Origin of the sequence: Paenilisteria riparia FSL S10-1204 (assembly GCF_000525995.1) — a bacterium.
In the GTDB taxonomy this organism is placed as follows: Bacteria; Bacillota; Bacilli; order Lactobacillales; family Listeriaceae; genus Listeria_A; species Listeria_A riparia.
Genome location: NZ_AODL01000025.1, coordinates 1 through 115,343, shown reverse-complemented (window position 1 = coordinate 115,343; position 115,343 = coordinate 1). Strand labels below are relative to the sequence as shown.

The window sequence follows — 115,343 nt, the reverse complement described above, 5'->3', positions numbered from 1 at the left end:
CTTCGGATAGTGTTTGGCTGATAGAACCAGTGAATTCAGCGGTTTCTTTTTGCATGCCGCGAGATATTTTAAACATTTTTTGTCCAAGCGGCGCCACAATTACGGCGGTCACAGGAACAGCTACGAGTAGTAATAATGTCATTTTCCAGTCCATGATGAACAGTATGATGAGTGAGCCAACGACGGAAATAATCCCCGTGACGAATTGAGGTAAGCTGTCTGCAATGAGTTCTTTAATCACAACGGTGTCATTGACCATCCGGCTGACCATTTCGCCAGATTTTGTATTATCGAAATAAGATACTGGCAAGTTCAATGTTTTCTTCCATAGTTTTTCGCGCATAGAGGCGACCATTCGTTGCCCCATAAGGTTAAGTAGGAAAATTGCAAAGCCATTCGTTACGGCTTGTAGCACAAAAACGGCGACAATCGTTGTAATGAGTTGCCAGCTTAAGGATGACGGTGAGAAGCCATCAATTAGGTTTTTTGTAAATAGCGGGATGAGTAGCCCAGCCCCTGTTGTGATTAAGCTAGCCAAAAAACCAGTGATAATAACAGTTTTTGATGGTCGTGTAGAAACGAGTAATTGAAAAAATTGCCTCCAGCTATAAGATGATTCTGTTTTTTTGTTTTTCATGTATTCCAGTCCTTTCTGTATATACGAGGATTTCCCCTCCAGCCCCATTACTATAAAACATTAATATGAATGGAATATGAACAGCTATGAATGTAATATAAATCACAATTAAGGTTTAAATAATATATATTTAAAAAATTTAACAAAAAAAGAAGAATTTAACACCTTTATAGGTTTTTATGTTACAATTATAATCTAATAACCGCTTAATTTTTACTTATCGACTCAATTATAAAAACTATCTAACATTAGTTGATTGGGAATTTTAGTTATCATGTGTTATAATTCAAAAATACATCAAGTAGAAAGTGAGAAGAGAGCCATGCTATTTTTAAAAGAGCGTAAGTCAACAATTACTGTATCAAAATTAATAGAACACTGTTTTGAACATCCAGATTTTAAAAAATATTGTTCTATTAAACGTAACAAAAAAGGTGAAGTATTAGCGAGTAAACAAGGCGATGAATTTAAAGTTTACTTCATTTTGAGTGGTATCTATGGTGTTGTTATGCCAAACGATAAACCCAAAGGTGGCATTACTCGTTTTCTTGGAAAGCATGATAGTTTTGGCTTATACCATTTGTATTATGACTTGTGGGAGCCAAATGCTGTGATGCAGAGCTTAGGACATGGGGAAATCATGGAGGTAGACAGCACATTTTTATTCTCTATCCTAGATCAGGCAGAAGAGAATAACTTTTCATGGTGCAGTATTTAGCAGAAGAACTACGGGAATCTCAATACTTCTCCAAGATAACCTTTTTTAAGAAAGAAGAGAGAATTAAGAAGGCATTGTTGAAATGTGGACTGGAGTTGGGTACACTAACGGAAGATGGTATCATTTTGCCCCGCCAGATTACGCAAGAAGTGCTAGCTAGGTATACCAATACGTCACGCGAATATGTGGCGCATACGGTAATGAAGTTGATTGAAACGGGAATTATTCGCAATCGACCGAAGCCATTGCTTATAGTGGAGAGAGATAGATTATAGAAATTACTTAATAGTTGAATTAAAGCGAGTGATGAGTTGAATTATCACTTGCTTTTTATTGTACAAGCGTTTTGGAAGACATTTGTCAGGAAAGGGTATACAATGGTGGTGAAATTTGAAAGAGTTTGGGACATCACCCAAATAAATCGGCGACAAGTGCTCGCATTATTGAGGCTTTTCGAAAAAAGTGAGTTACAGCTTCAAGGAATAGAATGGGCGATGTTGCCTTATTTTGAGTTTTGTCTCAACCTCATATAAAGGAGGATGAACATGAAATTTTTTATTGATACTGCCAATGTAGAGGAAATTCGTAAAGCGAACCGGATGGGATTTATTGCTGGGGTGACGACAAATCCGTCACTGATTGCAAAAGAAGGGCGCGATTTTAATCAGGTTATTCAAGAGATTACGTCGATTGTGGACGGGCCAATCAGCGGAGAAGTAGTAAGTTTAGAGGCAGAAAAAATGATTGAAGAAGGTCGCGAAATTGCGAAAATCCATCCGAATATGGTTGTTAAAATTCCGATGACTGGTGAAGGTATGGCGGCAGTTGCGGTGTTGAATAAGGAAGGAATCAAGACGAATGTGACGCTTGTCTTCTCAGCGGCTCAGGCTTTACTTGCGGCACGTGCGGGTGCTACATATGTATCGCCGTTCTTAGGACGGTTGGACGATATTGGTTCGGACGGTTTAATTTTGATTCGGGATATTGCGGAGATTTTCAAAGTCCACGGAATTGAAACGGAAATTATTTCGGCTAGTGTGCGTCATCCGATTCATGTGATTGAGTGTGCACGTGCGGGTGCGGATATCGCGACGGTTCCTTATAAAGTTTTCGAGCAAATGTTGAAGCACCCGCTGACTGATTCGGGAATCGAGAAATTCTTAGCGGATTGGGAAAAGGCGCAAAAATAATGAATACACAATACCTTGTAAAAACGGCGCATCAGCCTGAGCCAGGACCTCCGCTTTTCATTAATAAAAATGAAGCATTGCGGATTGGCAGACGGGACGGCGACACGAAATGGATTTCTTGTACGGCAAAAATAACTGGGGCCACTGGTTGGGTGCCGGAACAAATTATTTCGCGTGACAGCCCAGATGCGAAGTCTGGAACGGCGACGGAAGATTATTCTGCGCGCGAACTGGCTGTTAAGGCTGGCGACACGGTGGAGAGTAATCGGGAGCTTAACGGCTGGGCTTGGTGTGTGGATGAGGACGGTAACGTTGGTTGGGTTCCTCTTGAAAAATTAGATAATAAATCTCTGAAATAGTTGGAAACCCTCGCGTGTTGTGATGACATGTGGGGGTTCTTTTATTTTAATGTATTTGTTAGGGGATTTTGCCATATAGATTGTGATGTATGAGAACAAGGAAACTGTGTTAAAATGAGAGGGAATGGAGGCGTGCGTGATGAAAGACGAATTACTGCAAATTCCTGGGATTGGAAAGCGCTTGGGTGAGGCGCTACATAATATTGGTGTGTATAAAATGGCAGACTTGAATGGGAAAAATCCGCTGCACTTGTATGAATTGCTATGTGAATTCGAGGGGACGCAGGTTGATCCTTGCGTTTTGTATACGTTTCGGTGTGCGATTTATTTTGTGGAGACGGAGGAACCTGATCCGCAGCTTTTGAAATGGTGGAGTTGGAAAAATCGGGCGTTTGAACGGGAGGCGGAATGATGGGGACGTTGAAGGAGATGCTCTCGAGTAGTGAGCGGATTGTGTTTCTGACGGGGGCTGGTGTGTCGGTGCCATCGGGGATTCCGGATTATCGGTCGAAGAATGGGTTGTATACGGGACGGAGAAATCCGGAGTATTTGCTGAGTGCGACGTGTTTGCGTGAGGAGCCGGACGTTTTTTATGCGTTTGTGCGGGACAATATGTATTATCCGAACGCGATACCAAATTCGATTCATGAAAAAATGGCGGAAATCGAGCGGCGTGACGGAAAACAGGTGACGGTGGTGACGCAAAATATTGACGGACTGCACGGGCTTGCGGGATCACGAAATGTTGTGGAGTTTCATGGGAGTTTGTATCGGTGTCATTGCCAGAAGTGCGGTGCGACGGTGCGTGCAGAGCAGTATTTGGAATCGGATAAGCATGCGGAATGTGGCGGAGGGATTATTCGCCCAGATGTGGTGTTGTACGAGGAAGGCTTGCCGGAAGATGCGATTAATGGAGCGCTGCACGCGGTGACACATGCGGATTTGATTGTCATTGTGGGAACTTCTTTTAAGGTAAGCCCGTTTTGTAATTTAACGGATTATCGGAAAAAGGGAAGTGTTGTTTTTGCGGTAAATCAAGAGCTTTTGCGCTTGCCATTCCCGTTTACGATGATTCAAGATGATGCTGTCAGTGTTTTTAAAGAATTGTGATTTCTTGCGATGAAGCGCTAAAACATGGTAAACTTTTGATATCGCATTTTTGTGCGTGTGAGTATTTTTAAGAGGAGTGGATGGTTAGATGAACCCTGACCCCGAGAGTCAGCAGATTATTGTACAATTAATTCTTATTGCGGTGTTAACGTTGCTCAATGCGTTCTTTGCTTCGGCGGAGATGGCATTAGTATCACTGAACAAAAACCGAGTGCGTTCCCAAGCAGAACAGGGCGATAAAAAGGCTGTATTATTAGTCAAATTGATTGATGACCCAAGCCGGTTTATTGCGACAATTCAAGTTGGTATTACGCTTGCTGGATTCTTCTCCAGTGCCGCGGCGGCCACAAGTATTGCGTCTGTTTTAGGAACACGATTTGGTGGAACGGCTTTTGCGAATGAGATGGCTGTAGTCGTTGTAACGATTATTTTATCTTATGTTACGCTGGTTTTTGGTGAGCTTTACCCGAAACGGATTGCTTTGCAGAAAGCGGAGGCAATTTCTCGTTTTGCAGTACGACCGATTCTAATTATTAGCACGATTTTGACGCCGTTCGTTAAGTTTTTGTCGCTATCGACGAACGTGTTAGTGAAATTAACGCGGATGGACAAAGGCGAGTCAGATGAAAAAATGACACGTGAGGAAATGCAGCTAATTATTGAAACGGGAAGACGCGACGGTGCCATCGAAAACGCTGAACTGGCAATGCTTCGTGGCGTTTTTGAAATGGACACGATTTACGCAAAAGAAGTAATGGTTCCGCGTACGGATAGCTTTATGATTGACGCAAATGAGGATTCGAGCGTGTTGGTAGATAAGCTTTTGGAAAAGAATTTTTCGAGGATTCCGGTTTATTTAGACGATATGGACTCGGTGTATGGTATTCTGCATATGAAAGATTTTTTTTGCGGCGGCGCGAAAGTATGGTTTTGATAATATTGACGTGAAGTTACTGGTAAAAGAGGCATTTTTTGTGCCAGAAACGATTTTTGTAGATGATTTGTTGAAAGAAATGCAGAAATCGCATAACCAAATGGCGATATTGATGGACGAATACGGTGGTGTTGCGGGGCTTGTTACGGTGGAAGATTTGTTGGAAGAGATTGTCGGTGAAATTGATGATGAGTACGATGCGATTACGGATGAGGTAAAGATGCTTGATGCGCGCACGTTCATTGTTGAGGGCGGTATGGCGATTGATGATTTCAATGAGCGTTTTCATGTGACATTGCCTGACAAAGGAATTGATACGATTGCAGGTTTTGTTTTAACGCAAATTAAAGCGATTCCTGAGGATGACGATGAGGTTATTTTAGAGTACGAGCAATTCACTTTTATTGTAACGGAGATGAAGGAATCTCGTATTATCACGATGCGAGTAGAGATAAATGAAGAGATGCAACAAGATTTAGCGTAAAAGAGCGGGATTTCCTTGTGTGATGTGAGGAGATCCTGTTTTTTATTTTGGCGTTATTGGAAATCGATTATGCCGATGGTGGACAGTGGTGAAAAATTAGTGCTGGAACCAACGATAAATAAACAAAACAAGATTTATAAGGGGTACGTGTGTTTTTCTTATAGAGCATTTTGTATAATAATGAGACTTGAGGAACTGGGGATTAATCGGTATGATAGAAGAGAAGAAGTCAGGAGGTGTCTTAGTTGCCGAATATTAAGGATATTGCGAAACTTGCAGGTGTTTCTGTGACGACTGTTTCACGGGTTTTGAACAATCATCCGTATGTGGCAGGTGATAAGCGTAAGCGTGTTCAAGAGGTGATGAAAGAGCTTGATTATACGCCAAATCGCAATGCGGTGGACCTTAGTCGTGGTCGAACGAATACGATTGGCTTTGTTCTGCCTTATAATGATCATCCGTGGTTTGATAAATTGATGAATGGTGTTCTGGAAGCGGCTTTTGCGGAGTGTTATTCTGTGGTGATTTGTCCCACGGCTTATGATCAAAAAGAGGAGGAGCGTTACTTGCGGATGCTGAAAACAAAGCGTATTGACGGCTTGGTGATTGCGTCGCGTGCAAATAATTGGGAAACGATTGCGCCGTATGCGAAATATGGTCCGATTGTGGCTTGTGAGTATATCGATCATCCACTGATTTCGTGTGTGTATGTCGACCAAATGAAGGCATGCATGGATGGCTTTCAAGCTTTGAAGAATCGTGGGCATGAGCGTGTTGCGTTCACGGTTGGACGCCATGAGAAGCAGAGCAATACGACAAAATGGAAAATGGAAGCGTATAAAGCGGTGTTTGGTGCGATTGATCCAGAGCTTTTTTTATATGATTGTTATAATGTGGAGGACGGGAAGCATGCTGCGGAGCGGTTCTTGACGTTGGCTGATCCACCGACGGCGCTTTATTCGAATGGAGATGAGGTTGCTGCAGGGATGTATTATTATGCAACGCGGAATGATTTTGATGTACCTCGGGATATTGCGATTTTAGGTGAGGAGAATTTGCAAATTGCGGATGTGCTGGATATTTCGACGGTCGATAAGAGCGTGCGGGAGACAGGACGTGTTGCTGTGGAGCTTCTTTTGGGAGAGGAAATGGAGAAACGGGAAGTAAGTCACGAAATAATTTTTAGAAATTCGATTTAAAAGCTTGACCTGAAACCCATTTCATCGTTTACAACTAAGATATAGAATTCGGAAAGGGGCGATGAGAATGCGTGTTGAAGGTATGTGCAAAGTATCGATGAGCGTAGGTATGGAATTCCAGTATGGTGAATTTTATTTGGAACGGGATTATCTGGTGTTTGATCGGAATTATAGCCTAGGTATGAAGAAACGGCAGACATTCCCTATTGCTAAATTGAAAAATATTGCGGTTATTCCTGAAAATGGACGGATATATGTGACGTTTGCTTGTGGTGATACGGTGTTTGAGCTGGATGAGTTTGCTGACGGGGATTTGCGTGTGTTTGCGCATGAGTTGCGGACGGCGCGCTACGGGGCGAAGTCGGCGGATATGATGCAGTTTACGTTTGAGAAGAGCAGGCAGTATACGACGCATCATCAGCACCATTTTGTAGAATGATGAAGGAGTGATGATATGTATAAGACGGTAATTTTTGATGTGGATGGGACGCTTTTGGATACGGAACGGGTAGTTTTGCATGCGCTACAGGTCGCGCTTGGGAATGCTGGCTTGGATTACGAGCTGGATGATTTGCGATTTGCGCTTGGGATTACGGGCACGAAGGCGTTAGCGCAAATCGGTGTGGAGAATCAGGAGAGCGTGATGGAGGACTGGTTTGCGATGGAGGCGAAACTAACGGAGGACGTGGAGATTTTCGACGGAATCGTTGAGGTGCTTGAAAAATTAGACGGAATTGGCGTTGTGACTTCGAAGAATGCGGATGAGATGGAGACAGGGTTTTATCCGTTTAATTTGGCGAAGCATTTTGACGCGATTGTTTGTGCGAGCGACACGGAGAATCATAAACCGCATCCTGACCCACTTTTGCGATGTATGGCGATGCTCGGTGCTGATCCTGCGACGACGCTTTATGTTGGGGACGCTACATATGATATGGAATGCGCGCATGCGGCCGGTGCGAATTTTGCATTGGCTTTGTGGGGCGCGAAGACGAAGGACGGATTTGAGCGGGCGAACCATGTGCTGGAGACCCCGAGTGATGTTTTGAAATATGTAAGACGATAGAGTTTAAACTGTGTGAATAGTGAATCCTAGGTTCATTGTTTATGCAGTTTTTTTAGTACAATAGCTATGTCATGTTCCTGATAATGCAGACCTTCAAAAGATAGAAAGGGAATCGTAACAAAAGTTCCCTCTTATTTACATATATAAGAAAAAATCTATTGCTTTGGCATGTATAATATGCTACGTTTTAGTTATGTTATTTTGCTAGTAGTAAGGGAGCGCAAATATATAATATGGTGGTAACCGTAATGAGGTTAAATAGGGAAATATAGGAACAAAAATTAGACAAAATAATACATTAGCTAAAGCAATGTACCAGAAAAATCTAAGCAGTTCAAATCCTGTGTTTTCTATTAAGGAGTATACATGAAAAAATTAACAATCATCATCTTAGGCATATTATTTTTAGTATCGGTAATCCTACTGTGGATTTATAAGCCAGATATCAGCAAGGAGGAAATAAACCATCCCAAAAAAGCAATTGATGTGCAAAAAAAACAACAGTTTTGTGAAATATAATTTGAAAGAAGAAGGCTCCTTTTTTAGTATTGTAAATAATAAAGATGTACTATATACTTTAATCGGCATTAGTGAGGTGCCAGCCAAAGATGTATTTTCGATAGACAAAAGTAGCCGATTAAAAAATTCTATCTATACTACCAAACATGGAGAGAATGGTCAGATTATTTCATTGGGAGGAAATGAGAAATATCTGGTATGGTTAGATCAAAATATAGATTATTTATGTACGATGATTGTCTATGACATTGCACAAAAAAAGATACTGGCAACGATAGAAGGTAGTGAGAAAAAATATTTTGATTCATTTCTTCTTAATGAAGATACAGTTTATTGGATAGAGTCGGATGTTACGAAGCAACAAACAGAAACAGGAACTGGCGAGGATAAAGACACCATGATTTTGGGGAATTATACGGGTAAAATTCAGTCCTACCACATTGGCAGTGGTAAACAGCAAATGATAGATACCATACAGACCGTGAACTATCCTAATAATGAATTAACTGTATCCAAAGATAAGCTTTGGTACATAGACAATCGTGCCTTTACAGAGAATGCATTAATAAAAAACTATGATTTTGATACTAATAAAATTGCTGCATATGATTTGAAAGAACAATTTTTAGGGCATCTTAAACCAATAGATAACAACAGAGTAGCCTTTTTTAAGTATACGATTCATTCTGCGCCTATAGGGATGTATTTATATAATACGAATTCAAGGGAAATAACTGTTGTAAATGCTCAGGAAAATGATCATCGCGCTTCATATGACAGAGCAGGACGTATAATTTCTAGTCACATTTCATATGATATTGATGAGGAAGGGAAAGTTAAATTTAGTGATACGTTGCAGCGGGAATTTAATGATAATTTTTATTTTTCTTCTGTAGGGCCTATCTCGTCTCTTAGCATTACAACTTCTAGCGAGGGGACAACAGATTTTAATTCTATAGTCGAATTTAACCCAGATGCATTGAAGTGGACAGATAAGTTGCTGCCATAATCGAAAGTTTTTTCTTTGCGTGTAAATGAAGTGTCAAAAGGATGATTTTTTCACAGGGCTTTATTGATCAATTAGCGATAATTGCAGAGTTGCTGGTGTTAACTGGAAAGCACATCTTAAACCATTTACAGGGATTAATAGGTGATAATAATGCTACTAAATTTACATATAAAAGAAAAATAAGTTTCGTTTTTTCTGTAAATTATGTAGTCCTTATATTGACTTTATTTCACGAAAGAAAAGCACAACATAAAAAGGATTAACAAGATGAAAGAGAAACTATCAAGTTTGCTTTAAGACAAGTTGCTCTTATAAGTATTTGATGTGTTGGGCGATAAAATAATGTATCAAAAATTATTTTTGAAGGAGGATCGGTCTGAAGAAATTGATTTTAACTTAATCGTAACGGCGCTTAACGATGCACGAGAAATATTTATTGATTAGTATATTTAAACGGTATTTTTTTAATTTGAAGGGTTTTGGGGCAGTTTATTTTTTTGTGATTATTTCGTCCAAAACTTAAGATATATAGATTCCCACTCTGTGCCTCAAGAACACCCCATTTCCTAATCGAGATGCTTGGCTATAAAATAGTCTATAATCCCAAGAGAGTACATCGCAATAAAAGAGACAAAGCAAGGGCATACCATGTGGTGTCCTTTTTTTGTTGTGTCGATGTCTAAAGAGGTGCTCGATAGTTGCTGAAGGGCTCCATTTCAGGAGTGTAGCAACAAGTGTCTTCTTGAATTATAGGAATTGGAGGCTATTTGTTCACAAAATTGTGACAAAAAACAAGAGCAAACAAACAATAGAAGAAATTGACGGTCATTTAAACATGATATGCTAAATAATGGGCAGGCATCATATAGAAAAGGGGAGAAACAGCATGTTTAAAAAAAAGGGGTTTACGTTTAGGACTGTACATACTACTAGGCGTTGTTTGTTTGTGCGTTAAAAGGGAAGCACAGGTACATGCGAGCACATTGGAGAACTACCGTACCTTGTTTCCAGACATCACGTTAGCGCAAGAGGTGTACCGCACTATCCATCCAGCAATCGAAGAGGAGGTCGAGATGGATTTAAGCCGCTCGGTCACAAAAGAAGAATTGGCGCAAGTCAAAACGTTAACCGATTACACCCGCGGAATTCGCATCCAGAATCTAACCGGGATAGAACATTTACCAGCATTAGAGACGCTCTATTTAGAAGGCGATCAAACGGGAAAAATCAGCTCCTTACAAGGAATAGAAACATTAAAGCAGCTACGAGTGCTGTCCTTGAAAAATGAAAGCATCACATCCATTGATCTGCTACGTCAGTTACCACAATTGGAAGAAGTTGATCTCGTAGGAAATGAGATAGAAGATGTAGCTCCTTTAGCCGATTTGGAATCACTAACTACGTTAAATATCTCTGGGAATAGGATAACGGATTTACGTGCGTTAAAGCATTTAGCAGTCGTGAGGACGCGTGATTTTCAAGCCTTATCGCAAGCAGTAACAAAGGAAGCGACAACAACGGGAGAAAACCAAGTGATTTCAATTTGGGACGAGGAAGGCCAACTGTTGGCACCGATAGGTTTTACAGGCGAATTGGAACCAGAAGGAGCAGCTAGCTTTTATTGGACGACACCTGGCACCAATAAAGCCTGGTACGGTGGGAGAAAAGCAGGCAGTGCCTTTAGTGTGTTCGTTACGCAAGAAGTACACGGCGAAAAGCTAGCGCCTTTTGTCAGTATGCGAATGACTAGTAGTGCGCCGGAGGGAACGCCTTTAGTGTTGTTGAATGCAGCTGGACAAGAGATTGCTGGGAGCCGTTTTTTCTTAAAGGAAAAAAACAGTAATAACGTTGTCATTGAGGCGGATAATTCGAAGGCCATTGAGGAAGCGTTAGCCGTATTACATCAGTTACCGAGTAATTCGAGTCAGCAGAAAGGAACCTTGATTATCCCGAAAGGAAATTGGCAGGTGATGCGCCAAATCGAAGTCTTAGAAGGGATTACCCTACAAGGAGAAAGCGCGACGACAACATTGACACGTCTCCCCGACTACTTTGAAAAAGGGCTCGAAGATCGGAACTTCCAGTATGATTCACTGGTTCGTTTGTATAACTATACGACCATCAAACAACTACGACTGGATGGACAACGAGATGTGACCGATAAGCCAACGTCATATTTGTATTATCAAAATGGGATTACGCTTCATGGACAGTATGAACCAAAGGGAACTATGCCTCCCCCCTTATCCCAGTATCAACATGATATTCGCATCCAAGATGTACAGATTACTAACTTTAATGGTACAGGTATCATGGCGGATTTAGTCTATAATGTCACGATCGAAGGGACAGCGGCGCCAACCCCAAGTCATCAGCCAATGGCCGTCGATAACATGGGGCATGATGGTGTGATGGTTTACTCTGGGAAAAATGTGCGTATTCATCAAACGATGGTACGTAAATTAGGGCATGACAAAGAGGGGACTGAACGCGTGCATTTCTATGGTATTGCAGCTTCGATGCGGAAGATTAGTAAGCCAAATGGATTGGAACCAACCATTTCACCAGATCAACTGCTTTTTCCAGTCAGTGAAAATATCACGGTAGAAAAGAACGTGGTGCTAGACAACCCTTATTGGGAGGGGATTGATGGTCATTCGGTCCAAAATTATACGATTCAGGAGAATGTGGTGATTGGTGCCGATCGTGCTATTGTGATTGGCGGACAAGAATATAGCCAACGCTATTTTTTCCCATCGCAACAAGTGCGTATCACACATAATCGTATCAACCAGGCACACGATTGGGAAGCGTGGGTATCGAATCCCCCTACATCGCAAGCGGGTATTGTTGTGTGGGGAACTACCGATGAAGCACCGTTATTTGATCATACAGGTAACGTATTGCCCAAAAAAGAGACGAGTAAAGGGTATACGGAGGGGACGCTTATTGCCCATAATACCATCGATGCCATCTATCCGCGAGAAGCCGATACACTCTTTTTTGGGGGGATTGCGACCAAGTTAACACGACAGCTGACGATTGAACACAATAAAATTGGCCTGGAGCGACCACATTCGGTCCAAGTCGCAGGTATTAGTTTGACTTCTAGTAATATGGGGTTTGTTATTACCGACAACCAATTTGGTGCGATTGGGTATTTGGAAACAGCTACCGGTGGGAAAGCGAAAGCGGTCCCTAGTTTACGCCATGTATTTTCACCGATTGCGTTTCGGGAGATGCATAATACGGATAAAGATCTCGCCATGCCAAGCCCGAAAGATCGTACGAGCCTGATCGAACGGAATGTCGCAGCGAGCTGGAATCCGGCCATCATTGGGGATACGAAATTTGGGGAGCGGTCAAATAATCATTTTAGTGGTAGTGAAACCAATACGTTCCAAGACACGATTGCCCTGACACGTATAGCTTCGGCATATGGCCTAGCACAGGTGCAGTGGCTGCCGTCATTTGGTACGGTGACAGGGAAGGCTGGTACAGATATCACACGTGTGGATGTTTATGCTGCACCGATTGCGGATATGGCGGAGCTCGATATGGGAAAACGAGTGCCCATTGCCATGGCAACGGTGGATGCATCGGGAGCTTTTCAAGTGACGGGTGTGGGTGACGCATTAGGGACGTCCTCGCTTATCCTAGTGGCTCGGAATAAACACGCCAATCCTGTATATCAATATGCGGTCACACAACAACCGTTAGTTCCATCTTACCGACTCACCGTGTCGCCTTATCCATTGGATAGCCAAGATATTGTCGGACTTTACGATCCAGCGGCTACCAAGGTGGTGCTGTATGTGAATGGTGTCGCGAAGAAAAGTGGAGCACTGGATGCCAGCACAGGCACTTATCGGATTAATGCCAAAGGCTTGATTGATACAGCGATTCAAGACGTGGAGCTAGTGATGGTACGCGGGAGCTCGGAGATTCTACACCGGGTGAAAGTCCATGTCGAAGATCCTTTGACGGTGGAACCGTATGTCATAGGAGATCCTTATGTACGGGGACAATTCCCACGCGGCGTGACCAAAGTCGTGCTGTATGTGGATGGTGTGGCGAAGAAAAGTGGCGCATTACAGCTCACTGATCCTAATCGTCCCTATCTCATCTCGGCACAAGGGTTGATCACGGATACGAAACAAGTGGTGGAAGTGGTGGCTTCGGATGGAAACGTGGTGCGCGAGCGCTTGCGTGTTCCGGTGTCAACTACGGTCATACAAACGATAAAGGAGTATGAAGATGTACAAACAAAAGAGTAAGTATCGTTGGCTGCATGTATTTTTAGGTGTACTCATCATCGTCAGTACTATCTGGTTACCAAAGACAGCTCAGGCAGAAGATACCCCTGTCTTTCCGGTGGGGAAAACATTCGAAGAAGTGATGCCAGACATTTACACGCGGTCATCCTTTGGTCCAGAAATGATGCAGACAACGGAAGCAGAGTATGTGAAAAACGAGCGAAAGTATGCCACACGAATTGTGACACAAGCAGACTTTGATCGTGTCACAAAAAGTGTAGCAATGGACCTTGGAAAAGAGGTTTCATTTAATATGGAAGGGATGCAATATTTGCGCAACCTAGAGACGTTTCATTATTATTATGGTACAGATATGAAGGACCTTTCTTATTTAGCCCCCTTAAAAAAACTAAGGGAACTATCGCTGGGGGATGTGCGCAGTGTGACAGATTTATCCCCTTTGAGCGGGTTAACAAACTTGGAGTATCTGTTCTTGTGGTCGAACACAGGGATTACAGATCTATCGCCATTAGCACATTTAACGAAATTAGAGCAGCTGGAGCTCAACAAAACCAGTGTCACCAGTATTGCGCCACTTCGAAATTTAACGCGTCTAAAAAAGCTAACCATTAACGGTTATTTTGACGATGCTTGGACGCTAAAAGATTTGCCGTTACTGCAGCGGTCGGATACCAGTTATACGATTAGAACAACGGTTAAAGCTCCATCAACGGTTGTAGGAAACCCAACGGTTGTAGACATCACAGATATATTTGGCAACGTATTGACCGATCCGTATCTTACAATGGACAATGTAGGCACTGGTTATATAGGCACTTTTGAAAATGGTATAGTGTCTTGGGGGCAGGTAGGAAGTGGCACTATAAGTAGGGGGTACACGGGGAAAAATAAGTATCAAATTTTTAATGTTATTATTCAACAAGAAGTAAACCCCCAAGTAGCAGGGCAACCAGTCACTGTGGCATATGAAACTGAAGCAGGAGATGTGTTGGCAGAACCTGTTGTCTTGCAAGGGATGCAAGAATTTGCGTATGAAGCAGTGGCGAAGGCTGTGGACGGATATACCTTAGTGGCGGAGCCGTCCAATGCGACAGGTGTGTTCACCGATCAGCCACAGACGGTCCGTTTTGTCTATAAGAAAGTGGAGACAGGAAGTGTTCATGTCCATTATGTTGATCCAGAAGGAAAGACAATCCGTGAGAGTGATGTGTATACAGGAAATGTAGGAGATAGCTATCAACTGACCTGGCCACCGATTGCGGGGTACCAAGTGAAGGAAGCGCCAACCACAACAGGCGAATATACTTCGGAAGCGCAAGCGATAACACTTGTCTATGTCCCAGCGCAAGAAGCAAAAGGGATTGTTGAGGTGCAGTATGTCGATGACGCTGGAAAGGTATTACGCACACCAGACAGGTATGAGGGGAAAGTAGGCGAAGCTTATGCACTGATATGGCCAACGATTGCAGGATATCAGTTGAAGGAAGCGCCAACGCCAACAGGCCAATACACTTCGGACACGCAAGAAATCACGCTTGTTTATATCCCAGCGCAAGAAGCAAAAGGGATTGTTGAGGTGCAGTATGTTGATGACGCTGGAAAGGTATTACGCGCACAAGATAGATATGAAGGGAAAGTGGGAGAAGGCTATACGCTGACTTGGCCGACTATTCCAGAATACCGTCTAGTGCAAACGCCTGAGGCAAAAGGAACATACGAGGAAGGGGTGACAACACTTCGTGTGGTATACAGCGCTCAAGAAAAAGGAGAAGTGTCGCAGGATGAGGAGCTCAAAGAAAGTCCCCCTAGCACTACAACGGATACGAATCCAAAGATAAAGCAGCAGACCTTAGAAGAAGTGCCATCGTATGAAAAAACGGATACGTCAGTAGCGGCGACTATCCTTGCACCAGATACGAGCCTACCTGTCGCAAGTTTACAGAAGGCGGGAAGTAATGTTTCTCAACCTGTCATCGGAGAGCGCCTCCCAGTAACAGGAGATACCTCAGGCGTACCTATCGCTAGCATATGTCTAGGCATTTTCTGTTGTGTTAGTGGCGTCTGGCTATGGAGAAGGCAATTGTAAGAAAAAGCGTTAGCAGGTCTTCCAGGATGTTCCTGTCTCTATCTTTCCATTTTCATGTGAATGAGATGCCGTATGATGAAAGTCTAGCCTTGGAAAATCGCGTGGCGCAATTTATGGTGGAACATATCCGACAAACCGTTTTGCAGGAACGAAAAGAATTAACAGCAGCCTATGATGTATTAATGGAAGAAATGGGTTGGGATGCAGATGATGTCAAAGAGATAGTATCCTGTAATCAAAGGGAAGGTGCGAAAGTTATCAAGGAATTATCCAATACGAGAACGATACAAGAAGCGATTGTCATATATAAACAACTCCTTTCTTTGAAGGAGAAGATGGCGGATATGAATCTCGGATAATGGCAAAAAGTGCTACTAAAAAACAAAAAAGCCGAATCTAACACAATGGTATTTTGTTAGATTCAGTTTACAAGCGATAGCATATTTTTGTATAAGCGAAAAACAAGCCAAGTCATTTACAATAGGGACTTGGCTTGTTTCATTAAAAATATAGCGTTCCTAGGAACACTAACAGAAAGGTTATTTCTGCTAAGTATCAGTCTTCTCCAATTTGTTAAGGTGGATATTATAGAACATTTACCAGCATTAGAGACGCTCTATTTAGAAGGCGATCAAACGGGAAAAATCAGCTCCTTACAAGGAATAGAAACATTAAAGCAGCTACGAGTGCTGTCCTTGAAAAATGAAAACCTCACATCCATTGATAGGTTGCGCGACTTACCACAATTGGAAGAAGTGAACCTAGTAGGAAATGAAATCGAAGATGTAGCGCCATTAGCAGGTTTGGCATCCCTCACCGTGTTAAACATCTCCGGTAATAAAGTCATGGATTTGCGTGCTTTAAGGGATTTAGCCGTTGTGAAGACGCATGGTTTTCAGGCTTTATCGCAAGCAGTCACAGAGGAAGCGACAACAACGGGAGAAAACCAACGGATTCCGATTTGGGATGAGAATGGCCAGCCGCTGTCCCCTGTTGGTTTTACAGGAAACTTGGAACCATCAGGGGAAACTAGCTTTTATTGGGCGACACCTGGCACCAATAAAGCATGGTATGGAGAGAGCAGTGCAAGTAGTGCCTCTTTTAGCGTGTTTGTCACGCAAGACGTTCGTGGCGAAAAGATAGCCCCTCCTGTCGGTATACAAGCGGCAAGCAGTACACCAGAGGGAACACCCTTAGTGCTGTTGAATGCGGACGGGAAAGAAATTATTGGAAATAATTTTTTCTTGATGGAAGGCAGTGATGCGAAAGGTGTCATAGAGATGTCTAATTCACAAGCGATAGAACAAGCATTAACCGTATTGAATCAGTTATCAAGTAACCAGAACCATCACAAAGGAACCTTGATTATCCCAAAAGGAACATGGCAAGTGCTGCGCCAAATCAAGGTCTTAGAAGGGATCAGCATACAAGGGGAAAGCACGACGACAACGCTCATACGTCAACCAAAGTATTTCGAAAAAGGGAGAGAGGATCGGAACTTCCAGTATGATTCACTAGTTCGTTTGTATAACTATACGACCATCAAACAACTACGATTAGATGGACAACGAGATCTGACAGATAAACCAACGTCCGATTTGTACTATCAAAATGGGATTACACTACATGGACAGTATGAACCCGAGGGGGCTGTTCCTCCTCCCTTATCCCAGTATCAACATGACATTCTTATCCAAGATGTACAGATTGAAAATTTTAATGGAACGGGCATTATGGCGGACTTAGTCTATGATGTCACGATAGAAGGGACAGAGGCGCCAACGCCGAGTTCCCATCCAATGGCCGTCGATAACATGGGGCATGATGGGATTATGGTTTACTCTGGAAAGAATGTGCGTATTCATCAAACGTTGGTTCGAAAATTAGGCCACGACAAAGTAGGCACTGCACGAGTACATTTCTATGGTATTGCTGCTTCGATGCGGAAGATTAGTAAGCCAAATGGATTAGGACAAACCATTTCACCAGATCAACTGCTCTTTCCAGTCAGTGAAAACATCACAGTAGAAAAAAATGTCGTTTTAGAAAACCCATACTGGGAAGGGATTGATGGACATTCGGTTCAAAACTATACCATTCAAGAAAACGTAGTGATTGGTGCTGACCGCGCCATTGTCATTGGTGGACAAGAATATAGCCAACGTTATTTTTTTCCATCACAACAAGTTCGTATTACCCATAATCGAATCAACCAACAACAAGATCGAGAGGCTTGGGTATCAGATACTCTAACGCCAACATCACAAGCTGGTATTGTCTTGTGGGGAAGTACCGATAACATACCTCAATTTGACAGCTCAGGAAATGTATTACCAAAAGCAGAGACTAGTAAAGGCTATACAGAGGATGCCCTCATTGCGAATAATACCATTGATGCTGTCTATCCGAGAGAAGCCGATACGCTCTTCTTTGGTGGGATAGCGATCAAGTTAACTAGAAAACTCACAATAGAGCAGAATAAAATTGGATTGGAGCGGCCGCATTCGGTGCAAGTTGCAGGAATTAGTCTTGCCTCTAGTAATATGGGCTTTGTCATTACGGGTAATCAACTAGGCGCCATCGGTTATTTGGAGACAGCAGCAGGCGGAAAAGCTAAATCAGTACCTAGTTTACGTGACGTGTTTACACCGATTGCGTTCCGTGAGATGCATAATGCGGATAAAGATACTGCGATGCCAAGTTCGAAAGACCGCGTGAGCCGAATAGAGCAGAATGTCGCCAATAGCTGGAATCAGGCCATCATTGGGGATACAAAATTTGGTGAGCGGTCCAATAATCGATTTACTGGTGGTGAAACCAATACATTCCAAGGGATCCCAGCGTTTACACGTGTTGCGACGGCTTACGGTCTCGAACAAGTGCAATGGTTGCCCTCATTCGGTACGATAGGAGGGCAGGCGGGCATGGATATCGACCGCGTAGATGTCTATGAAGCGCCAATTGCTAATATGGAGGAGCTCGATACTGGAAAACGAATCCCTATCGCCACAGCGAAAGTAGCTACATCTGGTGCTTTTCAAATAACTGGTATAGATAGGGCAGCGACACAAGCACTTCTCTTGGTTGCTCGAAATAAACATGCCAACCCATTGTATCAGTATGCAGTCACACAACAACCGCTAACGCCATCTTATCGTCTCACAGTATCCCCCTACCCATTAGATAGTCAGGATATTGTCGGCCTCTATGATCCTGCAGCTACGAAGGTGGTTCTCTATGTAGGCGGTGTGGCTAAGAAAAGTGGCGCACTGGATGCGAGTACGGGAAGCTATCGTATTAATGCCAAAGGATTGATAGACACGGCAATTCAAGATGTAGAGCTGCTAATGGTACGTGGAAGTTCAGAGATTTTAAATCGAGTGAAAGTCCGTGTAGAAGACCCATTGACCGTGGAACCCTATGTTATAGGGGATGCCTATATACGAGGACAATTCCCACGAGGTGTAACGAAGGTTGTGCTCTATGTGGATGGGGTCGCGAAGAAAAGCGGGTCATTACAAACGACCGATCCCAATCGCCCTTATCTCATCTCAGCACAAGGACTTATAACCAATACAAAACAGGTGATAGAGGTTGTTGCCTCAGACGGAAATTTAGTGCGCGAACGATTAGTCGTCCCTGTATCTACAACACCAATACAAACGATAAAGGAGTATGAAGATGTACAAACAAATGACTAAATTTAGCTGGATTAAACTATTTTTATGTATTGTTTTAATCGGAAGTACCATCTGGTTACCGAAAACGGCACAGGCGGAGGATGCGCCAGTCTTTCCAGTCGGGAAAACCTTCGAAGAAGTCATGCCAGATATCTACACACGATCGTCCTTTGGCCCAGAGATGATGCAGACAACGGAAGCGGAGTATGTGAAAAATGAGCGGAAGTATGCTACTCGAATAGTGACACAGGCAGACTTTGATCGTGTCACTAAAAGCGTAGCACTGGATTTGGGAAAAGAGGTTACCTTTGATATGGAAGGCATGCAATATCTACGCAACCTAGAAGCATTTCATTATTACTATGGCGCAGATATGGATGACCTCTCTTATTTAGCCCCATTAAAAAAATTAAAGTACCTATCGATGGGTGATGTCAGTAGTGTAACAGACTTAAGCCCCTTACGTGGTTTAACGAATCTAGAGTATTTGTTCTTGTGGTCGAACATAGGGATTACGGATCTATCGCCATTAGCTAATTTAACGAAATTAGAACAGTTGCAGTTAAATAAAACGAGTGTGACAAGTATTGCGCCACTCCGAAACTTAACGCATCTAAAACATATAACCATTCACGGTTATTTTGACGATGCATGGACACTAAAAGATTTACCATTATTTCAGCGAGAGGATACCAGCTATTCGATTAGTACGACGGTTACTTTGCCACCAACAATTGTTAATAAACCAACGGCTATTGACCAACTTGATGGATTTGGAAACCCATTATCAGATGTACGTTTATGGATGAACTTTAAAACCGGTGATGAGATAGGAACTTTTAGAAATGGGATGGTGACATGGAACAAAATAGGGACAGGTAGCATTACTAAAGAACATCCGGGCAAAAATAAGTATCAGAGCTTTGGTATCGCTTTTGATCAAGAAGTGAAACCTCAAGTTGCTGGTCAACCAGTTAAAGTGCAGTATGAAACTGAAACAGGGGATGTGTTGGCGGCACCTATTGTCTTGCAAGGGATGCAGGAGTTTCCTTATGAAGCCGTTGCGAAGGCAGTGGATGGGTATACCTTAGTAGCGGAGCCATCCAATGCGACTGGTGTGTTTAGTGATCAACCGCAGACGGTACGCTTTGTCTATAAAAAAGTCGAAACAGGAAGTGTCCATGTGCATTATGTCGATGCAGAAGGAAAAACAGTACATGTGAGTGATGTTTATACAGGCAATGTAGGAGAAGCCTATAAACTGGTATGGCCAACGATTAATGGGTATCAGGAGGTGAAGGAAGCGCCAACCTCAACAGGTCAGTATACAGTAGAACCGCAAGAAATCACGCTTGTATATGTCCCAGAAGAAGCAACAAAAGGAATCGTGGACGTGCAATATGTCGATAGCAAAGGAAAGGTGCTGCGCGCGCCAGATAGATATGAGGGGAAAATTGGAGATGCCTATACCCTGACATTTCCGACGATTCCAGGCTATCGTCTAGCGAAAATACCGGAGGCAAAAGGAACATACGGAGAAGGTGTGACAACGCTTCGGGTGGTCTATAGCGCCCAAGAACAAGAAGTAGAGCCGGAGAAAGATGGGCAAGAACAAAGCCCCCCTAGCCCCACACCAGAGAAGGATTCCGAGTTGGAGCAAGCAACCTTAGAAGCAGTTCCATTGCATGAAAAACCGGCTACACCAGTAGTAGCGACGATCCTCAAGCAAGGTACACGTCTACCTGTCACGAGTATACAGGAGGCAGGAAGTGACGCTGTTCAACAAGTCATCGGGGCCCGACTTCCAGTCACAGGAGATACTTCCGGTGTACCGATGGCACACCTGTTCCTAGGCGTTTTCTGTTTCGTTAGTGGCATGTTGCTCTGGAGAAGAAGATCTTAAGCAAACGTGTTAACAAGTTCCAAAGGGTGCCATCTCCAAGGTGGATGGCACCCCCATTGTAATAGAAGGAACGTAATAATAGGTATCTACATCCAACTAGAACAGTGATCCGTTGGTAAAAGATGCTTTTTAGAAGCATGGGAATGTGAATTCTCTTTTTGACCGTCGCGGCTAATGCCTTTTCCGCGATGGTTTTTTTGTTGTCTGAACAAAGAGCGATGTATGATAAGGGTGTACCCTAAATATACATACATGGCTGATTGCTGCCTGCCAACTTTTAATGTGAAGTCAGGGTGTAAAATAAATGCGTTCAAAAAAGAAGTAGTCTTGCGGAGATTTTTTTTTTGAAGAAAATGCATACAAATGCGCGGAAGGAAAGGTTAAAAACTAGCCACTTGCCATGAACTACCGCCTTCTTTTTGAAGCGCCCCAAACTTCTTGAATATAAACCGCTTTCGCCTGATCTATGTAAACCAGAGACTACGTCCTACCCATTATAATCGGTACGGCAGCCTCCAGCTGTATTTAGCATTCATCCCATACATTCAATTAAAAATCAATATTATCCGGATCAGGCCCGACGCGCAGATTCTGATTAAGAGCATCAATCTGCGCGCATTCTTCATCACTTAACTCGAAATCAAAAATAGCCATGTTTTCTGCGATACGATGGGGTTTTGTTGATTTTGGAATGACGATGATGTCGTTTTGTAAGTCCCAGCGCAGGATGACTTGGGCGACGGATTTGCCGTGATGGGCTGCGATTTCTTGGAGTGTCGGGTTATTGAAAAGGCCGCCTTGCATGAGGGGGGACCAGGCTTCGACGTGGATGTTGTTTTTGGTGCAATATGCGATGAGGTCTTTTTGTGTGAGTTGGGGATGGAGTTCAATTTGGTTGATGACAGGCATGATGATGGCTGTTTTTTTGAGTGTTTCGAGATGATGAATTTGAAAATTGCTGACGCCAATTGCGCGGATACGGCCGTCTTGATGTAGTTTTTCAAGGGCGCGCCAAGCGTCGGTGTATTTGCCTTCGACTGGCCAGTGAATGAGGTAGAGGTCGAGATAGTCGAGTTCCATTTTGCGTAGGGATTCGTCGAAAGCGGCGAGTGTTGCTTCGTAGCCAAGATCGGCGTTCCATACTTTGGACGTGATGAAGAGGTCTTCGCGTGGGATGCCTGATTCGCGGATGCCTTGGCCAACGCTTGTTTCGTTTCCGTAGATTGCGGCGGTGTCGATGCTACGGTAGCCAAGACGGGTGGCTTCTTTGATGGCGGATACGAGTTCTGCGCCTTCTTCTACTTTAAATACGCCAAGTCCAAGGACGGGCATGTGGATTCCATTTGCTAATTTGACTGTTTTCATTTTTAAAATTCCTCCTGTTTTGTTTCTAATTTTTTACTCCAAGCGGTTAGGGCGACGGCGATGAGAACCATAATCATGCCGACCCAGGTGGTGTCAATGATGCGCATGTGGGTGATGACGAGGCCGCCGAGGTAGGAGCCAAGTGCGATGCCTGCGTTGAATGCTGCGATGTTTAGTGCGGATGCGATGTCGACGCCTTTTGGCACGAATTTCTCGGCTAGGATGACGATGTAGACTTGCAATCCAGGGACGTTCATAAAGGCGAAGATGCCCATGAGTAGTATTGTTGCGAGTCCGAAAACTTTGGATGGGGCGGTGAAGTAGAGCAGGCCGAGCACGACGGCTTGTGCGATGAACATGTAGAACAGGGCTTGGATTGGCCGCTTGTTGGCGACTTTTCCACCGATCGAGTTCCGACGGCGATGGCGATTCCGTAGATGAAAAGTAAGAGTGCGACGGTGCTTGCTGGGAAGCCGGTGACTTGTTCTAGTAATGGTGTTAGGTAGGTGAAGACGACGAATGTGCCGCCGTAGCCAAGTGCCGTGATAGCGAATACGAGTAGCAGTGGTCCTGTTGTTAAAACTTTGACTTGTTCGCCGAGCGTCATTTTGGCGCCTGGACGCAAGTTGCGCGGTATCAGGATGAGATTGGCGATGAGCGCGATGACGCCGATTGCTGCGATGCCGATAAACGCGGTGCGCCAGCCGAATTGTTGTCCGACGAGTGTGCCGATTGGGACGCCGGTCACGGTTGCGATGGTGAGACCGGTAAACATGATGGAAATGGCGCTGGCCCGCTTGTTTGGTGGCACAAGGTCAGCCGCGATGGTCGATCCGATGGACATGAAGACGCCATGCGCGAAGGCAGATACGACGCGAGCGATGAGTAGTAAGGCAATCGTTGTTGAGAACGCTGCAATCGTGTTTCCTAAAATAAAGACAATCATGATGGCGAGTAATAATGTTTTGCGATTCATTCGTGATGTAAGTGCAGTCAATATTGGTGCGCCGAACATGACGCCGATTGCGTAAAGTGAGACGGTTAATCCTGCAGTACTAACAGGTATCGCCAAGTCCTCCGCGATAAGCGGCAACAACCCGACGCTAATAAATTCCGTTGTTCCAATTGCAAAAGTGCTAACAGCCAAAGCCAATAATGCAAAAATATTTCGGTTCCCTTTCAATCTAAAAACTCCTTCCAAATTCGGCTTGCTTTTTTAATGACAAGTGTTATTATGATACTTAGTAGACATTAAAACAAGTACGTACTTTTTTGTAATGTAGGCACTTTTTAGTACCTATAGAAAGGAGAAAAATGCGATGAAAAAATATAATATTTCGGTGGAAGCAACGCTCGAAGTTATTGGCGGCAAGTGGAAATGCGTGATTCTATGCCATCTAACGCACGGTAAGAAAAGAACGAGCGAACTAAAGCGGCTTATCCCATCCATCACGCAAAAAATGCTCACACAACAATTGCGAGAGCTAGAACATGACGGTATTATCAATCGGATTGTGTATAATCAAGTACCACCAAAAGTAGAATATGAATTGAGCGAGTACGGCAGGTCATTGGAAAGTATTTTGACGGCTTTGTGTAATTGGGGTGATGCTCATATTGAACGGATGTATGGGGATCGCTTGGAATTTCTAGAAGACAGTATTTTAAACAAATGAAAAACCCTGGGGAGTTGGGGCCCAGGGTTTTCCTATATAGAGTGAGAGGTTCACATCATCGGCTCAGCGAAGCGACAAGCGCTAATCTCCGTCGTTAAAGATTCCGTTCCGGTGCTCATGTACAAATCGTACACTCCGCTCCGGTACTCGTCTTTGCCTAGGATCTCAGCGCTTGTCGCTTCGCTGAGGTTTGGTGGTGGCTGCATATTGTAAGAGATTTAAGAGCATGAAGCCACCGTTTTATTGTTAGTCACGGCCGTCTTCTACGATGGAGAGTTCTGTGTCTACGTCGAAGAAATGAGATTTGGACATTTCGAAGGCGTATTTGATTTTGTCGAACGGTTCGTGGGTGGAGCGTGAGTCTACGCGGGCTACGAATTCGTGAGAGCCTACTTTGGAGTGTAGCATGAATTCTGCTCCAGTCAGCTCGGCAACAACGATTTCGGCATCAAATGCAGAACCCGGGTTTGCTTCGATAACTAGCGGTTCATCATGAATGTCTTCTGGACGAACGCCAAATGTTACTTCTTTTCCATCATAGCCTTTGTCTTGTAACACTTTTAGTTTACCTTCTGGGATTTCAATGCTGAAATCATCGCCGATAAATTGTGTGCCGCTGATTTTGCCTTTAAAGAAGTTCATTGCGGGGCTTCCAATGAAACCTGCAACAAACATGTTTACAGGGTGATCGTATACTTCCTTTGGTGAACCGACTTGTTGGATGACGCCGTCTTTCATAATAACGATACGTGTCGCCATTGTCATCGCTTCGGTTTGGTCATGGGTTACGTAAATCATCGTTGTATTTAATTGTAAATGTAGTTTCGTAATTTCAGCACGCATTTGCACGCGAAGTTTCGCATCCAAGTTAGACAGAGGTTCATCCATTAGGAAGACTTTTGCGTCACGGACGATGGCACGGCCTAGTGCTACACGTTGGCGTTGACCACCGGATAATGCGCTTGGTTTACGTTTTAGGTACTCGGTTAGGCCTAGGATGTTGGCTGCATGTTCTACGCGTGTCTTGATTTCGTCTTTGGGCATTTTGCGTAGTTTCAAACCGAAAGCCATGTTGTCATACACAGTCATATGTGGGTATAGTGCGTAGTTCTGGAAAACCATGGCGATGTCGCGGTCTTTTGGTGCTACGTTGTTCATTACTTTGCCGTCGATGCGAAGTTCGCCTTTAGAAATTTCTTCCAAGCCTGCAATCATACGTAATGTCGTTGATTTACCGCAACCAGATGGTCCGACAAAAACGATGAATTCTTTATCCGCGATTTCAAGGTTAAAATCCTCTACTGCGGTTACTTTGTTATCGTATATTTTATAAATGTGTTCCAGTGATAGTTGTGCCATGTTCGTTAACTCCCTTTCAAAATGTTTTCATTTAGCTTTGATTTCATTGTATATGAAAACGCTTTACAAAAACTATGTCAGGTTGCACAAAGAATAAAATTTGAAATTGGGCAGGTTGCATAGGCTACGAAAAACTAGAGTGTAAATGGACTTATGTTAGGCAATATTGGCTCGACTTCGTTTTGGCTGTTCTAACACTTGTGTCTAGGAGTTTGTTCAGTAGATGTTTAACGTATAGAAAAACCTGATTCTCTAGTGTTGCGTAGAAAAATCAGGTCATTATTTTAAGCTAAAATAGTTTTCAATTTGTCGGCCATGGAAGTCCAGCCGTATTTAGCGCCTTCGATAGCGCCTTCGCGGGCTTTCGTTGCTTCGCTAAATCCAGATTGATCAAGGCGTAAGCGCACGGTGTTATTAGCTTCTTTGGTTATTGTCCATACGACAGTTGTTGTTTCACCAGCGCTTGCCCACGTGTAGGAAATGCTATTTGGTTCATCGATTGTAAGGACTTCGCAGTCAACAATTCCATCCCACCATTCAGAAGGTTCTGCTCGAAATTGGAATTTGTGGCCTACTTCTGCTTTGAAATCGTTACTCCAAATCCATTGTGCTAGAACGTTTGAGTCAGTTAATGCGTTCCATACTTTCTCTACGGTTGTTGCGAATGTGAAATCTAATGATACATCTGGTTTCATGTCTTGTTCCTCCAATATTTGTTTTAGTTTTAAAAAGCTTTCATTCCAAAAATTCTCGTAAAAGGATACCCAGTCTTGAATTTCTTGCAATGGTGCGGCGTTCAAGCGGTATCGTGTTTCTCTTCCTACTTTGCGAGCTGTGACAAGGTTTGCTTCTTTTAAAATTGCCAAGTGCTTAGAAACGGCTGTACGGCCCATTTTAAAATGTGGTGTAATCTCATATAAAGGCAATTCCTTGCTATTTGCCAAAATTCGAAGTAGCTCCCGTCTTGTCGGATCAGCAATGGCATTGTAGACATCTTTCGATTGATTTATATCGTTAACGACCATCGCCTTCACTTCCTTCGTTATGGATAAAATAATAGGACACCTTTTGTTGTCGTTTTTATTATAGGACACCATATAGTGTCTTGTCAAGTTTTTTTATGGAGATGGGTATGACTTGTGAAATATTCGGGAAGCGATTATAATGAAAAATAGTTATAGAAACGTTTCGATAAAATGTTTCTGTTTTTAGATGTTTAGCTAATAATGAGAACGCTAACTAAATGGATTTTTGATGATATCGGTGAAACGTTTGGAATTTCAGGAAGAAAGTGGAGGTCAAGTGATGAGAGAGATGAAAGGGTTAGAAAATAATAGGTTTGAGTTGAAATCGGAGTCTGCGTGTGTGTCGTTTCTGAAAAGTGGTGACTTATACGCGGCGGATTTTGGCGATACGATGTTGAATCAGGTTTGGGCGAACGAGATTGATGGTTCGATGAATAATTTGTTTTTGCGGGTGTTTCGTGAGGACGGGACGGTGGATTCGGCGCCGTTACTTGGTGTGAAATCGGAGAGTGAGGTTGCATTTGGGAAGCGACAGGTGCGTTATACGGGGGCTTTTGAAGGGGTTTCGTATGAGGTTTTATTTGTGCTTTCAGAGCGGGATTGCTGGTTTTGGGATGTGAAGTTGTCTGGGAATGGCGAGATGGTAGATGTGATTTACGGACAGGATGTGGGTTTGGCGAACGTTGGTGCTTTGCAGGCGAATGAGGCATACGTGGCGCAATATGTGGACCATCGGGTTTTTGAGGACGCGGATTGTGGGTATGTGGTTTGTTCGAGGCAGAACCAGGGGGACAAGGTGTTTCCATATTTGCAGCAGGGGTCTTTGACGCGAAATGTAGGTTTTGCGACGGATGGGACGCAGTTTTTTGGGCTGGATTATAAGGCGTCGAATATTGCAGAGGTGTTGCGCGGTGGGGATTTGCCGAGTGAGGTGTATCAGTATGAGTTTACATATACGACGCTTCAGTCGGAGCGTGTGAGGCTGGAAGGGGACGCGAGGTTTGTTTTTTATGCTTTGTTTAAGGAATCGCACGCTGAGGCGGTTACGGAGCTTGGGTTTATGGATGAGGTGCGGCTTGCTTGGCGAGAGGTTGAGACGGAGAGCGGGTTTGTGACGCAGGACCGTGTGTATAAGCGGGACGATATTGGGGATGTGTTGCGGACGGTGAGCTTGGATGGGGATGCTTTGGAGCGGCTGTATCCGGAAAATGTGCGGTATCAGGAGGAATGGGACGGGAATCAGTTGTTGTCTTTCTTTACGGAAAACCATGAGCATGTGGTTTTGAAGGAGAAGGAAATGATGATGGAGCGTCCGCATGGACATATTTTGTTTAGTGGGGACCAGTTGCGGGTTGATACACCAATTTTGACGTCGACGCTTTATATGGCGGGGATTTTTAATGCGCAGGTCGTGATGGGAAACACGTCGATGAATAAAATGATGACGAATGTGCGAAACTTCTTGAATGTGCTGAAAACGTCGGGGCAGCGGATTTACGTGAAATTGGCCGGGAAATATGAGTTGCTGGCGATGCCTTCTGCGTTTGAGATTGGGTTTAATTATGCGAAATGGGTGTATAAAACGGAGACGGAGATGTTGTTTGTGTCGGTGTTCACGACGGTGGACGGGGCGGAGATGACGCTGGATGTTCGGTCGGAAAGTGGGAAGGCGTATGCGTATTTGGTGACGAATCAGGTCATTATGAACGAGAATGAGTATCGGACGGCGTTTGGGATGGAACGCGACGGGAATCAGTTACGCTTTTCGGTAGACGCTCAGGCGGTTCCTGGGAAGGTGTATCCGGATTTGACGTATTATTTGCAGGTGAATACGGCGTTTGATGTTGTTGATGCTACGCGTTTGATGGAGAATGCCACGGCGGGCGCGGGTTCGCTTGTTGTGCTAGACTTGGTGGCCACGGCGGAATTTCGATTGGTACTGCAAGGAAATTTAGACGGTGCGGATTTTGAAGCTCGTGATGGTATTTTTGATGCGGAACGTGAGAAATATCGAGCGCATTTTGCGGAAGTGATGCATGATTTTTCTTTAACGCAAAATGGAAAAGAAACTGTGGAATTGCGCAAAATGAACGCATTGACATGGTGGTACACGCATAATATGTTTGTGCATTACTTAGTGCCACACGGTTTAGAGCAGTACGGCGGTGCGGCTTGGGGAACGCGCGATGTGTGCCAAGGCCCGATGGAATATTTTATGGCGATGCAACGTTATGATATTGTGAAGTCGATTTTGACACGGGTCTTTTCGCATCAGTTTGATAATGATGGCAATTGGCCGCAGTGGTTCATGTTTGATGAGTACGCGAATATTCATGCGGCTGAGAGCCACGGGGATGTCATTGTTTGGCCTTTGAAAGCGGTTAGTGATTACTTACTGGCGACGAATGATTATGCCATTTTGGACGTGAAAGTACCGTATATGAGTCGTGAAAAACTAGTATACACGGATTACGAAGTGACGATTTACGAGCATTTGCAAAAAGAGATTAGTTACATTACGGATCATTTCTTGTTTGACACGTATCTTTCTTGTTATGGCGACGGTGATTGGGATGACACGCTTCAGCCACACGATGCCCAGTTGAAGAGCAATATGGCTAGCAGTTGGACGGTGGCTTTGACGTACCAAACGATGAAGCAGTTTGCTAAGGCGATTGAAACGTTTGATCCGCAAAAATCACAGGAACTTGAGAAACTGGTAGCAGGAATCGAAGCGGATTTTAATACGTACATTTTGTCTACGGATGTTATTCCTGGTTTTGTGTATATGGAAACGCCGGAACAAGTGGAGTTAATGATCCACCCCACGGATCGCAAAACTGGCATTCAGTATCGGTTGTTGCCGATGACGCGCAGTATGATTGGGGAGCTTTTGACCCCGGAGCAAGCGGAGTCGCATTATCAGCTTATTAAGCGAGAATTACAATGCCCTGATGGTGTTCGCTTGATGAACCGTCCCGCAACATATCAAGGCGGTGTGAGCACGAATTTTAAACGGGCAGAACAAGCCGCGAATTTTGGCCGTGAGGTTGGTTTGCAGTATGTCCACGCGCATATCAGATTCACGGAAGCGATGGCAAAACTAGGCAAGAAAGAGGAAGCATGGCACGCGCTACATGTGATTAATCCGATTAATATCAAGGATGTCGTGCCGAATGCGGAGCGCCGCCAAAGCAATGCGTATTTCAGTAGTTCCGATGGCGGATTCAAGACGAGATACGAGGCGCAAGAACAGTTTGATAAGTTGAAAACGGGAGATATGACGGTTAAAGGTGGCTGGCGAATTTATTCGAGCGGTCCGGGGATTTATTTAAATCAACTAATTACGAATGTGCTCGGAATCCGCACGGTTGGTGAGGATTTACTGCTTGACCCTGTGCTGGTTGACCGTTTGGACGGTTTAGCATTCCAATTTACATTTGCAAACAAACCGGTAACTTTCCGCTATCATTTGACGGGAAACTCGAATCGTCATGTGGCGTTAAATGGCGAAGCGATAGCGACAGAAAACGCGCAAAACCGCTATCGTGAAGGCGGAATACTCCTATCGAAAACCGCATTAGAATCAAAACTCCAAGCAATAAACAATACGATTGAAATTTATATTTAGTTTTGGTTTGAAATAAAAACGTTTCGATTTTGTTAGTGTTCTCTTTTTGCTAAAAAATAATGGTTCTCCGTGGTATACTAAAAGAAAGTTAGGCGATTTTAAAGGAGAATGGTACATGGAAAATGTTATTATAATCGGAGCGGGCGGACACAGCAAAGTAGCGCAAGAATGTATCCAGCGACAAGGCGAATACAAGATTGTTGGCATTCTCGATAACAAGTTCGCCGCATATGAAAAAATAGGTGAGCAGTTCTATGCTCCATTTACCGATTTTGAACAATTTAAAAACGAAACCGATTGCTGGTTCATAGCGATAGGCGATAACAAAGTACGAGCAAAGGTAGCCGAACAACTTGGCGATGTCGCGTATGCAACAATTATTCATCCAACAGCCATCGTCTCGCAAACGGCTATCATCGAACCCGGTAGCATCATCATGCCAGTCACCGTCGTACAACCAGACGCTGTCATTGGTCGCCATACAATCATTAATACTGGTGCCATCATCGAACACGACGTCATCATCTCCGAAGCTGCCCACATCTCCCCAAGAGCAACTATCACAGGCGGCGTCAAAATAGGAACGTGCGTCCATGTCGGTGCAGCAGCCGTAGTGAATCCGCAAGTCCAGCTCGGCGACTATTCCATCATCGGAGCCGGCGCCGTCGTGACAGCGAACACCGAGCCGCATCAAACATACGTCGGTATTCCGGCAAGAAAACTAGAAAAATAAGCAAAAACAAACCAAGATCCCCGTCTCAATTTAGGATCTTGGTTTGTCTGTTCTGATGCAACTCTATGATAAAATATAAGCTGGAGGTGTCCTAATGAAATCTGAACAATTGGTCAAACGTTTTTTTGAAGAAGTCCGTTCTGGTCGTTATCCTGAGCGCGCCGCAAAATATATGGCAGAAGTGGTTCACGCACATCAAGTTATTTCAGAAAATGCCCAAACAGTTGTAAGAACCCCGCAAGATTACACGAATCATGTGCACGAGATGATAGAAGCATATGGCGATTTTTCTGTAGAAGTGCAAGAATGCATTGCAACAGAAGAAAAGGTATACGTTCGCTGGAAACAAGTTGGCACGCATATCGGGATTGTAGATGGCTATGAACCAACAGGATTACCCATTATCGAAATCGCAAGTGCTGTCTACCGCATTCAAAACGAGAAAATTGTAGAGTACTGGATTCAAATAGACCGAGCTGGAATTGAAACGCAGTTGAAACAGAATAAATCGAACGATTGAAATTCATGAATTATTTCTCAAAGTGCAGCTGATTTTTTATTGTACTAAAGCCCAAATGGTTGATTTATCGGGTTGCTCTCCTTGAGACCACCATTTTGCTTGATATATTTTCCCCTCAAACAATACTTTTTCACCAACATTGTAGCCTTTTAGCGGATGCCATTCTTCCATCCATTCATTCATAATTTGCCAAACTTCACTTTCGTTTGGATTGTCACCGAGAGACCACCATTTGGCCGTGTAGTATTTATTATCATATCTGACAACATCACCAGTCATATAAACTTCTGTAGGAGACCAGTCTGACCAACTAGCTGGTGTAATAGTGACAGAATCATCGTTACCTGTTGCCAAATAAGTGTCATCATTAAAATTTTGATCGCTGTAGGTTGCGCTTGTGCTTGGCGCTACAGAGTTAGTAATGGAGGTCCCTTTTAGTGGGATTTTGATATCTGCAGTAGCGTCTTTATTTAGTGCTTTTACTTCAAAAGTGAGCTCTTGCGTGGAGGGATTGTATTTTTGCGTGCCTGCTACTATATTTTCCGTATCTATTGTTCCAGGTGTGTAGGCCAAATGCGAAGGTAACTTAATAGTGATTTGATTTTTTTCTGCTGTCATTCCGCCTACGTTTACTATGTGTAGGTTGTAATCAACATCTTGATTCACTTCAATGCTGTTAGCGGAAAAACTACCTGTCAATTGTAATATAGATTGCGTGCTGAATTGAACATCATCCAAGTAGTTTCCTGCGCCAACACTTCCAGTTGCAGTACTAACGGCGCGGAATTGGAAACGGGTTGTTGTCTGGTCTTCAGGAATAATATATTCACCTTTATACACCCCCCAGCCCCATTTTCCATCTTTCATCTCACTTTGCTGAACCATCTTGCCGTTGGGAGCACCAAACTCTACTACAGCTGTATCTACTCCGAGTCTGCCTTTGTGAGCTGCTTGCCAACGAACTTTTACACCTGGTGTTGTAGCTATATCTTGGTAAAGAGCATCATTTCCACTTGCATTTAACTCTACCATTGTGTGCCCGAGAAGGCAATTGTGCCAGGGAAACCATTTCCTTGTAATTCAATTCTCCCATCGCTAGCTGTCGTATTCCAACCAGGTACTGCACTCTGATGTAATGCAGCGTGATTTGTATTAAATTTTGGATTTTCAAAATCTCCGTTTTCTAAAGCAATTACTTTAGAATTAACTTGCGAAGATACTGCATTTGTTTGCGCCAGAACATTTATTGGAGTAGATGTACCAACCGCGGTTGAGCTCAATACCAATCCCGCTGATGCTGTAGCCAAAGCAATAGTTATTTTCATTTTCTTTTTCATCTATTAAATCACCCTTTCTGTTGAGAAGGAATTATTCCTCCTATAAACCAATTGTATACCAGGGAAATCGAAAAAGCGGTGGACAAAAAAGGAACTATTCATAGGATATTTCTATGCAGAGAACGCTTTCTTTTCATAATATGTCTAGGAAAGTCAAGAAAACCGGCTAGTATATTTTAAGGGAATATTTGTATGATGGAAGAAGTCTGTAAAGATGGGCTTTTTTTGCGTTTATATGATATAACAATGTTGTAAGTTATACAGGAGGGATTGCCATGAATAACTATGTAGTAGCATTTGAAAAAATCGATCAAACGAACAAAGCGCTGGTCGGCGGAAAAGGTGCGAACTTAGGTGAATGCGCCAAAATAAGCGGTGTTCAGGTTCCAACAGGTTTCTGCCTCACGACCGAAGCCTATCAGAAAGCTATTAGCGAAAATGAAGCATTGCAAACATTGTTGCATCAATTAAGTGCACAAAAAATCACAAACCAAGACCAAATCAGTAAAATAGGCCAGTCCATTCGCGTCTTAATAGAAGAAATCGAAATACCTCAGGAAATCGAAGCAGAAATCACTGACCAACTTGCTAAAATTGGCATCGAAAAAGCCTATGCCATCAGATCAAGCGCCACCGCGGAAGACCTACCAACCGCCTCGTTCGCAGGGCAACATGACACCTATCTAAATATCATTGGCAAAATAGAAATCTTAAAACACATCAAAAAATGCTGGGCATCCTTATTTACCAACCGCGCCATCATCTACCGAATCCAAAACAATTTTGAGCATACCGACGTCCAACTTTCCGTCGTTATCCAGCAAATGGTTTTCCCATCAGCATCCGGCATCCTATTCACCGCCGACCCAATCACCGGCAACCGCAAAACCTTATCCATCGACGCCAGCTTCGGTCTCGGCGAAGCACTCGTATCAGGCCTCGTATCCGCCGATGTCTACAAAGTCCAAGAAAACACGATCATTGAAAAAAACATCGCCACTAAAAAACTCGCCATTTACAGCATCAAAACAGGCGGAACCGAAACAAAATCCCTATCTGCCGACCAGCAAACAAAACAAACCTTGAAGGACCATCAAATCTTGCAACTAGAACAACTCGGCAGAAACATCGAAGCCTACTTTGGCAAGCCACAAGACATTGAATGGTGCCTCGCGGACGACCAATTTTACATCGTTCAAAGTCGGCCAATCACAACATTGTTTCCCGTCCCCGAAGAAGCGGACGACGAGAACCATGTCTACTTATCCGTAGGACACCAGCAAATGATGACAGATCCAATCAAACCACTCGGGCTCGCGTTCTATCTATTAATAACCCCCGCTCCAATGCGCATAGCAGGCGGCCGCTTATTTGTCGACATCACGCCGAATTTGGCCGCTCCAGCGAGCAGAGACATGTTAATCAATGGCATAGGACAATCCGATCCACTTATGAAAGACGCCATCGAAACCATTGTAGCGCGCGAAGGCTTTATCAAAACGAACACGACCGAAGAAGCACGCTCAATCCCGACCCCAAGTGCAGACAAGCCAATCGAGAACATCCCAGAAATCGCGACAAGTCTCATCGCAAGCAACGAAGCATCCCTAGCAAAACTAAAACAAACCATCCAAATAAAATCAGGTTCCGCCGTTTTCGACCTCATTTTGGAAGACATCCCAGAATTCAAACGCGTCCTGTTCAACGCTGACAATCTTCGCGTCCTTCTAAGCGCAATGAATGCCGCAACATGGCTGAATGAAAAAATGCAAGAATGGCTCGGCGAAACCAACGTAGCTGACACGCTATCACAATCTGTCGACAACAACATCACCGCAGAAATGGGGCTAGAACTACTTGACGTAGCAGACGCCATCCGACCTTATCCAGAAGTCATCACCTTTTTACAAAACACAAAAGCTCCGAACTTCTTGGAGAAATTAGACGATGTACCAGGCGGAGAAGTAGCCCGCGACGCCATCACGAGATACCTCGACAAATATGGTATGCGTTGCGCCGGTGAAATCGATATTAGCAGAACCCGTTGGAGCGAAGACCCGACCATCCTCATCCCAATGATTCTAAGCAACATCAAGAACTTCCAATCAAACGCCAGCCACCAAAAATTCGAGCAAGCCCGCAAAGAAGCGCTACAAAAAGAACAAGATCTTCTAGCACGGCTGAAAAATCTCCCAGACGGCGAACAAAAAGTGGCTAAAACAAAAGAAGTTATCACCGTTATCAGAAACCTTACCGGCTACCGCGAATATCCGAAATACGGCATGATTAATCGCTACTACGTCTACAAACAAGCCTTACTAAAAGAAGCAGCCAAACTCGTCCAAGCGGGAATCATCAAAGAACCAGAAGACATTTTCTATCTCGATTTTGAAGAATTACACGAAGTCGTTCGTACCGAACAACTAGACTACACCATCATCACGACCCGAAAAGCCGACTACCACCAGTTCGACAAACTAACGCCACCACGCGTTTTAACATCCGACGGCGAAATCATCACCGGCAAATATAAACGTGAGAACCTACCACCAGATGCCATCATTGGCCTTCCCGTCTCATCAGGAATCATCGAAGGCCGTGCCCGCGTCATTCTAAACATGGCAGACGCCAACCTAGAAGAAGGAGACATCCTCATCACACCATTCACCGACCCAAGCTGGACACCATTATTCGTCTCCATCAAGGGCTTAGTAACTGAAGTCGGCGGCTTAATGACACATGGTGCTGTCATCGCCCGCGAATACGGGTTACCAGCCGTCATCGGAGTCGAAAACGCAACAACACGCATCCATGACGGCGACCGCATCCGTATCAACGGCACAGAAGGCTACATCGAAATACTATAACAACGTAAAAACAGTAATCTCCCAAGGTTGCTGTTTTTTTGTATTCATATTTTTGATAAAAGGTGTCAATTATCTGGAATTCGCCAAATTTCCTGTTTTTAGATGCTAAACTAAAATCAATAAGCCACCACTTGGGAAATCACAACCACTTCTAAATAACCTCGAACCAAACCACTCGAAAGGCGGAATTTAAACAATGAAAATTACAGTAGTAGGTCTCGGATATATCGGATTACCAACAGCCATTCTTTTTGCAAAATACGGAAATACAGTGGCGGGTGTTGATTTATCACCCGTAATGACTGCAAACTTGAATGCAGGTCAAATTCATATTGAAGAACCTGGGCTCACAGAAGATTTACAAAAAGCTTTAGCCCTTGGTAAATTCCACGCGAGCACAACTCCAGTAAACGCCGATGCATACATTATCGCTGTTCCAACCCCAAATAAAGATGACCAGTATAAGTCATGCGATACCACATATGTTGCGTCCGCATTAACGAATATTATCCCCTTACTAAAGAAAAATGACACCATAATCATCGAATCTACAATCGCACCACGGACAATGGCAGATGTCGTCCAACCAATGATTGAAAAAGCAGGTTTTACAGTCGGCGAAGACATCTATTTAGCACATTGCCCAGAGCGCGTTTTACCAGGAAACATCATGCACGAACTAGTTCATAACCCACGAATCATCGGCGGAATTACTGAGAAATGTACGGAAAAAGCAGCCGCAGTTTACGGCGAATTTGTAGAGGGCGAAATTATCAAAGCCCAAGCAGGCGAGGCAGAACTAAGTAAACTGATGGAAAACACGTATCGCGACGTCAATATCGCACTCGCGAACGAACTTGCAAAAATCAGTAATCACCTCGGAATCGATGCTTTACGCGTCATCGAAATGGCTAACAAACACCCGCGTGTCAACTTACACCAACCAGGACCAGGCGTTGGCGGACATTGCTTAGCCGTAGATCCGTATTTCGTAATCGCCGCAGCACCAGAAAAATCTCCACTTATGCAGACGGCTCGCGAAGTCAATAACAGCATGCCAGAATATGTCGTGTCACAAGTAAAAGCATTGATGGGAGAGCGCGACGGCAATCGTGTTACTATTTTTGGCTTGACGTACAAAGGTAATATCGACGACATCCGCGAGAGCCCAGCGATGGAAATCCGCGATATGCTTGTTGAAACAGGACTTGATGTAAAAACATTTGACCCGCACGTTGCCTCAGAAGTTTTGACAGGAGAAGAAGCGTGTGCTGACAGCTCGTTAATCGTCGTACTAAGCGATCACAGCGAATTCCGTGAAATCCCAGCAGCGTACACGAACCAAATGCGCGACCCAATCATTTTTGATACGAAAAACACAGTAAAAGCAGTTGCCAGCGATGTTACGTATTTGAACTATGGCAACCTACACCAAGCGCCAAAAGTAGCAGTAACCGCTTAATCTAAATAGACTGTCTGTATTTTTGACAAAACCGATCAAAAAGCTAGAAAATCCCGATTTTAAGTCACATTCTTGATACACTTAAACTATCAAATAAAGCAAAGGACGTGTGACCCGATTGAAGCAAACAAAAACCTCATTTGTCGCTAAAAACCTCCTGATTGGCAGCGGGACACAAGTCATATTCCTTCTTCTCAGTTTCGTTAACAGAACCGTGTTCATTTACTTTCTCGGCAAAGAGTACCTCGGACTAGACGCATTATTCACTAACATCTTGATGGTACTATCTTTCGCCGAGCTCGGTATAGGTAATGCCATCATTTTTAGTTTATACCGCAGTATGGTTGATAAAAACAAAGTCCGCATTAAAGCCATCATGGCACTCTACGCCAAAGCTTACCGCATCATCGGTCTCACTGTTTTCATCGTCGGACTCCTCATCATGCCGTTCCTAAATCTCTTCATCAAGACCCCGCCAAACATCCCAGAAAACCTATACATCATCTACTTCTTATTCCTACTAAACACCGCAATTTCCTACATGTTCTCCTACAAAAAAGCCGTTTTCTCCGCAGATCAAAAAGAATATGTCATCAACGTCAGCCAACAAATTTTCTTTTTCATCCAATCTGCCATCCAACTTGGCTACCTATATGTCACACGTGACTATATCGGCTTCGTCCTTATCCAAGTCATCGGCACATTCGGACTCAACGTTTTCTTGAGCCTCTATGCCAACAAAAAATACACATTCCTCAAAGGCAAAACGACCGAAAAGCTTGCCAAATCAGAAGTAAAAACGATTTTTCAAAACGTCAAAGCTTTAGCGATGTACAAATTCGGCTCCATCATCATGAATGGTACAGACAGCATCATCATCGCGGCTTTTTTAGGACTTAGCATCGTTGGCATATACTCGAACTACTTGCTTATCATTGCCGCAGTAGTCACCGTCTTATCCCGCGCCTTGAACTCGATTACTGGGAGCATCGGCCATCTCAACACCAGTGATGACACCGCGAAAAAAGAACAAGTTTTCAAGCAGTTATTTTTCATCGTTTCGTGGATTTATTTCGTGCTTGCCATCCTCTTGTTCAACATCATCAATCCGTTCATCTCCCTCTGGATCGGCGATAGCTTCCTACTTGGCACCGGCACCGTGCTCGCCATCGTTGCCAGCTTCTACGTCAACGGCATGCAGTTCGCCAGTTACACGTACCGCACAACCATGGGGCTGTTCCGTCAAGGCCGCTACGTCCCAATCGCAATGGCCATCCTCAACATCATCCTATCCATCATCGGCGCCATTTACTTCGGTTTAATCGGCATCATCATCGCAACCATCATCTCAAGACTTGTCACTACAACCATCATCGATCCATACCTCGTTTACCGTTTCGGCTTCCAAAAGAAAGTGCGCAGTTACTTCAAAATGTACCTCACCTACACGAGCATCACCGCACTCGCATTTGCCGCTTCCATCCCCGTCATGAACTGGATTTACCAAGGCACATGGCTAACCCTCATCCTAGGTGCCGCCGTCCTGTTCCTTCTATTAAACCTAACCTACCTCGCGATTTTCTACAAAAAGTCAGAATGCCAAGCCATCATTCGTCGCATCAAAAGCATCGCCAAGCGCCCCAAAACAAGCAACATCCCCGATTAAAATCAAGAAAGGAAGATTCGCCAAATGAAGCACGTAATCATGATCGGTCCAGCATCCGTATCCAAAGGTGGCATCGCAACCGTCATCGCCAATTTCGAAAAAACATTTAACAGCAACGAAGTCCACATTCACCACATCGCGAGTTGGAAAGAAGGCAATCCACTATTCAAACTTTGGATGTTCCTAAAAGCCATCATGTATTTCTGCTACTTGGCAATCACGCGCCGCATTAGCATTGTCCACATCCACACCTCCCAACGCGGCAGTTTTTACCGGAAAGTGATGTTCATGCAATTAGCCCGACTTTTCCGAGCAAAAGTCATTCTGCATATGCATGGCTCAAGGTTCGGCATCTTCTTCGATAACCAATCCCCGTGGTTACAAAAGCGAATTATTCGCCAGTTAAACCAGCTCGACCACCTCATCGTGCTTAGCGAAGCATGGAAAACCTATTACGAAAACCTGTGCGACACTCCCGTAACCATCATGGAAAACGCCGTCCAAGTCCCACCAATAAACCCCTACAACAACCAAAGCAAAACCATCATCACATTCGGCAACGTCACCAAAGAAAAAGGCAGCTACGATCTCTTGCACGCCATTCATTCCCTCGGCTCCACCTTCCAAGAATACCAATTCATCTTTTATGGCATCGGCGACATCGAAAACGCCCAAAAACACATTCACGAAAACCAACTAACCAACGTCACACTTGGCGGCTGGGTCGAAAGCGAACAAAAACAAACCATCCTAGACAGCGCACTTCTCCACATTTTACCCTCGTACCACGAAGCCTTACCAATGGCTATCCTCGAAACAATGGCTCACGGCATCCCGAATATTAGTACCAACATCGGCGGCATCCCCCAAATCGTCCAAAATAAACAAAATGGCATTCTCATCGAACCTGGCGACACAGACACATTAGAACAAGCCATCGCAATGTTACTCCGCAACGAAACAGCCCGCGACGAAATGAGCCAGAAAGCCCACGAAGCAGTACAAGCCAAGTTTTCCATCGACGCATGTAACGCAAAATGGGAGCAATTTTATCAAAATCTATAAAAGAAAGGAGTGTGAATCATGGTTGCCTTTATAATCGCTTTGTTACTATCTTTGTTTGCTAGTTTCATTCAACAAATCATCCCGCAAATCGACGCCATTGATAAAGTAATCGCAGTCATCTTTGCTGTCAGTGCCATCGCGAAACTCGCTTACCTCGAAACAAAACGCCGATTCACACTCCGTCCAAGCGACATCGGATTGTTTGCGATCAGTATTATTTTCATCATTTACTGTTTCATCCCGAACGCATTCCATCAACCAAGCAACACGATGTTCCTCCAAATGTACTCGATGTTCTCCATTCTCAAATTCGTTATCATCTTCTGGAGCGGTCTATTTCTTTTCCGCAACACAAAATTCCAAAGCACCACGCGTTTCTTTCGCATCATGTCCACCACACTTACAACGATTTTCCTCGTCATCGGCGTTCTCAACATCCCACTACATTTCCTAGAACCGTTCGACATCCGATTTGGCATTGAAACCGTCTCATTCGGCTTTCGCCATCCAGCCCAATTTGCCGCCACAATCATCGTCATGACAATCATCCACATCTTCATTAGCTGGTCTGAACAAGCCAAAATGCCATATTACATCCTTTTTGCTAACTTCATCTTAGTTTTTCTAGCAGGGAGAACGACGTCCATCGGTTTCTATTTATGTTTACTGCTTATCATCCTGATATTCCCGTACATCAAACGTATTCCGATTTACATTTACGCCTTGATTGGTGGTGTCTTTTACTGGTTAGGCAGCGACCGCATTAGCAATCAATTCCTCGGAACAGATGGCGAAGCACGCGGTGTCTTGCTTGATACTAGCTTCACAATTGCTAGCGACCACGCACCATTTGGCGCAGGCCTCGGCATGTTCGGCTCTCACGCATCCCGCCTCAACTACTCGCCACTTTACGAACAATACGGCATTTCCCGCGTTTGGGGACTCACACAAGAAAGCCCGAACTTCGTCACCGACTCCTACTGGGCGATGATTATCGGCGAACTTGGCTATCTCGGTATGTTTTTCGTTTTCATCCTCATCGGCTACATCTTCTGGCTACTTTACAAAGAAGTCATCGGCAGCAAATACCAAATCAAACTCCTCATCTTCTTACCCCTCATTTACGCATTGCTCACCAGCCCAATCGATACCGTTTTAGTATCTAACACAAGCGTCTTCCTTGTTCTAGCAACAATTTACATGGTCGCGCTAAACAACGAATACCGCACGAAAAAACAATAATTCAGGAGGCAAAAACAATGACAAAAACGATTTTTATTACAGGCGGCGCAGGATTCATCGGCTCCCATTTAAGTGAAATGTACGTCAACCAAGGCTACAACGTGATTTGCATCGACAACCTCGTATCTGGCAACCTAGAAAACCTAGCAACTGTCCGTGATCATGCCAGATTTACTTTTGTAGAAGCAGACATTCGCGACCACAAGACCATATTAGCCCTTTTTCAAAAATATCGTCCCAGCATTATCAACCACCATGCCGCTCAAAAATCCGTCGCAGATTCCGTTGAAAACCCAAGTTACGATTTAGACGTGAACCTCGTTGGCTTAATGTCTATTTTAGATTGTATAAAAGCTTATCCCATTGAGAATTTCATCTACGTTTCCTCTGGTGGCGCGCTAAGTAAGAAAATCGAAGGGAACGAGAAATCGAAAGAAACCGACACGCCCCAACTGATTTCACCATACGCCCTAACAAAATTCACAGGTGAAAAATATGTAGAAATGTACGCCGCCCAGTACGGCTACCAATATACCGTTGTCCGCTACGCCAATATTTACGGACCAAGACAAGTTCCCGACGGCGAATGTGGCGTCATCCCCATTTTTCTAAACAACATTTTAGCAGACAAACCATCCGTATTGATGACATATCCTGACATGCCAAATGGCTGTACCCGTGATTATGTTTATGTTGGTGATGTTGTACGAATCAATCAACTAGCCACAGAAACCCCGACAAATACGGTTATCAACGTAGGTACTGGCGAAGAAGTCGCCATTTTGGATATCTACAAAGAAATCCTCACCGTTTTTGAAAAAGATGTAGCTATTTTCATCGAAGCCCCACGCGCAGGCGACGTCAAACGTTCTGTATTAGATGCAAGCCGGGCATTCAAACTATTAAACTGGAAAAGCGAAGTATCGTTACATGAAGGCTTGCTAGCACTAAAACGTCAACTAGCTATCACAAAATAATACGCAAAAAGAGACTCCTACTGTTTTTTCATAACAAATTGTGAAGCAGCTAAGATAGGAGTATTTTTGATTCAAATAAGTCATTAGTGCTCCCTAACAGCCAAACATTCTCAACTAAAAATAGACATTGTTGGTATTATCACATTCTTGTTTGGCAAGCTTTTTTTGAAATTTAATTACTTGTGCCTATTTTTGTTCTCGGACGTATTATCATTAGAAATAACATATATATTGTGCCATAATAGTCATTGAGATACAGTATATAGTGTTTGAAAGGAAGAGGGAGCATGTACGTGGAGAAAGAAGTAGAGCAATTGGTAATAAAACGAGACGGGCGAAAGGTTAGCTTCGATCTTATTAAAATTCGGAATGCAGTACAAGCTTCAATGAAAAGCTGTGGTATAGATGATGTGGCTTATTTGGAACAAGTTTTAGTTGATATTGTGAAATCTTTACCAAACGATGCGGCGCTGACGATTGATGAAATCCAGCATGTAGTGGAGAATCAGTTGATGAAATCGACGTATCCAGATGTGGCGCGGGCGTACATTGAATATCGACATGATCGGGATGTAAAGCGCTCAAGTATGACGGATATGACGGTGAGTGTGCAGAAATTGTTGGCGCGGGATAAGACGGTGGTCAATGAGAACGCGAATAAGGATGCGACGGTTTTTAATACGCAACGGGACTTGACGGCGGGCGCGGTGGCGAAGAGCTATGCGCTTAAATTCATGTTGCCAAAGCATGTGGCGAATGCACATTTGAAGGGTGATATTCATTTTCATGACTTGGATTATAGTCCGTATCACGCGATGACGAATTGTTGTTTGATTGATATTGCAGGGATGCTTGCGAAGGGCTTTACGATTGGAAATGCAAACGTGGAAAGTCCAAAGTCGATTCAGACAGCGACGGCTCAGATTGCGCAGATTATTGCGAATGTGGCGAGCTCGCAGTACGGTGGTTGTTCGGTGGACCGGATTGATGAAGTTTTGGCGAAGTATGCACAGCGGAATTACCGGAAGCATGAACAGGAAGCGGAAAAATGGGTTTTGGCGGAGAAGCGTGAGGAATTTGCGCAGGAACGGACGCGAAAAGATATTTATGACGCGATGCAAAGTTTGGAATATGAGATCAATACATTGTACACGAGTAATGGACAGACGCCGTTTGTGACGCTGGGCTTTGGGCTTGGTGAGGACTGGTTTGCACGGGAAATTCAAAAAGCGATTTTGAACGTGCGGCTAGGTGGTATTGGGAAGGACCGGCAAACGGCGATTTTTCCGAAGTTGGTGTTCTCGGTAAAACGTGGGACGAATTTGGATGCGGCGGACCCGAACTATGATATTAAGCAGTTAGCGCTGGAATGTTCGTCGAAAAGGATGTACCCGGATGTACTGAATTATGACTCGCTAGTGCGTTTGGCGGGAGATTTCAAGGTGCCGATGGGATGCCGTTCTTTCTTGCCTGCGTGGCGGGATGAAAATGGGCATTTCGTGAACGCGGGACGGAATAACTTGGGTGTTGTAACACTGAATGTGCCACGGATTGCGATTCAAAGTGGCGGTGATAAAGAGCGATTCTGGGAAATTTTCACGGAGCGGATGCAAACTGTGAAGGATGCGCTACTTTTCCGATTGGAGCGGGTTCGTGAGGCAAGACCAGAGAATGCACCGATTTTGTATAAGTATGGTGCTTTTGGAAAACGGTTGGATGATGGGCAGGACGTGGATCAGCTTTTCAATAAGGAACGCTCGACGATTTCAATTGGTTATATCGGCTTGTATGAGGCTGCGACTATGTTTTATGGTGGCGAATGGGAGACGAATCCAGAGGCGAAGGCATTTACGATTGAAATTGTGAAAGAGCTGAAAGAATATGCGGATGCGTGGAAGGAAGAGTACGGCTATTGGTTTAGTGTCTATTCGACGCCGAGCGAGAGTTTGACGGATCGCTTTAATCGTCTGGATCGTGAGAAGTATGGCGATATTAAAGACATCACTGACAAAGAATACTATCAAAACTCGTTCCATTATGATGTCCGCAAAAAAGTGACGCCATTTGAAAAGTTGGATTTTGAAATGGAGTATCCACAATATTGCTCGGGTGGTTTTATTCATTACTGTGAGTATCCGAAATTGACGCATAACTTGAAAGCGTTGGAGGCCGTTTGGGATTATTCGTATGATCGTGTAGCTTATCTTGGAACGAACACGCCGATTGATCGTTGCTATGAATGTGATTTTGAAGGGGAGTTTACCCCAACTGCGGAAGGATTTAAGTGTCCGCAATGTGGTAATACAGACCCAGAGACGGCGGATGTAGTGAAGCGAACGTGTGGGTATCTTGGGAATCCGATGAAGCGCCCAATGGTGCACGGCAGGCACGAGGAGATTACGCAACGAGTGAAACATCTGGAGTCACCAAATGAATAATCCAAAACCACAGGAATGGCGTGCGGAAAAGCTTTCTGCAAACTATGTCGCGGATTATAAGCCATTTAATTTTGTTGATGGTGAGGGTGTACGCTGTAGCTTGTATGTTTCGGGTTGTCTGTTCCATTGTGAAGGTTGTTACAATAAGGCTGCGCAGTCGTTTAAGTACGGAAAGCCATACACCGAAGCGCTAGAAAATCGAATTATCGCTGATTTATGGCATGAGAGTGTGCAAGGCTTGACTTTGCTCGGCGGGGAGCCATTTTTGAACACAGGTGTTTGTTTGCCGCTTGTAAAACGAGTTCGCGCGCTGTTTGGTCATTCGAAGGATATTTGGTCGTGGACGGGCTATACGTGGGAAGAAATGATGCAGGAAACGCCGGATAAATTGGAGTTACTATCTTATATCGATGTGCTTGTCGATGGACGTTTTGAACAGGATTTGTTTGACCCTAATTTAGCATTTCGCGGTTCCAGTAATCAGCGGATTATCGATGTGCCGGCGTCAATGCATGCCCAAAAAGTTGTATTGTATGTAAAATAAGCTATAAATATGCATAAACCCCGATGCTTCGCTGTCATTTTTCATGATTAGCGGTCATCGGGGTTTTTTGTGTTGGTTGTTAGTTCGCACGATTAACTTCCTCTGCCATTTTCACTGGGTTCACGAGTGTTTCGCCGATAGCTGAAATTACTTGCCATGCTTTTTTCATAATGAACAGCTCCTTTCTACTTGATAACTCTATTATAGCTGGTAAATATGGGAGATTCCCGCGATTTAGATAACAATTTACTAAGTTTATCTTACGGTTTTATCATAATTCTTGTAAGGTTTTAATAGTATTAATTTAAATTCTATGAGTTAAATTTCGGTTAGGGGGAGTAAAAAACGGGAGAAAAGTTGAAACCCATTCTTATTTGTTAGTTCTGGCTAGTTTTATTATGTTTGGAGTTGGCGATTCACGGGAAAATCTGGAGAAAGCGTTATAACATTATTCTGTATACAAGACAAGGAGGAACAGACCAATGATAAACCGCAGCAGATTAAGGATTCATGAACTCGAAAAAGCTCGGAAATTGCATATGAAATCGTGAAACAAGTCGGAGCAGCAGGTTAAAAGTGGAGATGAACCCTTCACAAATCGACAAATTAGGATAGAAGGTGTTTAAATGAAAGATTTAGCGAAACAATTCGGACTCGTAGTAGTTTCCATCGGACTTATCGGGGCAAGTATTAACTTGTTCTTAGGCCCACATCATATTGCGGCAGGCGGCGTTAGTGGAATTGGTATTTTAGTAGAGCAAGTATTTGGAATTGACCGAGCTTTGACAGTGTTGGTTTTGAATGTTTTGATGCTCGTATTAGCCTTTATTTTTCTTGGGCGTGCAGTGTTTTTACGATCCTTTTTGGGAAGTTTACTATTGCCATTGTCGCTTGCGCTTATTCCAGAAGTGATGCTTGCGCAAGATCGATTACTGTCCGTTATTTTTGGAAGTATGATTTTTGCGGTTGGTGTGGCAATTCTGTATCGCATGGGGGCTTCAAGTGGCGGGACAACGATTCCACCACTGATTCTGAATAAGTATTTCCATTTGAACACATCACTAGGCTTGCTTTTCGTAGACGCGATTATTGTTATTTTCAATATTTTCGTGTTTGGTGTAGAAGAATTTCTATTCGCGATTCTCTCCCTTATTTTAGTTGCAGTCATTATGAATTACTTAGAAACAGGGCTAAAAAAACGCAAAGCTGTGATGATTATGAGCGACGACAAAATAGAAGAAATCAAAGCAGGTTTGCTAGAGAAAATGGGGCGCGGTGTTACTGTTTTTGCAGTATCGGGCGGCTATACAGGTAGTGAAAAATCGATGCTAATGGTTATTCTGGAAACCCGGGAATATCCTGCGGTGTTGAAAATGATTAATTCCTATGATAAGCATTCTTTCGTCATTGCTTACTCGGTTTCGGAAGTGCACGGTTTAGGTTTTAGTTATCATACAATTGAATAAAAACGATAGAACTAACAAAATGGAGGGGTTTATATGAATCCAGTTACAGCTTTTACGATTATCATGCTTATTTGGGCAGTTAGTGATTTCGTGTCGAAAAAAACGAAATCACTAGTTTCATCGCTACTTGTAGCTTCTATTATTTTCTTGGTTGGTTTTAAAACAAATATTTTTCCAGAAGATTTGTTGACTAGTTCTTCTTTGTTGGCGCTAGGTCAGACAGTTGTTGGATTCATCATTGTTCATATCGGGACGATGATTAGTATCGATGAGTTGAAAAAACAGTGGAAAACCGTTGTTATAGGTGTTGCGGCAGTACTTGGTATCACCTTATTCCTGTTCCTTATTGGTTCGCTTTTCTTAGATCAAAATTACGTTATCGGCGCAATTGGAGCGATTAGCGGTGGTACTATTTCAGTCATTATTGTTCAAGATGCAGCGCTGGCATCAGGTTTGGTCATGGTTGCCGTTTTCCCAGTTTTAATTGCGGCATTCCAAGGCTTGATAGGTTTCCCGATGACTTCGCTTATTTTGCGAAAAGAAGCGAAGCGATTAAAAGGGGAATATCGAGCTGGAACGCTAAAAGTAGAAAAACCAGAGGAGCATCACGAAGCAGAGTCAAAAACAATTTTGCCAAAAGCTTTGCAAACAACTGCGGGAACGTTGTTTGTAGTTGGTGTGGTGGTTATGATTGCGGCGTACGTTAACAATATTACGGATGGCGTGCTAAACAAGTTCGTTGTTGCCTTATTACTCGGTATTTTACTTCGCGCGTTTGGTGTTTTGAAACCGAATATTTTAAGTGGTATTGATGCTTACGGATTGATGATGTTGGCTATTTTAATTATTATTTTTGGCCCACTTGCCACGTCTTCGGTGGATGATTTGATTGCGCTTATTGGACCGCTTTGCATTGCATTCGCAGTTGGTGTGTCAGGAAGTGTTGTTTTCTCCGGTTTGATGGGGAAAATTCTTGGTTACAGTATTCCAATGTCTATTGCAATAGGCCTCACGACGCTATATGGGTTCCCAGGAACGATGATTTTGAGTCAGGAGGCCGCGAGAAGTGTTGGTGAAAACGAACAAGAAGTTGCGGCGATTGAAGGACAAATTTTGCCGAAGATGATTATTGCTGGTTTTTCGACAGTGACGATTACTTCGGTTGTGATTACGAGTATTTTGGCGGAATTGATACATTAAAACAGAGGAGATTGAGACACCCCTATGTCAGAGCAAGTCGGCACAGGGGTGTCTCAATCTGAGAAGTTTACAAACGGGTTTGCGAGTGTGTAAAATAGATTATGATAGGTAGGCAAGAGGACAATAAAAAGGAGATGACTCACTATGGCATTACTTGGTGGAAATAAAAGCGATGCAGAACACGACGAAATACAATTATTTTACGGAAAAGGTTTGTCAGAGCAACCACTACCACGATATGAAATTCCAAAAGATACAATGCCTGCTGGTGCTGCGTATGATTTTATTATGGATGAATTGCGTGATGAAGGAAGCGCGCGCCAGAACTTAGCGACATTTGTACAAACATGGATGGAGCCAGAAGCGCAACAATTAATTATGAATACGCTGGATAAAAATGCAGTCGATAAGTCAGAATATCCGCAAACGGCCGAAATTGAAGAACGCTGTGTCAACATTATTGCGAATTTATGGCATGCGAATCAACGTGATGAGTTCATTGGTACGTCGACGGTTGGCTCTTCCGAAGCTTGTATGTTAGGCGGAATGGCAGCGCTTTTCCGGTGGAAGAAACAAGCACGCGAACTTGGGCTTGATATGAGCAAGCGCCCCAATTTGATTATTTCATCGGCATATCAAGTCGTTTGGGAGAAATTCGGCGTTTATTGGGACGTGGAATTACGCGAAGTTCCTGTCACGAAAGATTGTCTCGCGCTCGACCCAGAAAAAGCGATTGATTTAATCGATGACTACACGATTTGCGTCGTTGGCATCATGGGCTTAACGTACACGGGTCGCTATGACGACATTAAAGCACTTGACGCCGCGATTACGACCTATAACGAAACAAGTAAAGTAAAAGTCTATATTCACGTGGATGCAGCATCTGGTGGCTTATACACACCATTTATGGAGCCTGATTTAGAATGGGATTTTCGCTTGGATAATGTAAAATCAATTAACACGTCAGGCCATAAATACGGACTAGTATATCCTGGTGTAGGCTGGGTTTTATGGAAAGACAAAGCATGGCTTCCCGAAGAACTGATTTTCAAAGTAAGCTATCTTGGTGGTGAGATGCCAACTATGGCTATTAATTTTTCTCGCCCAGCAAGTCTTATTGTAGCGCAGTACTATTTATTTCTACGTCTTGGGTTTGAAGGCTTTCGCCAAGTGCACGCACGCACTCAAAAAGCAGCCCAACATATCACCACAGAAATCGAAAAACTTGACCTGTTCGAAGTCATCAATGGTGCGGACCAATTACCGGTCATCGCATGGACATTAAAAGAAGACGCAGATGTAGCGTGGGATTTATATGACTTATCTGATTTTCTACGAATGCGCGGTTGGCAGGTTCCAGCCTATCCAATGCCAGCAGACTTAGAAGAAATGGTGGTCTTGCGGGCAGTTATCAAAGGTGATTTCAGCTATGATTCAGCCTTATTATTCGTACGCGACCTCAAGGCTTCCATTGAAAAACTAAACAAATCGCATATCATCCCAAACGCAGATAATCACCCAAAAACCTCCCACGGCTTCACACACTAATTCAATGGACAACCTAAATAAATCGACGACAAGCGCTTTCGCTCGATTTGTGTATAGCAGGAAACACGTATTACCCAAAAAGAGGGGACTCGTGGTTTCCTGCATATTTTGCGTGGTAATTTGTTTTGTTTCAAACTGTTTTTCGAATAAACTTCCAAAAAAAGGCTTGACGCCAGGGCTGAAAAATGATTTAATAAGGAAGTGCCAAAAATGGTGCAGAAAAAGGTTCCGTGGTGTAGGGGTTAACATGCCTGCCTGTCACGCAGGAGATCGCGGGTTCAAATCCCGTCGGGACCGTCAAATAAGAATCGCGTTTTGTGCTTAGAGATGACTCTAAATTACGAAGCGCGATTTTTTTATAAGCAATACCTATTGTTACATTTTTGCTTCATAGTAACATTCAAATCTTTATTTATGGTATGATTATAGTATTCTTATCCAAACGGGGAATAGGGATGCTTAGAGCATTTAAAACATAGGTTACATAACATGAAATATCCAAATGAAGGGTTCAAAAACTAGCAATTCCAATTAAACTAAGAAAGCAAGGGGGGCTTCAATAGATGTCAGGCTTTTTTCGGAAGAGAATGCTAAAATATCCGTTGTATGGGCTAATCGCGGTCGTACTTGTCCTGACAGTTGTCACTTTTTACTACAAGTGGTGGTTGGCAGTGCTTTTATTTGTTGCTGTAATGTCACTCGTTATTTTGCTGTTATTCATGGAGAGTTGGATGACGAAAGAAGTCCAGCAGTATATTTCGAATCTTTCATATCGGATTAAGCGTAGCGAAGGTGAGGCGCTTGTTGAAATGCCGATGGGGATTTTATTATATGACGAAGATTATAACATTGAGTGGTTTAATCCATTTATGGCAAAATATTTTGGGCAGGATGATGATATTTTAGGATCGTCTCTTGCTGATGTTGGACCGGAATTTTTGGCGGTAATTCGTGGCGAAGATGATCAAGGAATCCAGTCGATTGCATGGCGGGAGCACCGGTTCGATACGATTGTGAAACGGCAGGAACGCATTATTTATTTGTATGATAGAACGGAATATTATGATTTAAATAAACGATATCAAGCGGATAAATCCGTTTTTGCGATTATTTTTCTTGATAATTATGATGAATGGACGCAAGGCATGGATGATCGACGTCGCAGTGCGCTTAACAATCTCGTAACGTCGATGCTAACGAACTGGGCAAAGGAGCACCGTATTTATTTGAAGCGTATTTCCTCAGACCGGTTTATGGCTTTTTTGACAGAGGCGCAGTTGGTACAGTTGGAAGAAGAGAAATTCCAGATTCTTGATCGAATTAGAGAGCGGACGTCTAAGCAAAATATTCCGCTCACACTCAGCATAGGGATTGGGTATAATGAAGAAGACTTGATTAAACTTGCGGATTTAGCACAGTCCGGGCTTGATTTAGCGCTCGGCCGAGGCGGCGATCAGGTTGTAATCAAGCAACCAGAAGGCCAAGTCCGTTTTTACGGTGGTAAAACTAATCCGATGGAGAAGCGTACACGAGTTCGAGCTCGAGTTATTTCACAAGCATTGCAAGAACTCATTACGCAAAGCGACCAAGTCTTTGTTATGGGACATCGTTACCCGGACATGGATGTTGTCGGTTCCAGCCTCGGCGTGATGAAAGTCGCGGAAATGAATGAGCGCCAAGGTTTTGTGATTGTTGAACCGGGCAAAATGAGTCCAGATGTACAGCGCTTAATGCGTGAAATCGAGAAATATCCAGATGTAATTCGCAATATTATTACCCCACAAGCAGCGCTCGATATGATTACCGACAAAAGTCTGCTCGTAGTAGTAGATACGCATAAGCCGTCGATGGTTATCAATAAAGAATTACTAGACACTGCGGAACACGTCGTTGTTGTCGATCATCATCGTCGTTCCGAAGAATTTGTCGAGAATCCAGTACTTGTCTACATCGAGCCATATGCTTCTTCAACGGCTGAACTAATAACCGAGCTTTTCGAATATCAACCAGCCACTGAAAAAGTCGGCAAAATCGAGGCTACAGCGCTTCTTTCGGGAATTGTTGTCGATACGAAGAACTTTACATTGCGCACTGGATCGCGAACTTTTGACGCGGCGAGTTATTTACGCTCACTAGGTGCTGATACCGTTCTCGTGCAACAATTTTTGAAAGAAGATATTGAGACGTTCAGACAAAGGAGTCGCTTGGTTGAATCGCTCAAAGTATATCATGATGGTATGGCGATTGCGATTGGGCGTGAAGATGAGGTTTTTGGTACCGTTATTGCGGCACAGGCAGCTGACACCATGTTATCGATGGAGAGTGTTCAAGCATCGTTTGTCATTACGTTACGTCCTGATAAAATGATTGGTATCAGCGCGCGTTCGCTTGGTGAAATCAATGTGCAAGTTATTATGGAAAAAATGGGTGGTGGAGGACATTTGTCCAACGCAGCAACCCAACTTAAAAATATCACGATACTAGAAGCAGAACGGCAACTTTTAGAAGCCATCGATGCTTATTGGAAGGGAGAAAACTAAGATGAAAGTTATATTTTTAAAAGACGTAAAAGGTAAAGGTAAAAAAGGTGAGGTTAAAGACGTGGCAGACGGCTACGCGCAAAACTTCCTAATCAAAAATGGCTATGCAACACCAGCAACAAACAGCAATATCAGCGCACTAGAAGGTCAAAAAGAAAAAAATCAGCTAAAGAAGCAGCACAAGAATTGGCAGATGCCAAAGCTTTAAAAGAAACAGTAGAGAAACTAACAATCGAATTAAAAACAAAATCAGGTGAAGGTGGTCGTCTTTTCGGTTCCGTAACATCTAAGCAAATCGCTCAAGCCCTAGAGAAAGACCACAAAATCAAAGTAGATAAACGCAAAATTGATCTTCCAGAAGCGATTCGTACACTCGGACACACAAAAGTCCCAGTAAAACTGCACCATGACGTAGTCGCAACTTTGGATGTTCACGTGAGCGAAGAATAAATCAGACGCGATGAAAATACTATTTTCAAGCAATATATTGGAAGGAGGCCAAGTGAGTGGATAACATACAAGATCGCACGCCACCTCAAAATGTCGAGGCGGAACAAGCCGTTTTAGGTGCGGTTTTTCTGCAACCAGAAGCGCTGATTACGGCCTCTGAAATATTAATGCCCGATGACTTTTATCGTCAGGCGCATCAGCTTATTTTTGAAGCGATGTTGGAATTAAGTGACCAAGGCAAAGCGGTCGATGTCGTAACAATCTATGAAGCGTTAGCCTCTACCGGCAAGATTGAGGACGTTGGTGGGTTACCATATTTGACGGAGCTATCAGGCGCGGTACCAACTGCAGCCAACTTGGAATATTATGCCCATATCGTAGAAGACAAAGCATTACTACGCCGCTTGATTCGCACGGCGACACAGATTGCAACAGACAGCTATACCCGTGAAGATGAAGTTGAACTGTTGATGGATGAAGCCGAGAAGAATATCCTCGAAGTATCCTCACGCAAAAACGTCGGGGCTTTTAAAAACATTAAAGATGTTCTCGTGAAAACGTACGATGACATTGAAATTTTGCATAATCGAAAAGGTGATATTACGGGGATTCCGAGTGGATTTAGCGCACTCGATCATATGACGGCAGGTTTTCAACGTAACGATTTAATTATCGTAGCCGCTCGTCCTTCCGTGGGTAAAACTGCCTTCGCACTTAATATCGCGCAAAATGTTGCCACAAAAACAGATGAGAACGTCGCGATTTTCAGTCTCGAAATGGGCGCCGAACAGTTGGTTATGCGGATGCTCTGTGCAGAAGGCAATATCAATGCGCAAAATCTGCGTACCGGTTCCTTAACTGCTGACGATTGGCAAAAACTTACTATCGCGATGGGAACTTTATCGAATTCAGGCATTTACATTGATGACTCACCAGGCGTGCGCGTCAATGAAATTCGTTCGAAATGTCGTCGTTTGCAGCAAGAAGCAGGACTCGGCATGATTGTAATTGACTATTTACAGCTCATCGCAGGAAGTGGCCGCGGCGGCGAAAACCGCCAACAAGAAGTATCGGAAATTTCACGTTCCCTAAAAGCATTAGCGCGCGAATTGAAAATCCCGGTCATCGCGCTGTCACAGCTATCTCGTAGCGTAGAATCACGCCAAGATAAGCGGCCAATGATGTCGGATATTCGTGAATCAGGTTCTATCGAGCAAGATGCGGATATCGTTGCTTTCTTATACCGCGATGATTACTACGACCACGAAAGTGAAAATGACGGCACAATCGAAATTATTATTGCCAAACAACGGAATGGCCCAGTTGGAACAGTCCAGCTGGCGTTCGTGAAAGAGTATAATAAATTCGTTAACCTAGAAGTCAGGTATGACGATATGCAAGTTCCGTCGGGAGCTTAGAGAAAGATTAGAACAGCAATATGGAGGGCTAGATAGCCACTATGTTGCTGTTTTTATTGTTTTGTTTAAATTTTTATAAATTGTGATTGTCCTTGGCTTTATTTTAATATTAAATGGACATGCAATAACAGGAACCGATCTTTCTGGGGTTACGAGGTTCTTTTTGTGTTCTGTCTCGCCAAGTTTGAAAAAAGCCTGCGACAGAATTGCTCGCAAGCTTGGAGTGGTTATTTTGTTGTGTTGTAGGTCATCGTGTAGTCATCCATAATAAAGTTGTTGCCGACGTCGGTGATTAGGGCTTTCTCTACGGTGAAGCCCATTTTTTTGTAGGCTTCGATGGAGTTGCTGTTGTATTTGTTGACGTAGAGGCGGATGGTAGGTAGGTTTTGTGCTTTGGCATGGGCTGTGACGCGGGCGAATAGGGTTTTGCCGATGCCTTGGCGGTGGTGTGATGGGTCTATGTAAAGCTTGCTGAGGAAGAGTTCATCTTCTTGTTGGTAAAATGCGGTGTAGCCGACGAAGTTGTCTTCTTGGTAAGCCATTAAATAGATGGTGCCGCTTGCGATGTCGGCTTCGATGGCTTCGGGTGATTGGAATTTGGCGAGCATGTAATCGATTTGTTCGGTCGTGATGATGGTCGGATAGTGTTCGTGCCAAATTTTATGGGCAAGTGTAGAGATGTCTGCGCTGTCTTTTTTTTGTTTTTTGCGGTTTTGATTTGCATGGTGGTTCTCCTTTTTTGAATTATAGTAGCATATTTGGCTGGATTTAGGAAGTGAGCGGGTTTGGGGTAGACAAAATTTATAAATGTAGACTTATCATAGTAAATGGACGCAGGTCATTGATTTTCGAAAAATAGCCCGATATACTGAAAATGAAAACGAATACAAAAATTGAGTATATGCGGGGTTGGGGTAGAAATGAAGAAAACGGCGTACATAATTTCACATTCACACTGGGATCGGGAGTGGTTCTTGCCATTGGAGTCTTTGCGATATCGGCTTGTGACATTGGTGGATGAGGTAGCGGATTTGTTGGAGAATAAGAGTGGCTTTGAGTATTTTCATATGGATGGGCAGACAATTATGTTAGATGATTATTTGCTTGTGAAGCCTGAAGAACGGGAGCGGATGGAGCGACTGGTTCGTGATGGGAAGTTGCGGGTTGGTCCTTGGTATATGTTGCAGGATGCTTTTTTGACGAGCAGTGAGGCGAATGTGCGAAATTTGATTTATGGGAATCAGGATGCGCTGAAATATGGAGCGGTTGAGAAAATTGGCTATTTCCCAGATACGTTTGGGATTTATGGTCAGGCGCCACAACTTGTGAAGCAGGCCGGGATGGACGCGGTGATTTTTGGTCGTGGTGTGAAGCCGACTGGATTTAATAATCAGGTTTTTGAGAGTGATTATACATCGCCGTTTTCTGAGATGTATTGGCAGGCGCCGGACGGGACGCGGGTTTTGGGTGTTCTGCTAGCGAATTGGTATTCGAATGGGAACGAGATTCCAACGGATGTGGAGAGTGCGAAGGCGTTCTGGGACAAGAAGCTTGGGGATGCGGAGAGTTATGCATCGACGGGGGCTTTGTTGTTTATGAATGGCTGCGATCATCAGCCGGTGCAGGTGGACTTGCCAGAGGCGCTGGATGTGGCGCGGGAATTGTATCCGGACGTGGCGTTTAAGCATAGTCATTTTGCGGAGTATGTGACGGCGTTACAGGAGTTGGTGCCGAGTGGTGATTTGCAGGTAATTGAGGGGGAACTGACGAATCAGCGGACGGATGGCTGGTCGACGTTGGTTAATACGGCGTCTTCTCGGATGTACTTGAAGCAGGCGAACCAGCGTGTGCAGCAGTTGCTTGAGAAGCAAGTGGAGCCAATTGCGGTGATGGCATCGCGGGTCGGGACGGCGTATCCGGAGGAGTATTTGAAATTTACATGGAAAATGCTGATGGAAAATCAGATTCATGATAGTATTACGGGCTGTAGTTTGGACGTGGTGCATCGGGAGATGGAGACGCGGTTCATGAGGGCGGAGCAGGCGGCGCGTGCGATGCTTGCGGACAGTGTGACGCGGATTGTGCGACAGGTGGATACAACGACGGCAAAATTGGATGGGGAGGCTGTGCCGATTGTGGTGTTCCACACGTCGGGTTATGAGGCATCGCGGGTTGTGACGGTGGACGTGGAGCTGGATCGGACGTATTTTGCGGAGATGCCGTTTGAGGAGATTCCGGCGTATTTGGACGGGTTGCCGAGCGTGACCTTGGAAGTTCGGGATGCGGACGGGAATTTGGTGGATGCGAGTGTGACGGAGCTTGGGATGCAGTTTGATTATGAGTTGCCAGATCGAGCGTTTCGGAAGCCTTATTTTGCAAGGCGTTATCGTGTGACGTTTGTTGCGGAAAGGTTGCCAAAGATGGGATTTGCGACGTATTTTGCGACGCCTGTGGCTGAAAAAAAGCTAGTAAGTCTTGAAAGTGACGCGAAGCATTTGGAAAATCAGTTTTTGCAGGTGGACATTGCGGAGAATGGTAGTTATGCGGTGACTTGTAAGGAAACTGGGCGTACTTTTGCTGGACTTGGTGGTTACATGGACCAAGGCGATATTGGTAACGAGTACATGTTTAAGGAAACTGGGGATGGCCTGCGGGTTACGACGGAGAATCTGACGGCTAATTGTGTGGTGACGGAGGATTCTGCGGTGCGCAAAACGGTGGAGATTACGCATGTGATGATGTTGCCAGAATCGTCGGATAAGGCGAGTTTTGCGGATGAGAAGGCACGCGTTGTTTGGCATCCAGGACGTGTGTCGCCGCGTTCGGAAACGTTGCGCGAGTTTGTGATTCGAACTTCACTGACGCTAGAAAAAACAGGGCGTGCGCTACAAGTGGATGTTCGTATGGAAAATCAGATAGAAGATCATCGTCTGCGCGCGATTTTCCCTACTGGGACGAAGCGCGAAACGCATTTTGCAGATAGTGTTTTTGAAATTGTGGAACGTCCAAATCAGGTGAGTGAGGAATGGCAAAATCCAAGCAATGACCAGCGTCAGCAAGCTTTTGTGGCACTTGGGGGCCTGATGGTAGTGAACCACGGTTTGCCGGAGTATGAGGTTAACGCGGATGGTTCGGAAATCCGTCTGACATTGCTTCGCGCGAATTCGGAGATTGGCGATTGGGGCAACTTCCCAGCTCCTGAAGCACAGTCACTTGGCGAGCAGGTAGCGCATTTTTATGTGATGCCCTATAAGGAAGAGGAACTTCGGACGGAAGCCGCTAAATGGGCGTATGAGTACCAAATGGAACCGTTCGCGGTACAGGCGGATTCGCAACATGATGGGGGACTTTCCAATCGAGAAGAGTTCGCGATGTGGCAAGATGCACCAGGCCTTATTTTCTCAAGCTGGAAACGGGCGACGAGCCAAGATGCGGAAATTTTACGTTTTTATAATGTAGCAGAAAGCGTGCAGGAGCTCGAATTACTGCAAAACATGTGCAAAACGACAATTTTAGAAGAAAAAGTAGAGACCGAATCGGCAAAACGTTGGGATGTGGCGCCGAGTGAAATTATCACGTGGAGAAAAGAGGACGAGAAATGACGACTAAAAATGTGCCGAAAAGCTTTCAAAAAATGATTGATACGGTAGCAAAAACATTTCCAGAGTATCCAAAATTACAGGAAATGTTTCAAAAATGCTTTTTAAATACGTATGCGACAACGTTGACAGAAACAAAGGAAGGTTTGCCTTTTGTCATTACGGGAGATATTCCTGCTATGTGGCTACGCGATTCAACGAGCCAAATCAGACCGTATTTGATGGTGGCAGAAAGTGATCCAGAAATGGCGGAAGTGATTGCAGGGCTTGTGAAGCAGCAAATGCGTTTCATCCAACTGGACCCATATGCGAATGCGTTTAACCAGGAAGCGAACGGCAAAGGTTTTCAAGAAGATAAAACGGAGATGTCACCGCATGTTTGGGAACGTAAATACGAGATTGATTCGCTTTGTTATCCTATTCAATTAGGTTACTTGTTATGGCAAAGCACGGGCAGTACGGCGCATTTTGACGCTGATTTCCGCAGAGCTACGGCTACTATTCTGGATGTTTGGGAGACGGAACAGCGCCACGAGACGGATTCGCCGTATTCTTTTGAGCGTGTCGACGTTCGCCAATCGGATACGCTAAATCGCGATGGCAGAGGCACAGAAGTTGCGTACACAGGCATGACGTGGAGCGGTTTTCGCCCGAGTGATGACGCCTGCCTTTACGGCTATTTAGTGCCGAGCAACATGTTCGCGGTTGTGGCTCTTGGCTACCTCGAAGAAATCAATGCAGCCTGCTGGAAAGGCCAAGAACTCGCCACCCGAATCATAAAATTAAAAAATGAAATCGAGCTGGGCATCCAAGAATTCGCCATTCAAGAGCATCCATATTACGGGGATATCTACGCCTACGAAGTCGATGGTACAGGACGCAAAAACTTCATGGACGACGCGAACGTTCCGAGTCTACTAGCAGCGCCATACCTTGGCTATGGTGCTTTCAATGATCCAGAATACATCGCAACACGCCGTTTCATTTTGAGTCGAGAAAATCCGTTTTACGTAGAAGGTACGCAACTAACAGGGATCGGCAGCCCGCACACGCCAGACCATTACGTATGGCCAATCGCGCTTAGTGTACAAGGGATGACTGCGACAAGTATTTCCGAAAAACTAGCCATTTTAGAAATGCTTATCGAAACGGATGGCGATACAGGATTCATGCATGAAGGTGTTAACGCGAGCAACCATCACGAATACACACGCGAATGGTTCGCTTGGTCAAACGCGATGTTCAGCGAATTTGTCCTCAGTTTGTGCGGAATCTATGTCAAAGGTTCGCCGCTAGCCAAAAATAACAAATAATAATCACGAAGAGTGCGCCAAATCAGGCTCGCTCTTTCGTTGTAGGAGTTGGGATACAATGAATAAAGTTGAAAAAATAGATAAGTTTTTCGTTGCCAGCCAATGGCTCATCCGTTTTGTTTGGGCGAACTTGGTTTGGATGTTTCTCATCATCATCGGTCTTGGTATTTTCGGTTTCATGCCAGCCACTGCCGCACTGTTTACCGTTACGCGCAAGTGGTCGCAAAAAGATATCGATATCGCGATTTGGCCGACAGCTTGGAAAGCCTATAAAAAAGCCTTCCTCGAAACGAACATTGCAGGACTTTGTTTTGCGGGGATTCTCGGTTTTCTCTACGTTGATTTACGCATTGTTTTTGCGACGATGAATGGTTTAGCTTCAAGTTTGCTGTACTTCTTTTTGTTTTTCCTATTCGCGATGACATTGCTTGCGCTTGTGAACTATTTTTCCGTCTATGCGCACTTTATTTACCCATTGCGAGGTTATCTCATGCAGTCATTCCTACTCGCGTTTACTAGTTGGAAAACATCATTGCTACTGATTGCAGGATTTGGCGTCGCTGTTTACCTCATTGCTCAAGTACCAGCACTTGTCCTCTTTATTTCCGGTGTTCTGCCAGCTTATTGGGTTATGAAAGTCAACCTTATTCGCTTTCAAAAAATGCAAGCTAAAATGGCAGCCCAATCAGCAGAAAGTGTGGCATAATAAGGACTGGGGGGTGTATACAATTTGAGTGCTAACAAACGAAAACGGCGAATTTTCCAACGAATGCTTCTCGTATTTTCTCTAACATCACTTTTCACCGTTGGATTATTGCTGTTTTTCATATCTAAATACTATACGAACATTAAAGTCGACGCGGTGTTGCAAGAAACGAAAGCGGTTTCAGAGTCGCAAGTCATTGCCGTAGATCGAAAAGAACAGGCGCTCGTTGGCATGACGCAAGAAATTTACAAAAACAGTGACCTCATGAACGACGTCCAAATCGCGATGACACACGATTACGCGGACTACATCCAGAAAAACATCGACAACTACTACGCAAAACAAGGTTTTTACAGCGTTGATTTACAGAGTTTTCTACGTTCCTATTTTACATATGACGATGATGTTATTGCCGTACAGCTCGTGTCCGCGGACAAAGAATTTACCTACACGTTCCCGACCAACTACAGCAAATGGCAACCCCTCTTTGAAAAATACGGCGAGCAAAAATTACTACAAGCCGTTTCGCGTAAAGAAAACATTTTCCGTCTGGATGCAAGCATTGTATTTAAGCAAGTGGTTAATGACCCAAGTACGCTACAACCGCTTGGAACCGTACTGATGTATACCGATGAAAGCTTTCTCGCTAATCTCATTCCAAAAGCAAAACAAGCATCAACGTTCGCCATCATGAATAGTAGCGATGAGCGTCTATACAGTAATCACCTCTTGCCTGACATCACAAATGCCGATCAAGAAAAGGGCTACCGTTCTGGAAGCGGCTACCTAGAAACCGCAGAACCACAAGAGTCAGGCGCATTCGGCCAAGTCATTGTTCCCGAAAGCCAAATCGGCGGCATTCCCGTTCTGCAGTGGACCTTGTTTGGCATCGGTGTAGGTCTTGTTCTCATTTCCATCGCCATCAATTTCTTCATTAGCCGTCGTTACTCCAACCGCATTCAAGTTATCGTTGACGGCATGGATCAAATGGAAAAAGGCGGGCTTGACGCGAAGCTTCCCGTCGATGAACGTGAAGACGAATTGACGCTAATCAGTCAAAGTTTTAATAAGATGGGGGACAGTTTGAATGATTATATTAAACAAGTGTACACGCTTGAAATCGAGGAGCAAAAAGCCCAATTGAAGGCGTTACAAGGCCAAGTCGAACCGCATTTTTTATATAATTCGCTAGAAGCTATTCGGATGAACGCGAGGCTGGAGGGTGCCAAAGTAACGAGTAACATGATTTATCACTTATCGACATTGCTTCGCTACACGGCGGACAATATTGAAATGGTGACGCTAGCCGATGAAGTGGGCTATGTTCGTCAATATTTGCAATTCATGGAACTGCGCTACCAGCAAGAGGTCCCCTTTTTCTTAGAGGTGGATGAGCCGTTATTGGAACACCCGTTTTTGAAATTTACATTGCAGCCTCTCGTGGAGAATTTCTTCAAATATGCGCGACATGATGACCGGCGCACGAGCCTGACGTTTAGCGCCAAGCGAGTTGGGGATGTATTGGAAGTGAGAATGCGCGACGATGGCAAGGGGATTACGGAGCAAAAAATGATGCAGATTAAGGCGGATTTGGGAGGCGAGCAGCAAGGTCGGATTGGACTCGTGAACATTCACCGCCGGATTCAGCTTTATTTTGGGGAGCAGTACGGTTTAGAAATAACGAGTATTCAAAACCAAGGCACGGAAGTCGTTCTGCGCGTTCCGTACACATCTGATGGGAGGAAAAACTATGTTGAAAATGCTTTTAGTAGATGATGAGCCGTTGATTGTTCAAGGATTGCAGGCCGTGATTCGGGAATTTGATGAGGAGATTGAAATTATCGGGACGGCGAAAAATGGGATGGAAGCCTTGACGCATTTTGCGACGCAGCCGTGTGATTTAGTGATTACGGATATTAAGATGCCGAAAATGGACGGTTTGCAGTTGATTGAGGCTTGGAAGAAGGAGCAGGACACGACGAAATTCATTGTTTTGTCGGGATTCCAAGAGTTTGAGTATGTGAAACGGGGGCTTGCGATTGGGATTGAGAATTATTTGTTGAAGCCGCTGAATGAGACGGAATTATTAGAGACGATTACGCAAATCAAGGAGAAAGTGGAGGCTGATTTTCAGGCAACGGGAGATGATGAGGCATATTATATTTTGAGGGACAATGCGCTGTGGCGTTGGTTGAACAACCGAATTGGGACGGAGGACTGGAAGGAGCGGATGGCGCTGTACAAGATGCCACTTGCGCAAGACCAGATGACGGCGCTGATTTGGATTCAGCCGATGTATGGACGGCGTGATTGGACGGCGGACGGTTGGCGAAAATTGCAATCGTATTTGCGTGCGGAATATCCATTTATGTTGCTAAATCCTGAGGAGGAACTGCTTATTGGCTTGATGGCAGAGGACGAGACGGGAATCGCGACGCAGATCGCTAAGGTGTACGATGAGATAGGCGCGATGGTTGGCTCGGAGCAATGCTTCTTTTTGATGAGCGAAGTCGGAACTGGGACGGCTTATTTCCCGAAAGCTTTTCGTCAATTGGAGCAACTTTTGCAAGAGCGGCTTGTTTCTTCACCTGGCACGCTTATTTCCGCAGACAAAATTCTGCCTCACAGATGGCGCCCGAATTTTAGTCAGCATCAGCTAGCTCGCGCCCTTGTTTTGCGAGAGAAAGAGGAAACATTGGCTTGGCTCGATGCCTTTTTTGCGGAATGGGAGCTTCATTTATACGAAAGCGATCCACATCAAGTCATCCGCGTCCTAAGCGAAGTCGCCCTCATGATGTCCGAATCCGACCCAGAACAACTACTCACCGTGATTCGAAGGCTAGACAGTGCTATCACCCCGTGCGAACTAAAAAACACAATGCTAGAGCTTATTCATCCATTTTTCGACCGTAAACAGGAAGACGACAATAGCAAAAGTCCAATTATCCAAAAAATTCTAACCTACGTCGCTGAAAATTTCACAGAAGGCATGTCCTTAAAAACACTCGGCGCAAAATTCCACATTAACGCCGTCTACCTCGGTCAACTTTTCCAAAAAGAAGTCGGCGTTCATTTCACAGACTACCTAAACCAATTCCGCGTCAACCACGCCAAAGAGATCCTAATGGGTACCAAACAACCCGTCACAGCTATCGCCGAAGAATCAGGTTACACAGACATGGCTTATTTTTACCGCCAATTCAAGAAATATACAGGCTACACTCCAAACGGCTTCCGCAAAAAAGAGACCGTGCAGTAAAGCGCAGTTGTTATTTGCCAAGTAGAAAGCATAAGACTATAATAAAGAGTAAACTGTAAAAGAATGCATCATCTAAAAATGGAATTTCAAGTAATGTATAAATGATGAGAGTGAGTGAAATGATATGGCAAATAAAAAACGAATTTTAGTGGCCTTCGATGGCTCCGAACAGTCCAATGATGCGTTCCAAGAGGCGCTGAGATTGGGAACGTTAGAACCAGTTGAGTTTATCTTTTTGACCGTGATTGTTGAAATAATGCCTAACAATGAAGAGTTATATTTATCGCTGAATGTGCATCCAGAAATGGACGACGTGTACAAAGCTTTGGCAGAAAAACGACTAGAAGAAATGACTGCAGGGCTTGGCTCCGATGTTAGTTATCAAAACGAAGCAGTACACGGCGACGCAAAAAGAAGTATTGTCAGCTATGCAAAGGATAACGATGTGGACTTAATCGTAATCGGTGCAACAGGAAGAGGTGCGTTGGAACGATCGCTTATTGGCTCAACCACAGCTTATGTAGTCAATCATGCACCGTGTAACGTATTAGTGGTGAAGTAAGGACAAAAAACACTGTGAGACTTTTGAAAATAGAATGCTTGAAAAAACAAAGTTGTATACGTTAGATGCCGTGAATGGGATTTCCCATCAGCATTTATTTAGTAAGCTTATATTTCATGTGCTAAACATGATGTATAAGCTTTTTTTCTATGGTTAATCCGTGAGAACTGAATCAGAGCCGGGAAGAAAGACGCTGATTCAGACCTTACTGCGATTAGTTCGCCACTTCCACGGGAACTTTGGCGGCTCGGAAAGACGCTGTTAATTCTGGTGATAGTGATTGGTCTGTTATGAGTCGATGGATATCGTCTATTTTAGCAAATGTGGCAATGGAACTTTTGCCGAGTTTGCTACTATCGATAAGTGCGATGGTTTTATGAGCGGCTGCTACCATTTCGCGCTTGAGTTCGACTTCGTATAAACTAAAATCAGTCAGGCCATCAGAGGCGTTGAGTGCATAAGCGGATGTGAATAAGGTGTCTACGTTTACTTTCTTCAATAATTCATGACCAATCAAACCTTCAATAGAGTTAGAGCCACTGCGAACAATGCCTCCAATAATAATCACAGTTAAATTTGGATTTTCTTTTAGCATTGTAGCTGTTGTTAAGCCGCTTGTCACAATCGTTAGACGCTTTGTTGATTCTTTAATGAACTTCGCGAGTTCAAAGCAGGTTGTGCTAGCATCGAGTATGATGCATTGCCCATCTTCAATATATTCAAAAGCTACAGCTGCAATACGTTGCTTCTCGGAGCGATGTTTTTTTTTCACGAATGGCGTATTTTTTTGTCGATGTCTTCTTTTTCTTTCATCATAGCACCACCGTGTGTTCGTATGAGTAATTCTTGTTTTTCCATGGCATTTAAATCTGTGCGGACAGTGGCTGCGGAGACACTTAATTTCTCGCTTAGCTCCTGAACGGATACGGTCTTTTGTTCTTGAATCATATGAAGAATCTCATTTCGACGTTGATTTGCGAACATGGATTTTCACCTACACTTTCATATAATAGTGTAATTCATCGTTTTCTTCTATTTACTTTCAATAAATCACACTTTTATTTTAACACATGCCTAGCCATAATTGTAGTACCTGGAAAGTAGAAGAGAGCCCAAGTCAGCATGCGCTATACTTAGACTCTCGTTATTTAATTTTTTTGTAGTGTTGCCAAAATTTGATTGGCTATTTTTGTAGCGGAGAAGCCAAAATCTTCGGCAATTTCTGCGCCAGAACCGGATTTTCCAAAGGTATCGATGGCGATAATCTTGCCTTTGTTACCAACATATTTGTGCCAGCCTTGAGAAGAGGCCATCTCAATCGCTACTCGGTGTGTTATTTCGCTTGGAAGAACGGTCTCATGGTAGTCTGCGGATTGACGTTCAAATAGTTCCCAACTTGGCATACTGACAACGCGAGCACCGATTTGCTCTGTCGCCAAATATTCGCGAACTTCCATCGCTAAGGAAACTTCGGAGCCAGTTGCGATTAGGAGAATATCTGTCGTACTTGTTGGCGATTCAGCTAATATATAAGCGCCTTTTTCAACTTCTATGCTAGCTTTCATATCTGTGGTCGGTAGATTCGGCAACGCTTGACGGCTAAGCACGAGCATAACTGGGTTTTCTTGTTGTGTTAGCGCGTATTTATAGCTAGCGACGGTTTCATTTGCATCCGCGGGTCTTAGAACGACAAGGTTTGGCATGGCTCGGAAGGAAGCTAAATGTTCGATTGGTTCATGTGTCGGGCCATCTTCTCCAACCATAATAGAATCGTGTGTCATCACGTATGTTACTGGAAGGTTCATGAGAGCTGCCGAACGAATCGCGCTCCTTAAGTAATCGGAGAATACGAAAAAAGTCGCGCCATAAGGCTTTATTCCACCGTGCAATGCCATTCCGTTCAAAATGCCACCCATCGCAAATTCGCGCACGCCAAACCAAATATTTTTGCCTTCGTAATGGTTAGCGAGGAAATCGTCGCTGTCTTTAATCATTGTTTTGTTAGAAGATGATAGATCTGCTGAACCGCCAAATAAACTTGGTAGCTGTGGCGCGAGAGCGTTTAAAACGGTACTTGAAACGTCTCTTGTTGCTATCGGTGCATCCTTTGTCGTATAGGTTGGTAAAACGAGTGCTTGATCTGCCGTTTCTTGATTATCGATGAGGCGTTGCAATTTTTCTGCTTCTTCTGGGTAGTCGTTTCGATATTTGTTGAAGGCTTGGAGCCACTTCGATTCGTGATGATTTCCTTTAGATAAATAGTAGTCTTTCTGATAGCTTACTGTTTTTGGTATTTCGAAGGGTTCTAGTTCCCAGCCATAATTTTTCTTGATTTGAGTGATTTCTTCTTTGCCCAGTGGTGCGCCATGTGCTGCGGCTGTGCCTGCTTTGCTCGGACTTCCATCGCCAATCACGGTTTTTATTTCAATCAAGGTCGGTTTTGTCGTTTCTGCTTTTGCGAGACAAATGGCGCTGTCAATCGCCTCGACATCGTTTCCATCAGGGACGTGCAATGTTTGCCAACCCGCCGAGCGAAACCGCAAATCAATATCTTCGGAAAAGCTTTGCGTAAGATCGCCGTCCAAAGAAATATCATTGGAGTCGTAAAGAACGATGAGTTTACCGAGTTTTAAATGGCCTGCAAGGGAACATGCTTCATAAGAAATGCCTTCCATCAAACAACCATCGCCGCATAAGACAAATGTGTGGTGGTCAATTACTGCGTGGGACGCTTTGTTGAACATTGCGGCAAGATGCGCCTCGGACATCGCCATTCCAACGCCCATTGCAATACCTTGGCCTAGTGGACCGGTTGTAGCGTCAACGCCGGGCGTGTGGCCGAATTCTGGATGGCCTGGCGTCGCGCTGTCTTTTTGTCGAAAGTTGCGCAGGTCTTCTTTACTAACATCATAGCCGAAAATATGAAGCAAACTATAAAGCAGTGCAGAGCCATGACCCGCAGAAAGTATGAAGCGGTCTCGGTTGAACCAGCTCGGATGTGCCGGATTAAATTTTAAATGATTTTTCCAAAGACAAAAAGCCATTGGTGCCGCGCCCATCGGAAGGCCTGGATGTCCAGAGTTAGCCTGTTCGACCATATCCATTGATAATACGCGGATTGTTTTTATCATTTGTTGATTCATTAACGACATGTGCATCCTCCTTTTCTACTGAATCGTGTAACCGCCGTCGATCACTAGATTCTCACCGGTTATTAAATTAGCGGCATCGCTTGCAAGGAATAGTGCGGATGCCGCGACTTCTTCTGGATAGCCGAAACGACCAATTGGAATCTGCTTTTTCATTGCTTCGCCGACTTCTCCGGCCCATGCTTTTTTGCCCAGCTCGGTTAGGATGACAGTGGGGGAGATGGCATTGACATTGATTTTATGAGGCGCCCATTCCATTGCCAAAACTTGCGTCATCGAGACAATCGCTGCTTTACTAGCACAGTAAGCCACGTGTTTATCCAGTGCTACGATGGAAGCTTGGGAAGCAATGTTGACGATTTTCCCGCCGCGTCCTTGTTGTATCATCGCATTTCCAGCCACTTGTGCGACAAGGAATGATGCCTTGAGATTCAGCTCCATTGTTTTGTCCCAATAAGATTCAGGAAGGTCTTCTGCTTTTTCTAAAAGGGCGATGCCGGCCGAGTTCACAACAATATCGATGCTACCAAATTGCTCGACAACTGTTGCGATGACGCGTTCCACATTTTCTTTTTTGGTAATGTCAGCTTGGATACCTAAGGCACGCGATTTTCCGATTTGTTCCGCGATTTCAGCTACGTCTGGTTTAATATCAACGAGCACGACTTTTGCGCCTTTATCTAAAAAAAGTTCTACGATAGCCCGTCCAATCCCGCTTGCACCACCAGTTACGATAGCGACTTTATCAGTTAATGCAAAATTTTTATCGAACATAATTTAATCACTCCTTGCTTTAATTTTTAATCTAATACGCTTTCAGGTAAACTCACGAGAAAATTCGTCAAAATTAGGTACGCAGACGTTGCGCCAGGGTCTTGATTACCAAGAGAACGATCGCCGAGCCTGCTGGAACGTCCGCGTTTGGATAGCAAATCAATGGTCGAAATCATGCCCGTTTCTGCTGCACTAACCGCCACGCGAAAGGCTTCTTCAAAATTACCAGACGCTGCAAAGGATTCTTCTAAGGCGATTCGTGCGGGTTCCAACGTGTCAATCATCGTTTTATCGCCAACTTCTGCTTGGCCGCGTTCTTTTACACCGCTCATAAATGCCAGCCAAAAAGCCGTTAAATCGGCGTCGCTAAGCACGTCTTTCCCTTTAATTGCTTTTGCTCCTCGTAAAAATCCTGTCGCGTAAAGCGGACCTACCGAAGAACCGACTGCTTCCAAAAAGGTTTTGCCAGCTAGGATTGCTAATTTCGAGCAATCGAGTGTCTCAATGGCTTCTTGTTTCGCCAGTTCTGCTTTAATGGCTTGCCAACCAATTGACATTGTCACGCCATGGTCGCCATCACCTAATTTTCGATCGAGTTCGCACAAGTACTCTTTTTCCTGTTCCATCGTTTCTGTTACTTTGTTTAAAAAATCGCGAAAATTTGCCGGATAATACATCCTTATCACGCCTCCTTATTTTTGAACATACATTGGGCAATCAGCAGGGTAGTCAATACATTGCTTAAGCTCTGCATCCAATTTTATTAGCGTCACAGAACTTCCGCCCATCTCAAGCGAAGTGCTGTAATCACCAATAAATGATCGATAAATGCGAATACCACGTTCTGTTAAAATCTCCTCTACACGTCGGAACATAATGAGCAGTTCCATTCGCGTTGTTGACCCCAAACCATTGACTAGCACAGCGACTTCTTCATCCGTTTCGATTGGCATATCTTCTAAAATTGCCGTAACAAGATGATCCACCACTTTATCAGCCGTCTCTAATTTGCCTTTTTTAATACCAGGCTCGCCGTGATGACCCAAGCCAATTTCCATTTCATCCTCAGCAAGCGTAAAACTTGGCTTCCCAGTTTGCGGTAACGAACAAGGTGACAAGCCTACGCCCATCGTCCGCGTCACATCATTCGCATGATTGGCAAGCCGCCTCACATCTGCTAAATCATGACCCAACGCAGAAGCAACACTCGCCACTTTCGTCACGAAAAACTCACCCGCGATGCCGCGCCGTTTCTCCTTCTCATGACTAGGAGCCGAAGCAACATCATCCGTCACGATAACCGAAGCCACCTCAATATCATGCTCCAAATCAGCTATTTCCGCAGCCATCCCGAAGTTCATAATATCGCCAGCATAGTTCCCGTAAACATAAATCACACCTTTTCCTTGATCAATGGCTTCCGTCACAGCAACAATCGGTCCAGGAGGTGGCGATGCGAAAATATTCCCGACCGCAACACCGTCCGCCATTCCCGCGCCAACATAACCCATGAAAGCCGGCTCATGTCCCGAACCACCACCAATCAAAACACCAACTTTGTCAGCATCCAGCGTCGAACGCACCAACGCGCGAGGATTTTCCAGTTGTTTCACATATTGTGGAAATGCCTTCACATAGCCGTCAATCATTTCCTCTACCACATAATCTGCGTTATTGATTAGTTTCTTCATTGTTCCACACTTCCCATCTTCAAATATGCCAGTTCCTGATTCGTAATCTGATCAATTTTCCGTTTCGATTGACCGCCTACAAACTGCACACCAAGGTATGCGTCTACGATTTTTTTAGCTAATTCTAGTCCAATGACCTTCGAACCTAGCGTTATAATTTGCGCATCATTGCTAAGTTGGGCGCGCTCCGCAGAATACACATCATGACACTGCGCCGAGCGAATGCCCGGCACCTTATTCGCCGCGATGGACATCCCAATACCCGTCCCACAAACTAAGATGCCGCGTTCCACCTCACCATTTTGAATCGCCGTCCCAACCTGAAATGCGATATCCGGATAATCTATCTCACTCTTTGAGAAGCAGCCGAAATCAATTACCTCATTATCCGACTGCTCGATATACCGTCGCAACGCCTCCTTCATTTCAAACGCATTATGATCCGAACCAATTCCAATTCTCATTTTCCAACACTCCAATATATTTATTCCATCGTGCTAGCCGGTACAACAACATCGTGATTTTTCGGCAAAGTCACAAATTTCATCAAAAAGGCACTAAAAACGTAAAGCCCCGCGAACACCCAAATGACACCAACCGTACCAAGACTTCCAATAAAAATACCAACAACAGCAGGGCCTAAAAATGTGCTCAGTCCCGCGCCTAAATTCAAAATCGACATCGCGGCACCCTTATTTTCAGGAGCAAGAGTTGGCATAATTGCCGAAAGTGGCACATAAGCCGCCAAACAAGCACCAAAGCAACCCGCGATTAGCATCGTTAGCAAGAAGTTCGCGCCAGACCAAAGTGGTACATAATAAAACAGAACCGTAAACGTCGCGCAACCCATTCCGCCAAACCACATTACCGTATTTCGCCAACCGAGCCGATCGCTAATAACACCAAACAATAAGTTGAAAATAATATTCACCGACCAAAGGCAAGCATAGATTTGCAACCACTCCCCACGAGTAAAGCCAATTTCCATAAAGAACAGCGGCATAAACACCGTGAAACCATAAGCCGCCGACGTATTGATCGTCCGAACAATACCACCCATACCGATTTTTGGCTTCTCAAAAGCAATCGTAATTCCTTTCAATAAATAGCCTAAACTTGGTCTTTCACCCGTAGCCTTTTTCGCTACTTTTTCGCGATTCAAAAAGATGGCAATCGTTGCGCCGACAACAACGAAGATTAGCGCGCTCCACAATGTCAGCATTTCACCTAAATACGGTAGCGCAATACTTGAGTACAACGCACCCAAAACATTGAGTCCGCCACTATAACAAAACCAGAAAATTCCGACTGCTGATCCTAGTTTTTCTGTAGGCGCTTCATAAGCTACCCAAACGAGGAACGAATAAGCAAACAATGGATAACCGAAGCCGCGAAGAGCATAAGTCGGTAACATTACATATAAATTATGGCTTGGAAGCCCGACCGAAATAAAGAAGACCGAACCAATAATAAATACGATGACACCAGCCGTCATCACTCGCTGCGCTCCGAAAATTTCCGATAGAACACCAGAAAACCAAGCCGCAAGTGCCGCAGCAATACCATAAACACTAAATAATAAAGCAGACTGTTGAATAGAAAGTCCACCGCTGATTAAGAATGGCGATAACCAGCCTTGTTCTAAGCCTTCGCCCATCATAAAGACAACAAGTCCCGCATAACCCATCATTAATTTTGGAGGCAAACCGATTCTGTTCGTTAAGCTTTTCATCTCATGATCTCCTTTCGATTACAAGTTTGGATTTAATACGACTTTTAGCGAATCTGCACCACTTCTTACTAAATCAAAACCATGCTTAAAATCTTCAAGCGGCAAGGTATGCGTAACAACACCTTCTGTTGGTAGGTCTCCATTTTGAATGCCTTCAATCACGAGCGGATAACAATATGGCCCTAGGTGTGAGCCTAGAACATCGAGCTCCTTCCGGTCACTAATAATACTCCAATCCACCGTCACAGGCTCCTTAAACACTGAAAATTCCACAAAAGTCCCCAGCTTACGAATCAGCGTCAATCCTTGTTCGACCGATTTTTGCGCCCCAGTGGCTTCAATATAAATATCGCAACCATAGCCATCCGTCAAATCCTTAATAATCGTGACAACATCGTCTTTCGCAGGGTTTAGCACCATATCAGCACCAAATTTCTTGGCAAGTTCCAAACGGTCGTCAAACAAATCAAGAACAATCAACTTCTGAGGACCAGACTTTTTAATCGCACCAATCATTCCTAAACCAAGCGTCCCAGCCCCAGCAAGCACGACCACATCACCTAATTGGATATTTGCACGTTGCACCGCATGGAACGAACAGGCATAAGGTTCAATCAAAATCGCTTTCTCAATCGGCAAATCTTCTGGAACTAAATAATTTATCGCTTCTTTGGTAAATTTCATATATTCCGCCATGCCACCGTTTACATTTTTCTGGAAGCCATATAAATCATGCTTCTCACACATCCAATACTGACCGCGCTTACAAAAACGACAATCCCAACACGGTACAATCTGTTCCGAAATAACACGATTTCCGAGCTCAAACTCCGTCACTTGGTCCCCATAACCAACGACGTGTCCAATAAACTCATGGCCCGGAATCATCGGCGCCTTTATGTAAGCAGGTTGCTTCTCGTCACCCCAAAAACTAGGAGCCCCATCAAAAGCCTTCAAATCTCCCGCACAAATGCCGCACGATTCCACCTTCACTAAAATCTCGTGAGGCCCAATCTCAGGAACAGCAACTTCCTCCAAACGATAATCTCCAGGGGCATAAGCGACAATAGCTTTCATTTTTTGAGGGATATCTTTGCCTAACACCACATTGTCTTTACTCTTTTGACACATAAGAACATCTCCTTTTATTTTGATAAAGCGCTTTCTTGATTACTTCCCCATTATATTTTTATTTTCTGGCTTTGTCAATCATTTGTTTTCGTTTGTTTTCGTTATTTATCGATTGAGTGGGAAATGGATAATAAAAAACCTGATTTGATATTTTTGAAAGGGATATAAAGGAGGAAAGAACGGGGATGATGAGATATATTTAAGCGTGATTTTTATACTCTTTTTGTGTAATATATTATTTTAGTTCCTTTTTGAGCATTTAAAAAATCCTTTTTGTTGATTAAATGTTGAATAAATACAAATAGTATGCTATCATTATTTTAATTATTATCGTAGAAGGAGAGGAATCATGCTGAAAAATATTTTGAGTTCATTAATTTTGACGATTTTTATAGTAGTCATAAACGCTCTCTTTAACAATATAACTCACTTTTGGAGTTTTACTTTCATTACACTGATTTGCTCATTTATTGGGTTTACGGCTGGGGAGTTTATCTTTAATAAGTTCAAACAGAAAAACAGCTAAATCAGATAGTTTAGCTGTTTCTTTTCTTTGAATTTAATATAAAGCGAATGTAGGTCTACCATAGGCTACCCATGTATTTCCACTGCCATTCATATAGCCGTATGCATATACTTGCGTAATTTTCATTCCTTTTGCTTTCCCTTTTTTTATTTTATCTAAATAACCTTGAAGTTTAGCTTTTTCTGCTTTAGCAGCTTGATTCATTATAGTCGCTGTAGTACTGACAACTCCAGCAACTCCAACTTTACCAAATACTGATTTAGCCATGCTTCCAAGTCCTGCTGATGCCATTGCGGCAAAAGGCCCTGTTACGGCTTCGGTTAATGATGCATTTTTAATTTTCTTTTTGATATCACTAGCAGATAGTTTTGTAGTGACTGTTTTTCTTTTATCCCAGTTAGCTGCATGAACTTTATTAGAACTCTGGATTATCTTACCTACTGCCGGCGATAGTGTGAAACCAAATACTGCTGTTGAGACTAGCAAACCAATAATAAATTTTTTTAAACATAAAATGCTCTCCTTTTCTTCTAATGTCCTACCGAATATATCATGCAATATACAAATTACTATAATGCTTTTTTGCATTTTTTGAGGTGCCATTTATGCAGACTAAAATTGCTGCTAACTTTAGATTAGTAAGAAAAGTACGTGGATATACGCAAAGCGAATTGGCTAGTGGAATTTGTTCACAGAGCTTAGTTAGTCGATTTGAAAAAGGTTTGGATGTTCCTAATGCTATAGTATTAAATGAATTATGCGTAAAATTAGGTATTTCAATAGATGATTTATTTGCTTCTTCCATTTCAAGGACGATTACGGTTACTGATAAAATCTATTATCTATATCAAAATGAAAAATATAATGACTTACATACACTCGTTGATGAAAATCAATATGCAATCAATAGAATAATGTACAATTATCTGAAAGGATTGTGCTTATATAAAACAACGCAGGATTATGAAAAGGCAGTAATTTATTTGGAGTATGGATTGGATTTAATTGCTACAGAAAAATTGGGAATCTTATCATTCAATGAGCTTGAGGCATTTGTCTTTAGTGATTTAGGTATGAGTTATTTAGCGATGAACAAAAAGGACGAAGCCGAGAAACACTTAGTGGATAGCGTGATGACTTTGGAGAAGACACCTACAAGGTATATGCAGAAGTTTCATGCCAGAATATACTATCACATAGGCTATTTCTATATTCAAAATGGAGATTTAAAAAGAGCTATGATTTTTTTTGATATGGGTATAGAATATTGCAAGAACAACAGCTATCTCTATTTTTTTAATAATTGTTTGGTTGCCAAGCAAAGCTGCTTGTAACTGTTTTCTATCATTTGATTTTAGGAATGCAAAATCTAACTTTCGATTTTGCATTCCTTTTTGCTATGCGCAACGGAGAACTCACACTTTGCATCCCTTTCCTAATTTTGTCCACAAATCTATATTTCCACCACTATCCCGAGCCGCCAGAAAAAAGGTACACTTATTATGTTGAAAACACTTACAAAAAAGCGGGGTGACACGAATTGACGAAATTCTTCAAACAGCTCTACGCGAATAAAATTTGGCTATTCATGGTTTTACCGGGGGTTATCTGGTTTTTAATTTTTGCTTATTTACCGATGTTCGGGACTGTGATTGCGTTTAAAGATTACCGCGTAGATGGAAACGGTTTCATTTCAAGCCTTATGAACAGTGATTGGGTTGGATGGGACAATTTCAAATTTTTATTTAGAACAGATGATGCATTTATTATCACAAGAAATACCGTGCTCTACAATTTAGTCTTTATTATTGTGGGATTATTGCTAGGCGTGGCTTTGGCGATTGTCTTTAACAGCCTCGTGAACAAGCGAATGGCAAAAGTATATCAAACCGGTATGCTATTTCCGTATTTCTTGTCTTGGGTTGTTGTCAGCTACTTCCTTTACAGTTTCTTGAGTGAGGATAGCGGACTACTTAATTCACTAATTGTCTCCTTTGGTGGCGACCCGATTGCGTGGTATAGTGATCCACAATACTGGCCCTTTATCCTGATTTTTATGAATATTTGGAAGGGAATGGGTTATGGCAGTATCGTGTACCTTGCGGCGATTGCAGGCATCGATCGGAACTATTATGAAGCGGCAATGATTGATGGCGCAGGTAAATGGCAACAAATCCGCCATGTCACGATTCCAGCTTTGACGCCACTGATTATTATTTTAACAATCTTGAATGTCGGCAAAATTTTCAACTCCGATTTCGGCTTGTTTTATCAACTTCCGCGAAATTCAGGGCCACTTTTTCCAGTGACGGATGTTATTGATACATACGTTTACCGTGGTTTGACTTCACTTGGAGACATCAGTATGAGTGCTGCGGCCGGACTTTACCAGTCTGTTGTCGGTTTCATTCTTGTTATGCTGACAAATTATATCGTGAAGAAAATCGATCCTGAATACGCACTATTTTAGAAACGGAGGCGAGTTAATTGGCAGAACAAATCGAGCGAGTCGAACAATTAGAGCAGGTCAATGGAGACTTACGCCTGCCAAAACCCGGAAAACGCAAAAAAGCAAAACCAGATGTTATCGACTTCGGTCCAAATATGAACGTCGCAATGAATATCTTACTGGGTTTTCTAGCCATACTATGTGTTTTTCCATTCTTGTACATCATTGTTATTTCATTCAGCAGTCAAGATTCGCTAGCAACAGACGGTTTTCGGCTGATTCCGAATGAGTGGAGTACGGAGGCATACAAGTACTTATGGAACATGAAAGGGCAACTAATTCAATCTTACGGAATTACGATTGCTGTGACGGTTATTGGGACAGTCTTCAGTGTTGCGATGATTGCCCTATATTCATACGCAATTTCACGCCCACAATTCCGCTATCGCAAGCAGTTCACATTTTTAGCATTTTTTACGATGCTATTTAGCGGCGGGATGGTTCCAGCATACATCGTCATGACACAAGTACTACAACTGAAAAATTCTATCTGGGCACTGATTTTGCCACTTGCAATGAACGCCTTTTATATTATGATTATGCGAACCTTCTTCATTCGCTCAATTCCGGAGCCAATCTTAGAAGCCGCACGAATCGAAGGCGCCAGCGAATTGCGAATCCTATTAAAAATCGTGTTGCCATTATCACTTCCAGGTATTGCAACAATCGCCTTGTTTAGTACACTGGGCTACTGGAATGACTGGTTCAATGCGTCACTTTACATCGATAACCCACACCTAGTTCCACTACAATCCTTATTGATGAAAATTGAGAATAACTTAGAGTTTATGCGTCAAAATGCGGATATTGCATTCACTTCGGGTGCTTTTAAAGGTATTCCGCAAGACGGTGCAAAAATGGCGATGGTTGTTATTTCGACATTGCCAATCGCGATTACGTATCCATTTTTTCAAAAGTATTTTATTAGTGGGCTTACCATCGGCGGCGTCAAAGAATAGTTTCAGCGAACGGACAAGCATTCCTCTGTGTCGTTAAAGACTCTGTTCCGATGCTCACGTACGTTTGTACGCTCCGCTTCGGTACTCGTCTTTGCCTAGCAGCTAAACGCTTGTCCGCTCGCTGAGATTCGGCGGATGAGTCAGATATTTAGGGACAGTGTGTTTTTTGAAAGATGATGATAAAATGGAGTTAGAGGGATTTCTGGCTCCAATAAAGGGAGGATTTTGGATGAAGAAGAAAATGTTTCTGATGTTGATTTTGAGTGGGATTTTGTTGGTAATGGCAGCTTGTGGTAGTGATAAGTCGGCTAGTGGAGATGATGCGGTGACGTTGAAGTGGTACATGATTGGTACGCCGCAGAAAGATCATGATAAGGTTATGAAAGAAGTGAATAAATATACGCAAGAGAAGCTTGGCTTTGGTGTAGATATGACGCAAATCGACTGGGGTGACTATGGCAGTAGAATGCAAACGATGATTAATTCTGGGGAAAATTTTGATATCGCTTACACAGCGGCTGGAGAGTTTGCAACTTACTCGCAAAAGGGCGCGTTCATGGATATTTCGAAGTATCTAAATAAAGAAGGTAAGAAAATGAAGGCGGAGCTTAATAATGAGCTTTGGAAAGGCGTGACGATGGACGGGAAAGTCTACGGCGTTCCTTCAAACAAGGAAATTGGCGAACAACAAGTGTATGTTTTCAATAAGAACCTTGTAGATAAATACAAAATGGATATTTCAAAAGTCAATTCGCTAGCTGATCTTGGACCACTTTTGAAAGTAATCAAGGAAAAAGAGCCGAATATAACGCCGATTGGTGGGAATAAGGACTTTAAACCAGTAACGCCGTTTGATTATTTGATTGATTCGGCTGTTCCGCTACCATTTGCAGTGAATGAATATGATGACACTGGAAAGATTGTGAATTTCTACGATCAACCAGAAACGAAGCAAATTTTGAAAGACTTGCACACGTTTTATCAAGATGGTTATGTAAGTAAAGACATTGCGACGTCTACGGACCCGTGGTCTTATGAAAAGGAAAACTGGTTTGTGCGTATTGAGAAATATCAACCGTACGCAGAGTCGATTTGGGACAAGCAAACGAATGGTCAATACAAAGTTGTTACGCAACCAATTATGAAAACACCGGTTATTAAAAATAGTTCCGTAACAGGTGCGATTCAAGCGGTGTCTGTCACTTCGAAACATCCGAAAGAAGCTGTGGAATTCTTGAATCTATTAAATACAGATCCATATTTGCGTAATTTGGTGGACAAAGGAATTGAAGGTACGCACTACAAAGAACTTGATGACGGACGTATCGAAGACTTGCCAGCACGCGTGGAAAACTACTCAATGCCAACATATGCACTTGGAAACCACTTTATTTTGAAATTGTATGAAGACGAACCAGCGGACAAATGGGTGAAATTTGAAGAGTTCAACGCAGAATCCAAACCATCACCAGGCCTAGGTTTCTACTTTGACGCTAAAAAAGTCCGCACAGAAATCGCGGCAATCACTAACGTATGTAACGAATTTGGTCCAGCGCTACTAACAGGAACCGTTGACCCAGACACATACATGCCGAAATTCAAAAAGAAACTAAATGACGCGGGAATGAAAGCCGTCATGGAAGAAATGCAAAAGCAATATGATGCATTTAAGAAAGAAAAGAAATAACAATGAACGACAGAGCCATTTAATGTTCCGTAATAGAACTTAGATGGCTTTTTTTATATTCCTAAAATAAAAGGTTGACTTTGAGAAACTACAAGTGTAGAATTTAATTAACGACAATTGTAGAAAGTGATAGGTGAAGAGGATGAAAAGGTTACCGGATGCCGAATTTGAAATTATGAAAGCCGTATGGAAAAGTCAGCCGCCAGTATCGACAAACGAAATTATCGCCATGTTGGACAGCGATAAGCACTGGAAACCACAAACCGTTCTAACATTGTTGGTACGACTTATTGAACGTGATTTCTTAACTAGTGAAAAAGTTGGGCGTGAGAGAACTTATACACCGCTCATAACAGAAGAAATGTACTTGCAATCGGAAACCGAGCAATTTTTAGGGAAGCACTATAATAATTCGCTCGTGGGTCTTGTCAATACATTGTATAAAGGTGGTGATATTTCCGACGAAGACATAGACGATTTAAAAGATTGGCTTTCAAAAAGGGAGTGATAAAACTTGGAACAAATGATATATGCACTAATTGAAACATCACTTACAATGTCACTTATTATCGCCTTAGTGTTAGTCTTCCATCATTTTTTCGGAGATAAATACGCAGCAAAATGGCGCTACTATATCTGGTTTGCGGTACTGATAGGTTTACTGCTGCCATTTCGACCAGATTTTGAACATCCATTAGCGATAAAAACACCTGTCGCTTCGGAGTCCGTATTAGAGGCTCCTACTACCAATGTAAGTGAGGTTGTGAGCAAAGAAATCGTGGCAACTACGCCGAGCCAAGAAACAACAACTAGCGATGTTTGGTCATTACCAGTTATTATTTTCAGCATTTGGCTTGTTGGGTTCATTGTTTTTCTAGCATATAATGTTTGGAAGCATTACCGATTTTTGCACATGATTCGCAGATGGAGTAATTCAGTAACAGATAAAGCTATTTTAACCATATTTGAAAAAAGAAAAAAAAGCAATGGGAGTAGAGTCAAAGCGTATCGATATACATATGTGCGCATTTGAAATTAGCCCAATGTTGATAGGGTTTCGGAAGCCTATTGTTCTTCTGCCAAACAAAACAATTGATCAAGAAGAGCTAGCACTGATTTTACGGCACGAATTAGTGCACTATAAACGCAAAGACTTGTGGATGAACACACTATTGCTATTTGTGACCGCGATTCATTGGTTCAATCCAGCAGTATACGTAATGGGCAAGGCCATTCAAAATGATTGTGAAGAATCATGTGATGAAGCACTTTTACAAGGAGCGGATATTGAAAAACGAAGAAGGTATGGAGAAGCCATTATTGGTCTAATCCGAAATAAAAATGTACAACGCACAGCACTATCTACTAATTTTTACGGAGGGAAAAAGACATTGAAAAATCGACTGAAATCTATTATGGACACAAGTAAGAAAAAAGCAGGTGTAGCAGCACTTTGCGGAGTAGCAACCGTAACAGCTATTATTTTATCGGGCAGTATTTTCATGAATCAAGATGGCGACAAAGCAGAGGCATCAGCTGAAATCACAGCGAAGCGTGCGCAAGAAATTGCACTAGCCGAAGCTGGTGGCGGTAAAGTTGTGAAATACAGCCTTGATTATGAGAACGGGAAGAAATTTTATGATATTAAAGTTGTAAAAGGAAACACGGAGTACGATTTCGATATTAGCGCAACAGATGCTAAAGTATACAGCTTTGAGGAAAAAACAATCAAGAATACAGCAGCCACTGGGCTTAAAGTAACGCCAGAGATTACAATCGAAAAAGCAAAACAAATTGCCCTATCTAAAGCAGGCGGAGGTAGGGTAACAAAAGCAACTGTAGACTACGAAAATGGCAAGAAAATATATGACATTCAAATTGTAAATGGCAACGCGAAATACGAAATGGATGTCAACGCTACTGACTCTAAAATCTCAAGCTATGAGAAAGAGACAGTCAAAACACCACAAACACAAACATCAAAAAATAACACACCACAAAGCAATACATCACAAAAAAAGTGCATCACAGAGCAATTCGACAAGCCAATCTAAAGCAACAACACCAAAGACAACAACACCAAAAGCGAATACATCAAGCCAGCCAAAAACATCAGAAATATCTGCAGCTAGAGCGCAACAAATCGCATTAGGCCAAACTGGTGGTGGAAAAGTAACACAATCGCATGTAGACTACGAAAATGGTCGCAAAGTATATGATATTAAAATCATCAACGGTAACACAGAATATGATGTGGAAATCGGCGCTACGGATTCGAAGGTCTATGGTTTCGAGAAAGAAGTGCTTCGAGCAACAACACCGACAAAGCCGAACACGAGTAAGCCAAGCACAAACAACAACGTATCTGCGTATGATGACGACGACAAATATGACGATGATCGCTATGATAATGACTAATTAAATTGAATGAAACCATCTATTTCTCAATTTTGAAAAATGGATGGTTTTTTCGATGCTTTCTAATGTAATTCATTGAGAGAAGGGGTTCATTTAGGCTATACTTAATACAGAACGCACTAAAAAGAGTAGATTGGGAGGAGTAAATATGGTTGAAACTGTAAATCAGTACGTGGCGGATTTAGAAGTGGACGAACAACGCCAATGGACAACGAAATTCATAACGTTCATGCGTGAAAATTATCCTGACTTTGAAGAAAAAATATCCTATCAAATTCCAACTTTTAAATTTGGCAAGCAATACATTGCTTTTTCAAATGCAAAAACCCATTTTTCCGTGCATACACTCGACTTTGAGCTAGTTTCGGAGATGAAAAACCGTCTGCCAAATGCTAAATTTGGTAAAGGCTGTGTCAAGGTGAAATTTAAAGACGAAGAGGCCATACCTGTACTATTTGACTTTTGTCGAGAAATTGTGATACGAAATCACGTCGGTTAAGGAGGGCAAAGCGATGAATAAATATCCGGCCATCCATAAAGCGGCATTACAATTAAAAGGCACAAAACATGATTATAAAGCAGAATGGGCCGCTGATCGTTATTTTGTCGGTAAAAAAATGTTCGCGATATTGGGAACGAATAAGGAAGGCCGTAACATTTTGACAGTGAAAGTAGAACCGAGCCAAGGCGAGATTTTGCGTATTGAGAATCCTGCAATTATTCCCGGCTATCATATGAACAAATCACACTGGGTTTCCGTGCTACTGGATGAGGAGCAGAACGAAGAATTTTTGGCTAAACTGTTGGCACACAGTTACGAGCAAGTTTTGCAAAAGCTACCTAAATATAGGCGGGAAGAAATAGGAGATATGTAAATAAGAAAAAATCGGTGGTGATTGAAGGATACTATTCCATGATTGCAACCGATTTTTGTTTTTTTTGTAAAATCTGCAAAATTCAAAGAAAAGCGCTTAACTATATATTTTTGCAAAATTGAGAGGAATTATTTCGTGCATTATTAGTATTTCATAGCTATTCTTGCCAAATGTTCACAAAAAATTCACAATTAGACCTAACATATATTAGCTTTTATTTGATATAATTACAGAGATAACTCGAATATGAGCTATTAATTTTATAAAAAAAGAAGGAGTTGAATGGCATGTCAGGACAAATTAGAATGAGTCCAGCAGAACTACGTGATCGCTCAAAAACTTACGGTCGCAAAGGACAAGACATCGAACAAATTTTAAGAGAATTAGAACAGTTACAAGAACAATTACGTGGTGAATGGGAAGGGGAAGCATTCCGTAAATTCGATGATCAATTCCAACAATTGAAACCGAAAGTAACGGATTTCTCTAACTTAATGCACCAAATCGAGCAACAATTAAGCAAAACTGCAACAGCTGTGGAAGAAAACGATGCAGCTCTATCTCGCAACTTCGGCTTAAACTAAAGCGCTATCAGAAATTGCATGAAGTATACATATTACCAGTCTTTATGCAGTTGTCAAAAGGCCATGCAACCAAGAGTGTATGGCCTTTTCCTATTAGATAAATGGAGATGAAAAGTCATCTAAAAAATTTGATAATTCGAAGTACAGAGGTGCTTCTTATATATAACTAACTACGGGAGTGGATACAAGTGAAAAAAATAAAATGGAGCGTTCTGGTCTTTTTTGTGCTGGCCTTGCTTCTTTCAACGGGGACCTCGTTCTTAGCATTAGAACAAAATGCGGTGAAGAAGGAAACAGAAGGGAAAATGAAGAAATTATCAATCGCCCTTGTAAATAATGATAACGGTACGGTAGTAGACGGCACGGATATTAACTTTGGAAAAGCGCTGACAGCCAAAGTGTCAAAAGAGAATGACCAAGACTGGCAAACGCCCCCAGCTAGTTTTGCTAGAAATGGGCTGAAAAGTGGTACATATGATTTGGTGATTACAATCCCGCAAAATTTTTCCGAAAAAACAATGTCTATGAACTCAGAAAACCCGGAAAAAGCAACGATTGAATATCAAATTAGTAAAACAGGAAATAAAGATGCGGAAGCGGAAGCAGAGCGTGTCGCATTAGACAAAGTCAATGAACTGAACGGAAGAGTTATCGATGTTTATTTTGGCACGATTTTAAATAGTTTACAAACAGCACAGGATAGCATAAAGAAATTAGTAGCTAAAGAAGAAACATATGGTTCTATCTATAATGACCATGTAAATGCACCACTTTCACAATATACACAACAATTCAAAACAGTACAAGATTATACAGGGACATCTAAAGAAAGTTTCCGTGGATTACAAGATACGCTAAAAGGCTTTGGAACAGGGCTTGTAAACGGTACTAAAACCAATGAAACTTACTTCCAATCCCTCGAAAAACTGGCAAAGAACCAAGAAACAAACGCAATAGTAACGAAATCATTTGCAGAAAAAATGACACAAAACGACCAAGCCATGTCAACAGGAGACGTTTCCGAACAACTGGCTAGCCTAAAAAGCTCCAATGACGCCATTTACGAACAGTTTCAGAAGATGGCTGAAAACAAAACAATGGCAGTCCAAGTTGACAGCGTTCAGAAATATCTCGACACAATAAATGAGCAAGTATCCATGATTAACACCGAAATAAAAACAAAAATGGGTGAGGGCCTAACAGAAAACGTCAGAACAGATTTGCAAAACTATATTTCAGGACAAGACACAGGAAACCCTCAAACGATATCGCTAAATGATTTGGCAGATAGCAAGTTACATGATCGCTTTAACGACGCTATTTGGCGGGCAATGCAACAACTAAGCAACCATGATAAGAGCGTCTTTAAAAAAGCAATAGCAGACGGTGTTTACGATGCTGGAACGTATTTAAACGTCCTGAAACTAGCAGAGAAATACGCCTCAGAGAACAACAAAGATTGGGATAACACTATTATGACTGAGCTACCACGCGATAAAGAAATAGATGATGCGATGGCGGCTTATATGACGGATAAAATGGATGCAATTAAAGCAATAAGTAGCAATGTATCAGGTTATTATCGCTATCCAATTACGACGGAAGTCCAAATTGAACCATCGAAAGGAACACAGCGACTGTATTTTGCAGTTCCACGTGGCTTTTCTGTTTTTGAAGGAATGGATGCTGTCAAAATTAATTCAGATACATATCCAGTTCCTATTGCTGATATTAGTTACGACACGAATAAAGAACTCTGGTATATCGATTTGAAACCAGAATTTACGACAGAAGGTGAACCTGCTTTTAAAGCGACGTTAGCGATTGACCTTTATATGAAACAAGAAACGTTGACAAGCTCCTTTATTCAGCAGCCGATTGCCATTGATTTGTATAAAGAAATAACAACACCATCGGAGCCAGTGACACCAACACCGACAGACCCAACAGACCCAACAGACCCAACAGACCCAACAGATCCGGACGGTGAACAAGGTGGGGAGCAACCAGTAACGCCGGTAGAACCAAATCCCCCAACAGTTGAGACAAGTCATATTGGGATTGATACGCAGTACATGCTAAATCCAGAAGATGTGGAGAAAAAACGCCAAGAAGTATTAAGTAGCCTGCAAGCAACAGTGAAAAGTACAGCAGATGATACAGCTAAATTTGTAGCGCCATACTATCGTCTTGCGGAGCTATTCCGTGTGTATTACGGCATCAATGCGACCAACGACGCGCTTGACTTAGATGGAAAAAGTCTTGCAGAACTGGCAACTGCTAATTCATACTACACGCAATTCAATGACGACCGTATCACGGCAATCGTTTCGGCAATTACCGACAGCGTAACAAGATTCATTCAGCGAGATCTGGTGACTTTTCAGCAACAAGTAGACGAATCACAAGCACGTGTGGCGACAACAAAAGACAATGCTAATATACTCACAGACCGCCTAAACGAAGCGACCGCACAAGCAGCAACGATGAACCAAAGTGTTGCAAAAATGCTTGAAAATGTTGAAGCGTGGCGCAAAGCAAGTCAAGATTTGCTTGACAAAGGTGGGGTTGTAGTTACGAATTCAGGCGACGAAAAATCAGCGACGCTGGCACTAAGTAACGAATTTCAAACACTACTCACGCAGAGCAAATCACTCGCCGATACTTCTACAACAAACCTTAATTCCGCCAACAGTGTGTACAAAACTTTTGATGCTATTGATCAGCAAGCTAAGAGCATTCAAAATAGTGGACTTGGTATCGTAACGCAAGCCCAGCGACTATCCGCCAATATGTCTGATAAGTTAGGCCAAGACCAAACATTTGCGGGTAATTTCGCTAATGTGATGAAAAATAGTCGTGTCGGGGATCGTCCAAACGAAGATTTATACAATTTCTTGAGTAATCCAGTAACAAAAGTAAAAGGAGAGACGATTGCAGCAGGAGACACGTTTACACCGTATTTAATCGTACTAGTATGTTTTATTGTCTCACTATTTACAGGTTATGTTATCGCGGCACAAGAACGTAAACGCAAGCAAGAAGATGATTTTGAAGAAGAAATGGCACTGGCTTACCAAAACACGCCAATTACGTTGCTAACAGTCGGTATTGGGCTCATTGAAGGTGCGATTATTGGCGCGATTTCTGCCTATTTCCTTGATTTGCATAACGTCCTTTTTGTTTCTTGGATGGGGATTATTATCCTTATTATGCTCGTGTTCGTAACGATTGCGACGTACTTATTACGCCAACTACGAATGATTGGGATGTTCCTGCTTCTTGCAATTTTAGCGATGTATCTATTCTTGACAGAAGCAGTTGGTTTGAAAATTGATAAGGATTCGATATTGTCAACTGTACGCTCCATGTCACCGTTACAATATGTGGAAAACTTGCTTAATAGTTTTGCGAGTCGAGCAGATGATTGGCTAATCTTGATGTACAGCATGATTGCTGCGGCCGTAGTTGGTATTGTAGTGAACCTCTTTGTTTGGCATCGCAGCAAAAAAACAGAAGGAGACGATGATTATGACGCATAGAAAAATAACGCGTTTCCTCTTTGCCACTAGTATAGTGGTTGGTCTTGGCCTCGCGCTCCCAACCGCTACACTGGCTGCAACAGACGAGGATTCCTATCTTGGCGATGATGGTAAAATGGAAGTCCAAGTGGATCGCGCTAAAAAAACCGAAGCAGAAAAGGATGCCGAAAAAGACACGCACCAAACGGCTGCCGAAGAAGAGCAACTCAACTTATTCTCCAAAGAAAATGAAACACGCGACGCTGAAATCAAAGCATATGAAGATAAGCAACTAAAAGATTTGAAAGCATCTCTATTCGCAGACGAGGATACGAAAGCCGATACGTCAAAAGCTACACGAGCGACGTTATTCAAAGACAACACAGAAGCTGCACAAACCGATGCAACGAGTGCAAGTGAAACTGAAAAAGAAAGCAAATCGATTTGGTGGGTACTTGGAGGCATAGCGGTTCTTATTTGCGGCTTGCTCTACACACTAGTTCGTAAAGTATGGGAATAAAGAAGGGAGCATCAAACAATGGCACAAGACACACATATCAACGTTACCATTAATTTTAAAAAATGGGGTGGGCGGACGCATGATTTGCGCATTCCGAAACACCAACCAGTCAAAGCATTACTACTTAATCTTGTTGAAACATTAAAAATGACGCAGCCCAACATGTCTCACTGTGCGATTAAAGTGGCGAATAAAGAATTATTGCTTACTGACGATGACAGGCTTACTGATTTCCAAATCACGGACGGGGACATTATTGAAATTTTATAAAAAGGGAGACTAGAGAAAAATGATTACGAGAAAAATAATGGTAGATGCGATGGAATATAATTTTCAAATAGATGGAGCGAAATGGCAAGTCGGTTTTTCAAAATCACAAACAAAGGTGAAAGACATGCGTCAATTGGCGTTATTAAAAGAACGGTCTAACTTCTTTGTAGCCGCTGATTTCGAAGATAGAGGAGAAGCGCTTACTATCACATTTGATACGGAAGACAAGATAACGTGGGAGAACTTACAAGCGCTTGGTCGAAATGATAAATTGCGTGCAGTTGGCAATGTCGCGCGTTTTTCAGAGTTATTGAAGACACGATTTACGTTTTTCCTGCATCCGGATAACATGGTTTTTGATGTGAATGAGGTGCCCTATTTGGTATACCGCGGGATTCGGGATGTTTTGCCACCGTATACGATGACAGAAGAGAAGTTTTTGAAGCAATATAAATGCCTGATCGTGGCGCTTTTTTCGAAGAAGTATTCATACGATGAGCTGATTTCGGGGTCGTTGATCAATGCGAAAGGCACGGCGTTTGAGCGCAGTATTATTGATGCGAAAGACTTGGCGGAAATTCAGACGATTTTGACCGAAAGCTATACGAAAGAAAAAGCATCTGTAGAACGCAAAATGACGATGGTACCGCGCAAAAATTATCGCTTGTTTAAAGGTTTGACGATTGGTTTTATCATTGCTGCACTTGTTCTTGCAGTTCCGGTTGCTTATTTTTCCTTTGTAAAAGTACCGTTTCAAGAGAAGTTGCTCAGTGCGAATGCGGCGTTTGTTGCGGGAGATTATGAGAAAGTAAGCACGGAATTAGAAGATGTTGATGCAACGAAACTACCTGTTGCGAGCAAGTATGAGTTAGCGAAATCGTATTTGGAAACAGCGAATTTGGCGAAGTGGCAGAAAGATAAATTGCTCGCACAACTTACATTGAAATCACCAGAAGACTTCATGTTGTTCTGGATTTATGATGGACAAGGCGAATTAGCAAAGGCAAAAGAAATTGCGATGGCAGAGGAAGACACGCAATTGCGCCTGTATAATTTGTCCCGAGAATTAGATAAAGTAAACGCGGACAAAGAGATGAAAGCTTCCAAGCAAGTGTCAGAGCGCGAACGAATCAAGGGCGAAATGACAAAAATCAAAGAAGACCAAAAGAAAACAGAAGAACAAATGGCTAAAGATGCTGCCGACCAAAAAGCAGAAGATAAAGCACAAGCAACATCGGAAGTAGAATAGGGGGATGGCAATGGAGAAGCAACTACTCACGATTAGTTATGGCAATCAGCTACATAAATGCCAATTAGATATAAAAAAAGAAGTGACAATCGGCGGCGATTTGCATCATACGGTGACTTATGAGAATTTCGCGGATTCGCTACAAGTGGCGTGGAATGAGGACGCAGAGCAATGGTATTTGGGAGATATGCCGCTTGCGTTGAATGAGCGTCTGAATCTGGAAACATCGGACGGACAAGTGTTACAGCTTTATTTGACGGAAGATGTGGCATCGCAAGTTTTTGATACGACGACGAAATATTCGATTACGTTTGGCGAGAAGGATTTTAATGATGTGGTGATTGCGGGTACGACGGCGGATTTGTTGTTTATTCGCGAAGAACTGGGTACGCCGTTTAAGTTGAGCGTATACGGCGGTGTCGTGTATCACAATTATTATCGCGTGGAATCCGAATGTTTGCTACAAGCTGGCGATCAGCTGTATTTCGACGGGGTGACAATGCGAATTGGGAAGGAAGACATCGAAGTGATGGCTGGCGAAGGCCGTGTGCATGCGACGCTAGCTCAACTTGTGGCGCCAGATAATGCGTTTAGTGATGATTATCCAGATTACCACCGGTCACCACGGATTATTTATCGCGCCCCAGAAAGCAATATTACGATTGCAAAACCACCTAGTAAGCCGTCAAAACCAAGTGAAGAACTGATGAAAATCATTATTCCACCGCTAATTATGATTGCCATGTCGATTGTGATGATGATTTTGCGACCGAATCCGATTTTTGTATTGATGACACTTGGGATGACTGGCGCAACGCTAATTTTCTCGATAGTAACGTATGTGAAAAACCGCAAGAAATATAAAGTGGACATGAAAGAACGGGACGCGAGCTACCGTCGTTATTTGAAGGACAAAACATCCGAACTTCACGCGGCAGCCGAAGAACAAGCCCATTCGCTCCATTATCATTTTCCGACAGTATCAGAAGTGCGTGACATGGCGCTTTCTGTCGATTCCCGAATTTACGAAAAGACGATGTTTCACCATGACTTTTTGACGTATCGTGTTGGGACCGGGGAAGAGAATACCTCTTTTAATGTCGAATTTCAAGAGGAAGAATTTACGCAAGACAAAGACGAGTTAGTAGACAGTGCAAAAGAGCTGAAATCGCAATATTATTCGGTAAAAGACGTGCCGATGGGGACGGATTTAATGCACGGACCGGTTGGCTATATCGGGCACCGTTCGCTAGTCATTGAGCAGTTGCAGCTGCTAGTAATGCAAACCGCCCTTTTCCACAGCTACTATGATTTGCAATTCATCACCGTTTTCCCAGAAGAAGAAAAAGAACAGTGGGACTGGATGCGTTGGCTACCCCATGCGAGCCTGCGTGACATCAATGTTCGCGGTTTCGTATATCATGAACGTTCGCGCGACCAAGTGCTGAACTCACTGTATCAAATTTTGAAAGACCGCAAGATGGCCATCGATGAAAAAGGCAACAAGAACGAGCAAATGTACTTCTCGCCGCATTACGTGGTATTAATCACCGATGAGAAACTAATGCTAGACCATACCGTCATGGAATTCTTTAACGAAGACCCGAGCGAGTACGGCGTGTCCCTTGTCTTCGTGCAAGACGTAATGCAAAGCTTGCCAGAACACGTAAAAACCGTTATTGACATCCGCGACGCAAAAAGCGGTAACATTTTGCTAGAACAAGGCGAACTAGTCAATCGTCATTTCGCGCTGGATCATTTCCCAGCAGACTTTGACAAAGAAAGCGTCAGCCGAGCATTGGCGCCACTAAACCACCTACAAAACTTGAAAAACTCGATTCCAGAAGCCGTAACATTTTTAGAAATGTATGGTGTAGAGCGCGTGGAAGAACTAGGAATCAGTGCACGTTGGGAACAAAATGAGACCTATAAGAGCTTGGCCGTTCCACTAGGTTTGCGCGGAAAAGACGACATCGTCAACCTGAACCTACACGAAAAAGCCCACGGGCCACACGGTTTGGTAGCAGGTACAACAGGTTCCGGTAAATCCGAGATTATTCAGTCCTACATCATCTCACTTGCCGTGAATTTCCACCCGTACGAAGTCGCGTTCCTACTCATTGACTACAAAGGCGGAGGCATGGCGAATCTATTCAAAAACCTGCCCCATCTATTAGGAACAATCACGAACTTAGACGGCGCACAAAGCATGCGGGCTTTAGCATCCATCAAAGCCGAACTACAAAAACGTCAACGCTTATTCGGCGAACACGACGTCAACCATATCAACCAATATCAAAAACTATACAAACTAGGCGAAGCAACAGAAGCAATGCCCCATTTATTCCTGATTTCCGATGAGTTCGCCGAGCTAAAAAGCGAACAACCAGAATTCATGAAAGAACTAGTCTCCACCGCCCGTATCGGTCGTTCCCTAGGCATCCATTTAATCCTAGCAACCCAAAAACCAAGCGGCGTCGTGGATGACCAAATCTGGTCCAACTCGAAATTCAAACTAGCATTGAAAGTACAAAACGCATCCGACTCCAACGAAATCCTAAAAACACCAGACGCAGCCGAAATCACACTACCAGGACGCGCCTACCTCCAAGTCGGCAACAACGAAATCTACGAACTATTCCAAAGCGCATGGAGCGGCGCCGACTACGTCCCAGACAAAGACGACCAAGAACAAGTCGACACAACAATTTACGCCATTAACGACCTCGGTCAATACGAAATCCTAACCGAAGACTTAAGCGGCCTAGGCGACAAAGAAGACATTTCAAAAGTACCATCAGAGCTTGACGCGGTTATTGACTATATTCATGACTACACAGAAGAAGCAAACATCGCGATGCTGCCACGTCCGTGGTTGCCGCCGCTAGAAGATATGATTTATTTGCCGGATCTGCATGTTGTGGATTACAAAGAAGCGTGGGCGAAAGAGAAACGAGATTTAGAGCCAGTGGTTGGTATCGTGGATCAACCACACATGCAAAGTCAAGATACACATGCTATTAATTTAACGAAAGATGGCCACTTAGCGGTATTCTCAAGTCCAGGGTTTGGGAAATCTACATTCTTGCAAACAATGATGCTTGGGCTAGCAAGAGAACACTCACCAGCACACTTGAACGCTTATTTACTTGATTTTGGGACAAATGGTTTGTTATCACTTAAGAATCTTCCTCATATTGCAGATACAATTGGCTTAGAAGAGCTTGAGAAATGCCAGAAATTTGTACGGCGATTAACAGACGAAATCAGAAAACGTAAGAAATTACTAAGCGATTATAGTGTAGCTAATTTAAAAATGTATGAACAAGCTAGTGGTAATGAAGTACCGTATATTATGATTTTAATAGACAACTATGATGCAATTAGAGAAGAAGATGTTCTAGTTAATATGTTAGAGCCTTTGATTACGCAAGTTGCAAGAGAAGGTGCGGGTATTGGCATTCACTTACTAATATCTGGAGTTCGCCAAGCTGCACTTAGAATGCAACTAGCGTCAAATATTAAAATGCAGTTAGCCTTATTCATGATAGACAAGTCAGACACAAGTGCTATCGTGGGCAGAACAGATATGGTTATAGAGGAATTACCTGGTCGAGGACTTATCAAATTAGATGAACCGACATTGTTCCAAGCGGCCTTACCAAATATCGGTGAAAATGCCTTAGAAATTATTGAAGCAAATCAAAAAGAAGCCGAACAAATGAAAGCAGACTGGACAGGCCCACTCCCAAGACCAATTCCAATGGTGGCCGAAGAGTTCTCCATGGAAGAATTCTTTGCTATGGAAGCCACAGATAAGCATCTTGCAAGCTACGGAGACTTACCAATAGGAATCGATTATGAATTCGCAGAGCCAGTTGCCATTCCTCTTTATAAGCAAAATGTTATTGTTTCAGCAGGAAGTTCATCCGAAGTTGTGAATAACCTGAATGCATTTGCAAAAATCATAGTTAAAAAAGCAGGTGTCGAAACTGCAGTCATAGATCAGTCGTCAATGGGACTTATAAATACAAGACAACTTGTCGATGACTATTTATCAGTGATATCCGAAATTGAAGAGTACATTGAAGATGTTTTTGATGAGTTTAAAGAACGGGAAGAAGCTTACTTAGAGATGGTGCAGTCAACAGATATTCCTACTAATCCATTTGAATTTTATCAAAAGTATACTAGAAAATGTATTATCTTTAATGGGTTGCTTCAAATCAATGAGTCTCTGTCTTCAAGAGCACAATCGCAGCTATTTGAAATGCTACAACAAGATGGTAAGACAGGTATCTGGTTTATTATTGGAAACGAGGTAGGTGTTATCAATAAAGGCTATGGTGATTTAGTGAATAAAATAAAAGATAGTAAGTTGGTTGTTCTTTCGATGCGCGTTTCTGATCAGAGCGTATTCAATACAACAAACAGAATGATGCAAGAGAAGCCGCTAGGTAAGGCAGAAGCTTATATAATTTTTGAAGGACAAGTACAGAAAGTCAAACTAGGTATGTAGAATTACTTATGTAGCTTGTTTTCTCAAGCAAGCTACATAAAAAGGAGTGATAAAATGGCTGGAAATGATGCAGAGCTTTTAGAGAGAATTAATAGAAATAAAACTAAAAGAAGAAAATATGAAGCAGTTATAAAAGTAATCCATTCCAATAAATTAAATGAATCCCGCTCTGGGGATATGTCTTCCATGGTCACATTTATTGATACAAACCGTGAGAAAGTGCAGAGATTGGATAGTGACAGTGGTTACGCGTATTTATCAACATTATCGACAAAGCTAAGAAAAGACATTGGCGACCTTGAAGATTATGTTGATTTTGCCAATGACTCCATAAAATCTATTCAAGCATTGTGTGAAACTTTAGAAAGCAAAAAGAAAACACTTGATAATAGCATTAGTGATGATGTAGATAAGTACAACGAAGGAAAGATGTTTTGGGAGCATGAGAAGAAAGGGGATGGGTGGTTATGGTAGACACTTCCGAATTAAAAAATATCAATTCAATCCAAGACAAATTCACCTCAGACAAAGTAAAATACAATAATGCGAGAGCCGCAGAAGCACTTACGAAACTAAAAGCAGCAGTCAAGCTAATCGATGATACCATTCCATCTGACCTCGATCGAATTACTGCCAAAGAATCTATGTGGAAAGGTAAAAGTAAAACAGAATACGAAGAATTGAAAAGTTTTTACATGCGTTTCAGAAAAGATTTCAATAAATCGGTAACAGCATATCGAGATGTTGCCGATGGTGCAGACTACTTATTGAATCATGTTTCAGAAGCCAAAGTACTTAAAGAAGTGAGCGATGCCTAGTGGAATTTACAAGTGAAGCATTGTATGCGTTGAATATGCTAAATGACGATACCATCTCAATTTTTAATATCCCAATCCCAGTTTATACCGAGGATGAACGTGAAAATCTCCAAATAGTCCTAGAAAAAGGATATGAAGATTTAGAAAAAATGCAGTTAATTATTGATGACGAACCTACTGAAATTTGCTCTGAATATGGTTATATACTTAAAAAATATACAAAAAGCAAAACGATATATGATTTTAAATAGTTTTACTTGTGCAGTGGATGTAGACAAAAACAAAATGTTTTCTCATGTCATTGAAAAGACGCAAGATAATCAATACACCGTAGAACGGACAACAAAGATGGTGTTACTAGCTGTGTTTTACCAGAACATAAAACTCCTACAGCAACTAGACACAAAAAAACAAAGCGAGGACACAAAAATATGGCAGGACTACGCGCTGGTTCGTTTACAAGCCTATTATAACCAAAATGAAGCATTCAACTTACAATATTATGAATACGGTAAATGCACATACTCTTCTCTCATTATTGACAATGACAGCGAACTCATTGAATATGATTTACCAAGACAAAAAGCAAGATCAATAGCAGGAAAAACATTAAAAAAACAATTAGTCAAGTTTATGAAAGTGCAGGTGTAAAAAATGACTGGTGGAGAAATTTCTATTTCATTGACCGAACAAGAACAACTTCTAGTCGAAATGCAAAAACTTGTGCAACATTCCGGAGAACTGACGAAACTCCTCCAAGAAGCGGGAGAAGCAATAAGTGCTATTTGCATGGAAGGACAGTTCAAGGATAGAATAGTAAATAATGAGCAAGGTACTATTTCAAGATTTACACTAAAAGCGCAAACACTACAAACGTTGGCAGAAGTGTTGTCCATACAAACGGAGAATACCTACAAATCAATGATTGACACAGATAAAATGCTAGCGATGCAAGTAGTCAATGCACTTTTAAACGAAGAAGGAACAAGCGTTGAATTTAAATTAGCATGTGAACAAGACCCTAACGGTGTAGTAAATCAAGTAAAAACGGTTATCCAAGACCAGAAAAATGGAGGTGTCTCATGACGATTTATAAAAGTGACAAATCCTTATTCAAAAATGCTTCTAGCAGCGGGAGTACTTATACAGGTTCATACTATTCTGGCTATAGTGCAGGCAATCAAATGACCTCAGAATCCTATGCCTTACAACGCATGAGCGATATACTAGATGGCATAAAAGAAGTCAAAGCAGAACTAAACGGCCAAGGTTTGTCGGACTTATTTCCAGCACGTGGAACATCTTCTTTATCCGCTAGCAAAGGAAAAAGCGGCTTAAAAAAGAAATACGAACACGCCAATGAACTCGTCACTTTAGCTGGTCGTATACACAAAGAAGTCATGCAAAACATTGACGGAAAGATTACCCAAGCAATGAATGACGCAGTAAAAACACTCGATAATGTCAATGAGGGGAACAATACCTACAAAACAAACAAACTCACATTTGACCAAACACACACCATCACTGATACTTATTCTGGGATGACTTCGACCTACACGACACAAAGCAAATACACCTTAGATCAAATACTGAACTCGAGTGACACACCTATCCATGCAGCTAAAATACTCTACGACGAACGCGTAAAACTAATCCATCAACTCATGGAAAATGGCGAAATTACAGACAAAGACACCATCAAAGAATTAAAAGGAATGAGCAACGACGACTTAGTCCGCGCATTCTATCCAACCCAACTAGGCGAATTTGAAGAACTAAAGTCAACCTGGCATGAAAACAATGCGGGCTGGCTAAAATGGGTAGACATCGGCTTAAGCGTCGTGGTAGGCGTGGCTTTAGTAGCCTCCGCATTTGTCACAGGTGGCGCTTCCCTCTTGTTAGCAGCCCCCGCGCTCGCTTATTTAGGCACGAAAGCCGTTGTCGGAATCACAGGCGGCACAAACATGATTACAGGAGATATACTAGACACCGAAGACAAAGTATGGCTAGGCGTAGATTTCATCGCCTCAAGCCTATCGTTCGGAGCAGGAGCCATCGTGACAAAACTAGGAGCAAGCCTAAAAGAAGGCTCAACACTCGCAAGCACACTCAAACTTGCAGGCAACGCAGAAAATATAGCCGGAAAAATCGACCTAGCCGTAACAACCATCAAAAACCCACTACTAGGCATGACACTAATCGGAGGAGAAAAAGGCATTGGCCTCATCGCATCCAAAGTCATCAGCAAATTCAACGTCCGCCGAGTAGCCGCAGCAATTGACGAATCCAGCCTAGGAAAAGGCTGGCACGATTATTTCGACACCTCGGATTTTAATGATTTGTATGGTACTCAGCGAAATCGTCTGAAAGACCTGTCATCTAAACTAGGTGGTGGCTTTACCGAAGAACAATTGGCTATCGTTAATAAGTACTATGATTTCCAGTTACCGCATGGTGTGGGAGATGGTGCTTATACGGGGATTGGGATTAGAGAATGGCAATCAGGTGCAATGGTTGATCTTGATGATCAAGAAATTATTGCAAAATTCAACGCAGAAATTAATAAATATAACTCTGCCCAAGTAAAATTAGTGAACATATATGATAGTAAACAAACGAAAGCGGTCATTGATATCTCAAAAAATATCACTAGTACCTTAGTGAGAGATGGCATCCCAGAGCAACTTTGGGAAGAGATTTATGAAAAACTTAAGGTGCCAGAGGGACTGAGAGGTGCTAAGGCATTAACAAATTAAATTATATGAGGAGATAATTATAAAATGACATTCTTCAGAAAAATATTTGGGGCTACTAATCTCACCAAAACGCAGAATTTATATGGGACAGGTGAAGATTGGCGCAAAGCTGACAAAAAACAATTAGCTATATACAAAGAAAATATCACTAATGGTATAGAGAATGGCGAAGTATCTATTTTGATGCTGGGAAGATTTTTAATGGGAGCCGGGGAGCCAGAGGAAGGCGAGCGTATGCTCCATCAGGCGGTACTGGATAATGTCGAGGGGGCAGAAAGTGATTATGTAGATTCAGTTTCATATTACTATATGATGACAGATAAATATAATCGCTCTGCTAAACAAGACCCGTGGTATATTAAATGGGTGGATGCAGCCAAGGTATGCGTCGAAAACGGAGAAAAAGAATCTGAAGTTAGATTAGCCGATATTTATAGTACTTGCTATGATATAAATGATCCAGAATTTGAGGACATAGCTAAAGAAACTATTCGTTTATACAAAATAGCTGCCTCAAAACATCAATCAAGAGCCGCATTAAATTACGCTATTTTTATTATGGACAAGCTGGCGACAGAAGCTTATAAAAAGATAAAGAATAGTCAAGACGTAGAATGGAGTTCTGCCGAGCCTTATATTTTACAAGCATTGACTGATGAAAAAAATACATCGGACAGGGACTATGCTTATTCGACGATGGCTCGTTACTACTCTACTATTATCCATAAAAAAGTAGCTCAAGCGATAGATTGTTATATTAAAGAAATAGAATTAGATGGAATCGCTGAAGATATAAAATACAATGAAAAAAAAGGTTTTGAGTTATATGGCACCAGATATAAAGGATAAGGATTATATCTACACTACATTAAATAATTATAGCATCTATTTTGACTTTCTAAGTCTGTCATATTTCTTGAAAAAGCAAGGAGAAATGGAAGAAATTTGTGATAATTATGTATATCAAATTGATAAAAAACGAGGCTCCAATTTCTCGAAAAGTATGAGTAGGGATCAAGCCATGGATATTTTGAGTAAGTACTATTTAGCTAATGAATCTGAGCTTAGCAACAAGGATATAAAGTTTACAAAAGCATCTTATGATTTCATGGAGAAGAGGAAAGCAAGCATAGCCGCAATAGATTAAATAATATAGCTAGATAAACTAATTGATAAGGTGCTATTTGTTAGTGCCTTGTCAATGTACATAGAAACAGATTAGTTAAAAGACGGATTCCCAGAAGAATCCTGGAATGATATATACAATAAGATAAATATTCCTAAAGGATTAAGAGGTATTGAAATACTAGGGAAATGATGAATAGTGAGGTGTGCAGACATGAGTTTTTTTAAAAAAAAATACTGGGTGGAATTAATAATAATAATGCCAAAAATCTTTACGGAACAGTGGAAGATTGGGAAGCGGCGAGTCCAAGTGAGCTAAAAAAATATAAAGAAAACATTGCCCAAGCTGTGGAAGCAAAACATATAACACCGGGAATGTTGGGACGTTTTCTCGTAGTAACAGGTGATGCTGAAGAGGGAGAGAGGATTCTTCACAATGCAGTTCAAGATGGTGTAGAGAATGCTGAGAAGGATTACTCAGAGACACTATCTTACTATTATGTAAGCAAAGGAAAGTATAATACTGCATTAAAGCATGATAAATGGTTTGAAAAATGGATTGATGCGAGTGAAAAATGTGTAGAACAGGGGCAAAATCTTGCTGAAACACGACTAGCGGATATTTATTCTGCGTGCTATGGCATCAACGATCCTGAATTTGAAAACAAGGTAGGCAGGATTGTAGCGCTATTTGAGGTAGCTACTGCAAAACATCAATCCTTGGGGGCACTGAATTATGCTAGATTTATAAAAAAAACATTAAGTAGTGACGAGTATAGGCAGAAAAACACTCCGAATTACAAGCCTTTGGAAGAAGCCAAACCCTATTTTCTGCAAGCGATAAAAGATGAAAAAGGAACTCAATTTGAGAGCTCCGCATATGAAGCGATTTTGTGGTATTACGTAGATTTTATGCAACGCGAGGTTTACGATGCGCTGGATGGTTACGCATCTGAACGAAAATTAACGAATAAAAACATGAACAAATTATATAAAGAAGTAGTAACATATTTGAAACACTGTGGGGGCAAGAATGTTATTATCCAAAAATCAGTAACTAGTTGTGTGGCTCAGCTTGAATTGATAATTTTGGCTAGTGAATTAAAAGCAGTTCCAAGTCTTCGTGAAGTAGCAGATAATTATGTTTGGCAAGTAAGCAAAAAACATTTTCAAAAGACTACTGCTAGTATACCTAAGGAAGAATGTCTTGCAAAGATGATAGCTTATTTTGTAGAACATAAAGAAGAATTAGTAAAAGAGCATGAATTTAATCAAGCATTCTATGATTTCATAGAAAAAAGAATAGCGAAGGTCTAAAACCAGTGCAAATACAAAATGAAATGATAAGCTATTAAAATTTGTGGTAGCTTATCATTTCTTACATAATGAATGCAATCCAATAAATCTAGTCGTAATGTCCGTATGAATGGGTGAGCGAAGAACAAGCCATCAGTATTCCAGAAATATAGTGAATTATAATGTTAGAAAAAATAGAAAATATGACAGATAAGATATTAGTACATTAATTTTTGGTATAAAGTATGATAAAAATGTCATTTCTAAATACATTAAAAGCTAATAGTCTCTATAGATAGATGAAATTAAAATGAAATGGATTGAACGATTTGTAGGAAAAATATTTCGAGAGAAGGTGTGTTCCATGTGGAGATTAGAAGAAGAATATTTTTTGAAATTAAAAATTATCGCACATAATAGATTAAATCCCGGTGGTGTGTTTACATATTTAGTAGGCTTATGGTTATACTCCCTAGTCATACTAGGAACATCAACATTGATAATAAGGCTAGCATTAGACATTAAAGCTATTGGGAAATTTACAATTATCGTTTATAGTTGTTTGCTCTTTGTGTTCCTTTGCCTTTTTATATATCTAGTAATCTGTATATTTTGGGGGAAAATATTGTATAGGACACAAATGTTTGCGACTTTTTTGATGGTATTATACACAATAGTCATGTCGGTGGAACCATTATTTTTGTGCCATCTTTTCGCGCTAAATGGGGAGTGGGGGCAACAGTTCAACCTTTGGATAATTGTTTCAGTTACGCTAGCTTTGATGCAATTTTTAATATGTTTTCACCTAGTAAGATCAGGAATATTGAAAGGTTCTCTAAAAAAAGAGGGTGTGGGTTTATTTGAATGGAATAAAGATTTGAAACTGTTAATGCAAATAATGATAGGTAGTTACTTACTTTTAATAATTTGGCTATTCTTTATAATCGGATTAAGTACAAATATTTTTGGGCCAATGGTATTTTTGACATTAATGTTCTTATTCAGTATCGCTGTACAAGAATTTATTATTTTAGTAATTTGCAGATATAGATTTTCAAGTTTTAATGTTTCTTATGAAGAAGCTACAAAGTACAGAGTTAAGAAAAAAAGGAGATGAAAAACTTGGAGGCACTAAGCGTTTAGTTTTAGAAAGAGAGCAGCAACAGAAATCTACCCGATAGAGGGTAGCTGACTTTGAGAGGAGAAAGTGAAACAATGAAAAAAAAGTATTTTTTTATTAGGAATGGCTGTTTGCTTCATTTTAGGAGGATGCAGTTTTATAGATATTAAAAACAATATAGAAGACACTGACCAAGAAGTTGCGGTACAAGACTATGTAGGGCAAGGATTTATTTTCATCGATGGGGACAAAACAAAGGAGATAGTTACTGAGAATAAAGATACTATTTCTCAATATGCAATAGACTATTTTACGGAGAAATATAAGATGGATGTCAAAGCGAATAATGTTGTTCCAGCACGAAATGCTTCCGTAGTTATGTTGCAATCTAAACAAGAACCAAAATTCAACACATCAGTCATTGTTAGCGTTGATACTCATAAGAAAAAAGTGTTGGATACAGTAACGTCAGAAAAAGGAAATGTAGAAGAGGATATCCAGACTGCTCTCTATGCTATGGCATATGAAAACGAGTTCGCTAATTTAGATGATTTTGTAAAAGATATGCCTGAAAAATATGGTTTTATTGGTTTAACGGATGAAGCGGTAAATAAAACTAGGAGTTCTGGATATGTTACAAAATATTATTATTTAAATATGCAAGGAGCAGGGGCACCAGATATCTATCAATTATACATGTCAACTCCAACTATTGACAAGGTAGCATTGCGAACTTTATTTGAAAAAGAGAAAAATCCAAAGACTTTGGTGGGGATTGTAATCTCGTTATACACTATAGATGATACACCTGCAGATAAAAATAAGGTCAATGAAATAATTGAATCGCTCAAAGAAGCTCAAGGATTACCACATGGTACTTATTCTGTCATAGTAAATGGAAATTTGATTGATGCGGCAAGTGGTCAAGCGATTGGAGATTCGGTTGGAACATCCATAGCTGTAGACGAGATAACAAAATGAGTAAGAGGCGAAACTGATGGAAGGATAAAGCTGTTTTGAAATAATAGCTGAAAAAAGATGTTAGGCGATTTATCCAACATCAGTAAAGGCTTGCATCGAGAACTGTGTCACAAGAATTAAATAGTCTCACCTTTCAATTTACACAACATCCACCGTTCCGTTCCACCCAATCCCACCATACCCATCATATAAACGAACAATTTAGAACATCTTTTCACAAATCGTTCGATAATTGATTGACTATTGAAATGACAAACGGTACAATTGAGAGTGGAAAAAGTATGGGATTCTGTACTTAAAAGATCAATTAAATGAGGTGTTTAGATGTCTTCAGTTGTTGTTGTAGGAACACAGTGGGGCGATGAAGGAAAAGGAAAGATTACAGATTTCCTTTCGGAGAATGCAGAGGCGATTGCGCGTTACCAAGGTGGGAATAACGCGGGTCATACGATTAAGTTTGATGGGGAAACGTACAAGTTGCACTTAATTCCATCGGGTATTTTTTACAAAGAGAAGATTAGTGTGATAGGAAATGGTATGGTTATTGACCCTAAGGCGCTTGTAACCGAGCTTAAATACTTGCACGACAGAGATGTGGACACTAGCAATTTGCGTATTTCTAACCGTGCGCACGTGATTTTGCCGTACCACATTCGCATTGACGAAGCTGACGAAGAGCGCAAAGGCGCAAACAAAATCGGTACAACGAAAAAAGGAATCGGCCCTGCGTACATGGATAAAGCTGCCCGTGTGGGAATCCGCATTGTTGATCTTTTAGACAAAGAGACATTCAAAGAGAAATTAGAACATAACTTACAAGAGAAAAACCGTTTATTAGAGCGTTTTTACGAGCTTGAAGGTTTTAAAATTGAGGATATTCTGGAAGAGTACTACGAGTATGGCCAGCAGTTCAAACAATATGTTTGCGATACAGCCGTTGTTTTAAATGATGCGCTTGATGATGGCAAACGTGTTCTTTTTGAGGGTGCGCAAGGGGTTATGTTGGATATTGACCAAGGTACATATCCGTTCGTAACGTCGAGTAACCCGATTGCTGGTGGGGTAACGATTGGTAGCGGTGTTGGTCCATCGAAAATTAATCACGTTGTTGGTGTGGCGAAAGCTTATACAACGCGTGTTGGTGATGGTCCGTTCCCGACAGAATTAGATAATGAAATCGGCGACAGAATCCGTGAAGTTGGCCGCGAATATGGCACAACGACAGGCCGTCCGCGCCGTGTAGGTTGGTTCGACAGTGTTGTTGTACGCCATGCCCGCCGTGTAAGTGGTTTAACAGACCTTTCATTGACACTGCTTGACGTATTGACAGGCATTGAGAAATTGCAAGTTTGCGTAGCCTACAAATTAGACGGCAAAGTAGTCGAAGAATTCCCAGCGAGCTTAAAAGAATTAGCCCGTTGCGAACCAGTTTACGAAGAACTACCGGGTTGGACAGAAGACATCACAGAAGTGAAATCCCTAGACGACCTGCCAGCAAACGCCCGCCATTACATGGAACGCATCGCCCAGCTAACCGGAGTACAAGTCTCCATGTTCTCCGTAGGACCAGACCGCTCGCAGACACATGTGGTTAAGAGTGTGTGGCGCCTATAAAGCCGAAAGAGCCCGTTTAGACCCGACAAAGTTTGGAGCAGGCGCAATAAAAATCCTCACTTGATTTTTATGGAGGCTGTGAAAACTTCGAGGGTCTGGCTCTTGAGGCTGGATTCGGAGACGCAAAACAAGACGCAGTGTTCAATCCTGCCCCAATAAACCGTGTAAATAATGAATTTTTAGTTCATTGTTTACATGGTTTTTCTTTTTTGTAGAACAAGGTAGGATAAACTAATAATGATTGTATAAATTACGATTGTTATTTCAAAGTTACAAAAAATAAGAAAAAATGACAAAAGGTGAAAAATAATACATTCCAATAATAAGTGTGTGACACCAGGCGATATAAGTTGAATTGCTCTTTAGAAAGATTTACAATGCTCCTGTACTCGAAAAATATGGGTACGCACATTTGTGTAGGGGATGACACAAACGGTCTAGGATGCAAGAGAAAAGTAAAACATCTTAAGACCCCTTCTCGATGTGAGGCAAAGCCTTGGTAAAAAGGAAATAAGAGGAGGAAATGAAGAATGGGAATGAATGGGAAAATGAAAGTGGTAGCGACATTAGCTACTGCGGGTGTACTAGTGGTGGCACCTGTGACTGCACAATTGGAAGGCGGTACACCTTCGATTCAGACGGGGAATGCGAAAGTGAGCGCGGCAACCATCAATGTGTTAAAAGATTCAAAATTGGCCCCTGTTTATGAGAACGGGAAACTTAAATTGACATTAACTGGACAACAACTGGCGCAGGTAGGTTTGATTTCCACGTACTACACTTATTTCGCGTTGCCAGATGAACTCGCTAGTTTGCTAAATAATCCGAATATACGTGCTAACACGACACTGGATTATGATATTCCAACATTAGCTATAGGCCCGATTGGTCTTCCGTCGAATAAAGGAACCCTCACAGGAAACCAATTAAAGGTGGATCAGGAACATCAAGCTATCGGGGGTAATATTTCGCATGGACTAGCTTCCATTGGAATAGGAGCTACGAATACGTATACATTGACTATCAATTTAGCGAACTTAGGCGTATCTGCTTTACCACCCTCTAATGATGGCACACTAGAGTTTGCGGCGATGAGCAGTGATCGGGATTTGGATATTAATTTATTAGGAAATCCAGAAGCCGCCCAGACTACACTAGCAACGGGCCTTCCAGATAGCGTGAAACCTGTTATTGACGCGCAAGATGTAACACTATATGCAGGGGATGAATACGATCCAAAACAAGGCGTGACAGCAACGGATGATCGTGATGGTGATGTGACGAATCTTATTCAAGTGACAGCTAATGATGTTGATACATCCCAAGCGGGGACCTATCATGTTACCTATAGCGTAAAAGATACAGCGGGTAATGTGGCTACCAAAACGATTACAGTTACGGTGATAGAGGTGAATTTTGAGAATTATCAAGTGGGTAATATTACCAGTGTAAACCCGATTATGCCAGGAGCGACAACAATTGTAGGGCAAACCGATTATGACCTCAATTCGCGTATTCCAGAAGGAACGAATATTTATGCAGAGGCTGTGTTTACAAATAGTCGTGGTTTTAGTCAAGTTGTTGGCAAATCTGAAATTAATTATGACACAGGTACTTTTGAAATTAAGGCCAATGCTGGCGTGAATTTAGCAGAAGGGAATAGAGTACTGATTTACCTTTTGGCCATAAATGGAGACAATGAGAAGAAGGGATCTACTTTCATAACTTTCGTTTCAGCGGATGGTCCTGTTTCTGAGTAACCTCGACAATATGAACTGGTAATCGCATCAAGAAGATTTAGAAAGAGGAATAAAGAAATTTTAAAAAGGTGGTTTCTGTATTGCACAGGAGCCATTTTTTGATATTAAACAATAAAATTACTATCTTTATTATAAGATGACAATAATACGAAAAATAACAGGAATGTAAAAATTAATGCAAAGAAGTAATAAATAGATAATGTCAGATAGTATAAGTTGAATTTTTTTTTTAGAAAGATATACAATGTTCCCGTGCTCGAAAAATAAGAGTACACGCATTTTGTGTAGGGGATGACACAAACGGTCTAAGATAAAGGAAAATAAGCGAGCTATCTCAAGACCCCTTCTTGATGTGAGGTAAAGCCCTGATAACAGGGAAAGAAGAGGAGGAAATAGGAATGAATGGAAAAGTAAAAGTGGTAGCGACATTAGCTACTGCAAGTGTATTGGTAATGGCCCCTGTAACCGCGCAATTGGAAGGCGGTGCACCTTCGATTCAAACGGGGAATACGAAAGTGAGTGCGGCCACGATTAATGTGTTACAAGATTCGAAATTAGCTTCTGTTTATGAAAACGGCAAGCTAAAATTAACATTAACGGGAAAACAACTAGCACAGGTGGGTTTGATTTCTACCTACTACACATACTTCGCACTACCAGATGAACTTGCTAACTTGCTAGATAACCCAAATGTACGTGCTAACACAACACTTGCTTATGACATTCCAACATTAGCTATAGGTCCAATTGGCCTTCCATCGAACAAAGGAACCCTCACAGGGAATCAATTAAAAGTGGATCAGACACATCAAGCAATCGGAGGCAATATCTCTCACGGATTAGCTTCCATTGGATTAGGAGCTACGAATACGTATACATTGACGATCGATTTGGCGAACTTAGGTGTATCGACTTTACCATCCTCGGATGATGGGACTTTAGATTTTGCGGCAATGAGCAGTGACAGGGACTTAGACCTCAACTTATTAGGAAACCCAGATGCCGCTCAGACTACACTAGCAACTAGCCTTCCAGATAGCGTGAAACCTGTAATTGAAGCTCAAGATGTAACGCTAACAGCAGGAGATGCATATGACCCAAAACAAGGCGTGACGGCAACGGATGATCGCGATGGTGATGTGACAAGTCTTATCCAAGTTACTGCTAATGATGTTGACACAACCAAAGCAGGGACTTATCATGTAACATATAGCGTAACAGATAAGGCTGGCAATATAGGTACCAAAACGATTACAGTTACAGTAGAAGATAATGCTTGGCAAAATTATAAAGTCGGTAATGTCACTCAAGTGAATTCAATTACACCAGGAGCGACAGTGATCCGAGGAGGAACCGATTATAACTATGCTTCAGATATTCCAGAAGGAACAAAAATTTACGCTGAGGCTTCACTAGTGAATGATAATGGCTTTGGCCGAACTATAGGCCGAGCTGAAATTGACTACGTGAAAGGCTATTTTACTATTAAGGTTAATGACAATGAAAATTTAGAAGCAGGCAATAAAATAGAAGTTTATCTTGTGGCTAATAATGGATCTGAAGAAAAGACCGGTTCTATTTTCAGGACAGTTGTTTCAGCGGATAGTCCTATTTCAGAATAACTTTTAGTAAGGTAGACTTTCAAGTGAAAAAGAAATAACCATATTACAATATGAACTGTTACTGCGTCTAGGAAATTCGAAAAAAGAATGAAGCATCTTCAAAAAGGTGGTTTCTGTATTACACAGGAGCCGCCTTTTTGAGATTGCACTGGTTTATATAGAGCGTGAAAGGTCGAAGTAAAGCATTGCTCAGAAAATCTAAGTACCATTAGCCATGTTCCCCAACTATATTTATATGGAGTTTGATTTACTTTTAAGTTTATCAAAAATAATACACTTGACATCAATGTTCATTATTTTGTATACTTCATTTAAGATAGCGCTTTCTATTGATTAACTATTAAGTTTATATAAGCGTTTCTTATTTTCGAGAGGAGCGATATAAATGTTAAGAAAAGAATATCCACGACCGCAATTTGTACGAGAGAACTGGCTGAACCTAAACGGAAAATGGGAATTTGCCTTCGACGATGAAAATATTGGCTTGCGAGAAGGCTGGTTTCTCGGAGAGGCCGAGTTCCCGCACGAAATCGAAGTACCATTCGCATACCAAACAGAACTCAGTGGTATCAATGATCAGACCCACCATAATATTGTTTGGTATCGTCGTGAATTTACGCTGGACAACGAATTGGCTGGCAAAGAAGTAAAACTGCATTTTGGAGCGGTAGATTACCAAGCAAGCATCTTCTTAAATGGCCAAAAAGTTGGTGAACATGAAGGTGGGCATACGTCGTTTACGCTTGATATTACGCCATTTGTTGTTGAAAAGGAGCCCATGAATTTGGTTGTCCGCGTGTACGATCCCCAAATAGACGAAACAATTCCGCGTGGCAAGCAAAGTTGGACGCCAGAGCCGGATTCCATTTGGTACACAAACACAACTGGAATTTGGCAAACCGTTTGGCTGGAAATCGTGGACGCGATACATATCGACAAACTACGCATGACGCCTAACGTGGACAGAGGTATGGTCGAGCTAGATTTAATTTTCGCAGGAGGCACGAAAGGTAAGCGCTTACGATATACGATTCATTTTGATAAAACACTCATCGCTGAAGACACCGTGACGCTAACAGAAAACCACCTCCAACGCGATGTCGCCATTTATCAAAAACACATTTTCCGCTCACCAAACCATAACGATGGCTGGAATTGGACACCAGAAAACCCGAATCTATTCCAAATCCAATTTTGCCTTGAAGACGATTCTGCCATTTACGATCAAGTTTCCTCCTATTTTGGCATGCGAAAAGTTCACACCGAAGCTGGAATGGTCTATCTAAACAACCGCCCATACTATCAAAAATTAGTGCTCGACCAAGGCTACTGGCGAGAAGGGCTGTTGACCGCGCCATCCGATGAAGCATTGCGCCGCGACATCGAACTAGCCAAAGAAATGGGTTTCAATGGCTGCCGCAAACATCAAAAAGTAGAAGACCCACGATTCTTGTATTGGGCAGACACATTGGGATTTCTAGTCTGGGGCGAATGCGCGGCAGCACCAGTTTACACAGAAGACGCTGCGACACGACTAACCCGCGAGTGGCTAGAAATTATCGAACGCGACTATAACCATCCAAGCATCGTGACCTGGGTACCAATTAACGAAAGCTGGGGCGTGCCAAACATTCATGATAACCGCGAACAACAACACCACACCCAAGCGATGTATCACCTAATTCACTCACTCGACAAGTCGCGCCTAGTCATCTCAAACGATGGCTGGGAAATGACCGAGACCGACATTTGCGCCGTGCATAATTATTCCCATGGCCGCGAAGACGAACCCGAAAAATACGCAGATTTCAGCGCAACAATCCACACCAAAGAAGCCATCCTAAAATCCCAATCCACACTAAGAGCCATTTACGCAGCAGGCTTCGAACATCAAAACACCCCGATTTTACTAACAGAATTCGGCGGAGTAGGCTATCAAACCGGCGAACAAACAGGCTGGGGCTACACATCCGTCAAAAACGCAGAAGAATTCGTCGCTGATTATGCACGAATCATGGATGCCGTATACAGCTCCAAAGCACTACACGGCTACTGCTACACACAATTGACCGACGTCGAAGTAGAAATCAATGGCTTACTAACATACGACCGCAACCCCAAATGCGATTTAAGCAAAATCCGCGCAATAAACGACCAATATTTCAACCAAATCGTCGAATAAAAAATATACAATAAGATGTGTGAAATGTTTGCCAAGCAGCAACGAAAGTGCTAGAATGAATCTTGTCGGTAAAAACATTTTATCACATCGGGTTGTTAGCTCAGTTGGTAGAGCAGCTGACTCTTAATCAGCGGGTCGGGGGTTCGAACCCCTCACAACCCATCTTAGAGCCTCAACAGTTTATGGCTGTTGGGGTTTTTATTTTGCTTTGAAATATGTACTAAATTGGAGTAGTATTGCCTTAAAATTGCCTAAGCCTAGAAATAAGAAAGCTGAAACCGTTCGTGCTCAATTGGTTTCAGCTTTTTGATGTTGACTAAATTGTTTCTAAAACTACAGAAAATCTAGTTTATCACTCATTTCTCTTTGTTTATTAGGGAATAGATGCCCATATGTATCAATTGTAGTTGTGATACTAGCATGTCCCATCCGTTCCTTTATTACTGTTATATTTTCACCATTATCTATTAGCAAAGCCACGTGGGAATGCCTGAAATCATGCAAACGAATGGGCTGAACAGCACAACGATTACATATCCGTTGAATCTTTTTAGTTCCGAAGTTTTCTCGAATTGGGTGTGATGTCTTATGCTGAAAAATTACTAAATCTTTCGTTGGAATGGAGGGGAGAAGCTTTGATTGCGCCACTTTCCAATCGGATAACATCTCAGCGAGTTTGGAATTGATTGTTATCACTCGGTTACTGGTCTCGCTTTTAGGTGGGGTCACAATCATTTTCCCATCGATACGGGAGACAGTCTTACATACGTGAATTTCCTGTTTCACAAAATTGATGTCCGACCATCTTAGTGCTAACAGTTCCCCAGCACGCATTCCAGTGAGATAAGCAGTTTGATAAAAAATCTTATGAACTTCTTCGTCTTCCCTGATAGATGCGATAAAGTGCAAGTATTCGGTAGTTGTCCAGAAATGCATTTTTTGTTTGATGATTTTCAACTTTTTAATACGCAAGCAAGGATTTGTATAAACAAGGGATTCATCCACAGCAACATCAAAAATTTTCTTTAGTAGAATCATATGCTTGTTGATACTATTAAAGGATAAGCTCAAAGTGAGTAAATGCTCTCTGAATTCTCGAATATGCGTCTGTGTGATTTTCTTGATCAAGCAATCTTTAAAATATGGGAAAAGATGATTGGAATAATAGCCACGCTGAGTACGTACATACGTTGGTTTATGATTAATTGTATAGGATTGAAAATAAAGATTTCCTAGCTGTTCAAAGGATAATGATTTATCGGGTAGAAGAGTACCATTGTAGTAATGTTGTTTTAGATGATTTTCTAATTGTTGCGCGCTACGTTTAGTAGAAATGTTATTATGTCGGACACGACGCTGTTTTCCTGTTATGGGGTCAACTCCGAGGCTAATATCGACACGATAACTTTTTCGCGCTGTTTTTGTGATTGCCATAAACGATAACCTCCATCAAATTGTATTGAAAGTTTCTCCATTTATGATATAATAACCTTGCAACGGGTAGTGTTTATATCTGGAGAATTTATTTCTTTGGTTATAGCACTACTTTTTTTTTATGCCTTGTTTTAGACATCTTAATAGCACCCTTTCCATGTGTTAAAATTCTGTTTGTTTCGTCTGTTCGTATACTAGTGGTATAAATTCTGATTTACCTATCATACTTAGATGGGTGACAATTTTCGCGCTAAGATTAGTGCTGAATTGCGTTTTCTTTTTCATGGATTCCAAAGATTGAAGTCCACCAAGAGCTTGCTTGTCCTCTAAAAATTCAAATGCTTTTAAAGCCGCTAAAGCTCCACCTTCCAAAAGCCAATCTTGGGTATCTAGCAGAGTATTTACGGTGGGTTGAATCTCTAGTTTAACTGGTTCAGCATTTTCCAAAAAGCGTTCCCAAAAACGGCAGGAATCCCATCTACTTTTATTGGACTGTTCAGGGTTTTCTACAAGAAAATTAAGATTACCCTTCAAGAATCCAAATGCTAGTTCGCGAAGTGTCTTAGAACTAGAACGAATCTCGCTTGCTAGCATGTTAGCTTTTTCATCGCGTAATTGGATTTCTGTACGTTTCCAACTTCCCATTTCTTCAATATCGAAATTTCCTTTTTCAGCTTGTTCTTTGTCTTTATCGTAAAAGCGATATTGAATATTAGATTTACGATGCCCAATGTAAAGTGTCTTAGCACTTTTCACCTTGTCAGAACTGCTTTGTTGTAGCCGATGGTGGCGACTTTTAGAAATAAATTCTCCTTTCTCGCACTTTCGATGTAATTGAGCAACTGTAAACGCTGGTTTTATATTACGGTCATCAATAGCCACATCCATACGGGTGACATGAAAGCCATTTTTTCCTGCTTGTTGGGCGCAAGATTGGAAAAAATCTTTCCATGGGCGCTTTTGTGCATCAAGATACATCTTTAATTGTTGACAACCAATACCGCTAATGTTTAGATAACAGCCTGTCCCTCTGGGATTATTAAGCGAAGGCTCAATATCCGCATAAACCTGTATGTTTCCATGTTGGTATAGGGTTGTATAGTTTTTATAACGAATTCCTTGAGGCTGTTTACTAAAGTACAGTTCATTAATATCTAGGATGTTATCAAATAAATCTTTTGCGTGTAGATTTTCAAATACGATAGTCAGCCAATCTATTCCAACGCTGATATTCTCTCTAGCCAAATTATTCACCTCCTTTCAAGTTAAGGCATATTTGTGCGCATCAACTAGTACGCTATTGCTTGGTATACCAGTCTTTTTCTTATTTATTTTTGTATTATTAGGGCGGTGTTACATATGCGCCCTTAGTGCCAAGCTTTGCTTGGCACTGTCCCGATCGCTGCCGCTCAACATTGCCATTTGGCGCTTTCGAGCCATGTCGGGACTGAAAGTGTATGGATAAGCGGAATAATAAGTATTGTTAAAGTTTCGGTTTACATATAAGTCTATTTGTTCTATAATTAGATTATAAAATAGGATTAATAAGCTTATATTTTTAATGTTAGCATTAGGTGACCTATTTGTCAAATCGTTTTTATCATAAATAGACTTATTAGGAGTGGTAGTTATAATGCCGATAATTGGGAAAAAAAATGTATCAAATATTGGGAAAAATTTAAAAGCATACCGTTTAGAACAAGGGATAACTCAAAAGGAGTTTGCTGATGATTTAGATATTAATCATCAGAATTACTCGAAAATAGAAAGAGGGATTTATACTCCATCACTAGAAAAAATACTTGAAATTTGTAAAATTTTATACATCACACCCAATGATTTACTTTTGGATAATCGAGAGTATGACGATTTCAAACAGGAAATTTTCGGAAAATTAGATGAAGATTTTTTAAATCTGATGAGAGAGATGAAAGTCGTAGAGGAAATTCGTGCTAAAGCTTTGAAAGCGAAACAGAAAGGGGACACAAGAAGCGAGGAGCTGTATCTGACAGATATAGTTGGAATTTATGTTATAGGTGGTAAGGGTTCGTGGGAAGCGGCAGATGCTCTATATTATAATCGTTTGGATAAATTAATTAAGAGAGCCTCCTCAAATACTTTAAAGGCACTAGTGAAAAGGTTGGATTAAATGAAAAATAAGCAGTAATTTTGTATAGAGCCATTTCAGAGGATGGGCTATGCGAAATTACTGCTTATTTTTTCATAAAGAGGGTTAAAGCTCAGCTATTTTTTGAGATATACTCGTTTTAGTAGTTCTACTTGACTTGGTGAAAGGTCATAGGCAATTAATTGTGGATAGATAACTTCTTTAAATTGTTTTAGAACAAAACCGAAATTGTAGACTACAATAAATGCGTTCGGTAATTTTCTGTCTTCTGATATCATTGCAATCTCGCCAGTGGGGGAGAGGTAATATATATCGTAATGATTATCTTCTCTAAGTTTTAGATTTATACAATCAATCCTGCTTTCACGGAAAGAATAATACTGGCTACCGATTGCGTCAGCTAGGCAATTATCTGCTACCTCTAAATCTGAGTCAGACTCTAATTCCCAAAGTTTTTCTATTACTACATCATCTGGTTCTACTGGGTTGAAATGATTAGAAACATAGAGATACAGCGATAACTTAGCTAATGTTTCATCAGAAAACTCTCTTATTAAATATTCTTGATCTCGCTGGACTTCATAAAGTGTCCAATTTAAATCTATTTTTTTTTAATCGTATTGCAGTGTCTAAATCAACTGAATTATTATTGATATATTTTCCATAAACTGATATAATCTCGTTTCCTAGCGAATTTGTTATCTGAATACTTAGATGTTCATCTTTTTTTTAGTTTCTCAATAATCATTATGTTACCTACTCTCTAATAGATACAGATTTTATAAAACCTTCTTTAACAAGTTCATTCATGGTGTAGGGCTTTCCATTACTGTGGTATTTTATATACTGCGTTCCACCACCAGGTCTATCAAACCAAGGAGCAGCGGTACCTCCTTTAACCTGAAAATCCTCCCTAACTCTGTACACATAATAATTAGCTTCATCACTATGTAGAGCTAGTGCTCTCATTTCATAAGGTACATCCTTCGGTGAGAAGAATTCTCCACTTGGCTCACCATATCGATCGAGCAAGCTCCCTTCTTTGATAACGGTATCTTTAGGTGTAGCGGCAAAGCCATTGTTTGGAGGCCAATTAATATTACCTGTGGTTTGATCATAATACTTAGGATTGTCATAGACAGCTTTATATTTAAGATACTTTGTTTCATTTGGCGGATAACTCCATTTTTCAAGTTTTAAGCTTGTCAACAGCATTTATCTGCCTTTCAGCGCTACTAACAATTCTACTTGGTGCAAATCTTGCTGTGAACTTAGCTAAACCAAGCACAGGAGCCCCGTATTGCGTCAACACAAGTGCACCATCTAATAGCCGCTGTCCGTCACTAACATGCTTCCCTGACACGGCATCCACGCCATAAACAGCACGATAAAACGAACCTACACCTAGCACTTCGCGGAATACTGTCTCACTCTGCCAATAAATCATTTGTTGATTTACAAAATCAAGTGTAGCCTCTGTACTCATTTTACCATCAATCGTTATGAAACCAGCACTATTTCCTTTTGGAACGTTTGGCGTTAGTCCGATTTCTTCAATTTCTTTTATCTTATCATCGATTTTTTGCTGGCTCGCATACATTTTAGTGAGCTGGCTGAATGTCGCAGGATTCAATTTTTCGAGATTATACATACCCGTTTTGCCATCGAATTTAAGATTTTGCATTATATTATCCAGTGCCTGCTTAATATAATGCGCTAGTTCTCCAACTTCATAAAAGAAATTCCCGTGACTCTGTTCGAAATCCACAAATTTGTTCAGTATCTCTTCTTTTTTATGGGCTTCAAAAATTTGTGTGGCTAAATAATTTAGTTCGGATGCGTGACCAGTTCCGTTAATAGCCGTTAATTGTGATGTAACGCTTTCCAAACGATTTTCGAAACCTGTTATTTTTTGATTTAAGTCATGAATACCATCCACATCAAGCCTAGAATTAGGTGAAGAATCCACCTGAGAATGGAAGTCAGTAATATACTTTTGCATCTTTCTCTCGCTCAGGTCTAGTGCTTGCTTGATGGATGCGCATAGTGGGAAATAGGCACCCGCGTAGTATTCTTTCGAGCTAGCGATAGCGTCTCCGCTAATCGATGTATCATTGATATAAGCGATAACAGCTTTTTTTACGGCATTTACATACTGTTTCAATTCCTGATTAGATGCGCGCAATTGTTGTGAAAAATGCGTGACTTCTGCAATATCGATGCGAGTCATAAAATCAGCTCCTTATGTAACAGTTTCCGTTCATCCTCTATTTGAGATAAGCTCGATTGAATGGTTTTTTGCTCTTGTTGTAGCTGTTCTCGCGTGCTTTCGATATGTTTGCGTAATTTCCTCCAACTTTCATGCGCTGTATCTTCCGCATCATAAGCCACACTTCTGCCATGATTTCCACGCCATACATCATGAGCTTGGGCAATAAGGTTTTCTTTCTCACGTTCGATGTGCAGAAGCTCGGTTTCTGTGTCTTCTAGCTGTATTTGTTGTTGTTTTATAGCGTATAACTGGTCTTCTTGTTGCTCCGTCTTCCGCTTTAATTGTTGCAATGTCTGATGAATTTGCGCGCTCCTCGGTTCCATCTTAGCGCACCTCCAATTGCATTTTCTGACCGACTTCTCGATCCTTGGCGGCATAAGCTTCCCCGATCTGTTTAATGCGAATTGCGTCTTCCTGCACCACTTTTCCAAACAAATCGACATAGTTCACTAAATCAAGTAAAGCTTCCTGACAATTGGTCATAGAATTGCATTGAGTGTAAGACATCGCGTTATTTTTCTTGGTATGATGGGTCATTCCTGAGACACTATCTCCAAGTTCCGCAGCGTGATGCATCATTTTTTCTCTATTTACTTTTATTTGTGCCATATCCCTATTCTCCCGTCTAAAGTTAGTCTATAAATCCATTATAAAGGAAAATAATTGAATTGTCGCCATAAAATAAGGTTATTGGGGATTCTTAGAGAATAATATACCTTCTTTAAAAGCGGTGGCATAGATACGCATAAAAGCTTCTGTCTCGTATTTAAATAATTCATCAAGATATTTTAGCTCATTATCGTTATTTAGCTTTTGTTCAAGCACATCCCTTATATGAAACTGCCGTTCTTGTAATGCCTTAAATTCAATACTAGAATTTTCTTCGGATAAAAAATATTCCACACGGCTGTGACAAAATAATGAAAAATCGTTATTAAATGATTTTGACAGCATAAATTTTCCTCCTTTTAAAAAAATTGCTCAATAGAACAACGGTTTTGTTTTCATTATAGTATAAAATGTTCATATAGACAAGAGGTGATGTGGATATGGAAAAAGTTGTAGTGGTTAATCTAAAATCATTAGTTGAGAAACACGGAATTTCAATGAAAGAACTATCTAGGTTAGCTGATATCGAACCAGCCATACTCAGTAAGCTAGTGAATAATAAAAGGCAGAGTATTTATTTTGACCATATCGCGAGGATTGCGGACGCTTTGGATGTGAAGGATATACGGGAGATTATTGATATCAAAGAAAAATAGAATTTATAAAAATGAATATGTTAAAATATAAGGTTACCAAAAGGAGGCTGCTCATAATGAAAACAAATTACCTGGAAAATATTATTAGACAGAAAATTAGTTCTCAAGATGAAGACAATGTGACTGAGTTTAAGGTTGATAATACGAATCCTGAATTTATAGGGGAATATATCTCTGCGCTTAGTAATTCTGCTGCATTAAAAAATGTTTCACAAGCTTTTTTAATATGGGGAGTAGAAAATGGAACCAAAGAAATTGTTGGAACAAATTTTTATCCAGCGAGTGTGAAAAAAGGAAATGAAGAATTAGAGAGCTGGCTGGCGCATTCTCTATCACCACGTGTGTCTTTTGAATTCCATGAAATAGAGCTGGAAGGTAAAAGAGTGGTCACATTATTAATTGATAAGGCTGCATATCAGCCTATTAAATTTAAGGGAGAAGAGTACATACGGATAGGATCTTATAAGAAGAAGCTCAAGGACTATCCTGAGAAAGAAAAAAGACTATGGTCTATGTTCTCTAATAATCCATTTGAGTATCAGGTTGCAAAGGTTATAAATAACAAGGAAGAAATATTCTCCCTATTAGATTATGAGAGTTATTATAGATTACTTGGTCAGACGGTGCCTGAGAATAAAAATCTCATCATTGAAAATTTTATAAGTGATAAACTTGTAAAAAACGAGGGTAATTGGGAGATTACTAATCTAGGTGCAATGCTATTTGCTAATCAACTGGTTGACTTTGAAAAGTTGTCCAGAAAAGCGACGAGAGTAATCATTTATAAAGGAAAAGGGAAGACAGCTCCACAACATGAGCAATTAGGCTGTAAAGGTTACGCATCTGGTTTTGAAGGGCTGATTCAATATGTAAACAACCAACTTCCAGTTAACGAGGTAATTGGCGTGGCTCTTAGAAAGAATGCACGGATGTATCCTGAATTAGCAGTGAGAGAATTGATAGTAAATGCTTTAATTCATCAAGATTTTGCTATTACAGGTACTGGACCGACTATAGAAATCTTCGAAAATAGAATGGAGATAACGAATCCAGGTATTCCTTTGATTCAAGTAGATCGATTTTTGGATTCTCCTCCGAGATCACGTAATGAGGTACTTGCATCTTTGATGAGAAGAATGGGAATATGTGAGGAGAGGGGAAGCGGCATTGATAAGGTAGTTGCGGGAACCGAAGAATATCAACTTCCAGCACCTCTAATTAGACTGTACGAAGAACATTTAAAGGTCACACTTTTTGCGCATAAATCGCTTAATGATATGACAAGCGAAGAAAAGGTGCAAGCAACATATATGCACGCATGTCTTAAATATGTTGAACAGGATGCTTTGTCAAATCAGACTTTAAGGGAAAGGTTCGGGCTGAGTGATGCAAAAAATTCTGTAGCGTCCAGAATTATTAAAGAAGCAGTTGTCGATGGGAAAATTAAAGCGATAGATCCTAATACGTCGACGAGATACATGAAGTATATACCTCATTGGGCTTAAAGAAAAGCGAAGCTCGGGAGAGAATAAGAAGCATGTCAGAGCAAAAAATTCGCTTGCATGTCGGTTGCAAAAGAGAAAAAGTGTGCGAAAGAAAAGCGAAGCTCGGGAGAGAATAAGAAGCATGTCGGAGCAAAAAAATTCGCTTGCATGTCGGTTGCAAAAGAGAAAAAGTGTGCGAAAGAAAAGCGAAGCTCGGGAGAGAATAA

General features: G+C 42.1%; 95 protein-coding genes, 2 tRNA genes and 5 pseudogenes (1 of these 102 running past the window's edge). 76 read left to right on the top strand and 26 right to left on the bottom strand.

The features are described from left to right. On the bottom strand, positions 1-637 hold the start of the coding sequence (locus tag PRIP_RS12785; protein ID WP_036101493.1) for an ABC transporter ATP-binding protein. It extends 1,103 nt beyond the left edge of the window; only the first 637 of its 1,740 coding nucleotides appear in the window; its start codon is at positions 635-637; the stop codon falls past the left edge of the window. Between the two features lie 322 nt (positions 638-959). Here PRIP_RS12785 and PRIP_RS18125 point away from each other — a divergent pair. The 16 genes and pseudogenes from PRIP_RS18125 (at position 960) to PRIP_RS12700 (ending at position 21,171) form a co-directional block, all read left to right on the top strand. Further along, positions 960-1,630 (top strand): annotated as a pseudogene (locus PRIP_RS18125) (Crp/Fnr family transcriptional regulator). A 270-nt stretch (positions 1,631-1,900) separates the two neighbouring features. Next, on the top strand, positions 1,901-2,545 hold the full coding sequence (gene fsa / locus PRIP_RS12770) for a fructose-6-phosphate aldolase (RefSeq protein WP_036083888.1): 645 nt from the start codon (positions 1,901-1,903) through the stop codon (positions 2,543-2,545). After that, entirely contained in the window at positions 2,545-2,904 is a 360-nt protein-coding gene (locus tag PRIP_RS12765; RefSeq protein ID WP_036101491.1) for an SH3 domain-containing protein, read from the top strand. Before fsa ends, PRIP_RS12765 begins: the two co-directional genes overlap by 1 nt. 139 nt (positions 2,905-3,043) lie before the next feature. Further along, positions 3,044-3,316, top strand: coding sequence for a helix-hairpin-helix domain-containing protein (locus tag PRIP_RS12760; RefSeq protein ID WP_036101490.1), 273 nt, complete (start codon positions 3,044-3,046; stop codon positions 3,314-3,316). Next, positions 3,316-4,014 carry an NAD-dependent protein deacylase gene (locus PRIP_RS12755; protein WP_036101489.1) on the top strand — a complete coding sequence of 233 codons (699 nt, stop codon included), beginning with the start codon at positions 3,316-3,318 and terminating at the stop codon, positions 4,012-4,014. The genes PRIP_RS12760 and PRIP_RS12755 overlap by 1 nt, the downstream gene beginning before the upstream one ends. A gap of 88 nt (positions 4,015-4,102) precedes the next feature. After that, positions 4,103-5,432, top strand: a pseudogene (locus PRIP_RS12750) (hemolysin family protein). A gap of 245 nt (positions 5,433-5,677) precedes the next feature. Further along, positions 5,678-6,631 (top strand): LacI family DNA-binding transcriptional regulator, encoded by a 954-nt coding sequence (locus PRIP_RS12745; protein WP_036101488.1) that lies wholly within the window; start codon positions 5,678-5,680, stop codon positions 6,629-6,631. Positions 6,632-6,698: 67 nt separating this feature from the next. Next, the gene (locus PRIP_RS12740) at positions 6,699-7,070 is read left to right on the top strand and encodes a hypothetical protein (protein WP_036101487.1); all 372 of its coding nucleotides are present in this window, start codon (positions 6,699-6,701) and stop codon (positions 7,068-7,070) included. Positions 7,071-7,085: 15 nt separating this feature from the next. Further along, positions 7,086-7,697, top strand: a complete 612-nt coding sequence (locus PRIP_RS12735) for an HAD family hydrolase (RefSeq protein WP_036101486.1) — start codon at positions 7,086-7,088, stop codon at positions 7,695-7,697. A gap of 366 nt (positions 7,698-8,063) precedes the next feature. Then, a complete protein-coding gene (locus PRIP_RS17195) occupies positions 8,064-8,216 on the top strand; it encodes a hypothetical protein (protein WP_159101546.1) in 153 nt (50 codons plus the stop codon). A gap of 1 nt (position 8,217) precedes the next feature. Further along, a complete protein-coding gene (locus PRIP_RS12730) occupies positions 8,218-9,225 on the top strand; it encodes a hypothetical protein (protein WP_159101545.1) in 1,008 nt (335 codons plus the stop codon). Positions 9,226-10,169: 944 nt separating this feature from the next. After that, the gene (locus PRIP_RS12720; RefSeq protein WP_149023827.1) at positions 10,170-13,502 is read left to right on the top strand and encodes a leucine-rich repeat domain-containing protein; all 3,333 of its coding nucleotides are present in this window, start codon (positions 10,170-10,172) and stop codon (positions 13,500-13,502) included. Beyond that, positions 13,483-15,588, top strand: coding sequence for a MucBP domain-containing protein (locus tag PRIP_RS12715; RefSeq protein WP_036101482.1), 2,106 nt, complete (start codon positions 13,483-13,485; stop codon positions 15,586-15,588). The genes PRIP_RS12720 and PRIP_RS12715 overlap by 20 nt, the downstream gene beginning before the upstream one ends. Positions 15,589-15,614: 26 nt before the next feature. Then, positions 15,615-15,947: a hypothetical protein gene (locus tag PRIP_RS12710; RefSeq protein WP_036101481.1), complete on the top strand. Its 333-nt coding sequence runs from the start codon at positions 15,615-15,617 to the stop codon at positions 15,945-15,947. A gap of 219 nt (positions 15,948-16,166) precedes the next feature. Beyond that, positions 16,167-19,289 (top strand): leucine-rich repeat domain-containing protein, encoded by a 3,123-nt coding sequence (locus tag PRIP_RS12705; RefSeq protein WP_149023826.1) that lies wholly within the window; start codon positions 16,167-16,169, stop codon positions 19,287-19,289. After that, complete coding sequence (locus PRIP_RS12700; RefSeq protein ID WP_036101479.1) at positions 19,270-21,171, top strand: MucBP domain-containing protein; 1,902 nt, start codon at positions 19,270-19,272, stop codon at positions 21,169-21,171. Before PRIP_RS12705 ends, PRIP_RS12700 begins: the two co-directional genes overlap by 20 nt. Positions 21,172-21,720: 549 nt before the next feature. Here PRIP_RS12700 and PRIP_RS12695 read toward each other — a convergent pair. Both PRIP_RS12695 and PRIP_RS12690 read right to left on the bottom strand, forming a co-directional pair. Continuing rightward, on the bottom strand, positions 21,721-22,536 hold the full coding sequence (locus tag PRIP_RS12695; RefSeq protein WP_036101478.1) for an aldo/keto reductase: 816 nt from the start codon (positions 22,534-22,536) through the stop codon (positions 21,721-21,723). A gap of 2 nt (positions 22,537-22,538) precedes the next feature. Continuing rightward, positions 22,539-23,719: pseudogene (locus PRIP_RS12690) on the bottom strand (MFS transporter). A gap of 136 nt (positions 23,720-23,855) precedes the next feature. Between PRIP_RS12690 and PRIP_RS12685 the strand changes: the two are divergent. Continuing rightward, on the top strand, positions 23,856-24,212 hold the full coding sequence (locus PRIP_RS12685) for a winged helix-turn-helix transcriptional regulator (RefSeq protein WP_036101477.1): 357 nt from the start codon (positions 23,856-23,858) through the stop codon (positions 24,210-24,212). Between the two features lie 246 nt (positions 24,213-24,458). Here PRIP_RS12685 and PRIP_RS12680 read toward each other — a convergent pair whose 3' ends face one another. The 3 genes and pseudogenes from PRIP_RS12680 to PRIP_RS18295 form a co-directional block, all read right to left on the bottom strand. Further along, positions 24,459-25,571 carry an ABC transporter ATP-binding protein gene (locus PRIP_RS12680; RefSeq protein WP_036101476.1) on the bottom strand — a complete coding sequence of 371 codons (1,113 nt, stop codon included), beginning with the start codon at positions 25,569-25,571 and terminating at the stop codon, positions 24,459-24,461. Between the two features lie 284 nt (positions 25,572-25,855). After that, positions 25,856-26,266, bottom strand: a complete 411-nt coding sequence (locus PRIP_RS18300; protein ID WP_036101526.1) for an SRPBCC family protein — start codon at positions 26,264-26,266, stop codon at positions 25,856-25,858. 90 nt (positions 26,267-26,356) lie between these two features. Beyond that, positions 26,357-26,596: pseudogene (locus tag PRIP_RS18295) on the bottom strand (ArsR/SmtB family transcription factor); the annotation flags it as partial. A 280-nt stretch (positions 26,597-26,876) separates the two neighbouring features. Between PRIP_RS18295 and PRIP_RS12665 the strand changes: the two are divergent. The 3 genes from PRIP_RS12665 (at position 26,877) to PRIP_RS12655 (ending at position 31,480) form a co-directional block, all read left to right on the top strand. Further along, a complete protein-coding gene (locus tag PRIP_RS12665) occupies positions 26,877-30,227 on the top strand; it encodes a GH36-type glycosyl hydrolase domain-containing protein (RefSeq protein ID WP_036101475.1) in 3,351 nt (1,116 codons plus the stop codon). 115 nt (positions 30,228-30,342) lie between these two features. Further along, positions 30,343-30,960 carry an acetyltransferase gene (locus tag PRIP_RS12660; RefSeq protein ID WP_036101474.1) on the top strand — a complete coding sequence of 206 codons (618 nt, stop codon included), beginning with the start codon at positions 30,343-30,345 and terminating at the stop codon, positions 30,958-30,960. Positions 30,961-31,054: 94 nt separating this feature from the next. After that, the gene (locus PRIP_RS12655; protein ID WP_036101473.1) at positions 31,055-31,480 is read left to right on the top strand and encodes an ester cyclase; all 426 of its coding nucleotides are present in this window, start codon (positions 31,055-31,057) and stop codon (positions 31,478-31,480) included. Between the two features lie 36 nt (positions 31,481-31,516). Here PRIP_RS12655 and PRIP_RS16405 read toward each other — a convergent pair whose 3' ends face one another. Beyond that, positions 31,517-32,512 (bottom strand): carbohydrate-binding protein, encoded by a 996-nt coding sequence (locus PRIP_RS16405; protein WP_052008918.1) that lies wholly within the window; start codon positions 32,510-32,512, stop codon positions 31,517-31,519. Continuing rightward, complete coding sequence (locus PRIP_RS16400; protein WP_052008917.1) at positions 32,506-32,817, bottom strand: hypothetical protein; 312 nt, start codon at positions 32,815-32,817, stop codon at positions 32,506-32,508. The genes PRIP_RS16405 and PRIP_RS16400 overlap by 7 nt, the downstream gene beginning before the upstream one ends. A gap of 275 nt (positions 32,818-33,092) precedes the next feature. On the opposite strand from PRIP_RS16400, the gene ppsA reads away from it, so the two are divergent. From ppsA to dnaB, 15 genes and pseudogenes are all read left to right on the top strand, one after another. Continuing rightward, positions 33,093-35,684 (top strand): phosphoenolpyruvate synthase, encoded by a 2,592-nt coding sequence (gene ppsA / locus PRIP_RS12645; RefSeq protein ID WP_036101472.1) that lies wholly within the window; start codon positions 33,093-33,095, stop codon positions 35,682-35,684. 196 nt (positions 35,685-35,880) lie between these two features. Beyond that, positions 35,881-37,146, top strand: coding sequence for a nucleotide sugar dehydrogenase (locus PRIP_RS12640; protein WP_036101471.1), 1,266 nt, complete (start codon positions 35,881-35,883; stop codon positions 37,144-37,146). Between the two features lie 214 nt (positions 37,147-37,360). After that, the gene (locus tag PRIP_RS12635; RefSeq protein ID WP_149023825.1) at positions 37,361-38,812 is read left to right on the top strand and encodes a lipopolysaccharide biosynthesis protein; all 1,452 of its coding nucleotides are present in this window, start codon (positions 37,361-37,363) and stop codon (positions 38,810-38,812) included. A 24-nt stretch (positions 38,813-38,836) separates the two neighbouring features. Next, the gene (locus PRIP_RS12630) at positions 38,837-39,877 is read left to right on the top strand and encodes a glycosyltransferase family 4 protein (protein WP_036101469.1); all 1,041 of its coding nucleotides are present in this window, start codon (positions 38,837-38,839) and stop codon (positions 39,875-39,877) included. Between the two features lie 18 nt (positions 39,878-39,895). Further along, positions 39,896-41,119 carry a hypothetical protein gene (locus tag PRIP_RS12625; RefSeq protein ID WP_052008916.1) on the top strand — a complete coding sequence of 408 codons (1,224 nt, stop codon included), beginning with the start codon at positions 39,896-39,898 and terminating at the stop codon, positions 41,117-41,119. A gap of 17 nt (positions 41,120-41,136) precedes the next feature. Then, positions 41,137-42,096 (top strand): SDR family NAD(P)-dependent oxidoreductase, encoded by a 960-nt coding sequence (locus PRIP_RS12620; protein ID WP_036101468.1) that lies wholly within the window; start codon positions 41,137-41,139, stop codon positions 42,094-42,096. Between the two features lie 287 nt (positions 42,097-42,383). Further along, entirely contained in the window at positions 42,384-44,534 is a 2,151-nt protein-coding gene (nrdD, locus tag PRIP_RS12615) for an anaerobic ribonucleoside-triphosphate reductase (protein WP_036101467.1), read from the top strand. After that, on the top strand, positions 44,527-45,078 hold the full coding sequence (nrdG, locus tag PRIP_RS12610) for an anaerobic ribonucleoside-triphosphate reductase activating protein (protein ID WP_036101466.1): 552 nt from the start codon (positions 44,527-44,529) through the stop codon (positions 45,076-45,078). The genes nrdD and nrdG overlap by 8 nt, the downstream gene beginning before the upstream one ends. Before the next feature lie 626 nt (positions 45,079-45,704). Then, positions 45,705-46,544, top strand: a complete 840-nt coding sequence (locus tag PRIP_RS12605; protein ID WP_036101465.1) for a YitT family protein — start codon at positions 45,705-45,707, stop codon at positions 46,542-46,544. 33 nt (positions 46,545-46,577) lie between these two features. After that, on the top strand, positions 46,578-47,744 hold the full coding sequence (locus tag PRIP_RS12600; protein ID WP_036101464.1) for a hypothetical protein: 1,167 nt from the start codon (positions 46,578-46,580) through the stop codon (positions 47,742-47,744). A 144-nt stretch (positions 47,745-47,888) separates the two neighbouring features. Continuing rightward, positions 47,889-49,295: a glutamate decarboxylase gene (gene gad / locus PRIP_RS12595; protein WP_036101463.1), complete on the top strand. Its 1,407-nt coding sequence runs from the start codon at positions 47,889-47,891 to the stop codon at positions 49,293-49,295. 224 nt (positions 49,296-49,519) lie between these two features. After that, positions 49,520-49,592, top strand: a tRNA-Asp gene (locus PRIP_RS12590). Between the two features lie 266 nt (positions 49,593-49,858). Continuing rightward, complete coding sequence (locus PRIP_RS12585) at positions 49,859-51,835, top strand: DHH family phosphoesterase (RefSeq protein WP_036101462.1); 1,977 nt, start codon at positions 49,859-49,861, stop codon at positions 51,833-51,835. Further along, positions 51,810-52,285: pseudogene (gene rplI / locus PRIP_RS12580) on the top strand (50S ribosomal protein L9). Before PRIP_RS12585 ends, rplI begins: the two are co-directional and overlap by 26 nt. 56 nt (positions 52,286-52,341) lie before the next feature. Beyond that, on the top strand, positions 52,342-53,703 hold the full coding sequence (dnaB, locus tag PRIP_RS12575; protein ID WP_036101461.1) for a replicative DNA helicase: 1,362 nt from the start codon (positions 52,342-52,344) through the stop codon (positions 53,701-53,703). A 227-nt stretch (positions 53,704-53,930) separates the two neighbouring features. Here the strand turns inward: dnaB and PRIP_RS16810 are convergent, their stop codons facing one another. Then, positions 53,931-54,383 carry a GNAT family N-acetyltransferase gene (locus tag PRIP_RS16810; RefSeq protein ID WP_338151595.1) on the bottom strand — a complete coding sequence of 151 codons (453 nt, stop codon included), beginning with the start codon at positions 54,381-54,383 and terminating at the stop codon, positions 53,931-53,933. Between the two features lie 240 nt (positions 54,384-54,623). On the opposite strand from PRIP_RS16810, the gene PRIP_RS12565 reads away from it, so the two are divergent. The 6 genes from PRIP_RS12565 to PRIP_RS12540 all read left to right on the top strand — a co-directional run bounded on the left by PRIP_RS12565 (position 54,624) and on the right by PRIP_RS12540 (position 63,142). Beyond that, complete coding sequence (locus PRIP_RS12565) at positions 54,624-57,305, top strand: alpha-mannosidase (RefSeq protein WP_036101460.1); 2,682 nt, start codon at positions 54,624-54,626, stop codon at positions 57,303-57,305. Further along, positions 57,302-58,615 (top strand): glycoside hydrolase family 125 protein, encoded by a 1,314-nt coding sequence (locus PRIP_RS12560; protein ID WP_036101459.1) that lies wholly within the window; start codon positions 57,302-57,304, stop codon positions 58,613-58,615. Before PRIP_RS12565 ends, PRIP_RS12560 begins: the two co-directional genes overlap by 4 nt. Positions 58,616-58,673: 58 nt before the next feature. Further along, entirely contained in the window at positions 58,674-59,321 is a 648-nt protein-coding gene (locus PRIP_RS12555; protein ID WP_036101458.1) for a YesL family protein, read from the top strand. Between the two features lie 24 nt (positions 59,322-59,345). Then, positions 59,346-61,097 carry a sensor histidine kinase gene (locus tag PRIP_RS12550; protein WP_036101457.1) on the top strand — a complete coding sequence of 584 codons (1,752 nt, stop codon included), beginning with the start codon at positions 59,346-59,348 and terminating at the stop codon, positions 61,095-61,097. Further along, positions 61,072-62,580 carry a response regulator transcription factor gene (locus tag PRIP_RS12545; protein WP_036101456.1) on the top strand — a complete coding sequence of 503 codons (1,509 nt, stop codon included), beginning with the start codon at positions 61,072-61,074 and terminating at the stop codon, positions 62,578-62,580. Before PRIP_RS12550 ends, PRIP_RS12545 begins: the two co-directional genes overlap by 26 nt. 124 nt (positions 62,581-62,704) lie before the next feature. Beyond that, positions 62,705-63,142: a universal stress protein gene (locus PRIP_RS12540; RefSeq protein WP_036101455.1), complete on the top strand. Its 438-nt coding sequence runs from the start codon at positions 62,705-62,707 to the stop codon at positions 63,140-63,142. Between the two features lie 214 nt (positions 63,143-63,356). Here the strand turns inward: PRIP_RS12540 and PRIP_RS12535 are convergent, their stop codons facing one another. From PRIP_RS12535 to PRIP_RS12495, 10 genes are all read right to left on the bottom strand, one after another. After that, positions 63,357-63,914: a DeoR/GlpR family DNA-binding transcription regulator gene (locus PRIP_RS12535; RefSeq protein WP_241434174.1), complete on the bottom strand. Its 558-nt coding sequence runs from the start codon at positions 63,912-63,914 to the stop codon at positions 63,357-63,359. After that, positions 63,911-64,126, bottom strand: coding sequence for a DeoR family transcriptional regulator (locus PRIP_RS17755; RefSeq protein ID WP_241434173.1), 216 nt, complete (start codon positions 64,124-64,126; stop codon positions 63,911-63,913). The genes PRIP_RS12535 and PRIP_RS17755 overlap by 4 nt, the downstream gene beginning before the upstream one ends. 164 nt (positions 64,127-64,290) lie before the next feature. After that, complete coding sequence (gene tkt / locus PRIP_RS12530) at positions 64,291-66,294, bottom strand: transketolase (RefSeq protein ID WP_036101454.1); 2,004 nt, start codon at positions 66,292-66,294, stop codon at positions 64,291-64,293. A gap of 15 nt (positions 66,295-66,309) precedes the next feature. Continuing rightward, a complete protein-coding gene (locus tag PRIP_RS12525; RefSeq protein ID WP_036101453.1) occupies positions 66,310-67,065 on the bottom strand; it encodes an SDR family oxidoreductase in 756 nt (251 codons plus the stop codon). A 26-nt stretch (positions 67,066-67,091) separates the two neighbouring features. Continuing rightward, positions 67,092-67,742, bottom strand: a complete 651-nt coding sequence (gene dhaL / locus PRIP_RS12520; protein ID WP_036101452.1) for a dihydroxyacetone kinase subunit DhaL — start codon at positions 67,740-67,742, stop codon at positions 67,092-67,094. Positions 67,743-67,757: 15 nt separating this feature from the next. Beyond that, positions 67,758-68,756, bottom strand: coding sequence for a dihydroxyacetone kinase subunit DhaK (locus tag PRIP_RS12515; protein WP_036101451.1), 999 nt, complete (start codon positions 68,754-68,756; stop codon positions 67,758-67,760). Then, positions 68,753-69,220 carry a ribose 5-phosphate isomerase B gene (gene rpiB, locus PRIP_RS12510; protein ID WP_036101450.1) on the bottom strand — a complete coding sequence of 156 codons (468 nt, stop codon included), beginning with the start codon at positions 69,218-69,220 and terminating at the stop codon, positions 68,753-68,755. Before rpiB ends, PRIP_RS12515 begins: the two co-directional genes overlap by 4 nt. A gap of 20 nt (positions 69,221-69,240) precedes the next feature. Further along, positions 69,241-70,488: an MFS transporter gene (locus tag PRIP_RS12505; protein WP_036101449.1), complete on the bottom strand. Its 1,248-nt coding sequence runs from the start codon at positions 70,486-70,488 to the stop codon at positions 69,241-69,243. An 18-nt stretch (positions 70,489-70,506) separates the two neighbouring features. Further along, positions 70,507-71,619, bottom strand: coding sequence for an MDR/zinc-dependent alcohol dehydrogenase-like family protein (locus PRIP_RS12500; RefSeq protein ID WP_036101448.1), 1,113 nt, complete (start codon positions 71,617-71,619; stop codon positions 70,507-70,509). A gap of 559 nt (positions 71,620-72,178) precedes the next feature. Then, a complete protein-coding gene (locus tag PRIP_RS12495; RefSeq protein ID WP_036101447.1) occupies positions 72,179-72,748 on the bottom strand; it encodes a hypothetical protein in 570 nt (189 codons plus the stop codon). A gap of 2 nt (positions 72,749-72,750) precedes the next feature. On the opposite strand from PRIP_RS12495, the gene PRIP_RS12490 reads away from it, so the two are divergent. The 32 genes from PRIP_RS12490 (at position 72,751) to PRIP_RS12340 (ending at position 106,695) form a co-directional block, all read left to right on the top strand. Further along, on the top strand, positions 72,751-73,479 hold the full coding sequence (locus PRIP_RS12490; RefSeq protein WP_036101446.1) for a helix-turn-helix domain-containing protein: 729 nt from the start codon (positions 72,751-72,753) through the stop codon (positions 73,477-73,479). A 254-nt stretch (positions 73,480-73,733) separates the two neighbouring features. Further along, complete coding sequence (locus PRIP_RS12485; RefSeq protein ID WP_052008926.1) at positions 73,734-74,615, top strand: ABC transporter permease; 882 nt, start codon at positions 73,734-73,736, stop codon at positions 74,613-74,615. A gap of 17 nt (positions 74,616-74,632) precedes the next feature. After that, on the top strand, positions 74,633-75,613 hold the full coding sequence (locus PRIP_RS12480) for a carbohydrate ABC transporter permease (RefSeq protein WP_036101444.1): 981 nt from the start codon (positions 74,633-74,635) through the stop codon (positions 75,611-75,613). 229 nt (positions 75,614-75,842) lie between these two features. Further along, positions 75,843-77,300, top strand: coding sequence for an ABC transporter substrate-binding protein (locus PRIP_RS12475; RefSeq protein WP_036101443.1), 1,458 nt, complete (start codon positions 75,843-75,845; stop codon positions 77,298-77,300). 142 nt (positions 77,301-77,442) lie between these two features. Then, positions 77,443-77,808, top strand: coding sequence for a BlaI/MecI/CopY family transcriptional regulator (locus PRIP_RS12470; protein WP_036101442.1), 366 nt, complete (start codon positions 77,443-77,445; stop codon positions 77,806-77,808). Between the two features lie 15 nt (positions 77,809-77,823). Beyond that, the gene (locus PRIP_RS16390; RefSeq protein WP_241434180.1) at positions 77,824-78,333 is read left to right on the top strand and encodes a M56 family metallopeptidase; all 510 of its coding nucleotides are present in this window, start codon (positions 77,824-77,826) and stop codon (positions 78,331-78,333) included. Continuing rightward, positions 78,287-79,354, top strand: coding sequence for a M56 family metallopeptidase (locus tag PRIP_RS16385; RefSeq protein ID WP_149023824.1), 1,068 nt, complete (start codon positions 78,287-78,289; stop codon positions 79,352-79,354). Before PRIP_RS16390 ends, PRIP_RS16385 begins: the two co-directional genes overlap by 47 nt. Then, positions 79,242-79,718 (top strand): PepSY domain-containing protein, encoded by a 477-nt coding sequence (locus PRIP_RS16380; protein ID WP_052008911.1) that lies wholly within the window; start codon positions 79,242-79,244, stop codon positions 79,716-79,718. The genes PRIP_RS16385 and PRIP_RS16380 overlap by 113 nt, the downstream gene beginning before the upstream one ends. Positions 79,719-79,866: 148 nt before the next feature. Beyond that, positions 79,867-80,217, top strand: coding sequence for an iron chaperone (locus PRIP_RS16375; RefSeq protein WP_052008910.1), 351 nt, complete (start codon positions 79,867-79,869; stop codon positions 80,215-80,217). A 13-nt stretch (positions 80,218-80,230) separates the two neighbouring features. Further along, positions 80,231-80,593: an MmcQ/YjbR family DNA-binding protein gene (locus tag PRIP_RS12450; protein WP_036101441.1), complete on the top strand. Its 363-nt coding sequence runs from the start codon at positions 80,231-80,233 to the stop codon at positions 80,591-80,593. 287 nt (positions 80,594-80,880) lie between these two features. Beyond that, the gene (locus tag PRIP_RS12445; protein WP_036084585.1) at positions 80,881-81,177 is read left to right on the top strand and encodes a WXG100 family type VII secretion target; all 297 of its coding nucleotides are present in this window, start codon (positions 80,881-80,883) and stop codon (positions 81,175-81,177) included. Between the two features lie 188 nt (positions 81,178-81,365). Further along, on the top strand, positions 81,366-84,719 hold the full coding sequence (gene esaA, locus PRIP_RS12440) for a type VII secretion protein EsaA (RefSeq protein ID WP_036101440.1): 3,354 nt from the start codon (positions 81,366-81,368) through the stop codon (positions 84,717-84,719). Further along, the gene (gene essA / locus PRIP_RS12435; protein ID WP_036101439.1) at positions 84,709-85,218 is read left to right on the top strand and encodes a type VII secretion protein EssA; all 510 of its coding nucleotides are present in this window, start codon (positions 84,709-84,711) and stop codon (positions 85,216-85,218) included. Before esaA ends, essA begins: the two co-directional genes overlap by 11 nt. 18 nt (positions 85,219-85,236) lie before the next feature. Continuing rightward, entirely contained in the window at positions 85,237-85,488 is a 252-nt protein-coding gene (locus tag PRIP_RS12430; protein ID WP_036084580.1) for an EsaB/YukD family protein, read from the top strand. A 19-nt stretch (positions 85,489-85,507) separates the two neighbouring features. Next, entirely contained in the window at positions 85,508-86,737 is a 1,230-nt protein-coding gene (gene essB, locus PRIP_RS12425) for a type VII secretion protein EssB (RefSeq protein ID WP_036101438.1), read from the top strand. Between the two features lie 10 nt (positions 86,738-86,747). After that, a complete protein-coding gene (essC, locus tag PRIP_RS12420; RefSeq protein WP_036101437.1) occupies positions 86,748-91,256 on the top strand; it encodes a type VII secretion protein EssC in 4,509 nt (1,502 codons plus the stop codon). 54 nt (positions 91,257-91,310) lie between these two features. Continuing rightward, complete coding sequence (locus tag PRIP_RS12415) at positions 91,311-91,730, top strand: hypothetical protein (protein ID WP_036101436.1); 420 nt, start codon at positions 91,311-91,313, stop codon at positions 91,728-91,730. After that, positions 91,724-92,074, top strand: a complete 351-nt coding sequence (locus tag PRIP_RS12410) for a hypothetical protein (RefSeq protein WP_036101435.1) — start codon at positions 91,724-91,726, stop codon at positions 92,072-92,074. The genes PRIP_RS12415 and PRIP_RS12410 overlap by 7 nt, the downstream gene beginning before the upstream one ends. Then, complete coding sequence (locus PRIP_RS12405; protein ID WP_036101434.1) at positions 92,074-92,325, top strand: hypothetical protein; 252 nt, start codon at positions 92,074-92,076, stop codon at positions 92,323-92,325. The genes PRIP_RS12410 and PRIP_RS12405 overlap by 1 nt, the downstream gene beginning before the upstream one ends. After that, the gene (locus PRIP_RS12400; protein ID WP_036101433.1) at positions 92,312-92,725 is read left to right on the top strand and encodes a hypothetical protein; all 414 of its coding nucleotides are present in this window, start codon (positions 92,312-92,314) and stop codon (positions 92,723-92,725) included. The genes PRIP_RS12405 and PRIP_RS12400 overlap by 14 nt, the downstream gene beginning before the upstream one ends. 3 nt (positions 92,726-92,728) lie before the next feature. Beyond that, positions 92,729-93,160 (top strand): hypothetical protein, encoded by a 432-nt coding sequence (locus PRIP_RS12395; protein ID WP_036101520.1) that lies wholly within the window; start codon positions 92,729-92,731, stop codon positions 93,158-93,160. After that, a complete protein-coding gene (locus tag PRIP_RS12390) occupies positions 93,157-94,833 on the top strand; it encodes a hypothetical protein (RefSeq protein ID WP_036101432.1) in 1,677 nt (558 codons plus the stop codon). The genes PRIP_RS12395 and PRIP_RS12390 overlap by 4 nt, the downstream gene beginning before the upstream one ends. Before the next feature lie 24 nt (positions 94,834-94,857). After that, positions 94,858-95,682, top strand: coding sequence for a hypothetical protein (locus tag PRIP_RS12385; RefSeq protein WP_036101431.1), 825 nt, complete (start codon positions 94,858-94,860; stop codon positions 95,680-95,682). Further along, positions 95,660-95,980 (top strand): hypothetical protein, encoded by a 321-nt coding sequence (locus PRIP_RS12380; RefSeq protein ID WP_036101430.1) that lies wholly within the window; start codon positions 95,660-95,662, stop codon positions 95,978-95,980. Before PRIP_RS12385 ends, PRIP_RS12380 begins: the two co-directional genes overlap by 23 nt. A 260-nt stretch (positions 95,981-96,240) precedes the next feature. Further along, positions 96,241-97,275 (top strand): hypothetical protein, encoded by a 1,035-nt coding sequence (locus PRIP_RS12375; RefSeq protein ID WP_036101429.1) that lies wholly within the window; start codon positions 96,241-96,243, stop codon positions 97,273-97,275. A 343-nt stretch (positions 97,276-97,618) separates the two neighbouring features. Beyond that, the gene (locus PRIP_RS12370; protein WP_036101428.1) at positions 97,619-98,371 is read left to right on the top strand and encodes a hypothetical protein; all 753 of its coding nucleotides are present in this window, start codon (positions 97,619-97,621) and stop codon (positions 98,369-98,371) included. 126 nt (positions 98,372-98,497) lie between these two features. Continuing rightward, a complete protein-coding gene (locus tag PRIP_RS12365) occupies positions 98,498-99,355 on the top strand; it encodes a DUF1672 family protein (protein WP_052008909.1) in 858 nt (285 codons plus the stop codon). Positions 99,356-99,679: 324 nt separating this feature from the next. Then, positions 99,680-100,969, top strand: a complete 1,290-nt coding sequence (locus PRIP_RS12360) for an adenylosuccinate synthase (RefSeq protein ID WP_036084544.1) — start codon at positions 99,680-99,682, stop codon at positions 100,967-100,969. Between the two features lie 1,091 nt (positions 100,970-102,060). Continuing rightward, positions 102,061-102,729, top strand: coding sequence for an immunoglobulin-like domain-containing protein (locus tag PRIP_RS18290; RefSeq protein WP_420912126.1), 669 nt, complete (start codon positions 102,061-102,063; stop codon positions 102,727-102,729). A gap of 398 nt (positions 102,730-103,127) precedes the next feature. Continuing rightward, the gene (locus PRIP_RS16365) at positions 103,128-104,351 is read left to right on the top strand and encodes a DUF5011 domain-containing protein (RefSeq protein ID WP_052008907.1); all 1,224 of its coding nucleotides are present in this window, start codon (positions 103,128-103,130) and stop codon (positions 104,349-104,351) included. Positions 104,352-104,736: 385 nt separating this feature from the next. Further along, on the top strand, positions 104,737-106,533 hold the full coding sequence (locus tag PRIP_RS12345) for a glycoside hydrolase family 2 protein (RefSeq protein ID WP_036101427.1): 1,797 nt from the start codon (positions 104,737-104,739) through the stop codon (positions 106,531-106,533). An 89-nt stretch (positions 106,534-106,622) separates the two neighbouring features. Further along, a tRNA-Lys gene (locus PRIP_RS12340) sits at positions 106,623-106,695 on the top strand. Positions 106,696-106,866: 171 nt separating this feature from the next. Here the strand turns inward: PRIP_RS12340 and PRIP_RS12335 are convergent. Further along, the gene (locus PRIP_RS12335) at positions 106,867-107,967 is read right to left on the bottom strand and encodes a tyrosine-type recombinase/integrase (RefSeq protein WP_036101426.1); all 1,101 of its coding nucleotides are present in this window, start codon (positions 107,965-107,967) and stop codon (positions 106,867-106,869) included. 162 nt (positions 107,968-108,129) lie between these two features. Next, the gene (locus PRIP_RS12330; RefSeq protein ID WP_159101543.1) at positions 108,130-109,212 is read right to left on the bottom strand and encodes a replication initiation factor domain-containing protein; all 1,083 of its coding nucleotides are present in this window, start codon (positions 109,210-109,212) and stop codon (positions 108,130-108,132) included. 388 nt (positions 109,213-109,600) lie between these two features. Between PRIP_RS12330 and PRIP_RS12325 the strand changes: the two genes are divergently transcribed. Beyond that, positions 109,601-110,116, top strand: a complete 516-nt coding sequence (locus PRIP_RS12325; protein ID WP_036101425.1) for a helix-turn-helix transcriptional regulator — start codon at positions 109,601-109,603, stop codon at positions 110,114-110,116. Between the two features lie 735 nt (positions 110,117-110,851). Here the strand turns inward: PRIP_RS12325 and PRIP_RS16805 are convergent. The 5 genes from PRIP_RS16805 to PRIP_RS12295 form a co-directional block, all read right to left on the bottom strand. Continuing rightward, positions 110,852-111,304 carry a TNT domain-containing protein gene (locus PRIP_RS16805; RefSeq protein ID WP_241434172.1) on the bottom strand — a complete coding sequence of 151 codons (453 nt, stop codon included), beginning with the start codon at positions 111,302-111,304 and terminating at the stop codon, positions 110,852-110,854. Further along, on the bottom strand, positions 111,285-112,325 hold the full coding sequence (locus tag PRIP_RS12310; RefSeq protein ID WP_052008906.1) for a T7SS effector LXG polymorphic toxin: 1,041 nt from the start codon (positions 112,323-112,325) through the stop codon (positions 111,285-111,287). The genes PRIP_RS16805 and PRIP_RS12310 overlap by 20 nt, the downstream gene beginning before the upstream one ends. Continuing rightward, positions 112,322-112,690: a DUF3958 family protein gene (locus PRIP_RS12305; protein WP_036101424.1), complete on the bottom strand. Its 369-nt coding sequence runs from the start codon at positions 112,688-112,690 to the stop codon at positions 112,322-112,324. The genes PRIP_RS12310 and PRIP_RS12305 overlap by 4 nt, the downstream gene beginning before the upstream one ends. Before the next feature lies 1 nt (position 112,691). Then, on the bottom strand, positions 112,692-112,976 hold the full coding sequence (locus PRIP_RS12300) for a DUF3130 family protein (RefSeq protein WP_036101423.1): 285 nt from the start codon (positions 112,974-112,976) through the stop codon (positions 112,692-112,694). Between the two features lie 78 nt (positions 112,977-113,054). Then, positions 113,055-113,321 carry a hypothetical protein gene (locus PRIP_RS12295; protein ID WP_036101422.1) on the bottom strand — a complete coding sequence of 89 codons (267 nt, stop codon included), beginning with the start codon at positions 113,319-113,321 and terminating at the stop codon, positions 113,055-113,057. A gap of 95 nt (positions 113,322-113,416) precedes the next feature. Here PRIP_RS12295 and PRIP_RS12290 point away from each other — a divergent pair, with 95 nt between their 5' ends. Next, positions 113,417-113,632 carry a helix-turn-helix domain-containing protein gene (locus PRIP_RS12290; RefSeq protein ID WP_036101421.1) on the top strand — a complete coding sequence of 72 codons (216 nt, stop codon included), beginning with the start codon at positions 113,417-113,419 and terminating at the stop codon, positions 113,630-113,632. 56 nt (positions 113,633-113,688) lie between these two features. Continuing rightward, a complete protein-coding gene (locus PRIP_RS12285; RefSeq protein WP_036101420.1) occupies positions 113,689-115,137 on the top strand; it encodes an ATP-binding protein in 1,449 nt (482 codons plus the stop codon). Positions 115,138-115,343 lie beyond the last annotated feature (206 nt).

Bases quoted from the DNA above. Each gene is read 5' to 3' on its own strand.
- PRIP_RS12700 (WP_036101479.1), top strand. From the start codon at position 19,270: ATGTACAAACAAATGACTAAATTTAGCTGGATTAAACTATTTTTATGT.
- PRIP_RS12295 (WP_036101422.1), bottom strand. From the start codon at position 113,321: ATGCTGTCAAAATCATTTAATAACGATTTTTCATTATTTTGTCACAGC.
- PRIP_RS12680 (WP_036101476.1), bottom strand. From the start codon at position 25,571: ATGGCACAACTATCACTGGAACACATTTATAAAATATACGATAACAAA.
- PRIP_RS12495 (WP_036101447.1), bottom strand. From the start codon at position 72,748: ATGGCACCTCAAAAAATGCAAAAAAGCATTATAGTAATTTGTATATTG.
- PRIP_RS12390 (WP_036101432.1), top strand. From the start codon at position 93,157: ATGACGATTTATAAAAGTGACAAATCCTTATTCAAAAATGCTTCTAGC.
- PRIP_RS12545 (WP_036101456.1), top strand. From the start codon at position 61,072: ATGTTGAAAATGCTTTTAGTAGATGATGAGCCGTTGATTGTTCAAGGA.
- PRIP_RS17195 (WP_159101546.1), top strand. From the start codon at position 8,064: ATGAAAAAATTAACAATCATCATCTTAGGCATATTATTTTTAGTATCG.
- essA (WP_036101439.1), top strand. From the start codon at position 84,709: ATGACGCATAGAAAAATAACGCGTTTCCTCTTTGCCACTAGTATAGTG.
- PRIP_RS12360 (WP_036084544.1), top strand. From the start codon at position 99,680: ATGTCTTCAGTTGTTGTTGTAGGAACACAGTGGGGCGATGAAGGAAAA.
- nrdD (WP_036101467.1), top strand. From the start codon at position 42,384: ATGTACGTGGAGAAAGAAGTAGAGCAATTGGTAATAAAACGAGACGGG.
- rpiB (WP_036101450.1), bottom strand. From the start codon at position 69,220: ATGAGAATTGGAATTGGTTCGGATCATAATGCGTTTGAAATGAAGGAG.
- PRIP_RS12735 (WP_036101486.1), top strand. From the start codon at position 7,086: ATGTATAAGACGGTAATTTTTGATGTGGATGGGACGCTTTTGGATACG.
- PRIP_RS12430 (WP_036084580.1), top strand. From the start codon at position 85,237: ATGGCACAAGACACACATATCAACGTTACCATTAATTTTAAAAAATGG.
- PRIP_RS12715 (WP_036101482.1), top strand. From the start codon at position 13,483: ATGTACAAACAAAAGAGTAAGTATCGTTGGCTGCATGTATTTTTAGGT.
- PRIP_RS12325 (WP_036101425.1), top strand. From the start codon at position 109,601: ATGCCGATAATTGGGAAAAAAAATGTATCAAATATTGGGAAAAATTTA.
- PRIP_RS12490 (WP_036101446.1), top strand. From the start codon at position 72,751: ATGCAGACTAAAATTGCTGCTAACTTTAGATTAGTAAGAAAAGTACGT.
- PRIP_RS12385 (WP_036101431.1), top strand. From the start codon at position 94,858: ATGACATTCTTCAGAAAAATATTTGGGGCTACTAATCTCACCAAAACG.
- PRIP_RS12485 (WP_052008926.1), top strand. From the start codon at position 73,734: ATGGTTTTACCGGGGGTTATCTGGTTTTTAATTTTTGCTTATTTACCG.
- PRIP_RS12660 (WP_036101474.1), top strand. From the start codon at position 30,343: ATGGAAAATGTTATTATAATCGGAGCGGGCGGACACAGCAAAGTAGCG.
- PRIP_RS12500 (WP_036101448.1), bottom strand. From the start codon at position 71,619: ATGTGTCAAAAGAGTAAAGACAATGTGGTGTTAGGCAAAGATATCCCT.
- PRIP_RS12565 (WP_036101460.1), top strand. From the start codon at position 54,624: ATGAAGAAAACGGCGTACATAATTTCACATTCACACTGGGATCGGGAG.
- PRIP_RS12305 (WP_036101424.1), bottom strand. From the start codon at position 112,690: ATGGAACCGAGGAGCGCGCAAATTCATCAGACATTGCAACAATTAAAG.
- PRIP_RS18290 (WP_420912126.1), top strand. From the start codon at position 102,061: ATGAGCAGTGATCGGGATTTGGATATTAATTTATTAGGAAATCCAGAA.
- PRIP_RS12525 (WP_036101453.1), bottom strand. From the start codon at position 67,065: ATGTTCGATAAAAATTTTGCATTAACTGATAAAGTCGCTATCGTAACT.
- PRIP_RS12515 (WP_036101451.1), bottom strand. From the start codon at position 68,756: ATGAAGAAACTAATCAATAACGCAGATTATGTGGTAGAGGAAATGATT.
- PRIP_RS12285 (WP_036101420.1), top strand. From the start codon at position 113,689: ATGAAAACAAATTACCTGGAAAATATTATTAGACAGAAAATTAGTTCT.
- PRIP_RS12475 (WP_036101443.1), top strand. From the start codon at position 75,843: ATGAAGAAGAAAATGTTTCTGATGTTGATTTTGAGTGGGATTTTGTTG.
- PRIP_RS16385 (WP_149023824.1), top strand. From the start codon at position 78,287: ATGGGAGTAGAGTCAAAGCGTATCGATATACATATGTGCGCATTTGAA.
- PRIP_RS16405 (WP_052008918.1), bottom strand. From the start codon at position 32,512: ATGGTAGAGTTAAATGCAAGTGGAAATGATGCTCTTTACCAAGATATA.
- PRIP_RS16390 (WP_241434180.1), top strand. From the start codon at position 77,824: ATGATATATGCACTAATTGAAACATCACTTACAATGTCACTTATTATC.
- PRIP_RS16400 (WP_052008917.1), bottom strand. From the start codon at position 32,817: ATGAAAAAGAAAATGAAAATAACTATTGCTTTGGCTACAGCATCAGCG.
- PRIP_RS12370 (WP_036101428.1), top strand. From the start codon at position 97,619: ATGTGGAGATTAGAAGAAGAATATTTTTTGAAATTAAAAATTATCGCA.
- PRIP_RS12445 (WP_036084585.1), top strand. From the start codon at position 80,881: ATGTCAGGACAAATTAGAATGAGTCCAGCAGAACTACGTGATCGCTCA.
- PRIP_RS12450 (WP_036101441.1), top strand. From the start codon at position 80,231: ATGAATAAATATCCGGCCATCCATAAAGCGGCATTACAATTAAAAGGC.
- tkt (WP_036101454.1), bottom strand. From the start codon at position 66,294: ATGTCGTTAATGAATCAACAAATGATAAAAACAATCCGCGTATTATCA.
- PRIP_RS16375 (WP_052008910.1), top strand. From the start codon at position 79,867: ATGGTTGAAACTGTAAATCAGTACGTGGCGGATTTAGAAGTGGACGAA.
- gad (WP_036101463.1), top strand. From the start codon at position 47,889: ATGGCATTACTTGGTGGAAATAAAAGCGATGCAGAACACGACGAAATA.
- fsa (WP_036083888.1), top strand. From the start codon at position 1,901: ATGAAATTTTTTATTGATACTGCCAATGTAGAGGAAATTCGTAAAGCG.
- PRIP_RS12695 (WP_036101478.1), bottom strand. From the start codon at position 22,536: ATGAAAACAGTCAAATTAGCAAATGGAATCCACATGCCCGTCCTTGGA.
- PRIP_RS12290 (WP_036101421.1), top strand. From the start codon at position 113,417: ATGGAAAAAGTTGTAGTGGTTAATCTAAAATCATTAGTTGAGAAACAC.
- essC (WP_036101437.1), top strand. From the start codon at position 86,748: ATGGAGAAGCAACTACTCACGATTAGTTATGGCAATCAGCTACATAAA.
- PRIP_RS12655 (WP_036101473.1), top strand. From the start codon at position 31,055: ATGAAATCTGAACAATTGGTCAAACGTTTTTTTGAAGAAGTCCGTTCT.
- PRIP_RS12710 (WP_036101481.1), top strand. From the start codon at position 15,615: ATGTTCCTGTCTCTATCTTTCCATTTTCATGTGAATGAGATGCCGTAT.
- PRIP_RS12300 (WP_036101423.1), bottom strand. From the start codon at position 112,976: ATGGCACAAATAAAAGTAAATAGAGAAAAAATGATGCATCACGCTGCG.
- nrdG (WP_036101466.1), top strand. From the start codon at position 44,527: ATGAATAATCCAAAACCACAGGAATGGCGTGCGGAAAAGCTTTCTGCA.
- PRIP_RS12605 (WP_036101465.1), top strand. From the start codon at position 45,705: ATGAAAGATTTAGCGAAACAATTCGGACTCGTAGTAGTTTCCATCGGA.
- PRIP_RS16380 (WP_052008911.1), top strand. From the start codon at position 79,242: ATGAGAAAGAGACAGTCAAAACACCACAAACACAAACATCAAAAAATA.
- PRIP_RS12345 (WP_036101427.1), top strand. From the start codon at position 104,737: ATGTTAAGAAAAGAATATCCACGACCGCAATTTGTACGAGAGAACTGG.
- PRIP_RS12540 (WP_036101455.1), top strand. From the start codon at position 62,705: ATGGCAAATAAAAAACGAATTTTAGTGGCCTTCGATGGCTCCGAACAG.
- PRIP_RS12365 (WP_052008909.1), top strand. From the start codon at position 98,498: ATGGCTGTTTGCTTCATTTTAGGAGGATGCAGTTTTATAGATATTAAA.
- PRIP_RS12640 (WP_036101471.1), top strand. From the start codon at position 35,881: ATGAAAATTACAGTAGTAGGTCTCGGATATATCGGATTACCAACAGCC.
- PRIP_RS12395 (WP_036101520.1), top strand. From the start codon at position 92,729: ATGACTGGTGGAGAAATTTCTATTTCATTGACCGAACAAGAACAACTT.
- PRIP_RS12600 (WP_036101464.1), top strand. From the start codon at position 46,578: ATGAATCCAGTTACAGCTTTTACGATTATCATGCTTATTTGGGCAGTT.
- PRIP_RS17755 (WP_241434173.1), bottom strand. From the start codon at position 64,126: ATGTTCGCAAATCAACGTCGAAATGAGATTCTTCATATGATTCAAGAA.
- PRIP_RS12470 (WP_036101442.1), top strand. From the start codon at position 77,443: ATGAAAAGGTTACCGGATGCCGAATTTGAAATTATGAAAGCCGTATGG.
- PRIP_RS12505 (WP_036101449.1), bottom strand. From the start codon at position 70,488: ATGAAAAGCTTAACGAACAGAATCGGTTTGCCTCCAAAATTAATGATG.
- PRIP_RS12380 (WP_036101430.1), top strand. From the start codon at position 95,660: ATGGCACCAGATATAAAGGATAAGGATTATATCTACACTACATTAAAT.
- PRIP_RS12740 (WP_036101487.1), top strand. From the start codon at position 6,699: ATGCGTGTTGAAGGTATGTGCAAAGTATCGATGAGCGTAGGTATGGAA.
- PRIP_RS12625 (WP_052008916.1), top strand. From the start codon at position 39,896: ATGGTTGCCTTTATAATCGCTTTGTTACTATCTTTGTTTGCTAGTTTC.
- PRIP_RS12665 (WP_036101475.1), top strand. From the start codon at position 26,877: ATGAGAGAGATGAAAGGGTTAGAAAATAATAGGTTTGAGTTGAAATCG.
- PRIP_RS12585 (WP_036101462.1), top strand. From the start codon at position 49,859: ATGTCAGGCTTTTTTCGGAAGAGAATGCTAAAATATCCGTTGTATGGG.
- PRIP_RS12415 (WP_036101436.1), top strand. From the start codon at position 91,311: ATGGCTGGAAATGATGCAGAGCTTTTAGAGAGAATTAATAGAAATAAA.
- PRIP_RS12560 (WP_036101459.1), top strand. From the start codon at position 57,302: ATGACGACTAAAAATGTGCCGAAAAGCTTTCAAAAAATGATTGATACG.
- PRIP_RS12620 (WP_036101468.1), top strand. From the start codon at position 41,137: ATGACAAAAACGATTTTTATTACAGGCGGCGCAGGATTCATCGGCTCC.
- PRIP_RS12685 (WP_036101477.1), top strand. From the start codon at position 23,856: ATGAAAAAATATAATATTTCGGTGGAAGCAACGCTCGAAGTTATTGGC.
- PRIP_RS12765 (WP_036101491.1), top strand. From the start codon at position 2,545: ATGAATACACAATACCTTGTAAAAACGGCGCATCAGCCTGAGCCAGGA.
- PRIP_RS12555 (WP_036101458.1), top strand. From the start codon at position 58,674: ATGAATAAAGTTGAAAAAATAGATAAGTTTTTCGTTGCCAGCCAATGG.
- PRIP_RS16365 (WP_052008907.1), top strand. From the start codon at position 103,128: ATGAATGGAAAAGTAAAAGTGGTAGCGACATTAGCTACTGCAAGTGTA.
- ppsA (WP_036101472.1), top strand. From the start codon at position 33,093: ATGAATAACTATGTAGTAGCATTTGAAAAAATCGATCAAACGAACAAA.
- dhaL (WP_036101452.1), bottom strand. From the start codon at position 67,742: ATGTATTATCCGGCAAATTTTCGCGATTTTTTAAACAAAGTAACAGAA.
- essB (WP_036101438.1), top strand. From the start codon at position 85,508: ATGATTACGAGAAAAATAATGGTAGATGCGATGGAATATAATTTTCAA.
- PRIP_RS12335 (WP_036101426.1), bottom strand. From the start codon at position 107,967: ATGGCAATCACAAAAACAGCGCGAAAAAGTTATCGTGTCGATATTAGC.
- PRIP_RS12630 (WP_036101469.1), top strand. From the start codon at position 38,837: ATGAAGCACGTAATCATGATCGGTCCAGCATCCGTATCCAAAGGTGGC.
- PRIP_RS12760 (WP_036101490.1), top strand. From the start codon at position 3,044: ATGAAAGACGAATTACTGCAAATTCCTGGGATTGGAAAGCGCTTGGGT.
- PRIP_RS12755 (WP_036101489.1), top strand. From the start codon at position 3,316: ATGGGGACGTTGAAGGAGATGCTCTCGAGTAGTGAGCGGATTGTGTTT.
- PRIP_RS12310 (WP_052008906.1), bottom strand. From the start codon at position 112,325: ATGACTCGCATCGATATTGCAGAAGTCACGCATTTTTCACAACAATTG.
- PRIP_RS12410 (WP_036101435.1), top strand. From the start codon at position 91,724: ATGGTAGACACTTCCGAATTAAAAAATATCAATTCAATCCAAGACAAA.
- PRIP_RS18300 (WP_036101526.1), bottom strand. From the start codon at position 26,266: ATGAAACCAGATGTATCATTAGATTTCACATTCGCAACAACCGTAGAG.
- PRIP_RS12400 (WP_036101433.1), top strand. From the start codon at position 92,312: ATGATTTTAAATAGTTTTACTTGTGCAGTGGATGTAGACAAAAACAAA.